At 70.5% G+C, this 112,956-nt stretch carries 113 protein-coding genes, 1 rRNA gene and 2 pseudogenes (1 of these 116 only partly in view); 33 read left to right on the top strand and 83 right to left on the bottom strand.

What is annotated here, in order from left to right; all coding sequences use genetic code 11:
* A protein-coding gene (locus tag ABFX50_RS29945) for a golvesin C-terminal-like domain-containing protein (protein ID WP_346150914.1) crosses the window boundary here: on the bottom strand, positions 1–31 show its 5' portion. The gene continues 1,469 nt to the left of window position 1, outside the view; 31 of the gene's 1,500 nt are visible here — the first part of the coding sequence; its start codon is at positions 29–31; its stop codon lies off the left edge, out of view.
* A 138-nt stretch (positions 32–169) separates the two neighbouring features.
* On the opposite strand from ABFX50_RS29945, the gene ABFX50_RS29940 reads away from it, so the two are divergent.
* Positions 170–2,083, top strand: a complete 1,914-nt coding sequence (locus ABFX50_RS29940) for a family 10 glycosylhydrolase (RefSeq protein ID WP_346150912.1) — start codon at positions 170–172, stop codon at positions 2,081–2,083.
* A gap of 40 nt (positions 2,084–2,123) precedes the next feature.
* On the opposite strand, the gene ABFX50_RS29935 is transcribed toward ABFX50_RS29940, so the two are convergent.
* On the bottom strand, positions 2,124–2,777 hold the full coding sequence (locus tag ABFX50_RS29935; RefSeq protein ID WP_346150910.1) for an acVLRF1 family peptidyl-tRNA hydrolase: 654 nt from the start codon (positions 2,775–2,777) through the stop codon (positions 2,124–2,126).
* 181 nt (positions 2,778–2,958) lie between these two features.
* Here ABFX50_RS29935 and ABFX50_RS29930 point away from each other — a divergent pair, with 181 nt between their 5' ends.
* On the top strand, positions 2,959–4,020 hold the full coding sequence (locus tag ABFX50_RS29930) for an EAL domain-containing protein (protein WP_346150908.1): 1,062 nt from the start codon (positions 2,959–2,961) through the stop codon (positions 4,018–4,020).
* On the opposite strand, the gene ABFX50_RS29925 is transcribed toward ABFX50_RS29930, so the two are convergent.
* Positions 3,989–4,372: a nuclear transport factor 2 family protein gene (locus ABFX50_RS29925; protein ID WP_346150906.1), complete on the bottom strand. Its 384-nt coding sequence runs from the start codon at positions 4,370–4,372 to the stop codon at positions 3,989–3,991. The two genes, ABFX50_RS29930 and ABFX50_RS29925, sit on opposite strands and share 32 nt — an antisense overlap.
* Positions 4,362–4,943 (bottom strand): TetR/AcrR family transcriptional regulator, encoded by a 582-nt coding sequence (locus tag ABFX50_RS29920; protein WP_346150904.1) that lies wholly within the window; start codon positions 4,941–4,943, stop codon positions 4,362–4,364. Before ABFX50_RS29920 ends, ABFX50_RS29925 begins: the two co-directional genes overlap by 11 nt.
* A gap of 30 nt (positions 4,944–4,973) precedes the next feature.
* Here ABFX50_RS29920 and ABFX50_RS29915 point away from each other — a divergent pair, with 30 nt between their 5' ends.
* Positions 4,974–6,251, top strand: coding sequence for an aminotransferase class V-fold PLP-dependent enzyme (locus tag ABFX50_RS29915; protein ID WP_346150902.1), 1,278 nt, complete (start codon positions 4,974–4,976; stop codon positions 6,249–6,251).
* A gap of 18 nt (positions 6,252–6,269) precedes the next feature.
* Here ABFX50_RS29915 and ABFX50_RS29910 read toward each other — a convergent pair whose 3' ends face one another.
* From ABFX50_RS29910 to ABFX50_RS29835, 16 genes are all read right to left on the bottom strand, one after another.
* Entirely contained in the window at positions 6,270–6,962 is a 693-nt protein-coding gene (locus tag ABFX50_RS29910; RefSeq protein WP_346150900.1) for a carbonic anhydrase, read from the bottom strand.
* 33 nt (positions 6,963–6,995) lie between these two features.
* The gene (gene hisG, locus ABFX50_RS29905) at positions 6,996–7,841 is read right to left on the bottom strand and encodes an ATP phosphoribosyltransferase (RefSeq protein WP_183661887.1); all 846 of its coding nucleotides are present in this window, start codon (positions 7,839–7,841) and stop codon (positions 6,996–6,998) included.
* Positions 7,842–7,854: 13 nt separating this feature from the next.
* A complete protein-coding gene (locus ABFX50_RS29900; protein WP_346122360.1) occupies positions 7,855–8,118 on the bottom strand; it encodes a phosphoribosyl-ATP diphosphatase in 264 nt (87 codons plus the stop codon).
* Positions 8,119–8,166: 48 nt separating this feature from the next.
* The gene (gene manA, locus ABFX50_RS29895; RefSeq protein WP_346150897.1) at positions 8,167–9,270 is read right to left on the bottom strand and encodes a mannose-6-phosphate isomerase, class I; all 1,104 of its coding nucleotides are present in this window, start codon (positions 9,268–9,270) and stop codon (positions 8,167–8,169) included.
* 94 nt (positions 9,271–9,364) lie between these two features.
* Entirely contained in the window at positions 9,365–11,758 is a 2,394-nt protein-coding gene (locus ABFX50_RS29890; protein WP_346150895.1) for a glycoside hydrolase family 2 protein, read from the bottom strand.
* Positions 11,759–11,923: 165 nt separating this feature from the next.
* Entirely contained in the window at positions 11,924–13,867 is a 1,944-nt protein-coding gene (locus ABFX50_RS29885; protein WP_346150893.1) for a DEAD/DEAH box helicase, read from the bottom strand.
* Positions 13,868–14,187: 320 nt separating this feature from the next.
* On the bottom strand, positions 14,188–14,550 hold the full coding sequence (locus ABFX50_RS29880) for a metal-sulfur cluster assembly factor (RefSeq protein WP_183661898.1): 363 nt from the start codon (positions 14,548–14,550) through the stop codon (positions 14,188–14,190).
* 3 nt (positions 14,551–14,553) lie between these two features.
* Complete coding sequence (gene sufU / locus ABFX50_RS29875; RefSeq protein WP_183661900.1) at positions 14,554–14,988, bottom strand: Fe-S cluster assembly sulfur transfer protein SufU; 435 nt, start codon at positions 14,986–14,988, stop codon at positions 14,554–14,556.
* Between the two features lies 1 nt (position 14,989).
* Entirely contained in the window at positions 14,990–16,243 is a 1,254-nt protein-coding gene (locus ABFX50_RS29870) for a cysteine desulfurase (RefSeq protein WP_346150890.1), read from the bottom strand.
* A 90-nt stretch (positions 16,244–16,333) separates the two neighbouring features.
* Entirely contained in the window at positions 16,334–17,080 is a 747-nt protein-coding gene (sufC, locus tag ABFX50_RS29865) for a Fe-S cluster assembly ATPase SufC (RefSeq protein ID WP_346150888.1), read from the bottom strand.
* A gap of 2 nt (positions 17,081–17,082) precedes the next feature.
* A complete protein-coding gene (locus ABFX50_RS29860; RefSeq protein WP_183661906.1) occupies positions 17,083–17,400 on the bottom strand; it encodes a non-heme iron oxygenase ferredoxin subunit in 318 nt (105 codons plus the stop codon).
* Positions 17,397–18,521 (bottom strand): Fe-S cluster assembly protein SufD, encoded by a 1,125-nt coding sequence (gene sufD, locus ABFX50_RS29855; protein ID WP_346150886.1) that lies wholly within the window; start codon positions 18,519–18,521, stop codon positions 17,397–17,399. Before sufD ends, ABFX50_RS29860 begins: the two co-directional genes overlap by 4 nt.
* Complete coding sequence (gene sufB, locus ABFX50_RS29850) at positions 18,521–19,933, bottom strand: Fe-S cluster assembly protein SufB (protein ID WP_346150884.1); 1,413 nt, start codon at positions 19,931–19,933, stop codon at positions 18,521–18,523. Before sufB ends, sufD begins: the two co-directional genes overlap by 1 nt.
* Complete coding sequence (locus ABFX50_RS29845; protein ID WP_312896082.1) at positions 19,930–20,622, bottom strand: helix-turn-helix transcriptional regulator; 693 nt, start codon at positions 20,620–20,622, stop codon at positions 19,930–19,932. The genes sufB and ABFX50_RS29845 overlap by 4 nt, the downstream gene beginning before the upstream one ends.
* 76 nt (positions 20,623–20,698) lie before the next feature.
* Positions 20,699–21,919 carry a multidrug effflux MFS transporter gene (locus ABFX50_RS29840; RefSeq protein ID WP_346150881.1) on the bottom strand — a complete coding sequence of 407 codons (1,221 nt, stop codon included), beginning with the start codon at positions 21,917–21,919 and terminating at the stop codon, positions 20,699–20,701.
* 95 nt (positions 21,920–22,014) lie between these two features.
* Complete coding sequence (locus ABFX50_RS29835; RefSeq protein WP_346150879.1) at positions 22,015–22,791, bottom strand: VOC family protein; 777 nt, start codon at positions 22,789–22,791, stop codon at positions 22,015–22,017.
* A 148-nt stretch (positions 22,792–22,939) separates the two neighbouring features.
* Between ABFX50_RS29835 and ABFX50_RS29830 the strand changes: the two genes are divergently transcribed.
* From ABFX50_RS29830 to ABFX50_RS29820, 3 genes are all read left to right on the top strand, one after another.
* Positions 22,940–23,848 (top strand): ABC transporter ATP-binding protein, encoded by a 909-nt coding sequence (locus ABFX50_RS29830; protein ID WP_183661917.1) that lies wholly within the window; start codon positions 22,940–22,942, stop codon positions 23,846–23,848.
* Positions 23,845–24,612, top strand: a complete 768-nt coding sequence (locus ABFX50_RS29825; RefSeq protein WP_346150877.1) for an ABC transporter permease — start codon at positions 23,845–23,847, stop codon at positions 24,610–24,612. The genes ABFX50_RS29830 and ABFX50_RS29825 overlap by 4 nt, the downstream gene beginning before the upstream one ends.
* Before the next feature lie 107 nt (positions 24,613–24,719).
* Positions 24,720–25,631 carry an EamA family transporter gene (locus ABFX50_RS29820; protein WP_346150875.1) on the top strand — a complete coding sequence of 304 codons (912 nt, stop codon included), beginning with the start codon at positions 24,720–24,722 and terminating at the stop codon, positions 25,629–25,631.
* A gap of 3 nt (positions 25,632–25,634) precedes the next feature.
* On the opposite strand, the gene ABFX50_RS29815 is transcribed toward ABFX50_RS29820, so the two are convergent.
* The 13 genes from ABFX50_RS29815 to ABFX50_RS29755 all read right to left on the bottom strand — a co-directional run bounded on the left by ABFX50_RS29815 (position 25,635) and on the right by ABFX50_RS29755 (position 37,624).
* Positions 25,635–26,300: a GntR family transcriptional regulator gene (locus tag ABFX50_RS29815; protein WP_183661923.1), complete on the bottom strand. Its 666-nt coding sequence runs from the start codon at positions 26,298–26,300 to the stop codon at positions 25,635–25,637.
* Positions 26,301–26,342: 42 nt separating this feature from the next.
* The gene (locus tag ABFX50_RS29810; protein ID WP_346150872.1) at positions 26,343–27,326 is read right to left on the bottom strand and encodes an ornithine cyclodeaminase family protein; all 984 of its coding nucleotides are present in this window, start codon (positions 27,324–27,326) and stop codon (positions 26,343–26,345) included.
* 88 nt (positions 27,327–27,414) lie between these two features.
* On the bottom strand, positions 27,415–28,377 hold the full coding sequence (locus ABFX50_RS29805) for a proline racemase family protein (protein ID WP_346150870.1): 963 nt from the start codon (positions 28,375–28,377) through the stop codon (positions 27,415–27,417).
* Positions 28,374–29,081, bottom strand: coding sequence for an ABC transporter ATP-binding protein (locus ABFX50_RS29800; RefSeq protein ID WP_346150868.1), 708 nt, complete (start codon positions 29,079–29,081; stop codon positions 28,374–28,376). The genes ABFX50_RS29805 and ABFX50_RS29800 overlap by 4 nt, the downstream gene beginning before the upstream one ends.
* Positions 29,074–29,841, bottom strand: coding sequence for an ABC transporter ATP-binding protein (locus ABFX50_RS29795; protein ID WP_346150866.1), 768 nt, complete (start codon positions 29,839–29,841; stop codon positions 29,074–29,076). Before ABFX50_RS29795 ends, ABFX50_RS29800 begins: the two co-directional genes overlap by 8 nt.
* The gene (locus ABFX50_RS29790) at positions 29,838–30,815 is read right to left on the bottom strand and encodes a branched-chain amino acid ABC transporter permease (protein WP_346150864.1); all 978 of its coding nucleotides are present in this window, start codon (positions 30,813–30,815) and stop codon (positions 29,838–29,840) included. The genes ABFX50_RS29795 and ABFX50_RS29790 overlap by 4 nt, the downstream gene beginning before the upstream one ends.
* Positions 30,812–31,705: a branched-chain amino acid ABC transporter permease gene (locus ABFX50_RS29785; protein ID WP_346150862.1), complete on the bottom strand. Its 894-nt coding sequence runs from the start codon at positions 31,703–31,705 to the stop codon at positions 30,812–30,814. The genes ABFX50_RS29790 and ABFX50_RS29785 overlap by 4 nt, the downstream gene beginning before the upstream one ends.
* Entirely contained in the window at positions 31,702–32,844 is a 1,143-nt protein-coding gene (locus tag ABFX50_RS29780) for a branched-chain amino acid ABC transporter substrate-binding protein (RefSeq protein WP_346122398.1), read from the bottom strand. Before ABFX50_RS29780 ends, ABFX50_RS29785 begins: the two co-directional genes overlap by 4 nt.
* 183 nt (positions 32,845–33,027) lie before the next feature.
* Positions 33,028–34,029, bottom strand: a complete 1,002-nt coding sequence (locus tag ABFX50_RS29775; protein ID WP_346150860.1) for a proline racemase family protein — start codon at positions 34,027–34,029, stop codon at positions 33,028–33,030.
* Entirely contained in the window at positions 34,026–34,919 is an 894-nt protein-coding gene (locus ABFX50_RS29770) for a dihydrodipicolinate synthase family protein (protein ID WP_346150858.1), read from the bottom strand. Before ABFX50_RS29770 ends, ABFX50_RS29775 begins: the two co-directional genes overlap by 4 nt.
* A complete protein-coding gene (locus tag ABFX50_RS29765) occupies positions 34,903–36,258 on the bottom strand; it encodes an FAD/NAD(P)-dependent oxidoreductase (RefSeq protein ID WP_346150856.1) in 1,356 nt (451 codons plus the stop codon). The genes ABFX50_RS29770 and ABFX50_RS29765 overlap by 17 nt, the downstream gene beginning before the upstream one ends.
* Positions 36,255–36,497 (bottom strand): (2Fe-2S)-binding protein, encoded by a 243-nt coding sequence (locus tag ABFX50_RS29760; protein ID WP_346122526.1) that lies wholly within the window; start codon positions 36,495–36,497, stop codon positions 36,255–36,257. The genes ABFX50_RS29765 and ABFX50_RS29760 overlap by 4 nt, the downstream gene beginning before the upstream one ends.
* Positions 36,494–37,624 carry an NAD(P)/FAD-dependent oxidoreductase gene (locus ABFX50_RS29755; RefSeq protein ID WP_346150854.1) on the bottom strand — a complete coding sequence of 377 codons (1,131 nt, stop codon included), beginning with the start codon at positions 37,622–37,624 and terminating at the stop codon, positions 36,494–36,496. The genes ABFX50_RS29760 and ABFX50_RS29755 overlap by 4 nt, the downstream gene beginning before the upstream one ends.
* 168 nt (positions 37,625–37,792) lie before the next feature.
* Here ABFX50_RS29755 and ABFX50_RS29750 point away from each other — a divergent pair, with 168 nt between their 5' ends.
* Together ABFX50_RS29750 and ABFX50_RS29745 are read left to right on the top strand one after the other, a co-directional pair.
* Positions 37,793–38,707 (top strand): COX15/CtaA family protein, encoded by a 915-nt coding sequence (locus tag ABFX50_RS29750; RefSeq protein ID WP_346150852.1) that lies wholly within the window; start codon positions 37,793–37,795, stop codon positions 38,705–38,707.
* 74 nt (positions 38,708–38,781) lie between these two features.
* Positions 38,782–39,477, top strand: a complete 696-nt coding sequence (locus ABFX50_RS29745; RefSeq protein ID WP_346150850.1) for a SanA/YdcF family protein — start codon at positions 38,782–38,784, stop codon at positions 39,475–39,477.
* 31 nt (positions 39,478–39,508) lie between these two features.
* On the opposite strand, the gene ABFX50_RS29740 is transcribed toward ABFX50_RS29745, so the two are convergent.
* Complete coding sequence (locus tag ABFX50_RS29740; RefSeq protein ID WP_183661951.1) at positions 39,509–40,726, bottom strand: PrsW family intramembrane metalloprotease; 1,218 nt, start codon at positions 40,724–40,726, stop codon at positions 39,509–39,511.
* 53 nt (positions 40,727–40,779) lie between these two features.
* The gene (locus tag ABFX50_RS29735; protein ID WP_428834711.1) at positions 40,780–41,733 is read right to left on the bottom strand and encodes a heme o synthase; all 954 of its coding nucleotides are present in this window, start codon (positions 41,731–41,733) and stop codon (positions 40,780–40,782) included.
* Positions 41,734–41,971: 238 nt separating this feature from the next.
* On the opposite strand from ABFX50_RS29735, the gene tkt reads away from it, so the two are divergent.
* The 7 genes from tkt to ABFX50_RS29700 all read left to right on the top strand — a co-directional run bounded on the left by tkt (position 41,972) and on the right by ABFX50_RS29700 (position 51,567).
* Entirely contained in the window at positions 41,972–44,065 is a 2,094-nt protein-coding gene (gene tkt, locus ABFX50_RS29730; protein WP_346150847.1) for a transketolase, read from the top strand.
* 2 nt (positions 44,066–44,067) lie between these two features.
* Complete coding sequence (tal, locus tag ABFX50_RS29725; RefSeq protein WP_346150845.1) at positions 44,068–45,159, top strand: transaldolase; 1,092 nt, start codon at positions 44,068–44,070, stop codon at positions 45,157–45,159.
* Between the two features lie 2 nt (positions 45,160–45,161).
* Positions 45,162–46,772, top strand: a complete 1,611-nt coding sequence (locus ABFX50_RS29720; protein ID WP_346150843.1) for a glucose-6-phosphate isomerase — start codon at positions 45,162–45,164, stop codon at positions 46,770–46,772.
* Between the two features lies 1 nt (position 46,773).
* The gene (gene zwf / locus ABFX50_RS29715; RefSeq protein WP_346150841.1) at positions 46,774–48,375 is read left to right on the top strand and encodes a glucose-6-phosphate dehydrogenase; all 1,602 of its coding nucleotides are present in this window, start codon (positions 46,774–46,776) and stop codon (positions 48,373–48,375) included.
* Between the two features lie 67 nt (positions 48,376–48,442).
* Positions 48,443–49,354: a glucose-6-phosphate dehydrogenase assembly protein OpcA gene (locus ABFX50_RS29710; protein WP_346150839.1), complete on the top strand. Its 912-nt coding sequence runs from the start codon at positions 48,443–48,445 to the stop codon at positions 49,352–49,354.
* Between the two features lie 106 nt (positions 49,355–49,460).
* On the top strand, positions 49,461–50,237 hold the full coding sequence (gene pgl / locus ABFX50_RS29705) for a 6-phosphogluconolactonase (RefSeq protein ID WP_183661967.1): 777 nt from the start codon (positions 49,461–49,463) through the stop codon (positions 50,235–50,237).
* A gap of 115 nt (positions 50,238–50,352) precedes the next feature.
* A complete protein-coding gene (locus ABFX50_RS29700; RefSeq protein WP_183661969.1) occupies positions 50,353–51,567 on the top strand; it encodes a S8 family peptidase in 1,215 nt (404 codons plus the stop codon).
* A 51-nt stretch (positions 51,568–51,618) separates the two neighbouring features.
* Here ABFX50_RS29700 and add read toward each other — a convergent pair whose 3' ends face one another.
* From add to ABFX50_RS29680, 4 genes are all read right to left on the bottom strand, one after another.
* A complete protein-coding gene (gene add, locus ABFX50_RS29695) occupies positions 51,619–52,629 on the bottom strand; it encodes an adenosine deaminase (RefSeq protein ID WP_346150836.1) in 1,011 nt (336 codons plus the stop codon).
* A gap of 73 nt (positions 52,630–52,702) precedes the next feature.
* The gene (locus tag ABFX50_RS29690; protein ID WP_346150834.1) at positions 52,703–53,278 is read right to left on the bottom strand and encodes a TetR/AcrR family transcriptional regulator; all 576 of its coding nucleotides are present in this window, start codon (positions 53,276–53,278) and stop codon (positions 52,703–52,705) included.
* Between the two features lie 10 nt (positions 53,279–53,288).
* Entirely contained in the window at positions 53,289–54,158 is an 870-nt protein-coding gene (locus ABFX50_RS29685) for an oxidoreductase (RefSeq protein ID WP_346150833.1), read from the bottom strand.
* Between the two features lie 39 nt (positions 54,159–54,197).
* On the bottom strand, positions 54,198–54,914 hold the full coding sequence (locus tag ABFX50_RS29680) for a hypothetical protein (RefSeq protein WP_346150831.1): 717 nt from the start codon (positions 54,912–54,914) through the stop codon (positions 54,198–54,200).
* 70 nt (positions 54,915–54,984) lie between these two features.
* Between ABFX50_RS29680 and ABFX50_RS29675 the strand changes: the two genes are divergently transcribed.
* Positions 54,985–55,545, top strand: a complete 561-nt coding sequence (locus ABFX50_RS29675) for a Clp protease N-terminal domain-containing protein (protein WP_487047383.1) — start codon at positions 54,985–54,987, stop codon at positions 55,543–55,545.
* Here ABFX50_RS29675 and ABFX50_RS29670 read toward each other — a convergent pair.
* Positions 55,542–56,558 carry a GNAT family N-acetyltransferase gene (locus ABFX50_RS29670; RefSeq protein ID WP_346150829.1) on the bottom strand — a complete coding sequence of 339 codons (1,017 nt, stop codon included), beginning with the start codon at positions 56,556–56,558 and terminating at the stop codon, positions 55,542–55,544. The genes ABFX50_RS29675 and ABFX50_RS29670 overlap by 4 nt on opposite strands.
* 108 nt (positions 56,559–56,666) lie before the next feature.
* On the opposite strand from ABFX50_RS29670, the gene ABFX50_RS29665 reads away from it, so the two are divergent.
* Both ABFX50_RS29665 and ABFX50_RS29660 read left to right on the top strand, forming a co-directional pair.
* A complete protein-coding gene (locus ABFX50_RS29665; protein WP_346150827.1) occupies positions 56,667–58,061 on the top strand; it encodes an NAD(P)/FAD-dependent oxidoreductase in 1,395 nt (464 codons plus the stop codon).
* 11 nt (positions 58,062–58,072) lie between these two features.
* The gene (locus tag ABFX50_RS29660; RefSeq protein ID WP_346150825.1) at positions 58,073–59,674 is read left to right on the top strand and encodes an amidohydrolase; all 1,602 of its coding nucleotides are present in this window, start codon (positions 58,073–58,075) and stop codon (positions 59,672–59,674) included.
* On the opposite strand, the gene ABFX50_RS29655 is transcribed toward ABFX50_RS29660, so the two are convergent.
* From ABFX50_RS29655 to gap, 6 genes are all read right to left on the bottom strand, one after another.
* Positions 59,671–60,093 (bottom strand): hypothetical protein, encoded by a 423-nt coding sequence (locus tag ABFX50_RS29655; protein WP_346150823.1) that lies wholly within the window; start codon positions 60,091–60,093, stop codon positions 59,671–59,673. The two genes, ABFX50_RS29660 and ABFX50_RS29655, sit on opposite strands and share 4 nt — an antisense overlap.
* A 166-nt stretch (positions 60,094–60,259) precedes the next feature.
* Positions 60,260–60,604 (bottom strand): RNA polymerase-binding protein RbpA, encoded by a 345-nt coding sequence (locus ABFX50_RS29650; protein WP_183661989.1) that lies wholly within the window; start codon positions 60,602–60,604, stop codon positions 60,260–60,262.
* 69 nt (positions 60,605–60,673) lie between these two features.
* The gene (secG, locus tag ABFX50_RS29645; RefSeq protein ID WP_183661991.1) at positions 60,674–60,904 is read right to left on the bottom strand and encodes a preprotein translocase subunit SecG; all 231 of its coding nucleotides are present in this window, start codon (positions 60,902–60,904) and stop codon (positions 60,674–60,676) included.
* Between the two features lie 98 nt (positions 60,905–61,002).
* Complete coding sequence (tpiA, locus tag ABFX50_RS29640) at positions 61,003–61,779, bottom strand: triose-phosphate isomerase (RefSeq protein WP_312896083.1); 777 nt, start codon at positions 61,777–61,779, stop codon at positions 61,003–61,005.
* Position 61,780: 1 nt separating this feature from the next.
* Positions 61,781–62,968, bottom strand: coding sequence for a phosphoglycerate kinase (locus tag ABFX50_RS29635; protein ID WP_346150820.1), 1,188 nt, complete (start codon positions 62,966–62,968; stop codon positions 61,781–61,783).
* Positions 62,969–63,037: 69 nt separating this feature from the next.
* Entirely contained in the window at positions 63,038–64,042 is a 1,005-nt protein-coding gene (gene gap / locus ABFX50_RS29630; RefSeq protein WP_346122443.1) for a type I glyceraldehyde-3-phosphate dehydrogenase, read from the bottom strand.
* 187 nt (positions 64,043–64,229) lie between these two features.
* Between gap and ABFX50_RS29625 the strand changes: the two genes are divergently transcribed.
* On the top strand, positions 64,230–64,748 hold the full coding sequence (locus ABFX50_RS29625) for a hypothetical protein (protein ID WP_346150819.1): 519 nt from the start codon (positions 64,230–64,232) through the stop codon (positions 64,746–64,748).
* 46 nt (positions 64,749–64,794) lie between these two features.
* On the opposite strand, the gene whiA is transcribed toward ABFX50_RS29625, so the two are convergent.
* The 5 genes from whiA to ABFX50_RS29600 all read right to left on the bottom strand — a co-directional run bounded on the left by whiA (position 64,795) and on the right by ABFX50_RS29600 (position 70,513).
* Positions 64,795–65,775, bottom strand: coding sequence for a DNA-binding protein WhiA (whiA, locus tag ABFX50_RS29620; RefSeq protein ID WP_183662002.1), 981 nt, complete (start codon positions 65,773–65,775; stop codon positions 64,795–64,797).
* A gap of 72 nt (positions 65,776–65,847) precedes the next feature.
* Positions 65,848–66,765: a gluconeogenesis factor YvcK family protein gene (locus tag ABFX50_RS29615; RefSeq protein WP_346151024.1), complete on the bottom strand. Its 918-nt coding sequence runs from the start codon at positions 66,763–66,765 to the stop codon at positions 65,848–65,850.
* 326 nt (positions 66,766–67,091) lie between these two features.
* Positions 67,092–67,979, bottom strand: coding sequence for an RNase adapter RapZ (rapZ, locus tag ABFX50_RS29610; RefSeq protein ID WP_183662004.1), 888 nt, complete (start codon positions 67,977–67,979; stop codon positions 67,092–67,094).
* Between the two features lie 7 nt (positions 67,980–67,986).
* On the bottom strand, positions 67,987–69,891 hold the full coding sequence (gene uvrC, locus ABFX50_RS29605; protein ID WP_346151022.1) for an excinuclease ABC subunit UvrC: 1,905 nt from the start codon (positions 69,889–69,891) through the stop codon (positions 67,987–67,989).
* 370 nt (positions 69,892–70,261) lie between these two features.
* On the bottom strand, positions 70,262–70,513 hold the full coding sequence (locus ABFX50_RS29600) for a hypothetical protein (RefSeq protein ID WP_346150817.1): 252 nt from the start codon (positions 70,511–70,513) through the stop codon (positions 70,262–70,264).
* 231 nt (positions 70,514–70,744) lie between these two features.
* On the opposite strand from ABFX50_RS29600, the gene ABFX50_RS29595 reads away from it, so the two are divergent.
* Together ABFX50_RS29595 and ABFX50_RS29590 are read left to right on the top strand one after the other, a co-directional pair.
* Positions 70,745–71,233, top strand: coding sequence for a cupin domain-containing protein (locus tag ABFX50_RS29595; protein ID WP_346150815.1), 489 nt, complete (start codon positions 70,745–70,747; stop codon positions 71,231–71,233).
* Positions 71,234–71,262: 29 nt separating this feature from the next.
* Positions 71,263–71,679 (top strand): DUF4267 domain-containing protein, encoded by a 417-nt coding sequence (locus tag ABFX50_RS29590; protein WP_346150814.1) that lies wholly within the window; start codon positions 71,263–71,265, stop codon positions 71,677–71,679.
* A 50-nt stretch (positions 71,680–71,729) separates the two neighbouring features.
* Here the strand turns inward: ABFX50_RS29590 and ABFX50_RS29585 are convergent, their stop codons facing one another.
* The 5 genes from ABFX50_RS29585 to uvrA form a co-directional block, all read right to left on the bottom strand.
* Positions 71,730–73,316, bottom strand: a complete 1,587-nt coding sequence (locus ABFX50_RS29585) for a DUF6596 domain-containing protein (protein WP_346150812.1) — start codon at positions 73,314–73,316, stop codon at positions 71,730–71,732.
* A 161-nt stretch (positions 73,317–73,477) separates the two neighbouring features.
* Positions 73,478–73,957: a Rieske (2Fe-2S) protein gene (locus ABFX50_RS29580; protein ID WP_346150810.1), complete on the bottom strand. Its 480-nt coding sequence runs from the start codon at positions 73,955–73,957 to the stop codon at positions 73,478–73,480.
* A 49-nt stretch (positions 73,958–74,006) separates the two neighbouring features.
* Positions 74,007–74,474: a Rieske (2Fe-2S) protein gene (locus tag ABFX50_RS29575; protein ID WP_346122455.1), complete on the bottom strand. Its 468-nt coding sequence runs from the start codon at positions 74,472–74,474 to the stop codon at positions 74,007–74,009.
* A 105-nt stretch (positions 74,475–74,579) separates the two neighbouring features.
* Entirely contained in the window at positions 74,580–74,990 is a 411-nt protein-coding gene (locus ABFX50_RS29570) for a Rieske (2Fe-2S) protein (protein WP_346150808.1), read from the bottom strand.
* 144 nt (positions 74,991–75,134) lie between these two features.
* On the bottom strand, positions 75,135–77,975 hold the full coding sequence (uvrA, locus tag ABFX50_RS29565) for an excinuclease ABC subunit UvrA (RefSeq protein WP_346150806.1): 2,841 nt from the start codon (positions 77,973–77,975) through the stop codon (positions 75,135–75,137).
* Positions 77,976–78,154: 179 nt separating this feature from the next.
* Here uvrA and ABFX50_RS29560 point away from each other — a divergent pair, with 179 nt between their 5' ends.
* Positions 78,155–78,943: a maleylpyruvate isomerase family mycothiol-dependent enzyme gene (locus ABFX50_RS29560; RefSeq protein WP_346150804.1), complete on the top strand. Its 789-nt coding sequence runs from the start codon at positions 78,155–78,157 to the stop codon at positions 78,941–78,943.
* Complete coding sequence (locus ABFX50_RS29555) at positions 78,940–79,596, top strand: MBL fold metallo-hydrolase (RefSeq protein WP_346122460.1); 657 nt, start codon at positions 78,940–78,942, stop codon at positions 79,594–79,596. The genes ABFX50_RS29560 and ABFX50_RS29555 overlap by 4 nt, the downstream gene beginning before the upstream one ends.
* Positions 79,597–79,781: 185 nt before the next feature.
* Here the strand turns inward: ABFX50_RS29555 and ABFX50_RS29550 are convergent, their stop codons facing one another.
* The 13 genes from ABFX50_RS29550 to ABFX50_RS29490 form a co-directional block, all read right to left on the bottom strand.
* Positions 79,782–80,042 (bottom strand): hypothetical protein, encoded by a 261-nt coding sequence (locus ABFX50_RS29550; RefSeq protein ID WP_183662030.1) that lies wholly within the window; start codon positions 80,040–80,042, stop codon positions 79,782–79,784.
* Between the two features lie 49 nt (positions 80,043–80,091).
* Complete coding sequence (gene pssA, locus ABFX50_RS29545; protein WP_346150801.1) at positions 80,092–80,922, bottom strand: CDP-diacylglycerol--serine O-phosphatidyltransferase; 831 nt, start codon at positions 80,920–80,922, stop codon at positions 80,092–80,094.
* The gene (locus ABFX50_RS29540) at positions 80,909–81,478 is read right to left on the bottom strand and encodes a phosphatidylserine decarboxylase (RefSeq protein WP_378540039.1); all 570 of its coding nucleotides are present in this window, start codon (positions 81,476–81,478) and stop codon (positions 80,909–80,911) included. The genes pssA and ABFX50_RS29540 overlap by 14 nt, the downstream gene beginning before the upstream one ends.
* A 179-nt stretch (positions 81,479–81,657) precedes the next feature.
* Positions 81,658–82,650 carry a TerC family protein gene (locus ABFX50_RS29535; protein ID WP_376773321.1) on the bottom strand — a complete coding sequence of 331 codons (993 nt, stop codon included), beginning with the start codon at positions 82,648–82,650 and terminating at the stop codon, positions 81,658–81,660.
* A 267-nt stretch (positions 82,651–82,917) separates the two neighbouring features.
* Positions 82,918–84,240, bottom strand: coding sequence for a glycosyltransferase family 4 protein (locus ABFX50_RS29530; protein ID WP_346151020.1), 1,323 nt, complete (start codon positions 84,238–84,240; stop codon positions 82,918–82,920).
* Between the two features lie 2 nt (positions 84,241–84,242).
* On the bottom strand, positions 84,243–85,841 hold the full coding sequence (gene murJ / locus ABFX50_RS29525; protein WP_346150799.1) for a murein biosynthesis integral membrane protein MurJ: 1,599 nt from the start codon (positions 85,839–85,841) through the stop codon (positions 84,243–84,245).
* Positions 85,842–85,905: 64 nt separating this feature from the next.
* Positions 85,906–86,739 (bottom strand): hypothetical protein, encoded by an 834-nt coding sequence (locus ABFX50_RS29520; RefSeq protein WP_346150797.1) that lies wholly within the window; start codon positions 86,737–86,739, stop codon positions 85,906–85,908.
* Between the two features lies 1 nt (position 86,740).
* Positions 86,741–87,709: a copper transporter gene (locus ABFX50_RS29515; RefSeq protein WP_346150795.1), complete on the bottom strand. Its 969-nt coding sequence runs from the start codon at positions 87,707–87,709 to the stop codon at positions 86,741–86,743.
* The gene (gene steA / locus ABFX50_RS29510; RefSeq protein ID WP_183662042.1) at positions 87,706–88,902 is read right to left on the bottom strand and encodes a putative cytokinetic ring protein SteA; all 1,197 of its coding nucleotides are present in this window, start codon (positions 88,900–88,902) and stop codon (positions 87,706–87,708) included. The genes ABFX50_RS29515 and steA overlap by 4 nt, the downstream gene beginning before the upstream one ends.
* A 73-nt stretch (positions 88,903–88,975) precedes the next feature.
* Positions 88,976–90,709, bottom strand: a complete 1,734-nt coding sequence (gene recN / locus ABFX50_RS29505; protein WP_346150793.1) for a DNA repair protein RecN — start codon at positions 90,707–90,709, stop codon at positions 88,976–88,978.
* A 50-nt stretch (positions 90,710–90,759) separates the two neighbouring features.
* Positions 90,760–91,659 carry an NAD kinase gene (locus ABFX50_RS29500; protein ID WP_346150791.1) on the bottom strand — a complete coding sequence of 300 codons (900 nt, stop codon included), beginning with the start codon at positions 91,657–91,659 and terminating at the stop codon, positions 90,760–90,762.
* The gene (locus ABFX50_RS29495; protein ID WP_183662048.1) at positions 91,656–92,468 is read right to left on the bottom strand and encodes a TlyA family RNA methyltransferase; all 813 of its coding nucleotides are present in this window, start codon (positions 92,466–92,468) and stop codon (positions 91,656–91,658) included. The genes ABFX50_RS29500 and ABFX50_RS29495 overlap by 4 nt, the downstream gene beginning before the upstream one ends.
* Positions 92,465–92,611 (bottom strand): hypothetical protein, encoded by a 147-nt coding sequence (locus ABFX50_RS29490; protein WP_346150789.1) that lies wholly within the window; start codon positions 92,609–92,611, stop codon positions 92,465–92,467. Before ABFX50_RS29490 ends, ABFX50_RS29495 begins: the two co-directional genes overlap by 4 nt.
* 155 nt (positions 92,612–92,766) lie before the next feature.
* Here ABFX50_RS29490 and ABFX50_RS29485 point away from each other — a divergent pair, with 155 nt between their 5' ends.
* Positions 92,767–93,114 (top strand): SCP2 sterol-binding domain-containing protein, encoded by a 348-nt coding sequence (locus tag ABFX50_RS29485; RefSeq protein WP_346150787.1) that lies wholly within the window; start codon positions 92,767–92,769, stop codon positions 93,112–93,114.
* A 15-nt stretch (positions 93,115–93,129) separates the two neighbouring features.
* Here ABFX50_RS29485 and ABFX50_RS29480 read toward each other — a convergent pair whose 3' ends face one another.
* Positions 93,130–94,089: an HAD-IIA family hydrolase gene (locus tag ABFX50_RS29480; protein ID WP_346150785.1), complete on the bottom strand. Its 960-nt coding sequence runs from the start codon at positions 94,087–94,089 to the stop codon at positions 93,130–93,132.
* 92 nt (positions 94,090–94,181) lie between these two features.
* Here ABFX50_RS29480 and ABFX50_RS29475 point away from each other — a divergent pair, with 92 nt between their 5' ends.
* Positions 94,182–94,556 carry a TipAS antibiotic-recognition domain-containing protein gene (locus ABFX50_RS29475; RefSeq protein WP_346150783.1) on the top strand — a complete coding sequence of 125 codons (375 nt, stop codon included), beginning with the start codon at positions 94,182–94,184 and terminating at the stop codon, positions 94,554–94,556.
* Here the strand turns inward: ABFX50_RS29475 and ABFX50_RS29470 are convergent.
* Positions 94,553–94,987 carry a tetratricopeptide repeat protein gene (locus ABFX50_RS29470; protein WP_183662065.1) on the bottom strand — a complete coding sequence of 145 codons (435 nt, stop codon included), beginning with the start codon at positions 94,985–94,987 and terminating at the stop codon, positions 94,553–94,555. The genes ABFX50_RS29475 and ABFX50_RS29470 overlap by 4 nt on opposite strands.
* Positions 94,988–95,106: 119 nt before the next feature.
* On the opposite strand from ABFX50_RS29470, the gene ABFX50_RS29465 reads away from it, so the two are divergent.
* A complete protein-coding gene (locus tag ABFX50_RS29465) occupies positions 95,107–96,423 on the top strand; it encodes a DUF1015 family protein (protein WP_346150781.1) in 1,317 nt (438 codons plus the stop codon).
* A 279-nt stretch (positions 96,424–96,702) separates the two neighbouring features.
* Here ABFX50_RS29465 and ABFX50_RS29460 read toward each other — a convergent pair whose 3' ends face one another.
* A complete protein-coding gene (locus ABFX50_RS29460; RefSeq protein WP_221242572.1) occupies positions 96,703–97,119 on the bottom strand; it encodes a MarR family transcriptional regulator in 417 nt (138 codons plus the stop codon).
* 146 nt (positions 97,120–97,265) lie between these two features.
* Between ABFX50_RS29460 and ABFX50_RS29455 the strand changes: the two genes are divergently transcribed.
* Positions 97,266–98,108, top strand: coding sequence for an NAD(P)H-binding protein (locus tag ABFX50_RS29455; protein WP_346150779.1), 843 nt, complete (start codon positions 97,266–97,268; stop codon positions 98,106–98,108).
* Positions 98,109–98,228: 120 nt separating this feature from the next.
* Here the strand turns inward: ABFX50_RS29455 and ABFX50_RS29450 are convergent, their stop codons facing one another.
* The 6 genes and pseudogenes from ABFX50_RS29450 to ABFX50_RS29425 form a co-directional block, all read right to left on the bottom strand.
* Positions 98,229–98,684 carry a MerR family transcriptional regulator gene (locus ABFX50_RS29450; protein ID WP_346150777.1) on the bottom strand — a complete coding sequence of 152 codons (456 nt, stop codon included), beginning with the start codon at positions 98,682–98,684 and terminating at the stop codon, positions 98,229–98,231.
* A 53-nt stretch (positions 98,685–98,737) separates the two neighbouring features.
* A complete protein-coding gene (locus ABFX50_RS29445) occupies positions 98,738–99,088 on the bottom strand; it encodes a hypothetical protein (RefSeq protein ID WP_346150775.1) in 351 nt (116 codons plus the stop codon).
* A gap of 218 nt (positions 99,089–99,306) precedes the next feature.
* Positions 99,307–100,145, bottom strand: a pseudogene (locus ABFX50_RS29440) (IS5 family transposase).
* An 88-nt stretch (positions 100,146–100,233) separates the two neighbouring features.
* Positions 100,234–101,577 carry an MFS transporter gene (locus ABFX50_RS29435; protein ID WP_346150773.1) on the bottom strand — a complete coding sequence of 448 codons (1,344 nt, stop codon included), beginning with the start codon at positions 101,575–101,577 and terminating at the stop codon, positions 100,234–100,236.
* 406 nt (positions 101,578–101,983) lie between these two features.
* Positions 101,984–102,337 carry a VOC family protein gene (locus tag ABFX50_RS29430; protein WP_346150771.1) on the bottom strand — a complete coding sequence of 118 codons (354 nt, stop codon included), beginning with the start codon at positions 102,335–102,337 and terminating at the stop codon, positions 101,984–101,986.
* Positions 102,276–103,307, bottom strand: coding sequence for an SRPBCC domain-containing protein (locus tag ABFX50_RS29425; RefSeq protein ID WP_346150769.1), 1,032 nt, complete (start codon positions 103,305–103,307; stop codon positions 102,276–102,278). Before ABFX50_RS29425 ends, ABFX50_RS29430 begins: the two co-directional genes overlap by 62 nt.
* Positions 103,308–103,366: 59 nt before the next feature.
* Between ABFX50_RS29425 and ABFX50_RS29420 the strand changes: the two genes are divergently transcribed.
* Entirely contained in the window at positions 103,367–103,843 is a 477-nt protein-coding gene (locus ABFX50_RS29420) for a winged helix-turn-helix transcriptional regulator (RefSeq protein WP_346150766.1), read from the top strand.
* A 247-nt stretch (positions 103,844–104,090) separates the two neighbouring features.
* Positions 104,091–104,486 carry a RidA family protein gene (locus tag ABFX50_RS29415; protein WP_346150765.1) on the top strand — a complete coding sequence of 132 codons (396 nt, stop codon included), beginning with the start codon at positions 104,091–104,093 and terminating at the stop codon, positions 104,484–104,486.
* Between the two features lie 288 nt (positions 104,487–104,774).
* Here ABFX50_RS29415 and ABFX50_RS51820 read toward each other — a convergent pair whose 3' ends face one another.
* Both ABFX50_RS51820 and ABFX50_RS51425 read right to left on the bottom strand, forming a co-directional pair.
* Positions 104,775–104,993: a TetR family transcriptional regulator C-terminal domain-containing protein gene (locus ABFX50_RS51820; RefSeq protein WP_487047384.1), complete on the bottom strand. Its 219-nt coding sequence runs from the start codon at positions 104,991–104,993 to the stop codon at positions 104,775–104,777.
* A 271-nt stretch (positions 104,994–105,264) separates the two neighbouring features.
* A pseudogene (locus tag ABFX50_RS51425) lies at positions 105,265–105,438 on the bottom strand (helix-turn-helix domain-containing protein); the annotation flags it as partial.
* 464 nt (positions 105,439–105,902) lie between these two features.
* On the opposite strand from ABFX50_RS51425, the gene ABFX50_RS29410 reads away from it, so the two are divergent.
* Positions 105,903–106,346 (top strand): GNAT family N-acetyltransferase, encoded by a 444-nt coding sequence (locus ABFX50_RS29410; RefSeq protein ID WP_346150763.1) that lies wholly within the window; start codon positions 105,903–105,905, stop codon positions 106,344–106,346.
* 15 nt (positions 106,347–106,361) lie between these two features.
* Here the strand turns inward: ABFX50_RS29410 and ABFX50_RS51420 are convergent, their stop codons facing one another.
* Positions 106,362–107,546: a single-stranded DNA-binding protein gene (locus tag ABFX50_RS51420; RefSeq protein WP_379506763.1), complete on the bottom strand. Its 1,185-nt coding sequence runs from the start codon at positions 107,544–107,546 to the stop codon at positions 106,362–106,364.
* 147 nt (positions 107,547–107,693) lie between these two features.
* Here ABFX50_RS51420 and ABFX50_RS29405 point away from each other — a divergent pair, with 147 nt between their 5' ends.
* Complete coding sequence (locus tag ABFX50_RS29405) at positions 107,694–108,620, top strand: MBL fold metallo-hydrolase (protein ID WP_346150761.1); 927 nt, start codon at positions 107,694–107,696, stop codon at positions 108,618–108,620.
* Positions 108,621–108,933: 313 nt separating this feature from the next.
* Here ABFX50_RS29405 and ABFX50_RS29400 read toward each other — a convergent pair whose 3' ends face one another.
* Complete coding sequence (locus tag ABFX50_RS29400; RefSeq protein WP_346150759.1) at positions 108,934–110,136, bottom strand: hypothetical protein; 1,203 nt, start codon at positions 110,134–110,136, stop codon at positions 108,934–108,936.
* Here ABFX50_RS29400 and ABFX50_RS29395 point away from each other — a divergent pair.
* Positions 110,074–111,612 (top strand): hypothetical protein, encoded by a 1,539-nt coding sequence (locus tag ABFX50_RS29395; RefSeq protein ID WP_346150757.1) that lies wholly within the window; start codon positions 110,074–110,076, stop codon positions 111,610–111,612. The genes ABFX50_RS29400 and ABFX50_RS29395 overlap by 63 nt on opposite strands.
* Before the next feature lie 443 nt (positions 111,613–112,055).
* On the top strand, positions 112,056–112,796 hold the full coding sequence (locus tag ABFX50_RS29390; protein ID WP_346150755.1) for an SAM-dependent methyltransferase: 741 nt from the start codon (positions 112,056–112,058) through the stop codon (positions 112,794–112,796).
* A gap of 69 nt (positions 112,797–112,865) precedes the next feature.
* Here ABFX50_RS29390 and rrf read toward each other — a convergent pair.
* Positions 112,866–112,956: ribosomal RNA gene (gene rrf / locus ABFX50_RS29385) — 5S ribosomal RNA — on the bottom strand; the annotation flags it as partial.

The following is a 112,956-nucleotide window of genomic DNA, read 5'->3' as shown; positions in this document are numbered from 1 at the left end:
CGGTAGCGACAAGGGCGACTAATCGGCGCATGAGCGCTCCTCGTGCAAGGGGGGTGTCCCCTTGCACCATAAGAGGGTTCATGACTGATGTCGATAATTGACATTACATAGCCAGTAGATGAAAATTTTCGCCTTCCGGGTCTTGTCGAGCCGCCCGCCGATCGTCACCATGCGAGCTGTGACCCGATTAGCGGCTCTCCTCGCCCTCGTGCTCACCGCCCTCGTCTCCCCCGCCGCTCCCTCCGCCGCCGCTCTCTCCGCCACCTCCGCCACCTCCGCCGCGTGCGTCCCCGACCCGGCCACGCCGAAGCGTCAGTTCAGGGCGATGTGGATCTCCTCGGTCGCCAACATCGACTGGCCCAGCAGGACGGGGCTGTCGGTCTCCGCCCAGCAGGCCGAGTTCCGCTCCTGGCTCGACCTGGCCGTCCAGAAGCGGATGAACGCCGTCATCGTGCAGGTCAGACCCACAGCCGACGCGCTGTGGCCCTCGCCGTACGAGCCGTGGTCGCAGTGGCTGACCGGCACCCAGGGCGGCAACCCCGGCTACGATCCGCTGGCGTTCATGGTCGCCGAGGCGCACGCCCGTAACCTGGAGTTCCACGCGTGGTTCAACCCCTACCGCGTGGCCAACCACGACGACCCGAGCCGCCTCGTCGCCAGTCACCCCGCCAGGAAGAACCCGGGGTGGCGCTTCGCCTACGGCGGCAAGCTCTACTACAACCCCGGCATCCCCACGGTCCGTGACTTCATCGAGGACGCCATCATGGACGCCGTCACCCGCTACGACGTGGACGGCGTGCACCTCGACGACTACTTCTACCCGTATCCGGTCAGCGGGCAGGCCATCCCGGACTCGGCCACGTTCGCGCAGTACGGCGGCGGCTTCTCCAACGTCGCCGACTGGCGGCGCGACAACGTCAACCTGCTGGTGCGCGAGCTGGACGAGCGCATCCACGCCGCCAAGCCGCACGTCGCCTTCGGCGTCAGCCCGTTCGGCATCTGGCGCAACGCCTCCACCGACCCGCTCGGCTCGCGCACCTCGGGCCTGCAGTCCTACGACTCCATCTACGCCGACAGCCGCCGCTGGGTGAAGCAGGGCTGGGTCGACTACCTGACACCGCAGCTCTACTGGCACATCGGCCACGCCGCGGCCGACTACGCGGTGCTGACGGCCTGGTGGTCGGAGGTGGTGAGGGGCACGGGCGTGCAGCTGTACGCGGGACAGGCCGCCTACAGGACGGGCGCCTCAGGGCAGGACCCCGCCTGGCAGGACCCCGCCGAGCTCAGCGACCACCTGCGGGTCAACCGCGCCCATCCCGAGATGCTCGGCGACGTCTACTTCAGCGCGAAGGACGTGCGCGCCGACCGGCTGGGCGGCTTCTCCAGGGTGGTGGCCGACCACTACTCGAGGCCGGCCCTGATCCCGCCCAGAGGGACGGCGGGCGCCCCGCCCGCTCCCACGATCACCTCGGTCACCCAGGGGCCGGGGGGCACGACGGTGTCGTGGCAGGGCACCGGCGCGGCCTCCTACGCGGTCTACCGGGGAGAGGCGGCCGACCCCTGCCTGGTCACCGACGCCCGCAACCTGCTCGGGACCACGAGAGGGACCTCCTTCACCGACCCCTCCTCGGGGCAGGGGACCTACCACGTGAGCGCCCTCAGCAGGACGCACCAGGAGAGCGGGGCGTTCAGCGTCGTGGTCGACGGCCCCTCCGCGAGCTCGGCGTGGGGCACCTCCGCCTACTCCGCGCAGCGCCACGGCGCCGACTACCGGTTCGCCGCTCCTGTCGCGGCCAGCGACCCGGCGTGGTTCCCCGCGGCCGTACCCGCCACGGGCAGCTACCGGGTGGAGGTGTGGCATCCGGCCGACCCCGGCTACAACAGCGCCACGCCGTACATCGTGTCGGCGGCGGGAGGCGCCAGGACGGTCCTCCTCGACCAGCGCACGGGCGGCGGGCAGTGGCGCTCGCTCGGCACGTTCACGCTGAACGCGGGTACCTACAACGTGGTGGGGGTGAGCAGATGGACCTCCGCGACGGGCTACGTCGTGGCCGACGCGGTCCGCGTCAGCGCGAGCCCGTGACCCGCCCCTCCTGACGGGCGACCGCCGGTCGGGGACCCCGTCACGGCGGGTCGGTGACGTGGATCCTGACGGCGCGGAACTGCGCCGGCGTCTCCTGGAGCACCACCAGCCTGGGGTCGGGCACCGTGAGGAACGGCTCGGCCTCCAGGGCGAACAGCGGGGCGAGCCTCCGCTCGGCCCGCATCAGGTCGACGGCCTTGCGGTCGCCGCCGAACACCACCGCGGCCATGCCGTCCAGGTGCGGCGACAGCACCCGCAGGGCGGTGTCGGCGGCGGCCTGGTAGGTCTGCCCGGCCTGGTTCTGCCTGCGCCTGGCGAACCGCTGCTGCGACCAGCCGCCCGCGGCCGTGCGCCCCTGGACGTAGCGGGAGTCGACCTTGGAGGCGATCAGCCTGCTGCCATGGAAGACGCCCGCCGCGTAACCGCCGAGACGGACGAGCACCACGCCGACCAGGCGCTCGGCGCGGGCGTGGGTGACCAGGGTGGCCACGCGCGGCGCTCCCTGCGGCAGCGGGGGGAAGGGCGCGTGGCACTCGGCGAGCGCGCCGTCGGCGGCGGCCAGCCGTACGACGTGGTCGTCGCCCGTGGACTCGAAGGGACCGTGCCTGTCGGCGAACCCGTCGATCCAGCGCTGGAGGCGTTCGGGCGGCACCGCGACCCAGCGACCCCCGCCCTTCGCGGGCCTTGCCTTCACCGTCGCAGCGTACCGGGTGGCACCGATCCGCCGCCCCGGCAGAGGAGGAGCGTGTGCGTTGCGAGCCTGGCTCCCATCGGTGGAGTGAGAGCCGGGTTGACCTCGGAACTCATGGCGAAATATCGGTGAACTTCGCGCCGTGCGCCTTATGGAGCTGGTGAGAGGCGCCCACAATGTGGAGGTGTCTCTTCAGACTCCCCTGCTTCCCCCGCACGACCCGGAAGCTTCCGCCTCGGTCTCCCCAGTGGTCGATCTCGAGACCGGCGGTGTCATCGCGTTGCACGTGCCGCCAGGCGCCTCCGAGCTCGCCCCCGGCACTCTGCCCCTCCTCCTCGACCTGCCCACCCACATGGTCATCGGCGGTTCGGGAGCTCTCGCCCCGCTGCACGAGGCCCTCAGGAGGTCGGGCAGACGGCCGAGGGAGGTGATACTCAAGGTCCACGGCCCCTGTCAGGACGCCGACAGGCGGGCGCTGCTCGTCGGCCTCGACGGGCTGAGGGCGATCGGCTACCTCGTCGCCTTCGGCGGCATGGGGGTCGGCAGCCTGCCGATGGAGCTGGTCACCGAGGCCGCGCCGTACCTGATCGTGCTCGCCCCCGAGCTGGTGGCCAGGGTGCCGGACGACCACAGGCGAACGGCCGTGGGCGAGGCGCTGGCGACGCTCGCGCGCGGGATCGGCGCGCACGTGCTGACCCCCGGCATCACCGGCGAGGCGCAGCTGGCCACGGTCAGGAGCTGGGGCGTACGGCTGGCCGAGGGCCCGCTCCTTCGCCCGGGCCCCGACGGGCGGGTACGGGTGCCGCTGCCCGTGCGCAAGCCGTCGCGGACGGACCTCATGCTCGGCCCCAGGGTGCAGGAGCTGCTGCTGCCGGCGGTGACGCTGCCGGAGAGGGCGACGTCCGAGGAGGTGGTGGAGGCGTTCGGCACCGAGCCTTCGATCACCAGCGTGATCCTGGTGGACGAGTACCAGCGCCCCGAGGGCAGCCTGGACCGCAGCCGCTTCCTGCTGTCGATCGCCGGCCGCTACGGGCACGCCCTGCACGGCAAGAAGCCCGCGCTGCGCCTGGCCGATCCGCCGAGAACGGTGCCCAGGACGACGCCTGCCATCGCCGCCATGCAGGTCGCGGGGCAGGACAGCGCCCGCGTCTACGACGACCTGGTGGTGACGGACGAGGTGGGCAGGTGCCTCGGCGTCGTCAGGGTGAGCGACCTCATGCGCGCGGCCACCGGGCCGTATCGGTGATCTGGGTGAAGCCGGCGATCAACCCGTCCCTGAGCTTCAGGTCGTGGGCGAAGGCGGCCTCGAAGGGCTGACCCGTGGCCCGCGAGACGCCCCGGTAGTGCCCGAACACCACGACCCTGTCGTCACCGGCCCACACCTGCTCCTCGGGGACGGGCCTGGTGTCGTATGCGCCGAAGATGACGCCCCAGCAGCCGCCCAGGGCGCCGCGCGGCCCGTGGTGCTCGCCGCCGACGCCCATCGGCATGCCGTCGCTGACCCTCAGGACCAGGTCGGGGTGGAGGGTGGCGGACAGCGCCGCGGCGTCGCCGGCCGCGAAGGCCTCGTAGAGGCGGTCCACAGTTTTAGAGATCACTCTCTAAAACTACCGCGAGGGCGGCGGTCTCCGCCAGCCGTACGGCGGACGCCGGCACCGGCCGTCCGGCGAGCACGTGCCGTCGCACGGCCGCGACAGGCACGTCGACCAGCGCGAACGTGACTCTCTCCAGCGCCTGGCCAGGCAGTCGCGCGGCCAGGTCGCGCAGCGCGGAGGCGACCGCCGTGTTGAGCCCTTCGAGCTCCTCCCCCAGCTCGGACGGCCAGCGCTCGCGCAGCTCGGCCACGTTGTGCGCGAGCAGCAGCCGCGCCTCGTCAGGGTGCTCGGCGGCCCACCCGGCCACGTGCGAGGCCGCGGCGCGCACCGCCCGGGCGAGGTCGGGCTCGCGGGCGGCGAGCAGGAAGCCCTCCTGGAAGCGGCGCACCGCCCTGATCCACAGATGCGCGAGCAGCAGGTCGCGCGAGCCGTACCGGTGATAGACCGACCCGCTGGGCGCGCCGAGACGTGCGGCGATGGCCGTGACGGTGACGGCCTCGTGACCGCCCTCGGCGGCGAGGGCGGCGGCGGCGTCGAGGATCTGGTCGGCCGCGAACTTGGCTGGTCGTCCCACATCGGCACGTTAGCGTGCTAGAAGGGAATCGTGCTGAACAGGCGGACGCTGCTGCTGGGCGGGGCGAGCGCGACCCTCGCGGGCTGCACCACCACGACCCCGACGACTACTCGCACCACGCCACCGAAGGAGGGCTGGGAGGCCGTGCGCGCCCAGTTCGCCCTCGATCCCGAGATCGCCAATTTCGCGGCCTTCGTCCTGGCCGCCCATCCCGCCCCCGTACGGCAGGCCATCCAGCGCCACCGCGACGCCCTCGACGCCGACACCGCCGGATATCTCGAGGCGGAGGACCGCGAGGCCGCCACCAGGGCCGCCGCCGAACGCTTCGTCGGCGCCGAGGAGGGCGAGGTGGCGCTGACCGACAGCACCACGATGGCGCTGAGCCTGCTCTACTCCGGCCTGCGCCTGCGTCCAGGGCAGGAGGTGCTCACCACCGAGCACGACTTCATGGCCACCCACGACAACCTGCGCATGCTCGCCGAGCGCACCGGCGCGAAGGTCCACAGGGTGCGCCTGTACGACGATGCGGCCAAGGCGAGCGCCGACCAGATCGTGAGCGCGATCAGGGCCGGCCTCACGCCGCGCACCAGGATCGTCGCCGTCACCTGGGTGCACTCGAGCACCGGGGTGCGGCTGCCGATCCGCGCCATCGCCGACGCGCTCGCCGAGGCCAACCGCGGCCGCGACGAGCGCGACAGGGCGCTGCTGTGCGTCGACGGCGTGCACGGCTTCGGCGCTCTGGCCGACTCCGTCACCGACCTGGGCTGCGATTTCCTGGCCACCGGCACCCACAAGTGGCTGTTCGGCCCGCGCGGCACCGGCATCCTGTACGGCAGGCAGTGGGAGAGCGTCGCCCCGATCGTCCCGAGCTTCAGCAACCAGACCTTCCGCGCCTGGTTCGGCCGCACCGCCCCCACGGGCCCAGGAGGGATCATCAACACCCCCGGCGGCTACAAGGCCTACGAGCACCGCTGGGCGATGGCCGAGGCGTTCGCCTTCCAGACCTCGATCGGCAAGGACAAGATCGAGGCGCGGACGCTGGAGCTGGCCACCCGCCTCAAGGAGGGCCTGGCCGCCGACCCACGGGTGCGGCTGATCACCCCGATGAGCGCGGAGCTGTCGGCGGGTCTGGTCTGCTGCGAGATCGACGGCGTCACGCCCTTCCAGGCGGTCGAGCGCCTGCGCGCCCAGCGCATCCTCACCAGCACCACGCCCTACCTGCAGGTCTACCTCCGCTTCGGCACCTCGATCCTGACCAGCCCCGAGCAGGTCGACAGGGCCGTCAAGGCCGTGGCCGCGCTCCGATGAGAGCTGCGCGGCCGTCTGTCAGACGAGCCTGGTCACCCCGCCGGAGTCGAGGTCGTAGCGGGCGCCCACCACGTGCGGGAGCAGCGGGCGCAGCCTGGCGACTGTGTCGCGGGTGTGGGCGGCGATCATCCGCTCGATGTCGGGGGTGTAGACCCCGCGCAGCGCCTCGACGATGCGCTGCAGGTCTCCGGGCAGCGTGACGCGGTCGCGGATGGCGTGGGCGGCGGCGGTGACCGCGCCGCAGCGCTGGTGGCCGAGCACCACGACCAGGGGGACGCCCAGTTCCTCGGGGCCGTACTCGACGGCGCCCAGCACCAGGGGGTCGAGGGTGTGCGCCGCCGTCCGCACCACCAGCAGGTCGCCGACGCCCACGTCGAAGACGACCTCGGGCGGCACTCTGGAGTCGATGCAGGACAGCACGACGGCGTAGGGATGCTGGCTTGTGGCGACGTAGCGCCTGCGGGAGGGGTCCTGGTGGGGATGGCGGGCCCTGCCCGCCATCCAGCGCCTGTTGCCCGCCGACAGCGCCGCCCAGGCCCGCTCCGCGCTCACCGGCTCCCGCAGCTCGCGGGGCGCGCGGCGCTCGGGCACGGCGGGCACCGCGCGGCCGAAGGCGACCCCGCCCACGAAGCCGGCGCCTGACAGGGCGGCGCCCCCGACGAGGGCGCCGCCGACCAGCACCCGCCGGCGGGAGATCAGTTCGTCACGCACAGTGACGAGAATGGTACTCCCCGCGGCCGGGCGCTATAGCCTGCAGGCGTAGATGTCCGTGACCAGGATGGCGCGGGCGCCGATCTCCCAGAGCTGGTCCATCACCTGCTGGTGCCCCCTGCGCGGCACCATCGTGCGGACGGCCACCCACCCCTCGCGGTGCAGCGGCGAGATGGTCGGCCCCTCCATGCCGGGCGTGAGCTTGCTGGCCTGTTCGATCTGCTCGGCGCGGATGTCGTAGTCCATCAGCACGTAGTCGCGGGCGTGGATGACGCCCTGCAGGCGGCGCACGAGCTGCTGGGTGCCCGGCGTGTCGGTGGCGCCGTGCCGCCTGATCAGCACCGCCTCGGAGCGCATGATCGGCTCGCCGAACACCTCGAGGCCGACGTTGCGCAGCGTGGTGCCGGTCTCGACCACGTCGGCGACGGCGTCGGCGACGCCGAGGTGGATGGCGGTCTCGACCGCGCCGTCGAGCTTGATGACGCGGGCGTCGACACCGCTCTCCGACAGGTACTTCTCCAGCAGCCCCGCGTAGGAGGTCGCGATGCGCAGCCCGTCGAGGTCCTGCACGGAGGACATGGCGCCCGCCTTGGCGGCCAGGCGGAAGGTGGAGCCGCCGAAGCCCAGCGGCAGCATCTCCTCCACCGGCGCGCCCGAGTCGAAGAGCATGTCGCGCCCGGTGATGCCGGCGTCGAGCGTGCCCTCGCCGACGTAGACGGCGATGTCACGCGGGCGCAGGAAGAACAGCTCGCAGTCGTTGTCGGGGTCGACGACGACCAGCTCCTTGCTGTCCTTCCTGGTGCGGTAGCCGGCTTCCTTGAGCATGGTGGCGGCGGCCTCGTTGAGGGCGCCCTTGTTGGGTACGGCCAGCCGTAGCATCGTGGCGAACCTTTCAGAGGTACTTGTAAACCTGGTCGAGCCCGATGCCACGGGCGATCATGAGGCACTGCACGTGGTAGAGCAGCTGGGAGATCTCCTCGGCGGCGCGGTCGTCGGACTCGTGCTCGGCGGCCATCCAGCTCTCGGCGGCCTCCTCGACGACCTTCTTGCCGATGGCATGGACGCCGGCGTCGAGCGCGGCCACGGTGCCAGAGCCCTCGGGCCTGGTGCGTGCCTTGTCGGACAGCTCGGCGAACAGCTCATCGAAGGTCTTCATGATCTCTCTCGGTGCTCGGCAGATGTGCTGTGTTCAGACTATCCGCCCTCAGGCCCCACGACCCTGAACGTCCGCCACCCGAGACGGCTGCGCCCAGAAGATCGTGCCGGGGCCGCGCAGCTCGACGCCGCCGGCCGAGCCGCGCGAGAACGCCGACTCGCCCGCGCGCAGCAGCCTGCCGTCGACGGCCACCTCGCCCGCCGTGCAGACGAGGACGCGGGGCAGCCCGCCCTCCAGGCGCGTGTCAGGAGCCTCGAGGCGGCCGAGCGCGAACTCGGGGACCGGCACGCTGTAGAGCCCGTCGACGGCCTCGACCCGCAGCGGCTGGGCGGCCGCGTCGGTGACGCGCAGCAGTTCGTCGACGTCGATCGGCTTGCTGGTCAGCCCGGCGCGCAGCACGTTGTCCGAGCCGCCCATGATCTCCACGCCGAACCCGCTCACGTAGGCGTGCAGCACCCCCGCGCCGAGGAACAGCGCCTCGCCGGGCCGCAGGTCGTGCCGGTTCATCAGCAGAGGGGCCAGCACCGCGGGGTCGTCGGGGTACTGCTCGGCCAGGCGCGTCACGAGGTCGTGGCCGAGCCGCTGCGCCGCGGCCACGACGGCCTCGACCAGCCTCTTGCGCTCGGGCCACTCCAGCAGCAGCCGCAGCGCGCCCGCCGTGTCGCCCTCGCGCAGCCGCGCCACGACCGGCTCCAGCTCGGCCACCTCGAGCTCGGCCAGCAGCCGCGCCGCCTCCTGCGGTGCGCGGAAGCCGGCCAGGCCGCTGAACGGCGTCAGCGCGCAGATCAGCTCGGGCTTGGGGTAGGCGTCGACGTAGGCGCCGCGCGCGTGGCCCGCCTCGGCCTGCTCGGCCGAGGGGTGCACCTGCAGCGACAGCACGCTGTCGACCGCGATCAGCTTCAGCAGGTACGGCAGGCGCGCCCCGAACCGAGCGAGCGTCTCGGCGCCGAGCTCGCCCTCGGGGTCGTCGGCGATCGCCTCGTCGAGCGTGCGGCCTCGCTCCACCAGCAGGGAGGGCCCGGAGGGGTGGGCGCCGAGCCACATCTCCGCCTCGGGCTCGGGCGAGGGGCTCGGACGCCCCGTCAGCGTCGCGATGGCGGTGTGCGAACCCCAGGCGTAGTGCTTGACGGGGTTGGAAAGCAGCTCTGTCACAACGTCTCCGAATGCGCGGGGGCGGCCGAGGTCGAGACTATCGCGCCGCCCCAACCTGGTGAACCGGGTAAGTGACCCCCGGCTCCCCTGGCCCTCACCTGGAGGGCGCCTCACCGCTCCGCTCGTTCACGCACCTCACCGGCGGCTCGGCCACCGGCCTGCTGAGCGTGAAGCGGTGGCTCTCGCCCGGCAGCAGCGTGATCAGCTGGTCGTCCACCTCGGCCGCGGGATCGACCCTGTCGGGGTAGATCGTCAGGTCGCGTACCAGGGTGTGCGCCTCGACGAGCACCTCGCGCCCCTCCACGGTGAGCGTGAAGTCGGCGGCGGGCAGGTCGAGGTCCTTGTCGGGCAGGAAGAACCACCACGCCCTGTGCTCCCCCGCCGTCACCGTGATCAGCTCGCGGGCGGGGTCGCCGGGGGTGGCGATCGTCAGGTGCGCCGTGGCCGCGCCGCGCGGCTCCACCTCGAGCGTGAAGCTCTCCGCACGCAGCTCGGAGCCGTCCATCGCGTGCCGTACCGCCCGCACCTCGGCCGTCCACCCCTCGGGGCCGTCGTTGACGGCCACCACCGCCAGCCCCTCCCCCCGCGGCTGCACGGTCAGCAGCCGGTCGGCGTAGGCCCTGCGCAGCGCGTGGAAGAGCGGCTTCTTCCGGCCGTCGCCGTCGATCGCCGACCAGGAGGTGACCGGCCAGCAGTCGTTGAGCTGCCACACCACCGTGCCCGCGCAGTGCGGCCACAGCGACCTGAAGTGCTCGACGCCCAGCTGGATGGCCCTGGCCTGGTTGACCTGCGTCAGGTAGTGCCAGTCGTCGAAGGTGACAGGCGCGGGGAAGTGCGCCTCGAGCCCCACGGCCAGCTTGCGGTTGCCGTCGATCGCCTTCTGGTGGTGGAGCAGGCCCGGAGAGTCGGGCGCCGGCGGCTCGTCGGAGATGGCCCTCCTGATGGTGGCGTAGGCGGCCGGCGCCTGGAAGCCGAACTCCGCCACGAACCTGGGGGTGTACTCCCTGTAGGCGGTGTAGTCGCGCTCGTTCCATACATCCCAGATGTGGATGTTGTGGTGGTCGGGGTCGTTGGGGTGCACGTCCATGGAGCCGGAGTACGGGCTGCCAGGCCAGTACGGCCTGCCGGGGTCGAGCTCCTCGACGATGCCGGGCAGCAGGTCGAGGTAGTAGCCCTCGCCCCAGGTGCGGCCTTCGAGGGGTTCGCGCCAGTTCCAGTCGGCGTAGCCCCAGATGTTCTCGTTGTTGCCGCACCACAGCGCCAGGCTGGGGTGCGGCATGAGCCTGGCCACGTTCTGCCTGGCCTCCGCCTCCACCTCCTCGCGCAGCGGCGTCTCCTCGGGGTAGGCGGCGCAGGCGAAGAGGAAGTCCTGCCAGACCAGCAGGCCGAGCTCGTCACACAGGTCGTAGAAGTCGTCGCTCTCGTACAGCCCTCCGCCCCAGACCCGCATGAGGTTCACGCCCGCCTCGCACGCCTGGGCGAGCCGGGCGGCGTAGCGGTCACGGCCGATCCTGGAGGGGAAGCAGTCGTCGGGGATCCAGTTGACGCCCTTGGCGAAGACCGCCACGCCGTTGACCTTCAGGGTGAAGGCCCCCGCCTCGGTGTCGAGCTCGACGGTCCTGAAGCCGATCCGCGCCAGCCGGCGGTCGAGGACGTCGCCGGAGCCAGGCGCGGCGGTGAGGGTGACCTCCAGCTCGTGGAGGGGCTGCTCGCCGTACCCGCGGGGCCACCACAGCGCGGGATCTGGCACCTCCAGCTCCACCACGGCGGAGTCGGCGCCGGGCGGGAGCGCTCCCACGACCGACACGCCCGCGACCGCCGCCGTGACCCACAGCTGCCCTTGCGACCGCGCCGACCGCTCGACCTCGACGTGGACGGCGACCCTGCCCACCCCGCCTTCCACGGTCACGACGGGACGGACCTCGGCCAGGCGCGCGCCGCTCCACGAGTGCAGCCCGATCGGCTTCCAGATGCCCGCCGTCACCAGGGCCGGACCCCAGTCCCAGCCGAAGTTGCAGGCCATCTTCCTGATGAAGTTGTAGGGGGCGGCGTAGGCGCCGGGACGAAAGCCCAGCTCCTCGCGCAGCCGCTCGGCGTGCTCGACGGCCGAGGAGAAGACGACGCTCAGGCGGTTGGCGCCCGGCCGCAGCGCGTGAGCCGCCTCGAACCGGTAGGAGCGGTGCATGTTGGCGCTCCGGCCGATCACGACACCGTTCAGCTCGATCCTCGCGACGGTGTCGAGCCCTTCGCAGACCAGGTCGGTGCGCTCGTGCCCGGTGTCGTCCCACTCGAAGGCGCTCTCGTAGTGCCACTCCTCGCCCCCGATCCACGTCAGGGCGTCCTCGTTGGCGTCCAGGTAGGGATCGGGGATCAGTCCCGCGGCGAGCAGGTCGGTGTGCACGCAGCCCGGCACGGTCGCGGGCGCCACCACCTCCCCTGAGGCCGATCGGACGGTCCAGGAGTCGTGCAGGGGGCGAAGGGGGGTCATCGACTCTCCGAGGGGAAGGCGTGGCCGGGCGGGACAGGCCCACACTAGACGCTGACGGCGCCTTCCCCACGGGATTTGCTGAACCGATTAATCTGCCCACGCAAAAGGCGCTGCCCGCCGTGCCTCTCCAGGAGGCAGGGCGGGCAGCGCCGTCAGGCGGTGGGGTCAGCGGCCGAAGCGGCGACCCGTGTTGCCACGGTCGGAGCGGAAGCCGCCCGTGCCGCGCTCCTCCGAGCGGAACCCGCCGGTGCGGGGCGCGCGGTCGTCGCGGTTGGCCGACAACGGCCGGGCCGGCCTGTCGTCGGAGCGGTAGCCGCCGGTGCGGGCGCCGCCGCCGCTGGAGAACGGACGCGCCGGCCTGTCGTCGGAACGGTAGCCGCCGCGCTCGTCGGAGCGGTAGCCACCGGTGCGGGGCGCGCGGTCGTCGCGGTAGCCGCCCGAGCGGGGAGCCCGGTCGTCGCGGTAACCACCGGTGCGGGGGGCGTCGCCGGTACGGGGCGCCCTGTCCTCACCGTAAGCACCCGTGCGAGGCGTCTCGCCCGAGCGGAAGCCGCCGGGACGCTGGCCACGGTCGTCGGAGCGGTAACCGCCCTGGCGGCGGTCGCCGTCGAAGGCGCGGTGCGGACGGCGCTCGCCACCGAAGTCACCGCGCGGAGCGCGGTCACCACCGGCGGGACGCTCGCCACCGAAGTCGCCACGCGGAGCGCGGTCGCCGTCGAAGTCGCGGCGAGGACGACGGTCGTCGCCTGCGCCGAAGCCGCCCTCAGAGGTACGGCGCGGGCCACGGTCGCCACCGAAGTCGCGACGACGGCCGCCGCCGCGACGCTCGCCGCCGTGGCCGCCGCTCTCACGGCGAGGACGCAGCGGCTTGCGCACGTCGGGCTCCCACACGGGGATGGACTCGCCACTGGGCCTGCGGGCCCCGGTGACCTCGGCGATGCGGTCGCTGCCCGGCTCGGCCTTGAGCCTGAACGGGTGGATGCCCGCCCTGCGGGTGAGCTGGTCGGTCGAGCGGCGCTCGTTGGGCAGGACGAGGGTCACGACGGTGCCCTTCTCGCCCGCCCGAGCGGTACGGCCGCCGCGGTGCAGGTAACTCTTGTGGTCCTGCGGCGGGTCGACGTGCAGCACGAGGCTGATGTTGTCGACGTGGATGCCGCGGGCCGCGACGTCGGTGCAGACCAGGACGTTGACCTGGCCCTCCTTGAACTCGGCCAGGATGCGGGTGCGCTGGTTCTGGCGCTTGCCGCCGTGCAGGCCGCCCGCCTTGACGCCGACGCGGGCCAGCTGCTTGCACAGCCTGTCGACACCGTGCTGGGTCTTGACGAAGATGATCGTCCTGCCCTCACGGTTGGCGATCTCGGCGGTGACGTCGAACTTGTCGTCGCGCGTCACCTGGATCACGTGGTGCTCCATGGTGTCGACCGGGGAGGTCGCGGGGGCGATGGAGTGCGTGATCGGGTCCTTGAGGAAGCGCCGCACCAGCTTGTCGACATCGCCGTCGAGCGTGGCCGAGAACAGCAGCCTCTGGCCGTCGGCGGGGGTCTGCGAGAGCAGCTCCGACACGACGGGGAAGAAGCCGAGGTCACACATGTGGTCGGCCTCGTCGAGGACGCTGACCTCGATGGAGTCGAGCGAGCACTCGCCCTGGCGCATCAGGTCGCCCAGACGGCCCGGCGTGGCGATGATGACGTCCACGCCGCGGCGCAGCGCCTCGATCTGCTTGCCCATGGACATTCCGCCGACGACGACCTTCATGCGCAGGCCCAGGCCGCGGCCGAGGGGCTCGAGCGCGTCGTGCACCTGCAGCGCGAGCTCACGCGTCGGCACGAGGACCATCGCGCGGGGACGGCCGGCCTGCGGCCTCACCCCGGCGATGCGCGCCATGGTGGGCAGACCGAAGGCGAGCGTCTTGCCCGAGCCGGTCTGTCCGCGACCGAGGACGTCGTGCCCTGCGAGCACGTCGGGGATCGTCGCGGTCTGAATGGGGAACGGGCTGTCGATGCCCTGACGGGACAGTCCGGTCACGAGCGGCTTGGGCAGGCCCAGCAGCTCGAATTCCGAAACGCCCTTCTCCTCGACGGAGATTTCGGGCATGGCAGCGTCAAGCATGGTCACGAAGGTCGTGCCTTTCAGTCGAAGTGGCGCGTCACTTCTGCGAAAAGGACGAGCCGGGACCGTACGGCGATGCCGTACTCAGTGCGAGGGGCGGACGTATCGGACGCCTGCCGGGGTGGGGACCGGGCCACTTCTGGACCCGTCAACGCGCACCCAAGACCGGCCGCAGGCGGCATTACGCACGATGGTGCGTCAGGTGCACATGTTGCCAACGCGCGGGAAGGTCGTGCTATTCCCGGCGGGGCTTCGGACCTTCCGGAGCCCTGGCATGCTGAAACGGCTGGTGCTGGGAACACCAGCCGTGCAGCAAAAGATCAGACATTGAATCCTAGCATACGCAGCTGGTCGCGCCCGTCGTCGCTGATCTTGTCGGGGCCCCACGGCGGCAGCCACACCCAGTTGATCTTGACGTCGGAGACCATGCCGTCGAGGGCGGAGTGCGCCTGGTCCTCGATGACGTCGGTCAGCGGGCAGGCCGCGCTGGTCAGCGTCATGTCGATGGTGGCCACCGGGTGGCCGCCCTCACCGGGGTCGAGGTTGAGGCCGTAGATGAGGCCCAGGTCGACGACGTTGATCCCGAGCTCGGGGTCGACGACGTCCTTGAGCGCCTCCATGACCTCCTCGACGGTGGTGTCACCGTCGTACGCCGTTGTCGGGGTTTCCACCGGCTTGCTCATCTCTTAGGCACTCCTCACAACAGCGTCCTTGTAGGCCATCCACGACAGCAGCGCGCACTTGACGCGCGCGGGGAACTTGGCCACGCCGGCGAAGGCCACCGCGTCGCCGAGCACGTCCTCGTCGGCCTCCACCTGGCCCCTGCCCTGCATGAGCCTGGTGAACTCGTCGACCACCGACAGCGACTCCTCGACCGTCGAGCCGGTGGCCAGCTCGTGCAGCACCGAGGCCGCGGCCTGGCTGATGGAGCAGCCCTGCCCGTCGTAGGAGACGTCCTCGATCTTGCCGCCGTCGCCGAGCTTCACCCTGAGCGTGATCTCGTCGCCGCACGTCGGGTTCACGTGGTGGACCTCGGCGTCGTACGGCTCGCGAAGCCCCCGCCCCTGCGGGTGCTTGTAGTGCTCCAGGATCAGCTCCTGGTACATCGACTCGGCGATCATGTCAGGCGAACACCTTCTGCACGTGGTGAAGACCCTTCACCAGGGCGTCGATCTCGCCCGTGGTGTTGTACAGGTAGAACGACGCCCGCGTCGTCGCGGGTATTCCGAACCTCAGGTGGAGCGGCCGCGCGCAGTGGTGCCCGACCCTCACCGCGACGCCGAACTGGTCGTCGAGGATCTGCCCCACGTCGTGCGGGTGGATGCCCTCCATCGTGAAGGAGAGCGTGCCGCCTCTGCCGTCCAGGCCCTTCGGCCCGATGATCCGCAGGGTGGGCACCTCGCCCAGCGCCTCGAGCGCGTACGCCGTCAGCGCGCGCTCGTGCTCCTCGATGGCCTGCATGCCGACCCCGTTGAGGTAGTCGACCGCCGCGCCGAGCCCGATGGCCTCGACGATCGGCGGCGTGCCCGCCTCGAACTTGTGCGGCACCGGCGCGTAGGTCGAGCGGTCCATCCAGACCGCCTCGATCATCTCGCCCCCGCCCAGGAACGGGGGCATGGCCTCCAGCAGCTCGGTGCGCCCCCAGAGCACGCCGATGCCGGAGGGGCCGAGCATCTTGTGCCCGGTGAAGGCGACGAGGTCGGCGCCGAGCGCCGCCAGGTCGACGGGGTGGTGCGGAACCGACTGCGAGGCGTCGAGCATCACCAGCGCGCCGACCTCGTGGGCGCGGCGCACGACCTCGGCCACCGGGTTGACGGTGCCGAGCACGTTCGACTGATGGGCCACCGAGACGATCTTCGTGCGCTCGGTGATGACGCCGTCGGCCAGGTCGAGCCTGCCCTCGTCGGTCACGCCGAACCACTTGAGCGTCGCCCCCGTGCGCTGCACGAGCATCTGCCAGGGGACGATGTTGGAGTGGTGCTCCATCTCGGAGATGACGATCTCGTCACCGGGGCCGAGCGTGAAGCGCGGGTCGTCGTTGGTCCTGTTGCCGAAGGAGTAGGCGACCAGGTTGAGCGCCTCGGAGGCGTTCTTGGTGAAGATGATCTCGTCGCGGCTCGGTGCCCCGACGAAGGCCGCCACCTTGTCCCTGGCGGCCTCGTAGGCGTCGGTCGACTCGGTGCCGAGCGCGTGGTGGGCCCGCCCCACGTTGCTGTAGTGCATCGCGAAGTGGTCGCGCATGGTCTCGATGACCTGCGTCGGCTTCTGCGAGGAGTTGCCCGAGTCGAGATAGACCAGCGGGCGTCCGCCGGACAGCTCGCGGGAGAGGACAGGAAAGTCCTTCCTGACCCTCTCCACGTCGAACACAGCACTCATCGGTCGCTCACCACTCCTCATTGGCCTCGCGGACCCGCTCGTTGCCGGCGGGTCCACTCCGCTCACTGTGTCGGGCTCGCTCCTGGTTCATCAGGCCGATGCCTTCGTGTACGCCTCGTAACCCTCGGCTTCGAGCTTGTCCGCCAGCTCGGGGCCGCCCTCTTCGACGATCTTGCCGGCCGAGAAGACGTGCACGAAGTCGGGCTTCACGTAGCGCAGGATGCGGGTGTAGTGCGTGATCAGCAGCACGCCGGTCTCGCCCGAGGCGCGGAAGCGGTTGACGCCCTCGGAGACCACGCGAAGCGCGTCGACGTCGAGGCCCGAGTCGGTCTCGTCGAGGACGGCGATCTTCGGCTTGAGCAGCTCGAGCTGCAGGATCTCGTGGCGCTTCTTCTCACCGCCGGAGAAGCCCTCGTTGACGTTGCGGGTGGCGAAGGCTGAGTCGATCGCCAGCGCGTCCATGCCGTTCTTCAGGTCCTTGCTGAACTCACGCAGCTTCGGCGCCTCACCGCGCACCGCGGTGACGGCTGAGCGCAGGAAGTTGGAGACGCTGACGCCGGGGACCTCGACCGGGTACTGCATGGCGAGGAACAGACCGGCGCGGGCGCGCTCGTCGACCGAGAGCTCGAGCAGGTCGACGCCGTCGAGCAGCACCTGGCCACCGGTGATCGTGTACTTGGGGTGACCGGCGATCGCGTAGGCGAGCGTCGACTTGCCCGAACCGTTGGGGCCCATGATGGCGTGGGTCTCGCCGGCCCTCACGGTCAGGTTGACGCCCTTCAGGATCTCCTTGTCGGCGACGGAGACCTGCAGCTCACGAATCTCAAGGGTGGACACTTTTATGACTCCTTCGAGAGCGAGACGAGGACGTCGTCGCCGTCGATCTTCACTCGGTAAACGTTCACGGGCTTGGTGGCGGGCGGACCCGTCGGCTTGCCTGAGCGCACGTCGAAACACGATCCGTGCAGCCAGCACTCGAGGGTCCCGTCGTAGACCTCGCCCTCGCTCAGCTTCACCTCGGCATGGGAGCAGACGTCGTGCAGGGCGAAGACCTCTTCGCCCTTGCGGACCAGCGCCACCGGGGTCTCCCCCACCTCGACGCCGATGACGCCCTCGTCGGGGATGTCGCTGACCTTGCAGACCTTCTCGTAGCTCACTTCTCGAGCTCCGCCTCGATCTTGGCGAGCACCCGCTCACGCAGCTCGGGTACGGAGATCTTGTCCACCAGCTGGCCGAGGAAGCCCCTGATGACCAGGCGGCGGGCCTGGTCGGCGGGGATGCCGCGGGCCTGGAGGTAGAACAGGTGCTCGTCGTCGAGCCTGCCCGACGTCGAGGCGTGACCCGCTCCGGCGACCTCGCCGGTGAGGATCTCGAGGTTGGGCACGGAGTCGGCGCGGGCGCCGTCGGTCAGGATCAGGTTGCGGTTGAGCTCATAGGTGTCGGTGCCCTCGGCCTCGACCCTGATGATCACGTCGCCGATCCACACCGCGTGGGCGTCCTCGCCCTGCAGCGCGCCACGGTAGTCGACGTGGCTCTTGCAGTTGGGCGTGGAGTGGTCGACCAGCAGGCGGTGCTCGAGGTGCTGGCCCGCGTCGACGAAGTAGACGCCGGCCAGGTCGGCGTCGCCGCCCTGGCCCGTGTAGGAGACGCTGGGCGAGAGCCGTACGAGGTCGCCGCCGAGGGTCACCACGAAGCTGCGGAAGGTCGCGTCCTTGGCCAGCTGGGCGTGGTGCTGGGAGACGTGCACGGCGTCGTCGGCCCAGTCCTGCAGGCTGACGACCTTCAGCGTGGCGCCGTCGCCCACGACGAACTCGACGTTGTCGGCGTAGACGGCGCTGCCCTGGTGGTCGAGGACGACCACGGCCTCGGCCATCGCCTCGACCTTGACCACGATGTGGCCGTAGGCGACGCCTGCGGTGCCGCCGCCGCGCAGCTCGATCTGGATCGGCTCGGCGGGAACGGCCTCCTTGGGCACGGTCACGACCAGCGCCTTCTCGAAGGCGTTGTAGGCCTGCGCGCTGACCCTGTCGGTCGGCGCGTAGGCCTGGCCGACCCTGGCGTCGTCGCGGCCCACCCACTCGGCGCTGACGCCGGCGGGGGTGTAGGCCTGCGTGACGACCTGGCCGGTCACCTCGGCGGTGCCGTCGTGCAGGCCCTTCAGCCGTGAGAGCGGCGTGAAGCGCCACTTCTCCTCGCGCCCGGTCGGCACGGAGAAATCGTCGAGGTTGTAGGACGACTTCTCGTGCAGGGTCGACAGGGGCTTCTCGTTCAGGCCCATCAGCCGACGGCTCCTTCCATCTGCAGCTCGATCAGGCGGTTCAGCTCGAGGGCGTACTCCATGGGCAGCTCGCGCGCGATCGGCTCGACGAAGCCGCGCACGATCATCGCCATCGCCTCGTCCTCCTCGAGCCCGCGGCTCATGAGGTAGAACAGCTGGTCCTCGCTGACCTTGGAGACCGTGGCCTCGTGCCCCATCGAGACGTCGTCCTCGCGGACGTCGACGTAGGGGTAGGTGTCGGAGCGGCTGATCTGGTCGACCAGCAGCGCGTCGCACTTGACCGTGGAGGCGGAGCCGTGGGCGCCCTCCTCGATCTGGACCAGGCCGCGGTAGGAGGTACGGCCGCCGCCGCGCGCCACCGACTTGGAGATCACGCTGGAGGAGGTGTTGGGCGCCAGGTGGACCATCTTGGACCCGGCGTCCTGGTGCTGGCCCTCGCCGGCGAAGGCGACGCTCAGCGTCTCGCCCTTGGCGTGCTCGCCCATCAGGTAGACGGCCGGGTACTTCATCGTCACCTTGGAGCCGATGTTGCCGTCGATCCACTCCATGGTCGCGCCCTCGTAGGCGACGGCGCGCTTGGTGACCAGGTTGTAGACGTTGTTCGACCAGTTCTGGATGGTCGTGTAACGGCAGCGGGCGCCCTTCTTCACGACGATCTCGACGACCGCGGAGTGCAGCGAGTCGCTGGAGTAGATCGGCGCGGTGCAACCCTCGACGTAGTGGACGTAGGAGTTCTCGTCCACGATGATCAGGGTCCGCTCGAACTGGCCCATGTTCTCGGTGTTGATCCGGAAGTAGGCCTGCAGCGGGATGTCGATGTGGGTGTTCGGCGGCACGTAGATGAACGAGCCACCGGACCAGGTCGCGGTGTTGAGCGCGGCGAACTTGTTGTCGCCCACCGGGATGACCGAGCCGAAGTACTCCTTGAAGAGCTCCTCGTGCTCACGCAGGCCCGTGTCCGTGTCGACGAAGATGACGCCCTTCTGTTCCAGGTCCTCACGGATCTGGTGGTAGACGACCTCGGACTCGTACTGGGCCGCGACACCGGCGATGAGGCGCTGCTTCTCCGCCTCGGGGATGCCGAGCTTGTCGTAGGTGTTCTTGATGTCGGCGGGCAGCTCGTCCCAGGAAGCGGCCTGCTTCTCGGTGGAGCGCACGAAGTACTTGATGTTGTCGAAGTCGATGCCGGTGAGGTCGGAGCCCCACGTGGGAAGCGGCTTCTTGCCGAACAGCCGGAGGCCCTTCAGGCGAAGGTCGAGCATCCACTCCGGCTCGTTCTTGAGCGCGGAGATGTTGCGGACGACCTCCTCGGACAGGCCACGCTTGGCCGCGGCGCCCGCGGCGTCCGAGTCGGCCCAGCCGAACTTGTAATTCCCGAGGCCTTCCAGCTCCGGGCGGTCGGTGACAGTCACCTTCCGGTCTCCTTGCTCTCTTTAATCCGAACGGGGCTCACGTGAGTGGTGCAGACCCCGTCGCCGTGTGCGATGGTGGCCAAGCGCTGCACCGGGGTGCCGAGCAACTGCGCGAACGCCTCAGTCTCGGCCTCACACAGCTGCGGGAACTCCGCCGCCGCGTGCGCCACAGGGCAGTGGTGCTGGCAGAGCTGGTCGCCGCCGGACTTGGCCTTGGTGGCCGAGGCGGCGTAACCGTCCGCCGACAGCGCCTGGGCCAGCACCTGTACGCGCTGGTCTTCCGGCACTGTCCGCATGACCGGCTCAAGCCGCTGCAGCAGGCCTTCGACCTGCGAGCGGGCGAACTCGGTCACTGCTTCCTCGCCCATGCGCTCGGCCAGGAAGCGCAGCGCGCTGCCGGCGAGATCGTCATAGGCGTGCTCGAAAGCACTGCGCCCCGCGTCGGTGATGGCGAACAGCTTGGCCGGTCGCCCTCTTCCGCGCTGTCCGCGCGGGTGCACGGTGCGGGGCTCGATCATCCCGTCGGCCAGCAGCGCGTCGAGATGACGGCGGACGGCGGCGGGCGTGAGCCCGAGCCGCTCGCCGAGCGCGACGGCCGCGACGGGACCGTGTTCCAGGATGAGCCGAGCGACGCGCGCACGAGTGCTGCGCTCGCTTCCCGGCTCGATCGAGGAGGTCACGTTTTTCACAACATCAGTGTGCCGTAATTCCTTCCCCCATCTCAAATGAATGGGGAATGCAATTTCTCACGCAGGCAAGCCTTACCTAACCTGCGAAAACACGCCCGCGGCCGAGAAGGACGAAAACCAGGAGCGAGCCGATGATGAGCGCCAGCATGACCACGGCCATCGGCACCGCCGTCCCCGAGCCCGCCAGACCCACGAGAGGGGCGGCCACCGCCCCGAACGCGAACTGCAGCACGCCGAGCAGCGCGGAGGCGCTGCCCGCGATCTGCTGGGGCTGACCGGCCAGCGCCAGCGCGCCGGTCCCCGGCAGCACGAGGCCCGCGCCGCACATGATGACGAACAGCGCGGCCACCACGCCGGCCAGGCCGAGGTCCATGGAGGCGGCCAGCACCAGCAAGGCGCCGCCCGCCAGGCTGACCAACAGGCCGACCAGCACCAGGCGGGCGGGGTGCACCCGGCCCGCGAGCCTGCCGCCGACCTGGGCCATGACGGTCAGTCCGAAGGCGTTGAGGCCGAAGACGAGCGAGAACTGCTGCGGCGTGGCGCCGTACACCTCCTGCAGCACGAAGGGCGAGCCCGAGATGTAGGCGAACATGCCGGCGAAGGCCAGGCCGGCGGCCAGGGAGCAGGCCATGAACGAACGGTCGCGCAGCAGCCGCCAGAACGTGGCGGCGGTCTGCCTGAGCCCGCCGCCCTCCCTGTCCTCGGCCGGCAGCGTCTCCCTCACGCCCGGCAGCACGGCCAGCAGCAGCACCACCCCGGCCAGGCTGAGCGCCACGAAGATGCCGCGCCAGGAGGTGAAGGAGAGCAGCTGGGCGCCCGCGATCGGGGCGAGGATCGGGGCGAGTCCGCTGACCAGCATGAGCGTGGCGAAGATGCGGGCGATGGCGGCGCCGTCGTAGAGGTCGCGCACGACGGCGCGGACGATCACCAGCGCGGCGCCGCCCATGACGCCCTGCGCCAGACGCAGCACGATCAGCGCGGTCACCGAGGGGGCGAAGGCGCACAGCAGGGAGGCCAGCGTGTATCCGGCGACGCCGACGATCAGCGGGATCCTGCGCCCGTGGACGTCGCTCAGCGGTCCCGCCAGGACCTGTCCGACGCTGACCCCGATGAGACAGGCCGTCAGCGTGAGCTGGACCTGCGCGGGCGCCGACAGCATCTCGGCGGTGATGGCGGGCAGCGCGGGAAGGTACATGTCGATCGAGAGCGGGCCGATGGCCGACAGCGCTCCCAGGATCAGCAACAGCAGTCCGCGGCGGTTCCCCCTGGCAACAGGTGTGGCTTCTGCCACGGACATGCGTGAACCCCTCTCCCTCGTAGGCCGTGGCCCACGAGGGCCGAGGGATCAAACCTCCATCTGGTCCGCCGAATTCCCGAATTTCGGGTGATTTATCACGCCGTTTCGGTGAGCTGGATCAGGGACAGCGCCGTGCCCTGCGGATCGAGGATCATGCCGAACCTGCCGGGCGGGGAGTCCATCGAGTCGATCAGGACCGTCGCGCCCAGCGACTGCGCCCTGGCCATGGTCGCGTCGAGGTCGGCGACCGCGAAGTAGGTCGCCCAGTGCGAGGGGGTGCCCTCGGGGTAGTTGGGCGACATCTCGATCATCCCGGCGATGCTCTTGTCGTCGGCCAGCCACTCGGTGTAGGTCATGCCGTCCATCTCGGTCGGCTTGGGGGTCCAGCCGAAGACGGTGGTGTAGAAGCGCGCGGCCGCCTGCGGGTCGCGGGTGACCAGCTCGTTCCAGCAGAACGAGCCCGGCTCGTTGACCAGTTCGGCGCCCTGGTGGTTGCCCGCCTGCCAGACGGAGAAGAAGGAGCCGTCGCCGCCCTGGAAGACGGCCATCGTGCCCTCGTCGAAGACCCGCATCGGCTCCACGACCACGCTGCCTCCCGCGTTCTTCACGCGGTCGGCGGTGGCGGCGGCGTCGTCGGTGGCGACGTAGACGTTCCAGACGGGAGGCATCCCCTCCCCCATGATCGGACCGACGCCCGCGACCTTCTTGCCGTTGTGGACGAACTGCCCGTAGCCGCCGGCGGCCGGATCGTCGGCCATCTCGGCACTCCAGCCGAAGATCTCACCATAGAAGGTGACCGACGCCTGGACGTCGGGGCTCGACAGGTCGACCCAGCACGGGACGCCCGCCTCGTAACTACTACGTACCGACATGGCACTACCTCCTGTCGCCTCACACACAATCACGCGACGAAGGTCACATCAGTTGACTTGGCGAGCTCTTTGGTGATTTCTCGGCAACGAAAGCGCTCATGGCCGCCTGCCGCGCTGACCGCGCCAGCAGGTCCCTAAACTCGTGGCCATGAGCTCCCCTGCCGTCGAGGTCATCGAACTGGTCAAACGCTACGGCGGCACCACCGCCGTCGACGGGTTGACCCTTGCCGCCGAGCGCGGCGCGGTCACCGCCATCCTCGGCCCCAACGGCGCGGGCAAGACCTCCACCATCGAGATCTGCGAGGGCTTCCGCAGGGCCGACGGCGGCACGGTGCGGGTGCTGGGCGCCGATCCAGGTGACTCCTCGCTGCGGGCGAGGGTGGGCGTGATGCCGCAGGCGGGCGGGGTTCCCCCGGCGATGAGGTGCGCGGAGTGGCTGCGCCTGATGTCGCGCTTCCACGCCCGTCCCCTCGATCCTGCGGCCCTGCTGGCCAGGCTGGGGCTGACCGAGCACGCCCGCACGCCGTACCGGCGGATGTCGGGCGGCCAGCAGCAGCGGCTCTCGCTGGCGGGGGCCGTCATCGGCCGTCCCGAGCTGGTCTTCCTCGACGAGCCGACGGCGGGCCTCGACCCCCAGGCCAGGCGGGCCTGCTGGGAGCTGGTCACCGACCTGCGCGCGGCGGGCGTGGCCGTGGTGCTGACCACCCACTACATGGACGAGGCCGAGCGGCTGGCCGACCATGTCGTCATCATCGACAGGGGCAGGGTCGTGGCCGAGGGCAGCCCCGCCACCCTCACCGGCGCCGAGCGGCAGCTGCGCTTCCGCGCCAGGCCGGGCCTCGCCCTGGAGGAGCTGCTCAGCGCGCTGCCCGCAGGCTCTGCCGCCAAGGAGTCGCCGGCGGGCCACTACATCATCGAGGGCCACGTGGGGCCCGAGCTGCTGGCCACCGTGACCGCCTGGTGCGCCTCCGAGGGCGTCACCGCCGACGACCTGTCCATCGAGCGCCGCACGCTGGAGGACGTCTTCCTCGAACTGACCGGCAGGGAGCTGCGATGACCACCCTCGACCTGACCCCGGCCCCGAAGGCCGCGCCGTTCCCCCGCATGGTGCTGGCGCAGGCTGGGGCCGAGGCGCGGGCGATCCTGCGCAACGGCGAGCAGCTGATGCTCACGCTGATCATCCCGGTGCTGCTGCTGGTCGGCTTCTCGCTGGCGCCGCTGGTCGACGTCGGCGAGGGCCCGAGGGTGGACTTCCTCGCTCCCGGCGTGCTGGCGCTGGCGGTCATGTCGACCGCCTTCACCGGGCAGGCGATCGCCACGGGCTTCGAGCGGCGCTACGGCGTGCTGAAGCGCCTTGGCGCCACCCCTCTGTCCAGGCCGGGGCTGCTGCTGGCCAAGACCTTCGCCGTCATCGGGGTGGAGCTGCTGCAGGCCGTGGTGATCGTGGCGGTGGCGCTGGCGCTGGACTGGCAGCCGCGCGGCTCCATGGCCGCCGCCGTCCTGCTGGTGCTGCTCGGCACCGCCGCCTTCAGCGGGCTCGGGCTGCTGATGGCGGGCGTGCTGCGCGCGGAGGCGACTCTGGCCGCGGCCAACCTGGTCTACCTGGTGCTGCTGGGGTGCGGAGGGGTGATCTTCCCCCTGACGGTCTTCCCCGACGGCGTGGAGCCGGCGCTCGCCCTGCTGCCGATCTCGGCGCTGACCGGTGGGCTGCGAGCGGTGCTGGCCGACGGCGCGGCGCTGCCGCTGGGCGCGGTGGCGGTGCTGGTGGCGTGGGCGGCGCTCACGCTGGGCCTCGCCTCACGCACCTTCCGCTGGGAGTAGCTCCCCACTCCGACGGGAGTGCTGGGACGGGGCCACCTCGCGGGAGCGCTGTCGGAGCGGCCGAGTAAGCTCGGCACCTTCCGTACCACTTCCTCCCGAGGAGTCCCGTGACCGCCTTCGCCCTCGACGGGCCCGCAGATCGTCTCAAGGCGGCGCTGCCCCGTACGGGCGGCCTGCTGCGCAGCGCCGCCGACTCCGTGCCTCCTTCGGGCCTGGTGCTGCTCGCGATCTTCTCGGTGCAGCTGGGCGCGGGCTTCGCCAAGGAGCTGTTCACGGCGTTGCCGCCGTCGGCCGTGGTGTTCCTGCGGATCGCGGCGAGCGCGCTGATCCTCGGCGCGGTGTCGCGGCCCAAGCTCAGGGGGCTGGCCTGGCGCGACTGGGCCGTCGGGCTCGGCTTCGGCCTCATCCTCGCCGTCATGAACCTGTCCTTCTACGAGGCGCTGGCCAGGTTGCCCATCGGCATCGCGGTGGCGATCGAGTTCCTCGGGCCGCTCGGGGTGGCGATCGCAGCCTCCCGCCGCAGGGTCGACCTGCTGTGGGTGGCCCTCGCGGGCGCGGGCATCGCGCTCATCGCGCCGTGGAGCGAGTCGGCGGCGGTGAGCTGGCTCGGCATCGGGTTCGCGCTGGTGGCCGGGGCCTGCTGGGCGGGCTACATCCTGCTGTCGGCCGCCGCGGGGCAGCGCTTCCCCGGCACGACGGGGCTGTCGTTCGCGATGATGGTGTCGGTGGTGGTCGTCGCGCCCGTGGGCATCACCACAGGCGGCACCGACCTGCTGCAGCCCTGGGTGATCCTGATCGGGCTCGGCGTGGGGCTGCTGTCGTCGGTGATCCCCTACTCGCTGGAGCTCCAGGCGCTGCGCCGGATGCCCAAGCACGTGTTCGGCATCCTGATGAGCCTGGAGCCCGCGGTGGCCGCGCTGATCGGACTGGTGCTGCTCGGCGAGTTCCTGCACGTCCAGCAGTGGGCGGCCATCATCTGCATCGTCGCGGCCAGCCTGGGCGCGACGCGCTCCTCCTAGCCGCTACTCGGCCCAGATGTCGCGCACGTGGTGGATGTGCTCGCCCATGATGCGCTCGGCCGCGCTCCTGTCGCCCGCCTTGAGCGCGTCGAGCAGTTCGAGATGCTCGCGGGCCGAGTCGGTCAGGGTGCCGCGCTCCGACAGCTGCGACAGGCCGTACAGCCTCGCTCTGTTGCGCAGGTCGCGCACCACGTCCACCAGGTGGGCGTTGCCCGACAACGCCAGCAGCTCGACGTGGAAGCGCAGGTCGGCGTCGACGTAGGCGAGCAGGTCGGCGCGCTCCGCGGCGTCGACGATCTCCTGGGCGACGGGCCTCAGGAGCTCGAACTCCTGCGCGCGTGAGGAGTCGGCGAGCCTGGCGATGGTCGGCACCTCGATCAGCTGGCGGATCTCGGTCAGCTCGTCGAGGTCGCGGTCGGACAGCTCGGTGACTCTGAACCCCTTGTTGCGCACCGCCTCGACCAGGCCCTCCTTGGCCAGGTCGAGCATGGCCTCGCGGACAGGGGTGGCCGAGACGCCGAACTGGGCGGCCAGCACGGGGGCCGAGTAGACCACGCCGGGCCGCATCTCGCCCGTGACGAGCGCGGCGCGCAGCGCGTGTGCGACCTGCTCGCGCAGGCTCTGCCGTTCGCCCACGACCGGAAGGTCGAGCCGATCGTCCGCAGCCATCCCGGCTTCCCTACTTTCGTCCGTCTACGGTGCCGGGCCCGCTCACGGGCCCTCCTGTCGGGTCCACGCCTCGTAGGCGGCCGCCGCCACCACGAGGTCCTCCCACGCCATGCCGACGCTCTTGAAGACCCGCGGCCCCTCACCGAGGGTGACGCGGCCGGTGACCAGGTCGGCCAGGTTGCCGGCGAGATGACCACTGGTGATCGTACCGCCGCGCAGGGGAATGACCACATCCCCCGCCTCGGACAATGCCGTCCCGCGGGCCTCCACGACGACGGTGGCGCGGGTGACGAGATCGTCATCGATCTCCCTGGCGTCGGGCTCGTGCGATCCGACGGCGACGACGGTGGCGCTGTCGCGGGTGAGCCTACCGGGGAAGAGGGGGGTTCTGGAGGTGGTACAGCAGGCGATCAGGTCCGCTTTCCCGACGGCCGAGGCGACCAGGTCGCCGAGGCCACGGGAGGCGGCGCCGGTGGACGCCGGCTCAGGGTGCAGCGCCTCGGCCGCCAGGCCCAGCGCGCGGCAGCGGTCCGCGAAGGCGGCGGTCCTGCCGGGGTCGCGCCCCACCACGGTGACCCGCTCCAGCGGGCGGACCTCGCGCAGGGCCAGGACGTGCCCCCATGCCTGCGGTCCCGTGCCGAACACCAGCAGCCGGGAGGCGGCCGGGAGCGCGAGGTGCCTGACGGCCAGGGCGGACAGCGCGGGGGTGCGCAGCGAGGTGAGGGCCAGGCCGTCCATGACGGCGAGCGGGGCCAGGCTGTCGCCGTCGAACAGCAGGTAGGCGCCCTGGATGCGGGGCAGCCCCCGAGCCGGGTTGCCAGGGGCGACGCTGACCACCTTGACGCCCGCGTAACGTCCGGCGGCCGCTGGCATGAGCAGGAACTCGCCCCGCCCCGCGGGCGCGGCCGTGCGCGCCTGGGCCTGCTCGGGGTCGAAGCCCGAGGCCAGCGTCTCCTCCAGGACCGCGACGGCGCGTGACACGGGCACCAGCCCTTCCAGGCCCCCGATGTACGGCAGGCCGCTCACGACGCGGTCCGCTCGACGGCCGGCAGGAGGGGGCCGGTCGGGACCAGAGGCGCGGATCCGGCCCCGACCGACATGCTCGCGAGGCGGCTCATCGCAGCGTGAACCCCGTCCCGATCGGATCGTGTGGGTCGAGTTCGAAGCTGTGGCGCCCCGTACGGTAGGCCATGCCCTCGATCTCGGGAATCACGCCTTCCGCCGTGGTCTCGGCGACCCAGGCCTTGAACGAGGAGCCCACGATGCTGTCGTGGGTGAGCGTGAACCCCTCGGGCAGCTCGTCGGCCAGCAGCGCCAGCCGCGCGGCCGTCCCCGAGCCGCACGGCGACCTGTCCACCTCGCCATCGGCGAAGACGGTCACGTTGCGCTGGTGGGCGGGCCCGAGCACGTCGTAGAAGATCACTCCGTAGATCCCTGACAGGCGCTCGTCGGTGGGATGCCGCGCGGCCGGATGTCCTGCCAGCGCCGCCTTTATCCGCCGTCCGTGCTCGATCAGCGCGGTGAGGTGCTCGGGCCGTACCGACAGTCCGAGGGAGGCGGCGGGCAGCGAGGCGTAGATGGCCCCGCCGTACGACACGTCGACCTCGCTCCCGCCTGCGGGCACCGAGCGGGCAAGCACGTAGGAGGGGACGTTCCTGAAGGTGACCGCGGTGATCCGGCCGCCCTTCATGAGCACCCTCGCGGTCACCCTGCCGGAGGGGACGTCGATCACCACGTCCGTGACGCCGTCGGGGTCGGCCTCGACCAGCCCCTCGCGCACGGCGTGGACGCCGAGCGCGATCGTGCCGTGCCCGCAGGCGGTGGAGTAGCCGTCCTTGTGCCAGAACAGCACGCCCAGGTCGGCCCCCTCGTCGTCGGGAGGGACGAGGAAGCAGCCGTACATGTCGGCGTGCCCGCGCGGCTCGTGGCACAGCAGCCGCCGCACGCGGTCGACCTCCTCGCTGCCCGCGGCCGTGCTCCTGCGCTCCAGGACGGAGGCGCCCCCGATCTCGGGCGCCCCGCCGACCACGACCCTGAACGGCTCTCCGCCGGTGTGGTAGTCGATCGTCTGGATCATGATCCTCCCAGGTAGGCCTCGACGACCCGAGGGTCGGAGCGGAGCTCCTCGCCCGTCCCCGACAGGGTGCCGACCCCGTTCTCCAGGACGTATCCCCTGTGGGCGATCTTCAGCGCCGCCGAGGCGTTCTGCTCGACCAGCAGCACCGCGGTGCCCGAGGCGTTGATGTCCGCGATGAGCTCCATGACCTGGGCGACGACGAGCGGCGCCAGGCCCATGGAGGGCTCGTCGAGCAGCAGCAGGCGGGGGCCCGTGACCAGCGCGCGGCCGATGGCGAGCATCTGCTGCTCGCCGCCCGACAGCGTGCCGCCCTGCTGGGCGCGGCGCTCGGCCAGGCGGGGCAGCAGGCCGTAGACGTGGTCGATGCGGCGCCTGATCTCCGCCTGGTCGCGCACGAGGTAGCCGCCGAGCTGGAGGTTGTCGTGCACGGTCAGCGTGCTGAAGATCCTTCGTCCCTCGGGGGCATGCACCAGGCCCCTGGAGGTGATCTTGTGCGCGGGCAGGCCGGTGATGTCCTCGCCGTCGAAGACAACGGTGCCGCCGCTGGGCCTCACCAGGCCGGAGGCGGCCGACAGCGTGGTGGTCTTGCCCGCGCCGTTGTTGCCGAGCAGGGCGACGATCTCGCCCTGGCCGACGGTCAGCGACAGGCCGCGCAGCGCGTGCACGCCGTCGTAGTGGACGTCGAGGCCGCTGATCTCAAGCATGGGCGTCGCTCCCCAGGTAGGCCTCGATGACGGCGGGGTCGCGGCGCACCTCTTCGGGGCGGCCGTCGGCGATCTCCTTGCCGAAGTTGAGCACCACGATGCGTTCGGAGACCTGCATGACCAGGCCCATGTCGTGCTCGATCAGCACGATCGCGACGCCGAGGTCGCGGATGCGCCTGATCAGGTCGAGCATCTCGGCCTTCTCCGCGTGGTTGAGCCCCGCCGCGGGCTCGTCCAGCAGCAGCAGCCGCGGGTTGCGGGCCAGGGCGCGGGCGATCTCGACGCGCCGCTGCTCGCCGTAGGGCAGGTTGCGGGCGGCGGAGTAGCGGTCGCCGCGCAGGCCCACGAAGTCCAGCCAGTGGTGGGCCTGGTCGGTGCACTCGCGCTCGGACCTGCGGTAGCGCGGGGTGTGCAGCAACGCGTCGAAGACGCTCTGCTTCAGCCACAGGTGGCTGCCCGCGCGGACGTTGTCGAGCACCGACAGCTCGCCGAACAGCCGCAGGTTCTGGAAGGTACGGCTGATGCCGAGCCCCGCCACGGCCGAGGGCCGCAGGCCGAGCAGCGAGCGTCCCTCGAAGGTCATCGCGCCCGACGTGGGGCGGTAGAAGCCGGTCACGCAGTTGAAGGCGGAGGTCTTGCCCGCGCCGTTCGGGCCGATGACCGAGACGATCTCGGCCTCGCCGACCGAGAAGCTGAGCCCGTCGATGGCCAGCAGCCCGCCGAAGGCCAGGCGCAGCTCGTTCACCTCCAGGAGCGTCACTTGAGGGCCTCCTTCGAGCGAGCCGGCCACAGGCCCTGCGGCCTGACCAGCATGACGATGATGAGCAGCACGCCGAAGACGAAGAAGCGGTAGTCGGCCGCCTCGCGCAGCAGCTCGGGCAGCAGGCTGATGACGATGGCGCCCAGCACCACGCCCGGCACCGAGCCCATGCCGCCCAGCACGACGGCCATGAGCACCAGGGCCGACTGCAGGAAGGTGAAGCTGTTGGGCGAGATCGCCGACAGGTGCCCGGCGAACAGCACGCCCGCCAGGCCTCCCCAGACCGCGCCCGCGATGTAGGCGGCCAGCTTGACCCGGTAGGTGTGGACGCCCGTGGCCTCGGCGGCGTCCTCGTCCTCGCGCACGAACCGCATCGCCCTTCCCAGCCTCGACCTGCCCAGACGGGAGGCGCCGATCACGGCGACGGCCACGATGAGCACGGTGAGGTAGTAGAAGACGACGGGGCTCTCGGTCAGGCTCGGGATGCCGTAGATCCCCGAGGGTCCACCCGTGACGGGCAGGTTGTTGGCGGTGATGCGGATGATCTCGCCGAAGCCCAGCGTGACGATCGCCAGGTAGTCGCTGCGCAGGCGCAGGGTCGGCGCGCCGATGACGATTCCCGCGATGACCGTCACCACCAGCACCGCGGGGATCGTGGCCAGCAGCGGCAGGTCGAAGCGGGTGGCCAGGACCCCGCTGGTGTAGGCGCCGACGGCGAAGAAGGCCGCGTAGCCCAGGTCCAGCAGGCCGGTGTAGCCGACCACGATGTTCAGTCCCGAGGCCAGCATCACGAAGATGGCGGCGCTGGTCATGACCGACAGCGCGTACGGCGTCGCGTTCACGAACGGCGCCAGCAGCGCGATCAGCAGACCGCCCAGGCCCACCCACCGGTTGTCCAGCAGCCGGGACAGGCGGGTCCTCGGGCCCTTCGCGCCGATCTTGCGAGGGGCTTCGGGGGCTTTGGTCTCGTTCACACCCGCTCCGTCACACGCTCGCCGAGCAGACCCGTCGGTCTCACGGTCAGGAACAGGATCAGCACGCCGAAGGCGAACACGTCCCGCCATTCGCCGCCCAGCCAGTAGGTGCCGAACGACTCCAGCAGGCCCAGCACCAGACCGCCCAGCATGGTGCCGGGGATGTTGCCGATGCCGCCGATGACGGCCGCGGTGAAGGCCTTCAGCCCGATGAGGAAGCCCATCAGGAAGTCGATCTTCCCGTAGTAGGCGCCGGCCATCACGCCGGCCGCGCCCGCGAGCGCCGAGCCGAGGAAGAAGGTCCTGGAGATCACCGCGTTGACGTCGATGCCCATGAGCGCGCTGGTGCGCGGGTCGAGCGCGATCGCCCGCATGGCCCTGCCCTCACGGGTCCTGGTGACCAGGAGGTTGAGGCCGACCATGAGGACGATGGCCACCCCGATCAGCGCGAGCTGCTGGAGGGTGAGCCTGGCGCCGAGCACCTCGATGGAGGTGCCGCTGAGCCGTACGGGATAGACCCTGGGGTCGGGGCCCGTGGCGGCGCGCATGCCGTACTCGATGGCGAAGGAGGCGCCGACGGCGGTGATCAGCAGTGACAGGCGGGGCGCGCCGCGCAGCGGGCGGTAGGCCACCCGCTCGAGCACCACGCCCGCCAGCCCCGTGCTGACCATGGTCAGCAGCAGGACCGCCATCAGCACGGGCAGCGTCATCGCCGCCGAGACCCCGCCCAGCGCGGACAGGACGGCGAAGCCGCTGAACGCGCCGAGCATGTAGAGGTCGCCGTGGGCGAAGTTGAGCAGCTTGATGATGCCGTAGACCATGCTGTAGCCGAGCGCCACGAGGGCGTAGAACGACCCGACGAACAGGCCGTTCCAGACGAGCTGTGTCATGACAGGGCATCCTGAAGGGCGAACTTGTCGCCCTTCCACACCAGGATCTGGAAGCCGCCCGCCGACAGCGTGTGCTCGGGGGTGAACTTCAGCGGACCGGAGAACATCGTGAACCCGTCGATCCCCTCGAGCGCGGAGATGACCTTGGCGCCGTCGGTGGAGCCCGCCTTGGTGATCGCCTCCGCGGCCAGCCGCACGGCGTCGTAGGCCTGGTTGGAGTAGGGCCCGGGGGCGGAGCCGAACTTCTTGGTGTAGGAGTCGATCCAGCCCTTGGCGTCGGGCAGGGTGTCGGGAATCGGGGTCATGGTGGCGAAGACGCCCTCGGCCTCGTCGCCGGCGATCTCACCGAGCTTGGGAGAGACCGAGCCGTCGGCGACCATGATCGCGCCCTTGTATCCGGCCTGGCGCAGCTGCCTGATGATCAGGCCGCCCTCCTGGAAGTAGCCCGTCCAGTAGACGAAGTCGGCCTTCTTGTCCAGGACGTTGGCGATGTTGGCGCTGTAGTCGCTCTCCTTGGGCGTGACCGCCTCGGTGATGACCACCTTGTCGCCCAGCAGCGGCTGGGTGCGGACCGCGATGTCCTTGGAGTAGCTGGTGTTGTCGTGCATGAGCGCGACCTTGGTGGCGCCCTGCTTGGTGATCCACTTGGTGGCCGACTCCGCCTGCTGGGTGCCGGTGCCGTTGATCAGGAAGACGTGCTTCAGCTTCTGGTCGACCAGCTCCTGCGAGTTGGCCGCCGGGATGATCATGGGTATGTTCGCCTTGCCGAACACCGGCAGCGTGGGCAGCGTGGCGCCCGAGCAGTAGCCGCCGATGGAGACGTGGACACCCTCGGTGACCACCTTGTTGGCCGCGGCCACGGCCGTCTGCGCGTCACAGGCGTCGTCGGCGGCCTTGAGCTCGAGCTGGCGGCCGAGGACGCCGCCCTTGGCGTTGATCTCCTCCACCGCGAGCTGCGCGGCGTTGGTCATGTACGGGCCGATGGCGGCCTCGCTGCCGGACTGGGGGACCAGCATGCCGAGACGGATGGGGGCCTTGTCGTCCTGCTGGGCGGCTCCACCGTCGCCGAGCAGACCCTGACCGCATCCCGCCAGCAGCATGGCGGCCGCCACCAGGGAGGCGACTTGCGTTGAGCGCATGTGACTCTCCTCACGTGAGTGATGTGTGACATCACACCGATGTGCCGGTGGCCGGTCAAGCTCCGATATCAGACCGTTAGGGTCCTAACACGCACCTGAAGCGTCAAGGGAGGCCCCGGTCAAAACCGTGACCTCCCCGATATTTCGGACAGCCCGAAACGACCACCGTGCGGTGGTGATCCGTCAGAGGACGAAGCCCTCGGGGAACGGGTCCTGTGGGTCGAGGAAGTACTGCGCGGTCCCGGTGATCCACGCCCTTCCCGTGATCGTGGGCACGACCGCCGTACGGCCGCCCACGCTGGTCTCCTCCACCAGGCGGCCCACGAACCTGGTCCCGATGAAGGACTCGTTGACGAAGTCCGCGCCCAGCGCCAGCTCCCCCCTGGCGTGCAGCTGGGCCATGCGGGCGCTGGTCCCCGTCCCGCACGGGGAGCGGTCGAACCAGCCGGGGTAGATCGCCATCGCGTGCCTGGAGTGCCCGGCGGTCGAGCCGGGGGCGGTGAAGTACACGTGGTGGCAGCCGCGGATCCGCTCGTCCTCGGGATGGACGGGCTCGTCGGTGGCGTTGACGGCGGCCATGGTGGCCAGCCCCGCGGCGAGGATCTCGTTCTTGGCCGCCCTGTCGAAGGGCAGCTTGTAGTCGTCGAGGTCGACGATGGCGTAGAAGTTGCCGCCGTAGGCCAGGTCGTAGCGGATCCGGCCGAACCCCGGCACCTCCACCACCGCGTCCAGCCTGTCGCTGTAGGCGGGCACGTTGCGCAGCGTCACCGACTGCGCCACGCCGTCCTTGACCGCCACGTCCACCACGACCAGCCCCGCCGGCACCTCGAGACGGACGGTGGTCACCGGCTCGACGACCTCGACCATCCCGGTCTCCACCAGGACGGTGGCCACCCCGATCGTGCCGTGACCGCACATCGGCAGATAACCGGAGACCTCGATGAACAGCACGCCCCAGTCGGCGTCGGGACGGGTGGGCGGCTGCAGGATGACCCCGCTCATGGCCGCGTGCCCGCGCGGCTCGTTCATCAGCAGCTGCTTGATGTGGTCGAAGTGCTCGCGGAAGTAGATCCGCCGCTCGGCCATGCTGTTGCCGGGGATGACGCCGACGCCGCCGGTGATGACCCTGGTGGGCATGCCCTCGGTATGGGAGTCGACGGCGTGGAAGACGCGGCTGCTCCTCATCTGAGGCCCTCCGCCAGCACCTTCTCCGTCGCGGCCCGCACCGCCGTCGCGTGCTCGTCGGTCAGCGGGAGCCTCGGCGGCCTGCACGGCCCGCCGTACCTGCCCGCCAGGTCCATGGACAGCTTGATGGCCTGGACGAACTCGGTCTTGGCGTCCCAGCGCAGCAGCGGGTGCAGCGCGCGGTACAGCGGCAGCGCGCTCTCCAGGTCGTGCGCCATGGCGGCGCGGTAGAGGGCGACGGTCGAGGCGGGCAGGGAGTTGGGGAACCCCGCGACCCACCCCTTGGCCCCCGCCAGCGCCAGTTCGAGGACCACGTCGTCGGTGCCGATGAGCACGTCGAGCCCGGGGGCGAGCTCGGCGATCTCGTAGGCCCTTCGCACGTCGCCGGTGAACTCCTTCACCGCGACGATCAAACCCTCGTCGAACAGCCTGGCCAGCAGCGAGGGGGTCAGGTCGACCTTGGTGTCATAGGGGTTGTTGTAGGCCACGATCGGCAGGCCGGCCTTGGCCACCTCCCTGTAGTGGTCGATCACGGTCCTCTCGTCGGCCCTGTAGGAGTTGGGCGGCAGCAGCATGACGCACGCGCAGCCGGCGTCGCGGGCCTGCTCGGCCCAGCGGCGCGACTCGGCGGAGCCGTACGCGCCGACGCCCGGCATCACGTTGCGCCCGCCGACGGCCGCCACCGCCGTCTCGACAACCTTGGCCCGTTCCTCCTGGCTGAGCGTCTGGTACTCACCGAGCGAGCCGTTCACGGCCACGCCGTCACAGCCCTGTTCGACCAGCCATCGGCAGTGCTCGGCGAAGGCCTCGAAATCGGCCGACAGGTCCTCGCGCAGGGGAAGGGCCGTAGCGACCATGATTCCCTGCCACGGCTCAACGCGGTTGCTCATCTTCGATCCTCTCAAGACAGCCGAGGGTGATCGGCTGGGCTATGGGGCGCCGGGGGGCTTGGGGGCGCTCGCCGGCCAGGCAGGACACCGCGTAACCGCAGATCCTGCCCTGGCACCAGCCCATTCCTGGGCGGGCGAGCAGTTTGATCGAGCGCGCGTCGGTGGCGCCCAGGTCCATGGCTTCACGGATCCTGCTCACCGGCACCTCCTCGCAGCGGCAGACAAGGGTGTCGTCGTGCAGCCAGTCCTGCCAGCCCGGCTGGACGGGGTAGGCCTCCTGCAGCGCTCGGGCGAAGGCGCGCAGGCGCTCTCCCCTCCTGCGCAGGACACCGGGAACGGGGTCGCCGCCCTCGCCCGAGGCGAGGTCGTGGGCGATGGTCAGGCCCGCGGTCCTGCCCTCGAGCTCGGCCAGCTCCGCGCCGCCGACGCCGGTGGGCTCGCCCGCGGCGTAGACCGAGGCCACGCTGGTGCGCTGCCCCTCGTCCACGTCCACGACGGGGTTGCCGTCGGCCGAGTGCGTGGTGGCGCAGCCCAGCTGGACGGCCAGGTCGATCTGCGGGACGAAGCCGTAGCCGACCGCGACGGCGTCGCACTCCACCGTGCGCGACGACAGCACTCTCCACTCGGCGTCGAGGCGGGCGACGGTCACATGGGTGACGCGCGAGGAGCCGTGGGCCGCCACGACCGCGTGGCGCGTCCTGTACGGCACGAGGTGCCCGGCCAGCGCGGCGCCGTAGCCCAGCGCCTCACCGGCCTTGCCCGCGGCCAGCAGGGGGTGGCGGGCCAGGCCGAGCGGGCCGTTGGCCTCGAAGACCCCCGCCACCGAGACCCCGGCCTTCGCCAGCCCCGCCGCGACGGGCAGCAAGAAGGGGCCCGTGCCCGAGACGACGACCCGCCGCCCGGCCGGCACGCCCTCGCCCTTGAGCAGGGCCTGCGCGCCGCCTGCCGTGAGCACGCCGGGCAGGTCCCATCCGGGGAAGGGCAGCGGCCTGTCGTGCGCGCCGGTGGCGATCAGCAGCGATCGGCAGGCGAGGGTGAAGGGGCGCTCCTCCTGTCCGGCCATGACGTGGACGGTGACGGAGTCCTCGCCCTGCTCCACGGCCCAGACCTTGTGATCGAGCAGGAGCTCGGCCCTGGTCCTGAGGGCGCGGCACTGCCGGACGAAGCGGTCGGCGCCGCGCCCCGACGGCAGGCTGCCCGCGCGGTGCCTGAAGTACTGGCCGCCCAGGCGAGGGCCCGCGTCGACGAGGGCCACGCGCAGCCCCGCCTGGGCGGCGCTCAGCCCGCCCGCCACCCCCGCGGGGCCGCCGCCGACGACGACGAGGTCGTAGCCGGTCATGAGGTGGTCACCTCGTCTCCGGGGCTGGCCGGCACCAGGCACGCGCGCTGGGACTCACGGCCGTTGACGGTGACCAGGCAGTCGAAGCAGACGCCGATGCCGCAGAACAGGCCGCGCGGCCTTCCCTCGTGCCTGGTCGAGCGCCACGAGGTGATGCCCGCCGCGTGCAGGGCCGCGCCCACGCTCTGCCCCTGCACGACGGGCACCGGCCTGCCGTCCACGGTGATCTCGAAACTCACGCGAACCTCCCTGGGCTGAAGGGGGCCAGGTCGAGGGCGGTGCGCTCCCCCGACAGCAGCTGGGCCAGCAGGTGGCCGGTGGCGGGCGCCAGGCCGATGCCCGCGCCCTCGTGCCCGCAGGCGTGCAGCAGTCCGGGGGCGCGCGGGTCGGGACCGATCACCGGCAGATGGTCGGGGCAGTACGGCCTGAAGCCGCAGTAGGACCTGATCACGCGCCTGTTCCTCAGCACGGGGAACAGCGCGGTGGCCTGCGCGGCCAGCCTGCGCAGCACCGGGATCGAGGTGGTCCTGTCGAAGCCGACCCGCTCCCTGCTGGCGCCGATGAGCACGCTGCCCGCCGGGGTGCCCTCGACGACCGCCGAGGTCTCCAGGTCGGCCGAGTCGCTCGCCACGTTCGTCACGTAGGCGGCGGTGTAGACCTTGTGCCTGATCAGCGGCTCCCTGAGCGGCTCGGTGACCAGGATGAAGCCGCGTCTCGGCAGGATCGGCAGCTCGACGCCCGCCAGGGCGGCGACCTGGCCGCCCCAGGTGCCCGCCGCGTTGACCACGGCGTCGGCGAGGATGTCCCCATGGTCGGTGCGCACCCCCGTCACCCGCTCGCCGCTGCGGACGAAGCCGGTGACCGTGACGCCGGTCCGCAGGCGCAGCGCGCCGTGGCCGAAGCTGTCGGCGCCGTGCCTGAGGAGCCTCGCGGCCGCGAGCATGGGCTGCACCTGGGCGTCCTGTGGGTAGAAGACGCCGCCCGTGAGGCCGTCGGCCAGGTGGGGCTCGTAGCCGTGCAGCTCGGTGTCGGGGACGACCGTGTGCTCCACGCCCTGCTTACCCGCCAGCTCCACCAGCTGCCGCTGGACCTCTCCTGTCTCGGCGACGACCAGGCCGCCCTTGGGCTCGTACTCGAACCCGCCGTGCTCGGCCAGCTCGCGCCAGAGGCGGTTGGACAGCAGCGCCAGGTCGAGCTCTGGCCCCGGTTCCTTGTCGGACACCAGGACGTTGCCCTCGCCCGCGCCCGTGGTCCCGCCCGCCACGGGGCCGCGGTCGAGCACCGTCACGTCCAGGCCCGCGGCCGCCGCGTAGTAGGCGCATGCCGCGCCCACGACGCCTGCGCCGATGACGATCACGTCGGACATCGTGTCTCTCCCACCTCCTCGCAGTAATATGTCACATACCGTTGCTCGTGTGAATCCCCTGCCGGGGAACTACCCCCGCCGCAGGGCCGGCGACCGGTGGAAGGACCACGCACCCCGCCCCCTACCATCGAAGACGTGAAATCCTTCTGGCCGCCTACCCCGCGTTCGATGAGCCTGTGGGCCCTGTTGTCCGTGATCGCCAACGCGGGCATCACCGTCACGGGCGCGGCGGTGCGCGTCACGGGATCGGGCCTGGGCTGCCCGACCTGGCCCAGGTGCACGCCCGACAGCTTCGTCCCAGTTGCGCATCCCGAGCACAGCTGGGTCAACATGGGCATCGAGTTCGGCAACCGCCTGCTCGCCTTCGTGGTGCTGGCCGTGGCCGCGATGTGCCTGCTCACCGCGATCCGGATGGCGCCCCGCCGCCGCGACCTGGTCCGCCTGGCCTGGCTGCAGCCCGCGGGCGTCGTCGCTCAGGCGCTGTGGGGCGGCCTGGTGGTGCGCTCCGCGCTCAACCCCGTCACGGTCAGCGTGCACTTCCTCATCTCCATCGGCCTGATCGCGGCCTGCTGGCTCCTGTACGCACGCTCCCGCGAGGGCGACGCCCCCGCCAGGTCCGTTGTGCACCGCGACATCCGCCGCCTGGGCCACGTGCTCCTGGCCGCGGTGGCCGTCCTGCTGGTCGCGGGCGTGGTGGTGACCGGCACGGGGCCGCACTCCGGCGACGCGCTGGCCTCCCGCTTCGACTTCGACATCGAGACCGTGGCACGGCTGCACGCCGACATCGTCTACGTCGTGGTCGGCCTCACCTTCGCGCTGCTGTTCGCGCTGCACGTGACCGGCGCGCCCAGGCCGGCCCGCGCGGCGGCGGTGGGGCTGCTGGTGATCGAGCTGGCCCAGGGCGTGATCGGCTACACCCAGTACTTCCTGGCCGTGCCGGCGTTCCTGGTCGGCCTGCACGTCCTGGGCGCCACGGTGGTGTGGATCGGCGCCCTGCGGGTGGTCACCAGCCTGCGGGTCCGCGACGAGGTGCCCGCCGAGGCCCAAGGGGCGTCCGCGGCACCGGTCCCCCTCCCCCGCTGATCACCCGCCTCCCGAAGCGGGGAGTATGGCACGATATGTCGGCCACTCCCCCACCGGCGCGAGGTACACGTTTCATGCGATTCGTCCCCCTTACCCGCATCAGCCGTACGGCGATGCGCCGCGCCTACCAGGGCGCCGTGGCGGTGAGCGTGCTGGCCATCGCCCCGCTGACCTGGGCGTGGATCGGGAGCGAGAATCACCGCGTCGTGGCGGACACGCCTGGGTGGCTGTCCAGGGTGCCCGCCTCGGGCACCGCGCTGGTCCTCGGCGCCGGGCTGTTCGCCGGGCAGCCGAGCCCGATGCTGGCCAGGCGCCTCGACATCGCCGCGGGCCTCTACCGGGCCGGCAAGGTCAAGGCCCTGCTCCTGTCGGGTGACAACAGCAGGAAGGACTACGACGAGCCCTCGGCCATGCGCGACTACCTGCTGGCCAAGGGGGTGCCCGACGCCGTGATCGTCCGCGACTACGCGGGCTTCGACACCTGGGACTCCTGCGTGCGGGCCCGCGACGTCTTCGGCGCCGACGACGTCACCGTGGTCACGCAGGCCTTCCACCTGCCGAGGGCGGTGACGCTGTGCCGTACGGCGGGGCTGCGGACCTTCGGCGTCGGCGACGACTCCGCCAGGCAGTGGGCGGCCGCCACCTACGTCTTCGCCGCGCGGGAGTTCGTGGCCTCGGCCAAGGCGCTGGGCGACGTGGTGCTCGGCACCGATCCGGTCTTCCCTGGGCCGAGGGAGACCTCCCTCCTGCGGGCCCAGGCAGGCCGATGAAGCGGCGGACGACCGACAGCCTCTGCGGGCCTCAGACCGGCCAGTGGCCCTCGGTGGTGGGCGACGGGGCTCCCGGCGCGTAGCCGGGCGGCGGGGTGCCGTGGGCGGCGGCACGGGCGTGCTGGCGCGGCACGGGGAAGCGGGCCCTGGCCGCGCTCATGCACTCGAGCAGCGCCCGCTGCTCCTCGTGGAAGGTCTGGTCGTCGACGATGTGACGGGCGGCCCGCTCGTGCAGGAGGCCGAGCTCGGTGGCGGCGAGCTGGTAGTCGCTCATCGCCCGCACCCCCTCCTTGCCGCCGTGCGCCTTGGCCCACTGCCTGGCCTGCCTGCGCCGCGACAGCGCCGACAGCATGAAGATGTCGGCCGCGTCGACCAGCCTCGTCGGCTCGTAGGGCGGCAGGTAGCGCTGGAGCAGGGCGACGATGCGCCGCCTGTCGCGCAGGACCACGCCGATGAGCACGAACAGCACCATGAGCAGGACCAGATAGGCGATCACCAGGCCGGCGAAGCCGCCGTAGGAGGCCAGGCCGTTCCACATGCCGTGCAGCAGCATCGCGGCGATCCAGCCCGCCAGGATGATGAGGGCCCTGTCGGAGCCCGAGCGTCTGGCAGCGTAGGCGACGGCCACGCCCATCATCGAGGTGAACAGCGGATGGGCGAAGGGCGACAGGATGCCGCGCAGCACGACGGTCACCGCCAGGCCCTGCACGCCGAACTGGTCCTGGGCGGCGATGTAGTAGCTGACGTTCTCGGTCATGGCGAAACCGAGGCCGACCATGCTGGCGTAGATGATGCCGTCGGTCGGCCCGTCGAGCTCGGCGCGGCGGAACCTGAGCAGCCCGAGCAGCACCAGGCCCTTCATCGTCTCCTCGACCACGGGAGCGCCGAAGGTGGCGGCGATGTTGCGCGCTGTGGCGGCCGACAGTCCCACGGTGTCGGTGATGTACTGCAGGTTGAGCGAGTTGACGATGCCCGCCACCAGCACGGCGATGCCCGCGCCCCACGCGAAGGCGAAGACCAGGTTGCTGCGCGGCTCCGGCTCCATGCGGTCGAGCGCCAGCACGGCGGCCAGCAGCAGCGGCACGGGGGCCAGCGCCAGGGTGAGGGCGATGAAGAACTGCACAGGCGCGCCGTTGAGCACGTCGAAGGAGAACGAAACCAGAGCGCAGATGCCCGCCAGCACCAGGCCCGCGATCAACGCGAAGGACGGCCGGTCCTTGAACACCCAGCGTGGATCACGGGTCTTCATACCGTGACTGTAACGGATCGCCATGAAGCTGTCCTTCCCACTTCGAGAGCAGGTCAGGCCAGCAGCGGATCAATCGCGACCGCGAGGAACAGCAGCGCCAGATAGGCGTTCGACCAGTGGAAGAAGCGCATGGGACGAAGATCGACACCGCTCTTGCCCGCGTTGAGCCTGCCGAGCAGCCGGTAGACCTCGATCAGGCAGAACGCGCCGAGCACCGCGGCGACGATCGGGTAGAGCAGCGTCGTGTCCGCGACCGGCCACAGCAGCAGCGAGCAGGCGACCGTGGCCCAGGTGTAGGCGATGGACTCCAGCACCACCCTGCGCTCGGTGGCCACCACCGGCAGCATCGGGATCGAGGCGGCCGCGTAGTCCTCCTTGTAGCGCATCGCCAGGGTCCAGGTGTGCGGAGGCGTCCAGAAGAACACCACGCCGAACAGCACCAGAGGCGTCCAGTCCAGGCCGCCGGTGATGCCCGACCAGCCGATCACGACCGGCATGCAGCCCGCCAGGCCGCCCCAGACGATGTTCTGGGAGGTGCGGCGCTTCAGCACCATCGAGTAGACGAAGACGTAGAACAGGATCGCCGACAGGTTGAGCGCCGCCGCGAGCAGGTTCGTCGTCACCCACATGCCGACAACGGACAGGACCCCCAGAACCACGCCGAAGACGAGGGCGGCGCGCGGGGTGACCTGGTGCCTGGCCAGCGGCCGCTTGCGGGTGCGCCGCATCTTCACGTCGATGTCGCGGTCGATGTAGCAGTTGAGCGCGTTGGCGCTGCCCGCCGACAGCGTGCCGAACACCATGACCGACAGCGCCCTCCACAGCGGGGGCAGGCCGTCGGCGGCGAGGAACATCACCGGCAACGTCGTGATCAGGAGCAGCTCGATGACCCGCGGCTTGGTCAGCGCGACGTACGCCTTGATGACCGCGCCGAAGGAGCGCGGTTCGGCGGGCGCCATGGCCGACGGGGGCCCAGCCGGCGATTGCCTGTTCGTGAGCACCGTCAAGGCGCTTCCAGCGTGTGCGGAGTCAACGCGTAACCTCTGAAGAGAGCGGAACCGTGGACGCCGAGCACCAGACGTCCTTGCGAACAAACAAACTGTAGTCGCAGGGTGGGCCGGTCCGGCCAATGGGGGCACCGAGGGTGGGTTGGTCAGCCCCACCAAGGTCTACTCAGTTAGGGTCGGTGTGGGCGGGAAATGCCACCAGCACCACCATGACAACTAGATTCCGGAGATCGAGCAGTTGAGCACCTTTGAATGGACCGACCTCGACAAGCAGGCGGTCGACGTGGTCCGAGCCCTGGCGATGGACGCGGTCGAAAAGGCGGGCTCGGGCCACCCCGGCACCGCCATGAGCCTGGCGCCCGCCGCATACCTGCTCTTCCAGCGCACGATGCGTCACGACCCCACGGACCCGACGTGGGCGGGCCGTGACCGCTTCGTGCTGTCATGCGGGCATTCCAGCCTGACGCTGTACATCCAGCTCTACCTGTCCGGCTACGGCCTGTCCCTTGACGACATCAAGCGGCTGCGCACCTGGGACAGCCTCACGCCGGGTCACCCCGAGCACGGGCACACGGTGGGCGTCGAGACGACGACCGGCCCGCTCGGCCAGGGCATCGGCAACGCGGTCGGCATGGCGATGGCCGCCCGCCGCGAGCGCGGCCTGTTCGACCCCGACGCCGAGCCCGGCACCAGCCCCTTCGACCACCACATCTGGTGCTTCGTCTCCGAGGGCGACATCGAGGAGGGCGTCAGCCACGAGGTCAGCGCCATCGCGGGGCACCAGAAGCTGGGCAACCTGACGGTGGTGTTCGACTCCAACCACATCTCCATCGAGGACGACACGCAGATCGCCCTGTCCGAGGACGTGGTCAAGCGCTACGAGGCCTACGGCTGGCACGTCCAGACCGTCGACTGGACCCAGACGGGCGAGTACGTCGAGGACGTCAGGGCGCTGCACGACGCGCTCGAGGCGGCCCGCGCCGAGACCGACAAGCCGTCGTTCATCAGGCTGCGCACGATCATCGGCTGGCCCGCTCCCAACAAGCAGAACACCGGCAAGGCCCACGGCTCCGCGCTGGGCGCCGACGAGGTCGCCGCCACCAAGAAGGTCATGGGCCAGGACCCCGAGAAGACCTTCGACGTGCCCGCCGAGGTGCTGGAGCACGCCCGCCAGGTGGCCGAGCGCGGCCGCGCCGCGCACGCCGAGTGGGAGAAGTCCTACGCCGACTGGCGCCTGGCCAACGAGGAGCGCGCGGCGGAGTTCGACCGCATCTCCAAGCGTCAGCTGCCCGCCGACTGGACCAGCGCGCTGCCGGAGTTCGAGGTGGGCGCCTCGGTGGCCACCCGCAAGGCCTCGGGCGAGGTGCTCAACGCCATCGCCCCCTTCCTGCCCGAGCTGTGGGGCGGCTCGGCCGACCTGGCCGAGTCGAACCTCACCACGATCAAGGGCGAGCCCTCCTTCATCCCCGAGGAGTACCAGACCAAGGAGTTCCCCGGTAACCGCTACGGCCGCACGCTGCACTTCGGCATCCGCGAGCACGGCATGGGCGCGATCCTCAACGGCATCGCCCTGCACGGCGGCACGCGTCCCTACGGCGGCACCTTCCTGGTCTTCTCCGACTACATGCGGCCTGCCGTCCGGCTCGCCGCGCTGATGAAGCTGCCCGTCACCTACGTGTGGACGCACGACTCCATCGGCCTCGGCGAGGACGGCCCCACCCACCAGCCGGTCGAGCACCTGTGGGCGCTGCGCGCCATCCCCGGTCTCGACGTGGTGCGCCCCGGCGACGCCAACGAGACGGCGGCGGCGTGGAAGACCGTGCTCGAGCACAACGACAGGCCCGCGGCGCTGGCGCTGACCAGGCAGAACCTGCGCGTCCTCGAGGGCACCAGCGCCGAGGGCGTGGCCAGGGGCGGCTACGTGCTGCGCGAGGCCTCCAACGGCCAGCCGCTGGTGATCCTCATCGCCACCGGCAGCGAGGTCGAGATCGCGCTCGACGGCCGCGACGTGCTCGAGTCCCAGGGAATTCCGACGCGCGTCGTCTCCATGCCGTGTGTCGAGTGGTTCCACGGGCAGGACTCCGCTTACCGGGCGACGGTCCTGCCTTCGGACGTCAAGGCGCGAGTGGCGGTCGAGGCGGGAATCGCGCTGGGCTGGCGGGAGTTCGTTGGAGATGCGGGCGAAGTGGTCAGCCTGGAGCACTTCGGCGCATCGGCTCCATACAAGACGCTATACGAGCAGTTCGGCCTCACCGCCGAGCGAGTCGCGGCCGCAGCCAAGGCCAGTCTCGCCAAGCTGGGGTTCGACAAGGGCGAGACGACGGGAAACTAGACATGTCGGAAAACCTGAACAAGCTCACCAGCCAGGGCGTGTCCATCTGGCTCGATGACATCAGCCGTGAGCGCCTGCGCACCGGCAACCTGGAGCAGCTGATCCGCGAGAAGAACGTCGTGGGCGTGACCTCCAACCCGACGATCTTCGCCAACGCGCTCAGCAAGGGCGACGCCTACGACGCCCAGCTGCACGACCTCGCCGTGCGCGGGGTCGACGTGGGCGAGGCCGTCAGGGCCATCACCACCTACGACATCAGGTGGGGCGCCGACGTGCTGCGCCCCGTCTACGACGCCACCGGCGGCGTGGACGGCAGGGTCTCCCTCGAGGTGGACCCGCGCCTGGCCCGCGAGACCGAGAAGACGATCGCCGAGGCCCGCTTCCTGTGGTGGGCGGTCGACAGGCCCAACCTGCTCATCAAGATCCCCGCGACGGTCGAGGGCCTGCCCGCGATCACGCAGGCGATCTCCGAGGGCATCAGCGTCAACGTCACGCTGATCTTCTCGCTGGAGCGCTACCGCGCGGTCATGGACGCCTGGCTGGCCGGCCTCGAGGCCGCGCAGGCCAAGGGTCTCAACCTGGCCTCCATCGAGTCGGTGGCCTCCTTCTTCGTCAGCCGCGTCGACACCGAGATCGACAAGCGTCTCGACAAGGCGGGCAAGCCCGAGCTGAAGGGCAAGGCGGGCGTGGCCAACGCGCGCCTTGCCTACGCGGCCTTCGAGGACGTCATGAACTCCGAGCGCTGGCAGCGCCTGCGCGCGGCAGGGGCCCGTCCGCAGCGTCCGCTGTGGGCCTCGACCGGCGTCAAGGACCCCAACTACGTCGACACGATGTACGTCGACGACCTGGTGGCCCCCGGCACCGTCAACACCATGCCGGAGAAGACGCTCGACTCCGCCGCCGACCACGGCAGCATCACGGGCGACACCGTCCGTCCCTTCTACGAGCAGGCCTGGAACACCATGGCCGCGCTCAAGGAGGCGGGCATCGACTACGACGACGTCGTGCGCGTGCTCGAGGACGAGGGCGTGGAGAAGTTCGAGGCGTCGTGGAACGAGCTGCTCGAGAGCATCAGCAAGAAGCTGGTTCCCTGACGATGGAGGTCACCTACCGCGAGGAGGGGGTGGCCGAGGCCGCCGCCTCCGTCGCGGGCCGGCTGTCCGGTGAGGGGGTCCCCGCCCGCCTGGCGGCCGGCGACCCCGCTCTGTGGGGCGCCGGCGCCGAAGCCGAGGCGGCGATTCGCCTCGGCTGGCTCAACCTGCCGCGCACCTCGCGCGAGCTGCTGCCCGAGCTCGGCAAGCTGGTGGAGCGGGCCCGTGCCGAGGGCCTCGACCACGTGGTCCTGTCCGGCATGGGCGGCTCCTCGCTGGCGCCCGAGGTCATCTGCAACACCGCCGACGTCGCGCTGACCGTCCTCGACACCACCGACCCCGACCAGGTGCGGCGGGCGCTCGATGACCGTCTCGACCGCACGGTCGTGGTCGTGTCGAGCAAGAGCGGCTCGACGGTCGAGACCGACAGCCATCGCAGGATCTACGAGCAGGCCTTCAGATCGGCCGGCATCGACCCCGCCGAGCGGATCGTCGTCGTCACCGACCCCGGCTCCCCTCTGGAGCAGGCGGCCGTCGAGGCCGGTTACACGATCTTCCTCGCCGACCCGAACGTCGGCGGGCGCTACTCGGCGCTGTCGGCGTTCGGACTGGTGCCGAGCGCGCTGGCAGGCGCCGAGGTCGAGCAGCTGCTCGACGACGCCGCCGAGGTGCTGCCCTCACTCGCGCTGAACGAGGGCAACCCGGGGCTGGCGCTCGGCGCGGCGCTCGGCGGCGCCGCTCTCGCGGGGCGCGACAAGCTCATCCTCGAAGACCAGCTGACCGAGATCAACGGCCTGCCCGACTGGATCGAGCAGCTGGTCGCCGAGTCCACGGGCAAGCAGGGCAAGGGCATCCTGCCTGTCGTCGCCGCCGAGCCCACGGGCGCGCGCGACGAACTGGTGGTGGCGATCGAGTCCGACGACGGCGACGTCCGCGTCGACGGCCCGCTCGGCGCGCAGTTCATGGTGTGGGAGTACGCCACGGCGCTGGCCGGTCTCGTGCTCGGCGTCAACCCCTTCGACCAGCCCGACGTGGCCGAGTCGAAGGACAACACCACGCGCGTGCTGGACGGCCCCCCGGCCGCCGAGGAGCCCGTGCTGGTCGACGGGCCCGTCGAGGTCTACGGCGAGAGCCGGGCCGGCGACCTGTCAGGCGTGCTCACCGAGCTGCTCAAGGCGGTGCCCTCCGACGGCTACCTGGCCGTCATGGCCTACCTCGACAGGATGGCCGCCTTCGACGCTCCCATGCCGGAGGACCCCGACTTCGAGCAGATGACCGAGGCGTGGATGGCGGCCGACGCCCAGACGCTGCGGGCGCTGCTGGCCATGAGGACGCCGCGTCCCGTGACGTTCGGCTGGGGCCCTCGCTTCCTGCACTCCACCGGGCAGTACCACAAGGGCGGCCCGTCGAACGGAGTGTTCCTGCAGATCACCGGCGCCGTGACGGCCGACGTCGAGGTGCCTGGCAGGCCCTACACGCTGGGCGGCCTGCAACTGGCGCAGGCGCTCGGCGACCGGCGGGCGCTCATCGGGCGTGGGCGGCCCGCCGTACGACTGCATTTGACCGACCGCGCAGCGGGGATCGCGCACCTGCTCGCAGCCGCACAGGAGGTCTGAGATGACGGAACCGGCAGCGCCCGTGGAGGAGACCGTCGCCGTGGCGGCCGCCGCCGCGGTGACGGCCACGACACTGGAGGCGGCCGCCGCCAACCCGCTGCGTGATCCGCGGGACAAGCGGCTGCCCAGGGTGGCGGGACCATGTGTGCTGGTGCTTTTCGGAGTGACGGGAGACCTGGCCAAGCGCAAGCTGCTGCCGGCGATCTACGACCTGGGCAACAGGGGGCTGCTGCCGCCCGGTTTCTCGCTGGTCGGATTCGCCCGCCGCGACTGGGCCAACCAGGACTTCGCGCAGCTCACGCATGACGCGGTGAAGGAGCACGCGCGCACGCCCTTCCGCGAGGAGGTCTGGAAGCAGCTGGCCGAGGGCATCCACTTCGTGCCGGGTGAGTTCTCCGACGACGGCGCCTTCGACGCCCTCGCGATGGCTTTGAAGGAGATCGACCAGACCAGGGGCACCGGCGGCAACTATGCCTTCTACCTGTCGGTGCCGCCGAAGTTCTTCCCCACGGTGGTGCAGCAGCTCAAGCGCACCGGTCTGGCCGACGCCCCCGAGGGCTCGTGGCGGCGGGTGGTGATCGAGAAGCCGTTCGGCCACGACCTGCAGAGCGCGCACGAGCTGAACGAGATCACCAACGAGGCCTTCCCCGAGAGCTCGATCTTCAGGATCGACCACTACCTCGGCAAGGAGACGGTCCAGAACATCATGGCGCTGAGGTTCGCCAACAACCTCTACGAGCCGATCTGGAACCGCAGCTACGTCGACCACGTGCAGATCACCATGGCCGAGGACATCGGCCTGGCCGGGCGCGCGGGCTACTACGACGGCATCGGCGCGGCCCGCGACGTGATCCAGAACCACCTGCTCCAGCTGCTCGCGCTGGTCGCGATGGAGGACCCCACCTCCTTCGAGGCCAACGCGCTGCGCAGGGAGAAGGAGAAGGTGCTCAAGGCGGTGCGGCTGCCCGCCGACCTGTCGCTGAACACCGCGCGCGGCAAGTACGCGGCGGGCTGGCAGGGCGGCGAGAAGGTCGTCGGCTACCTGGATGAGGAGGGCATCCCCGCCGACTCCGTGACCGAGACCTACGCGGCCATCAAGCTGGAGATCGCCAACAGGCGCTGGGCGGGTGTGCCGTTCTACCTGCGCACGGGCAAGCGGCTCGGCCGCCGCGTCACCGAGGTGGCCGTCGTCTTCCAGAAGGCCCCGCACCTGCCCTTCAGCAAGGACGACACCGAGATCCTCGGCCACAACGCACTGGTCATCAGGGTGCAGCCGGACGAGGGCATCACGGTGCGGTTCGGCTCGAAGGTGCCGGGCACGGCCATGGAGGTGCGGGACGTGTCCATGGACTTCGCCTACGGCGAGTCGTTCATGGAGTCCTCGCCCGAGGCGTACGAGCGGCTGCTGCTGGACGTGATGATCGGCGACCCGCCGCTCTTCCCGCACCAGCGCGAGGTGGAGCTGTCGTGGAAGATCCTCGACCCGATCGAGGAGTTCTGGGCCACGCAGGGCCAGCCCGAGGACTATCCCGCCGGTACCTGGGGGCCGCCGTCGGCCGACGAGATGATGGCCCGCGACGGCAGGGTCTGGAGGCGACTGTGAGCGAGCGCGGCGAGAGAGTCATGGAACACGGCACATCGGATGTCACGCGGCCGGCGAAGGAGGACTCATGACGTCGTTCATGCTGACCGACACGACGGCCGGCAAGATCTCGGGACAGCTCACCAGGCTGCGCCACCAGATGGGCGCCCCCGCCGTGGGCATGGTGCTGACGCTGGTGGTGGTCTGCGACGAGCGCGACCAGTACGACTCGGTCCGCTCGGCCACCGAGGCCGCCCGCGAGCACCCCTCGCGGATCCTCGTGGTGATCAACCGGGAGTCCGACGAGGCCAACAGGCTCGACGCGGAGCTGCGCGTCGGGGAGTCCACGCCCGGCGAGGTCGTGGTGCTGCGCCTGTACGGCGAGCTGACCGCCCACGCCGACTCGGTCGTCAGCCCGCTGCTGCTGCCGGACACGCCCGTGGTGGCGTGGTGGCCGGGCGACGCGCCTGCCGTGCCGTCGAAGGATCCGATCGGGATGCTCGCCCAGCGCAGGATCACCGACGCCAAGACGGTGCCCGACGGCATCAAGGTGCTGGCCGGCAGGGCCAAGGGCTACGCGCCCGGCGACACCGACCTGGCGTGGGCCAGGCTGACGCCGTGGCGCAGCCTGCTGGCCGCCGCCTTCGACCAGCCGGTGGACAAGGTCAAGAAGGGCTTCGTGGACGCCGCGGCAGGGCACGCGAGCGCGCCGCTGCTGGCGGCGTGGCTGAGCGAGCGGCTCGGCGCGCCGGTCAAGGTGGCCGACTCGGCGGGCCCCGGCCTGACCGCGGTCAGGCTGACGCTCGACGGCGGCGAGATCGCGGTGACCCGTACCGACGCGCGGCTGGCCACGCTCGCCCGCCCAGGGCAGCCCGACCGGCACGTCGCGCTGGCCAGGCGGCACACCTCGGAGCTGCTGGCCGAGGAGCTGCGCAGGCTCGACTCCGACGAGATCTACGAGGCCGCGCTGAAGCGGCTGGCCCGCACGTACAGGGGCTGACGAGCCTTGGGAGGTCCTGGGTCCTCGCGGGCCCGGGACCTTCGCGCATGGCGAACCGAAGTCCCCGCAACCGATCATGCGGCCAAGGCTCGATAGGGTGGCATCCGTGAGCGTTCCCAACGTAGTCGTGCACCGCGACGCCGACGTGCTGGCCAAGGCCGTCGCCGCCCGCATCATCACCCGCCTGGTCGACGTGCAGTCCGCCAGAGGCTCGGCATCGCTGGTGCTGACCGGCGGCACGGTCGGCATCGCCACCCTGGCCGCCATCGCCGCGACCCCCGCCCGCGACGCCGTCGACTGGCCCAAGCTCGACATCTGGTGGGGCGACGAGCGCTTCCTGCCCTCCGGCGACCCCGAGCGCAACGAGACGGGCGCCCGCGAGGCCCTGCTCGACCGCGTCGACCTCGATCCGGCCAGGGTGCACGTCATGCGCGGCCCCGACTCCGGCATGAGCGCCGAGGAGTCGGCCGACGCCTACGCCGAGGAGCTGCGCAAGGCCGCCCGTCCCGAGGACCACGGCCCCGTCCCCTCCTTCGACGTGATGCTGCTCGGCATGGGCCCCGACTCTCACGTGGCCTCGCTGTTCCCCGGCAACCCCGCCGTCTACGACACCCGTTCGGTGGTGGCCGTGCACGGCTCGCCCAAGCCGCCGCCCGTGCGCATCTCGCTGACCTTCCCCACCATCCACGCCGCTCGCGAGGTGTGGGTGGTGGCCGCGGGCGAGGAGAAGGCCGGGGCCGTACGGCTGGCGCTGTCCCAGGACTCCGGTCAGGTGCAGGTGCCCGCGGCCGGCGCGCGGGGCTCGCGGCGCACGCTGTTCCTGCTCGACAGGGCCGCGGCGGGCAAGATCCCGGCGGGCCTCGGCAGAATCGCCTCGCCCTGAACGAACCGTGAAATACATCCGGACATAAGGGCATTTGACACAAAACTTTAGGCCTTGTCAGCCCGGGTGGTGTTCTTTACTTTCATGGGCAACGACCCACGAAGGGACACCCCCCATGGTCTTGAGCAACGTGGCCTTACGTCGCTGGGCCGCGGTCATCGCCGCGGCCGCCGCCGTACTCGCGAGCTCCGCTCCCGCCCTCGCCGACCCCGAGCCCTCGGGCAAGCTGGTCATCCCCAGCGCCGATGCCCAGGCTCTCGTGCCAGGCACCTACATCGTGGTCCTGAAGGACAGGCCCGAGGTGTCGAGGGCCGCCACCGACCTGACCGCCAAGCACGGCGGCACGAAGTTCAGGGAGTACACGCACGCGCTGCGCGGCTTCGCCGTCCACGCCAGCGAGCGGCAGGCCAGGCGGCTGGCCGCCGACGCCTCGGTCGAGTACGTGCAGCAGGTGGTGGTGCACCGCGCCTCCGACACCCAGCCGAACCCGCCCTCGTGGGGCCTTGACCGCATCGACCAGCGCAACCTGCCGCTGAACAGCTCCTACACCTACGGGCCGACCGGCGCGGGGGTGCGCGCGTACATCATCGACACCGGCATCAGGCCCACCCACAGCGACTTCGGCGGGCGCGCCTCCATCGGGTTCGACGCGATCGGCGACGGCCAGAACGGCAACGACTGCCACGGCCACGGCACGCACGTGGCGGGGACCACGGGAGGCTCGGCCCACGGTGTGGCCAAGGGCGTGACGCTGGTCGGCGTCAGGGTGCTCAACTGCGAAGGGTCGGGCACCACCGACCAGGTCGTGGCGGGCATCGACTGGGTCACGGCGAACGCCGCCAAGCCGGCCGTCGCCAACATGAGCCTCGGCGGCAGCGCCGACACCGTGCTGGACACCGCGGTGAAGAACTCGATCGCCTCGGGCATCTCCTACGCCATCGCGGCGGGCAACGGCTTCTTCGGGCTGTTCGCGCTGGACGCCTGCACGCAGTCCCCCGCCAGGGTTCCCGAGGCGATCACCGTCTCGATCACCAACAACAGCGACACCAAGCCGTCGTGGGGCAACCGCGGCCCCTGTGTCGACCTGTTCGCGCCCGGCTACAACATCACCTCGGCGTGGAAGGACTCCGACACCTCGACCAGCACCATCAGCGGCACGTCGATGTCCACCCCGCACGTCGCCGGCGCCGCCGCCGTCTACCTGCAGGGTCATCCCGGCGCCACCCCGCAGCAGGTGCGCGACGCGATCGTGAACAACGCCACGACCGGCGTCGTCAAGAGCCCCGGCAGCGGCTCTCCCAACCGCCTGCTCCACACCCCCGGCCTGTAGGCCCCGCCTGCGCCCCGCGGACGTCGCCCGTCCGCGGGGCGCCCGCGCCTGTCAGCGCAGCGCGTCGATCTCGGCGAGGAGCTCGCGCTTGCGCTCCTCGCTCATGTACGAGGCCCGTACGGCGTTGCCCGCCAGTGCGGCCAGCTCGCTCTCGCCCAGGCCGAACACGGTGGCCGCCACGCGGTACTCCCGCTCCAGCGTGGTCGCGAACATGGGCGGGTCGTCGCTGTTGAGGGTGACGAACAGGCCCTCCTCCAGCAGCCTGGGCAGCGGATGCTCCTCGATCCGCCCCACCTGCCCCGTGCACACGTTGGAGGTCGGGCAGACGTCCAGCGGCAGCTGGGTCTCGCGCAGGTAGGAGACCAGCCGGGGGTCGTCGAGGCAGTTGATGCCGTGCCCGATGCGCTCGGCGCCGTAGCCCTCGATGACCTCCCACACCGTCTCGGGCCCCGACATCTCCCCGCCGTGCGGGACGCTGTGCAGTCCCGCCGCGCGAGCGGCGGAGAAGGCCTCGCGGAAGGCGTCGCGGTAGGCAGGCCGCGCCTGCTCGATCCCGCCGATGCCGAAACCTACCAAGGCGGCGGGAGGTTCCTTCAACGCGTGGTCGAGGGTGATCGCGGCCGCCTCGGCGCCGAACTCGCCGGGGATGTCGAAGATGTAGGCCATCTCGACGCCGTACTCGTCCAGCGACCGGCGCGCGGCCAGGTCGAGCGCCTCGGTGACCGCGCGCATGGGCAGCCCCTGCATCCAGTGCGCGTACGGTGTGACCTGCAACTCCACGTAGCGGCAGTTCTGGGGCGACAGGTCGCGGGCCAGCCCCGTCACGAGGGAGGCGACGTCCTCGGGGTCGCGCACCAGAGAGTTGACCGCGCGGTAGACCTCGGCGAAGTGCGGGAAGTCGCGGAAGGTGTAGAACCGCCTCAGCTCCTCCTCCGTGGACGGCACGCCGCTGCCCGGATGGCGCAGGGACAGTTCGAGCACCGTGGGCACGGAGGCGGAGCCGACCAGGTGGACATGGAGCTCGACCTTGGGCAGCCGGTCGATGAAGGCGTCGATCGTCATGACGACGACCCTAGGCGCGCTCCGCCCCCGCCAGAAAGGCATAGGGGCCGAATCTGACATCAAGTCGTCAGATTCAGCCCGTCGCCCAGGCGTGAGCCAGTGGAAGGAGCACGCGGTCGACCGATTCGGCCGCGAAGGCGTCGTCCAGCGGCGGCCCGACGAAGATCAGGCGGTGCCACACGAGCGCCTCCACGAGCTCGGACAGCCGTACGGTGTCGACGGGGGCGGCCAGCTCTCCCCTGGCCACGGCCCGCTCGACCAGCGCCCTGGTGCCGCCGAGGTCGCGCGCGGGCATGTGCGCGCGCAGCGTCCTGGCCAGCTCCTGGTGGGAGACGAGCGTGGACGACAGCCCCATGATGAGCCCGTGCTTGCGCTCGGCCGCCTCCGACAGCCCCCTGACGACCTCGACCAGGTCGTCGCGCAGCGAGCCCGTGTCGGGCACGGGCGGGACGTCCATGTCGAAGCGGCGGCAGATGACGTCGACGACCAGCTCGGGTTTGCCCGCCCATCGCCGGTAGATGGTCGCCTTGCTGGCCTTGGCGCGCTTGGCGATCTGGTCGACCGACATCCGGTCGTAGCCCATCTCCGACAGCAGGTCGAAGGTGGCGTCGAGGATGGCCTTCTCCCTGCCAGGATCGAGTGGTGCCACGCACGCTTCCTTAGTTGTAGGCGAACTCCTGGAATCGTACGCCGGTCAGCTCCGTGGACACCTCCCACAGCCGCCGCGCGAGCGCCTCGTCCGTCGCCGTCCGGCTCGGCGTGAGCCGCTTGGCCTTGGGCCCGAGGTACTCCCCTCCTCGGACGTCGGGCGAGGCGGCCGCGTAGAGCGAGGGCAGCGCGCCGTCCTCGGGGCTGTGGAGGAAGAGCCGCAGCAGCGGCTGCAGCGGGCCGAGGGTGAAGAAGTTCGTGGCGGTGGCCCCTGGGTGGGTCGCCACCGAGACGAGCGAGGAGCCGGCCCGCGCGGCCCTGCGCTGCAGTTCGAGGGTGAAGAGCAGGTTGGCCAGCTTGGAGCGGCCGTAGGAGCTCATCTTGCCGTAGCCGCGCTCGAGGCCGAGGTCGTCGAAGTCGAGCTTGCCGACCTTGTGCGCGTCGCTGGAGACCGTGATCACGCGCGGCGAGGACGAGGCCAGCAGGCGCGGGAGCAGCAGTCCCGTGAGCGCGAAGTGCCCGAGATGGTTGGTGCCGAACTGCAGCTCGAAGCCGTCCCTGGTCTGGCCGCGCGGGATCATGCCGATCCCCGCGTTGTTGATCAGCAGGTCGACGCGGTCCACGGTGGCGGCGAAGGCGCGCACCGACGACAGGTCGGCCAGGTCGAGCTCGGCGTAGTGGACGTCGGCTCCCCGCGCGACCCGCTGGATGTCGCCGACGGCCGACCGGCCGCGTGAGGGATCGCGGGAGGCCACGGTGACACGCGCGCCGTGCCTGGCCAGTTCGAGGGCGGTCGCCAGGCCGATGCCGCTGTTGGCTCCCGTGACGATCGCGGTGGTGCCGGTGAGGTCGGGCAGATCCGAGGGGGTCCAGGCGCTCATGGGCTTCTCCAAGTGTACGAAACCGTTTCGTACACTACTCTAGCGCTTCAACCGGGCCCGCGCGTGCGCCTCCTCCCTGCGCGCCACCTCGGCCCGCTGATCGGCCTCCGCGAGCTTCTTGCGGGCCTTGGCGAGCTTCTTCTCCAGGGTCGCCACCTTCACCGCCCTCTCGTCCCTCTCCTGTACGGCCTGCGCCAGCACCTCGCGCCACTCCTCGTAGGCGGCGGTGGCCTCGGCCTGCTCCTTGGCCTCACGGTCCGCCCTGGCCCGCGCCTCCTCCTCCGACGGCTTACGCGCGGGGCGGGAGCGGGGAAAGGGGGCGGGGGCGAAGCCGCTGTAGCTGAGCGGCCTGGCCAGGCGGCCCTGCCGTACCTGGTCGGCGGCGTCGGCGTCCACGGTGGCCGCGTCGAGCGTCTGCTCCACCTCGGCGCCGGAGGAGGGCGCCAGCCGTACCAGCCGCTGGGAGAGCCTGGCGCGGCGGGCGGTCAGCTCGGCCAGCGCGTCGGCGTCCTGGGCCGCCCACGCCGCGCGCAGCTCCTCGCCCAGGTCGAGCAGTTCGGCGAGCTCGTCGGGATGGCGGCGTGACAGCTGGTTGACCGCCCATGCCGCGACCGTGGGCTTGCGCAGCGCGGCCACCTGCCTGGCCAGGTCGCCCCGCCCCGCCTGCTTGGCCGCGCGGGCCTCCGCCTCGCGCGCGGCGATGAAGTCGGACACGTCGAGCCCATAGAGCCGGTCGGCGATCTCGTCAAGATCCACACGTGAGAGATACCCCACATGACTGGTTTGTAGCGCATAGTGGAGAGAGCCCACTCGAGCGGAGGCCCCCGTGTTCGAGCGCTTCACCGACCGCGCCCGCAGGGTGGTCGTCCTCGCCCAGGAAGAGGCCAGGACGCTCAGCCACGACTACATCGGCACCGAGCACCTGCTGCTGGGCCTGATCAGGGAGAGCGAAGGCGTGGCGGCCGCGATCCTGCGCGACGGCGGCGCCGACGCCGGCGAGATCCGCGAGGCGATCATGGTGATCATCGGCCGGGGCTCCGCGCCGCCGGACGAGCACACGCACATCCCGTTCACGCCGCGCGCCAAGAAGGTGCTGGAGCTGTCGCTGCGCGAGGCGCTGCAACTCGGCCACCACCACATCGGCACCGAGCACATCCTGCTCGGCCTCCTCCACGAGGGCAAGGGCGTCGCCGCGCAGGTGCTCGTCGCCAGGGGCCTCGACCTCACCTCGCTCAGGCAGCGCGTGGCCCACCACCTGGGCTCCACGGGCCCGAAGGAGCGCGTGCTGCTCGACCAGCGGCTCCAGCGCATCCAGGACAGCCTCGACAGGATCGAGCGCCGCCTGGACGCGATGGGAGCGCCGAAGGACGGCGAGGAGGCCTCCTAGACGAGCGCGCCGACCGCGAGCCTGGCCTCCACGACGCCGGGGTCCTCGGTGTAGGCCAGCGTCGCGCCCAGCGAGATCATCAGCCTGCGCATGCGGGCGTTGTCCGACAGCAGGGTGGCGCGGACCTCGGCGTACCCGAGGTCGCGGGCCTCCTGCACCAGCGTCCTGGCCAGCGCCGCGCCCAGACCGCGCCCCTGCCAGCGGTCCTCGACCAGCACGGCCATCTCCGCGATGCCGGGATCCGGGGTGAACATGAGGTTGGCCATCGCGACGACCTGGCCGTCGTGGCAGGCCACGAGCGACAGCCCCCGGCTGCGATCGACGAGCCTGTCGAAGATCCTCGGCGGCAGCGAGGGCATCGAGGTGAAGTAGCGGAAGCGCCTCGACTCGGGCGAGCAGCGCTCGTGCAGGTCGCGGATCGCCTCGCGGTAGATGGTCGTCAGCGGCCTGACCTCGGCCTCGACGCCGTCGGACAGGCGCAGCACGCGAGCGCTCGAGGACGGCTCGGCCGGCGGCTGGGCCAGCCGTACGAAGGAGGCGGCGCGGGCGGCCTCGGTCAGCGTGAACGGCAGGTCGGACCTGCGCACCTTGATCGCGCGCTTGGCCGCCACGGGGACGACCAGCAGGGTGGGGTCGGGGAGATCACGCACCGCCTCACCATAGACCCAGCGGGCGTCGTCCGCGCGCAGCAGTTCGGCCAGCAGTTCGGGAAGGCGCCATGGCGCGCCGCGCAGGCGCGAGGCCAGCAGGAGCGCCCTGGTGGGCTCGTCGGTCAGCTCGTGCGCCGTGGCGGGCACGACCTGCACGCGACGGCCGCCCGCCGACTCCAGCGCCGCCTTGACCACCTCGGGGCTGGCGGGAATGTCCGCGACGAACTCGTCGACGGTGCCGTCGGTGTCGGGCTGGACGCTCAGCCCGAGGATGTTGCCGCCCCGCTCGGCGAGGGCCGCGGCCAGCGAGGCCAGTCTTCCGGGGCGTTCGTCGACCGTGGTTCGGATGCGCAGAAATCCCATACGCATGAGGATGCGCGACGTTTGTTACAGCTAGCGGGCGAAAGTGTTTCATCACGAATTCCGTGGCGAGATGCGCCAAGATATGCGGATATAGCAGTATGTGGGGTCATGAGCTCGCGTGTTCCTACGTTCACCGACGACTTCGTCAACGGAGACGTCTCCTTCTGGCATCGCTCCCTCGGCCCCGCACCGGCGGGGCCCGTCCTGGGCGGTGATCGCCGGGCGGACGTGGTGATCGTGGGCGCGGGCTACACCGGACTCTGGACGGCCTACTACCTCAAGCAGGCCAGGCCCTCACTCGACGTCGTGGTGCTGGAGAAGGAGTTCGCCGGCTTCGGCGCCTCAGGCCGTAACGGCGGCTGGCTGACCGGCGACCTGGCCGGCTCGCACGCGCGCTACGCCAAGACGCACGGCGTGGCGGCGACCAGGGCCCTGCAGCGCGAGATGTACGCCTCCATCGACGAGGTGATCGCCGTCTGCGAGAAGGAGGGCATCGACGCCGACATCGTCAAGGGCGGCGTGCTCAACGTCGCCAGGGGCAGCGCGCAGGCGGCCAGGCTGCGGGCCTCGGTGGCCGAGGCGGCCAGGTGGGACGTCGAGGTCAGGCTGCTGAGCCCGCAGGAGCGTGAGGCGCGGCTGCGGGTCGCCGGCGCCGTCCAGGCCTCCTGGAGCCCGCACTGTGCCAGGATTCACCCGGCGAAGCTGGTGCGCGGCCTCACGCGGGCCGTACGCGAGCTGGGGGTGGAGATCTTCGAACACACGCCGGTCGACGAGATCGCGCCGCACCGGGCGGTCACGCCGTACGGCACGGTCAGCGCCGACTACGTGATCAGGGCCACCGAGGGCTTCACCTCGACGATCAAGGGCCTGCGCCGGCAGTGGCTGCCGATGAACAGCTCCATGATCGTCACCGAGCCGCTGCCGGACAGCTTCTGGGAGCAGGTCGGCTGGCAGGGCGCCGAACTGCTCGGCGACCTGGCCCACTACTACATGTACGCCCAGCGCACCGCCGACGGCCGGATCGCCTTCGGCGGCAGGGGCAGGCCCTACCTGTACGGCTCGCGCGTCGACGCCCGCGGCCACACCCACGACTGGACCGTCGAGGCGCTGTGGGCGCTGCTGGTCGACTTCTTCCCCGCCGCCGCCTCCTCCAGGATCGCGCATGCCTGGTCGGGCGTCCTCGGCGTCCCGCGCGACTGGTGCTCCACCGCGCACGTGGACCGGGCGACGGGGCTCGGCTGGGCCGGCGGCTACACCGGGCACGGCGTCACCACGACCAACCTGGCCGGTCGCACCCTCCGCGACCTGATCCTGGGCGAGCGCACCCCCCTCACCGAGCTGCCGTGGGTGGGTCGCGACGTGCGCCCCTGGGAGCCCGAGCCGCTGCGCTGGCTGGGCGTCCACTCCATGTACCGCCTCTACCGCGTCGCCGACGCCCGTGAACGCTCGATGTCCCGCACCTCGGCGCTCGCGCGCCTCGCCGACCTCATCACCGGTCACTGAAGGAGATCCTGTTGCACACCCTCTTCCGCGGCGGCCGCGTCTTCACCGCCACCGGGTCCTTCGCCGAAGCCGTCCTGGTCCGCGACGGCGTGATCGTCGCCGTCGGCTCCGAGTCCGACCTCGTACGGCAGGCGCCCGCCCACGAGACGGTCGACCTCGAGGGCGGCCTGCTCATGCCCGGCGTGACCGACGCGCACATCCACCCCGTCCAGGCCGGCCTCGAGCACGCCAAGTGCGACCTGTCCGAGATCTACGGGCTCGACGAGTACCTGACGGCGATCAGGACCTACGCCGACGGCTGCGACAAGGAGTGGATCGACGGCGGCGGCTGGGACATGTCGGCCTTCCCCGGCGGCCTTCCCCACCGCAGCCAGCTGGACTTCCTCGACAGGCCCGCCTACCTGATCCAGCGCGACCACCACGCCGCCTGGGTCAACACCAGGGCGCTGGAGCGGGCGGGGATCACCCGCGACACCCCCGACCCCGCCGACGGCAGGATCGAGCGCGACGCCGACGGCAACCCTAGCGGCGTGCTCCACGAGGGCGCCATGGATCTGGTCGGCCTGCTCACCCCCCGCCCGACCACCGACGACATGGACACGGCGCTCGTCACGGCGCAGCGGCACCTGTTCTCGCTGGGCATCACCGGCTGGCAGGACGCCATCGTCGGCTCCTACGCGGGCTCCGACGACCAGCTGCCCACCTACATCTCCGCGGCCCGCGCAGGGCGGCTGAAGGCCCGCGTGGTCGGCGCGCTGTGGTGGGACCGCACGCGGGGCGCCGACCAGATCGCCTCACTCATCGAGCGCAGGGCGATGGCCGAGGGGCTCGACCGGTTCAGCGCCGGCTCCGTCAAGATCATGCAGGACGGGATCACCGAGAACTTCACCGCCGCGGTGCTGGAGCCGTACTGCCTGTGCGGCGGCACAGGGCTGTCCTACATCGACCCGGGCAAGCTGCGCGAGTACGTGGCCGAGCTCGACGCGAACGGCTTCCAGGTGCACTTCCACGCCATCGGTGAGCGGGCCGTGCGTGAGGCGCTGGACAGCTTCGAGGGCACCTCACCCGACAACCGCCACCACATCGCGCACCTGCAGATCATCGAGCCCTCCGACGTGCCCCGCTTCGCCGCCCTCGGCGTGACGGCCAACCTGCAGCCGCTGTGGGCCACCCACCACGCCCAGATGGACGAGCTCACGCTGCCCTACCTGGGCGAGGAGCGCTCGGCCTGGCAGTACCCCTTCGCCGACCTCGAAAGGAGCGGGGCGAGGTTCTGCGCGGGCAGCGACTGGCCCGTCTCCAACGCCGACCCGATCCAGGGGATGCACGTGGCGGTCAACAGGACCGAGCCTGGCGGCTCGGTCCACGCGGGCTACCCGACCGCGGGGATCCCGTTCCTGCCGGGGCAGCGGCTCAGCCTGACCACCGCGATGACCGCCTACACCGCGGGCTCGGCCTGGATCAACCGCTCCCCCGCCGGTGTGATCGAGCAGGGCCGCCCCGCCGACCTGGTCGTCCTCGACAGGGACCCTTTCGGGCTGCCCGAGGCCGAGATCTGGACCGCGAAGGTGCGGCTGACCTTCGTGGACGGCGAGGCGGTCTATCAGCGTTAGCCGCAGTTGCCCCAGCTGGAGCGACCGCCGCTGGCCCTGGTGCCCGAGGAGTTCTCGATCCAGGCGTTGTACTTCACGCAGGCTCCGCGCGCGTCGCCGTAGACGGGGCCCGCGTAGTACTTGATCCTCTCGTAGATGCCGTAGCCGCTGCGGCCCTGCACGGTGAACCCGACGTAGGCATCGGTGTAGGTGCCGACGTAGGCGCTCTTGATCACAGTGACGCAGTTCTTGCCGGTGCTGCCGTTGTACGTCAGGTAGACGGTGCCCCAGTTGCTGCCGCTGGAGGTCTTGACCGCGGCCTGGGCGACGACGTTGTACCCGCTGCCGCAGTTGGCGTCCGCGTGGGCGGCGGCGGGGACGGCGAGCACGGCCGCGGCCGAGACGGTGGCGGCGGCGATGGACAGCGTTCTCTTCAGCACGGAGTTCCCTCGTGTAGACGACCGTTGATCGCGATCATCATGCCGTGCAATTGCGGACATGCCAATATCAACTTCCGAAAAGGTCCCTAACTCACCGCGACCGCGGCCTCCAGGAAAACGCGAAGACCCCGGCCATCCATCGACCGGGGTCTTCGCGGTGAAAGCCCTACCAGGGGGACTTGTTGGCGCGCAGGCGCTCGAGAGCCTCCTCGAGGATGGCCTTGCCGTCCTTGTCGCTCCTGCGCTCCTTCACGTACGCCAGGTGCGTCTTGTACGGCTCGTTCCTCGGGGGAGCCGGAGGCGCAGCCTCATCCTGGCCGGCAGGAAGGCCGCAGCGGGGGCAGTCCCACGTCTCGGGAACCGCCGCGTCGCTGGCGAAGCTGGGGCGCGTCTCATGCATGTTGGCGCACCAGAACGAGACCCGCACTCTCGGAGCTGCCTCGCCGCGCTCGGCCTCCCCCATCGGGCCGGCGCCGACTCGGCTGCCACGGATCGCGTTGCCACTACCCACGGATGAACTCCTCGCTCGATCGCCCCGCGTGCGGCGGGGGGAGAATCACTGTCACGCGTTGACGTGCTGTCAGGGCTTGAGCAGCAGGCCAAGGGCGATGATGCAGACAAACCATACGATGCCGGTGATGATGGTCAGGCGGTCGAGGTTGCGCTCGACCACCGAGGAACCGCCGAAGTTCGACGAGAAGCCACCACCGAACATGTCGGACAGACCTCCGCCCTTACCCTTGTGGAGCAGGACGAGCAGGATCATCAGCAAGCTCGCCAGGATGAGGGCGATGGAGATTCCGATAGTCACCGTAGACCTGTTCTTTCAATGCTCTGTTCGCGTGACGATTCAAACTTGCTTCTCGAGGGTACGACCTGCTGTCAAGTCGCACCCTCCGAACGCTGCAGTTAGGCTGACATTTCGCCGAAACGGCAGATCTTCACATACTCCCCCGCATCGATGCTGGCGCCCCCTACGAGAGCACCGTCGATGTCGGGCTGAGCCATGATGCCGGCGATGTTGTCAGACTTGACCGAGCCTCCGTAAAGGATACGGATGCCCGCGGCCACTTCGGACGTGTAGAGCTCGGCGAGTCGTGCTCGCAACGCGCTGCACACCTCCTGTGCGTCCTGCGGGGTGGCCACCTCACCGGTGCCGATCGCCCAGACCGGTTCGTAGGCCACCACTATTGATTTTGCCTGCTCCTCGGAGATTTCGCGCAGTCCGCCATCGAGTTGTGACACGCAGTGGGCCACCTGGCCGCCTGCCTGCCGTACCGGCAGGTCCTCGCCCACGCACAGGATGGGCGTGAGCGAGTGGCGGTAGGCCGCCCGCACCTTGGCGTTGACGACCTCGTCGTCCTCGTGGTGGTACTGCCGCCGCTCCGAGTGGCCGATCGTCACGAAAGTGCAACCCAGCTTGGCCAGCATCGCACCCGAGATCTCGCCGGTGTAGGCGCCCGCGTCCTGCTTGGACAGGTCCTGCCCGCCGTAGACGATGCGCAGCTTGTCGCCGTCGACGAGGGTCTGCACGCTGCGCAGGTCGGTGAACGGCGGCAGCACCGCGACCTCGACCTTGTCGAAGTCCTTGTCGTTCAGCGCGAAAGCCAGCTTCTGGACCAGCGCGATGGCCTCGAGGTGGTTGAGGTTCATCTTCCAGTTGCCGGCGATGAGCGGCTTGCGCACGTCAGTCCTCCAGAGCGGCCAGGCCGGGCAGGGTCTTGCCTTCGAGATACTCGAGGCTGGCCCCACCACCGGTGGAAATATGGGAGAAGCCGTCCTCGGGCAGACCGAGCTTGCGTACGGCTGCCGCCGAGTCGCCGCCGCCCACCACGGTGAAGGCCTCAGAAGCGATCAACGCCTCGGCCACCGCGCGAGTTCCGCCGGCGAACGCGTCGAACTCGAACACGCCCATCGGGCCGTTCCAGAAGATCGTGCGCGCGTCGGCGAGCTTGCTCGCGAACAGCTCGCGCGTCTTCGGGCCGATGTCGAGCCCCTGCCGGTCGGCGGGGATCGCGGTGGCCTCGACCACCTCGTGCCCGGCGTCCTCGGCGAAGTGGGTGGCCGCCAGCACGTCGACGGGCAGGACGAGGTCGACGCCGCGCTTGGCCGCCTCGTCGAGGAAGCCGCGCACCTGGCCGAGCTGGTCCTCCTGGAGCAGCGACTGGCCGACCTCGTGGCCCTGGGCCTTGAGGAAGGTGTAGGCCATGCCGCCGCCGATGAGCAGCCTGTCGACCCTGGACAGCAGGTTGGCGATGACACCGAGCTTGTCGGAGACCTTCGCGCCGCCCAGCACGACCACGTAGGGCCGCTCGAGCTCGTCGGTGAGCTTCTTCAGCACGCCGACCTCGGCCACGACCAGCCCGCCCGCCGCGTGCGGCAGGATCTGCGGCACGTCGTAGACGCTGGCGTGCTTGCGGTGGACCGCGCCGAAGCCGTCGCCGACGTAGAGGTCGGCCAGGCCCGCCAGCTTCTCGGCGAAGGCCCTGCGGGTGGCGTCGTCCTTGGACTCCTCGCCGGGCTCGTAGCGCAGGTTCTCCAGCAGCACGACCTGGCCGTCGTGCAGGGCGTTGGTCTCGCTCAGCGCGGACTCGCCCACCACGTCGGCGGCGAAGGCGACGTCCTGACCGAGCAGCTCGCCCAGACGCTCGGCGACCGGCCTGAGCGTGTACTTGGGGTTGGGCTCGCCCTTGGGCCTGCCCAGGTGGGCGCAGACGATGACCTTCGCGCCCCTGGCGACCAGGGTCCGGATGGTGGGCACCGACGCGCGGATGCGGCCGTCGTCGGTGATCACCCCGTCTTCGATGGGCACGTTGAGGTCGGCGCGCACCAGCACGCGCCGGCCCGTCACCTCGAGATCGTCAAGACCACGCACTGTTCTCCTTCGCCGAGCCGCGCTCGGAACGGTCCGCCGGAATGGATGCCCCGCCTCGCTGCGGATCCGTCACAGGTCGCGACCCACCAGCTCGATGAGGTCGACGAGACGGTTGGAGTAGCCCCACTCGTTGTCGTACCAGCCGATGACCTTGACCTGGTTGCCGATGACCTTGGTCAGCCCCGCGTCGAAGATGCAGGAGGCCGGGTCGGTGACGATGTCGCTGGAGACGATCTCGTCCTCGGTGTAGGTGAGGTAGCCCTTGAGCGGGCCCTCGGCGGCGGCCTTGTAGGCGGCCTTGACCTCGTCGACGGTGACGTCGCGCTTGACCTCGACGGTGAGGTCGGTGGCCGAGCCGGTGGGGATCGGCACGCGCATCGCGAAGCCGTCGAGCTTGCCCTTCAGCTCCGGCAGCACCAGGCCGATCGCCTTGGCGGCGCCGGTGGAGGTCGGCACCACGTTGAGCGCGGCGGCACGGGCCCTGCGCAGGTCGCCGTGCGGGCCGTCCTGCAGGTTCTGGTCCTGCGTGTAGGCGTGGATCGTGGTCATCAGACCCTTCTCGATGCCGAAGGAGTCGTTGAGCACCTTCGCCAGCGGAGCCAGGCAGTTGGTCGTGCAGGAAGCGTTGGAGATGACCGTGTGGTTGGCGGGGTCGTAGGTGTCGTCGTTGACACCCATGACGATGGTGACGTCCTCGTTCTTCGCCGGAGCGGAGATGATGACCTTCTTGGCGCCGTTGTCGGCGTGCACCTTGGCCTTGGTGGCGTCGGTGAAGAACCCGGTCGACTCGACCACCACGTCGACGCCCAGGTCGCCCCAGGGCAGCTTGGCGGGGTCACGCTCGGCGAAGGCCTTGATGGTCTTGCCGTCGACCACGATCTCGTCTGCCGTGGCCTTCACCTCGTACGGCAGGCGTCCCAGGATGCTGTCGTACTTCAGCAGATGGGCGAGCGTCGCGTTGTCGGTCAGATCGTTGACCGCGACGATCTCGATGTCCTTGCCACTGGCGGCGACCGCGCGCCAGAAGTTGCGGCCGATGCGACCGAAGCCGTTGACGCCTACGCGGATGCTCACGGAACCGTCTCCTCGTACGTGAATGGCGGGCTGAAACCTCAACCACGAACCCTATCGGACCCAAATTGGTTTAGACCACGCGAGGTCCCACCCTGTTTTTCCTGGATCAACACACGTTGTTTGTCCTAGTCGAGTAAAGTGCCCGACTCGTCACTGTCAACACGCCTATTTTCCGAGGACCTCATATATGACCCAGCAGAAATCAGGACTGGTGCCGGGCATTCTCATGGGCCTGGCGGCCATGCTCGTCGGGGCGGCCGTCTACGGAGCCGTGATCGGCATCACCGAGTACGAGCTCGGTCTCGCCGCCATCCTGATCGGTGTGCTGGTCGGCCTGGGCATGATGGCCGTCAGGCCGTCCAGCCCCGTCCTGCCGCCGCTCGCCGCACTGTTCGCACTGGTGGGCACGGCGCTCGGCACCGCTGTCGGCGGCACCGTTCTCGCGGTCAAGTACGCGAAGGCCGAGGGCTCCGAGGTGGGCTACCTCGACGCGTTCAGCACGGTCACCGGCATGATGCCGGACCTGCTCGGCGAGGACCCCAAGACGCTGCTGTTCTGGGCGATCAGCGCCTTCGCCGGCTACTCGTTCGTCAGCAAGCGCGTCAAGGCCGCCAGGCAGGCGCAGCCCGAGCCGGTGGAGCCGGTCCCCGCTCCGCAGCACCAGCCGGAGGGCAGCCTGTTCACGCCGAAGAACCCGCAGGCCTGAGCGCGACTCGCGGGCGCCGTCGCACGCGCGTGGCGCCCGCGCCCGCTCACTGAGCCAGCATGTCCACCGTCAGGTTCGCCTCGGTGTTGGGGATGCCCAGGTCGGAGGCGCGCTTGTCGGCCATCGCCAGCAGCCGCCTGATGCGGCCCGCGATCGCGTCCTTGGTCAGCGGCGGGTCGGCGATCTGACCCAGCTCCTCCAGCGACGCCTGCTTGTGCTCCACCCGCAGCCGCCCCGCGATGACCAGGTGGTCGGGTGCGTCGTCGCCCAGGATCTCAAGCGCCCGCTGCACCCTGGCCCCCGCGGCGACCGCCGCCCTGGCCGAGCGGCGCAGGTTGGCGTCGTCGAAGTTGGCGAGCCTGTTGGCAGTGGCCCGCACCTCCCTGCGCATCCGCCGCTCCTCCCACGCCAGCACGCTGTCGTGGGCGCCCAGCCTGGTCAGCAGCGCGCTGATGGCGTCGCCGTCGCGCACCACCACCCTGTCGACGCCGCGCACCTCGCGCGCCTTGGCGTGGATCTTGAGCCGCCGCGCCGATCCGACCAGCGCCAGCGCCGCCTCGGGACCCGGGCAGGTCACCTCAAGCGACATCGAACGGCCGGGCTCGGTCAGCGAGCCGTGGGCCAGGAACGCCCCACGCCAGGCCGCCTCCGCGTCGCAGGAGGCCCCCGCCACCACCTGACGCGGCAACCCCCTGACCGGGCGGCCGTGGTTGTCGATCAGCCCTGTCTGGCGGGCGAGCGCCTCGCCGTCGCGGTAGACGCGCACGACGTAGCGCGAGCCCTTGCGCAGCCCCGCTGGAGCCAGCACCAGCACCTCGGCCTTGTGACCGAAGACCTCGCCAATGTCCTTGATCAGCCGGCGGGCGGTGGCGTTGGTGTCGAGCTCAGCCTCGATCACGATGCGCCCGCCCACCAGGTGCAGGCCGCTGGCGAAGCGCAGCAGCGTCGACACCTCCGCCTTGCGGCAGCAGGGCTTGAGCACCGGCAGTCGGCTCAGCTCGTCCTTCACCACACCTGTCATTGCCATAAGCGTTAGTCCTCCCCCATACAGACCGGCTCCCAAGAAGTCTCTCGCACCTTCGAGCGGCGCCGACCAGGATCAACGCTTCTGGAGGAAAATCTCGTCCAGGACGGAGGCAAGACGTCGTGGGTCGTGCCTCGGCGAGCCGTCCTCGGCCGCCACACAGGCCGTGATCACCTGGCCGCCCAGCGCGGCCGCCGACTTCTCCAGCGCGTCGAGATCGTCCACCACTCCGGTGTCGGCGAGCACCACGTCGACGGTGAGGTCGGGCGCGTGCTGCCTGAGCACCTCGAGGTGCTGCTGCGGCGAGAAGTCGTCGGTCTCACCGGGCTGCGGCGCGAGGTTGAGCGTCACCAGGCGCCTGGCCTTGGTCAGATGCAGCGCCTCGGCCAGTTCGGGCACCTTCAGGTGCGGCAGCACGCTGGTGAACCACGAGCCGGGCCCGAACACCACCCAGTCGGCGTCGAGCACCGCCCGCACCGCCTCCTGGCTGGCCGGAGGGTTCTCGGGAACCAGGGAGATCGCCTGGACCCTGCCGGGGGTCAGCGCGCACGCCACCTGGCCGCGCACCGTCGAGATCACCCCGTCGAGCTCCACCCTGGCGACGATGTCGAGCGGGACCGAGGCCATCGGCAGCACCCTGCCCCTGGCGCCGAGCAGCCGCCCCACCCAGTCGAGACCGGCCACGGGGTCGCCGAGCAGCTCCCACAACGCCACGATCAGCAGGTTGCCGACGGCGTGGCCGTGCAGGTCGCCCTCGCTCCTGAACCGGTGCTGGACCACCTCGCTCCAGGTGATGCCCCACTCGTCGTCGCCGCACAGCGCGGCCAACGCCATGCGCAGGTCGCCAGGTGGAAGCACGCCGAGCTCGCGCCTCAGCCTGCCGCTGGAGCCTCCGTCGTCGGCGACGGTCACCACGGCGGTCAGCTCGTCGGTCACGTTCCGCAGGGCCGACAGCGAGGCGTAGAGCCCATGCCCACCGCCGAGCGCCACCACCTTGGGCTTCCGGCCCAGCGGCGCCGCTGACTCCACCGGCAGGGAACCGTCATCCAGGTGTCCCACGGGTGCCACGGCCCGCCGCCCGCCTCCAGAACCGCCCTGCGCGCGACCATCCGGCGGGGAACCGTCATCCAGGCTTCCCGCCGGTGCCGCCGCCCGCCGCGCTCCCCTAGAACCGCCCTGGACGGGACCATCGGCGATCGTGGGGTCACCCGTGTCAGGAAAGGACCCCATCGAGGGGCCACCCTGTCCGCCGGGAGCACCCTGTCCGGTGGGGGCACCGGTCTCGTCGGCTGAGCCGTCTACGCCCTCGCGCCCATCCGTCACTCCCGACCCACATCCCGGTGACTCACCTGGACCTCCATCCCGCGGTCACGCAACCGCCCGCCGAGCTGCTCGGCCATCGCCACACTGCGGTGCTTGCCGCCCGTGCAGCCGACCGCCAGCGTCGCATAGCTCTTGCCCTCGCGCGCGTATCCGGTCGCGACGATCTTGAAAGCCTCCTCGTAGGCGTCGAGGAACTCCTTCGCGCCGGCCTGTCCGAGTACGTAGTCGCGCACGGGGCTGTCGAGGCCGTTCATCGGCCGCAGCTCGGGCACCCAGTGCGGGTTGGGCAGGAACCTGCAGTCGACCACCAGGTCGGCGTCGACGGGCAGGCCGTACTTGAAGCCGAAGGAGACCACGTTGACCCGCAGCCCCGGCCTGTTGTCGCCGCCGAAGTAGGCGACGATCTTGTTGCGCAGTTCGTGGACGTTGTGCGCCGAGGTGTCGATCACCAGGTCGGCGTTGGCGCGCACCTCGCGCAGGATGCCGCGCTCACGGGCGATGCCGTCGACCAGCCGCCCGTCGCCCTGCAGCGGATGGGGCCTGCGGACGTTCTCGAACCTGCGCACCAGCTCCTCGTCGCTGGCCTCGAGGAACACCACGCGGACGCGGACGCCGCGCCCCTCGAGCTCCTCGATCGCGGCGTTGAGATCGGTGGTGAAGGCCAGGCTGCGCACATCGACCACGGCGGCCACCTTGTCGGCGGCCAGCTTGACCCTGCCCGCCTCCTCGGCCATGGCGAACAACAGCCCGGGCGGAAGGTTGTCGATGACGAACCAGCCGAGGTCCTCCAGCGCCTTGGCCGCGGTGCTGCGCCCGGCTCCTGACATGCCGGTCACGATGACGAACGCGGTTCCGGCGCGTCCTTGATCCTCTGGGCTGCTCATAACCTCACTACTCCTGGGCAAGCCTCGACACGATCACCTCTGCGGTCGCGCGGCCGATGCCGGGAACCTCGCAGATCTCGGCCACACCGGCCTCGCGCAGCCGCTTCACGGAGCCGAAATGTTTGAGCAGCGCCTGCCTGCGCGCCGGACCGAGGCCAGGCACGCCGTCGAGCGCGCTCTCCTTCACCGTCTTGGACCGCTTGGAACGATGGTAGGCGATGGCGAAGCGATGTGCCTCGTCGCGGACGCGTTGCAGCAGGTAGAGGCCCTCACTCGACCGCGGCATGATGACCGGCTGGTCGTCGCCAGGCAGCCAGACCTCCTCCAGGCGCTTGGCCAGGCCGCACACCGCGACGTCGTCGACGCCGAGCTCGTCGAGCGCGCGCTGGGCCGCCGCCGCCTGGGGGCCCGCGCCGTCGACCACGACCAGGTTGGGCGGATAGGCGAACTTGCGCGGCCTTCCGGTCTCCGGGTCGATCGGCCCGTGCACATCGTCCTCAGCGGCGAGCTCGCCCGTCGCCGACTTCTCCTCCAGATAGCGCTTGAACCTCCGGGTGATCACCTCGTGGATCGAGGCGACGTCACCCTCCTTCGTCCGTACGGCGAAGCGCCGGTACTCGCTCTTGCGCGCCAGCCCGTCCTCGAACACCACCATCGAGGCCACCACGTTCTCGCCCTGAAGGTGGGAGACGTCGTAGCACTCGATGCGCAGCGGCACCTGGTCGAGGTCGAGCGCGTCGGCGATCTCCTGCAGCGCCTTGCTGCGCGTCGTCAGGTCGCTGGCCCTGCGGATCTTGTGCTGGGCGAGCGACTCCTTGGCGTTGCGCTCGACGGTCTCCATCAACGACTTCTTGTCGCCGCGCTGCGGCACCCGCAGCTCCACCCGCGCGCCCCGCTGCTCGGACAGCAGTTCGGTGACGGCCTCGGCGTCGGGCGGCATCGCCGCGACGAGCACCTCCTTGGGGATCTCGCCCTCGGAGTAGATCTGCAGCAGGAAGTGCTCGACCAGATCGCCGGGCGTGGTCTCCTCGACCTTGTCGACCACCCAGCCGCGCTGGCCCCTGATGCGCCCGCCGCGCACGTAGAAGACCTGGATCGCGGCCTCGAGCGGATCCTCCGCCAGTGCGACCACGTCGGCGTCGGTGGCGTCGCCGAGCACGACCGCCTGCTTCTCCAGCGCCCGCTGCAGGGCCTGGACGTCGTCGCGGATCCTGGCGGCCCTTTCGTACTCCTGCTGACCGGCCGCCTCGCGCATGTCCTGCTCGAGGCGCTTGATGAAGCGCCCGGTGTTGCCCGCCATGAAGTCGCAGAAGTCTTCGGCCAGGTCGCGGTGCTCCTCCGGGGTGACCCTGCCCACGCACGGCGCCGAGCACTTGTCGATGTAGCCGAGCAGGCACGGCCTGCCGATCTGCCCCGCCCTCTTGAACACCCCTGCCGAGCAGGTGCGTACAGGGAAGACGCGCAGCAGCAGGTCGACGGTCTCGCGGATGGCCCAGGCGTGGGAGTAGGGCCCGAAGTAGCGCGTGCCCTTCTTCTTGGCCCCGCGCAGGACCTGCACGCGGGGGAACTCCTCGCCCATCGTGACCGCGAGGTAGGGATAGGACTTGTCGTCGCGGTACTTGACGTTGAAGCGCGGGTCGAACTCCTTGATCCAGGAGTATTCGAGCTGGAGCGCCTCGACCTCGGTGCCGACGACGGTCCAGTCGACGCCGGCCGCGGTGGTGAGCATGGTCTGCGTGCGCGGGTGCAGCCCCGCGAAGTCGGCGAAGTAGGAGTTGAGCCGCTGACGCAGGCTCTTCGCCTTGCCCACGTAGATCACCCGGGCATTGGCGTCGCGGAATCGGTAGACCCCTGGAGAGTCGGGGATCGACCCGGGCTTGGGCCGGAAACTCAAGGTGCTCGCCACATCCAAAAGCCTATAGGTCGCCACCGACAACCAAGCTCGCCCCGCGGCACGGCAAAGAGCGGCACGGCAAAGAGTCGCGCGGGTCCACGACACGATCCGTCCGGCGGGCGAGTCGACCACGTTGACGGTGAAGGTCGCCCAAGGGAAGACGGTGTCGTGGCTGCCGGGCCGGCAAGCCGCTTGATCGTCGCCGTGCCGGCAGCGGCCGTTGCTCTGCGCCATTGCGCGTGGTTCCGGCGCTTCGATCAGCGCGTGCCGGCGGCGGCTCGTGGGCGGATGTGGGCCGGCGTGCGGCGTCAATCAGCTCGGCGGTCGGCGAGGCGGCGAACTGCTACTGTCTGACGTGAGAGTTGATAATAGCGCTTCCAGAATCTCCTCAGAATCGCTTCTGAAGGTCACGGCCCTGCACGCCGACGCCCCGGCGCCGGCGACGTTGTGCACGTCGACCACGCCGGTGGCGGTCTGCCGGCCGCGCCTCTGGTTCGACGAGACCCTGTCGCTGCTCGGCACCCAGCTCCCCGACCTCGTGCTGCCGCCGACCACGATCCACGCCTTCCCCATCACCGGCGAGCGTCATCGGCGTCACGTCCGTGGTGTTCGACGCGAGCTGGATGTCCTTCGTGTCCACCCTCGCAAAGGCGCGACGACATCTGCGAGCGGTACGCCAGGCGCAACGCCATCGTGCCCGCTCTGATCGAGCGGGCACGCGCGCGGCCGGCTTCGGGCGGAGCCGGACGCCGAGGCGCTGTCCGACCAGCTGGGCGGCGCCCTCCACCACCGAGTGATGATCACAGAAGCGCCGGTCGACCGAGGCCTATGCAGAACGGCTCGCGTCCTCCGCGCTCAAAGGGAGCACGACATGTCCATGATCGTTGAAACGGCCATCGTCCGCGAGATAGACGCCGAGACCATCGGCTCGCCCACCGCCACAGGACGGTTGCTGCTCGACTCCGACGACACCGGCGGAGCGCTGAGCACCGTCAGGATGACGCTCGCCGAGGGCGCGGACGGCGCCGTGCCACACCACCACGCCACCTCGACCGAGCTGTTCTACATCCTGCAGGGCAAGGCCCGCATCCTGTCCGGGGAGGAGATCGTGACACTGCAGGAGGGCGACGTGGCGGCGGTGCCCCCGCTCACGCCCCACGCCTTCGCCGCCGCCCCCGGCCACACCGCCGACCTCCTCATCGTCGTCGCCCCCGGCATCCAGCGATTCGCCTACTTCCGGCTGCTCGACCGCCTCCGCAGGGGCGAGGCCACGCTCGAGGAACTGCTGGCCTCCCAGGACCTGTACGACAACCACTTCCTCGACAGCCCCGCCTGGACACGCGACCGCCAGGCGTCCTGATCCCGGACCCCTCACCGAAGGAGATCACCTTGTCCACCACGTTGCCGTCCCGGAGCACCGTCGGCACCGTTCTCGCCGTCGTAGGCAGCTTCTTCATCATCTACGTCGGAGTGAACTATCTGCTGGCCCCACAGTCCACCGCGCCCGATTTCGGCCTGCCGAGCTGGCCGCGGGGCGAGGGCTCGGGATTCCTTGCCGTCAAAGGAGTCCGCGACATAGTGTCCGGCCTGGTGGTCCTCGCGGTCCTCGCCGCAGGGAACCGCCGCGTCCTGGGCTGGGTCATGCTGGCCACGGCGCTCACCCCCCTTGGCGACATGCTCATCGTGCTGCTCTCCAGCGGAGTACCCGCGACCGCCTTCGGCGTGCACGGCGCCACCGCCGCGGCAGTCGTCCTCGCGGGCGCTCTCCTGCTGAGCGATTCGCGGACCCCGCAACCCATCTCCTGACAACCGGCCCAAGGGCCGGCGCGCCGCGGTGACCTGAACCGCGCCATGGCTCAGCGGCCAGGACCCACCTCGGCGAGACGGCCGGCGAGGAAGGCGCGCTCGGCGTCGTTGCCCGCCAGTGAGAGCGCCCTTTCGTAGGCCACGGCGGCGTCGGCCTCGCGGCCCAGCCTGCGGAGCAGGTCCGCCTTGATCGCGGGCAGATAGCGATAGCCGGCCAGGCGCTCGTCCTGCTCGAGCGCCTCGATCTCGGCCAGCGCGCTCGCCGGCCCTGCGACCATCGCGACCACCACGGCCCTGTTGAGCGCCACCACCGGGGACGGCCACACCTGCACCAGCCGGTCGTAGAGCAGCAGGATCTGCGGCCAGTCGGTGTCGTCGTACGTCGGCGCGCTCGCGTGCAGCGCCGCGATGGCGGCCTGCAGGGCGAACCGGCCGGGGTCGCCGCCGCCAAGTGCCCCCAGGACCAGCTCGTGCGCCTGCGCGATGGCCTCCTGGTCCCACGCCGAACGGTCCTGGCCGGCCAGTGGCAGCAGGCGGCCGTCCCCGCCCGTACGGGTGGCCCTGCGGGCGTGGTTGGCCAGGAGCAGGGCGAGCAGTCCCCGCACCTCGCGCTCGCCTGGCATCAGGCCGTGGAGCATCCGCGCCAGCTCGAGCGCGCGCCCCTCCAGGTCGGTCCTGGTCAGCGAGGGCCCCTCCGGCGCGGTGTGTCCCGTGGTGAAGAGCAGGTGGATCGTGGTGAGAACCGCGTCGAGCCGCTCCGGCAGCTCGTCGGCCGCGGGCATCCTGAAGGGGATGCGAGCAGCCGCGATCTTCTTCTTCGCCCGCGTGATCCTGGCCGCCATGGTCGGCTCGGAGACCAGGAACGCCCCGGCGACGTGCGCGGTCGGCACGCCGCAGACCAGCCGCAGGGTGAGGGCGACCTGCGTCTCGGTGGCCAGGGCGGGGTGGCAGCACAGGAAGACCAGTCGCAGCCGGTCGTCGTGGACCTGCGGGCCCGCCGCGGCGTCCTGCCCCGTCACCGCCTCGGGCTCCACCAGCAGGTGGAGCTTCGAGCGCAGTGTCCTGGCCCTGCGCAGGGCGTCCAGCGCGTTGTGCCTGGCCGCGACGGTCAGCCAGGCGCCCGGCCTGTCCGGCACGCCGTCGGCGAAGAGCCGCTTGCCCGAGCCGAGCAGCACGGGGAAGACCAGCACGTGGAAGCTGTCGACGAGGTCGTGCGCGAGCAGCGTCTGGATCAGCCGCCCGCTGCCGTGGACCTGGATCTCGCCGCCCTCGCCCTGCTTGAGCTCGCCGACCGCCTTGGCCACGTCACCGGTGAGCAGCGTCGAGTTCTGCCACGACACGCTCTCCAGCGTGCGCGACGCGACGTACTTGCGCAGGCTGTTCATCCTGGCCCCGATCGGGTCGTCGGCGTCTGCCAGCGGCCAGGTGGCGGCGAAGGTGTCGTAGGCCCTGCGTCCGAGCAGGAGCGCGCCCGCCCTCCCGACCAGCGCGGCCATCCGCTGGATGAGCTGCTGGTCCATGTGCGGCACGGCCCAGCCACCGTGCTCGAATCCGCCGTCGCGGTCCTCGTCGCCGCCGCCGGGGGCCTGCATGACGCCGTCCAGGGACACGAACGTGGTCACCATCAGTGTGCGCATGTCGATTCCTCCGCTGTACCTGTCGGTGAGGACGTCGGTGGTGACGCCCTCACCACCTACGGCGAACGAGAGAGGCGGGAATCGACACCATGCGCGAGACCGACGGCGAAGGCCGGACATGAAGACGCCCGCCGTACCGGAAGGTGCAGCGGGCGGCGACCTCAGCCCAGCGAGATCGACTCTCCGTCGATCTTGAAGGCGACCTCGGGCAGCGGCTTGGTGGCGGGTCCGTCCTTGACCGACCCGTCCTCGATGCTGAACTTGCTGCCGTGGCAGGGACAGTCGATCGTCCCGTTCCCGACCGACGCCACCGGGCACCCCTTGTGGGTGCAGAGGGCGCTGAAACACTTGAACTCGCCGGCGACCGGCTGGGTCACGACGACCTTCTGCTCCTTGAAGATCGTCCCGCCTCCGACCGGCACCTCGGCCTTCGTCGTGAGCGCCGCCGTACCGCCCGCGCCTTCACTGGCGGACGCGGAGGCGGAGGCGGACGCGGAGGGCGCCGCCGAACCGGCCGACGCCTGCGGGGCCGCGCTGGTCACCGCCTCGCCGTCGCCACCACACGCCGCCAGCATCACGGCCATGCCGCCCGCTCCCACACCCGCGATAACCGTCCTGCGGCTCTTAAGATCGTCTCGCATGCGAACAAACCAACCGCAGACAGCTGAGAAAATTGTGAAAGGACGCGCTCTACCCCAGTGAGATCTTCTCGCCGTCGACCGTGATCTTCTTCTCCGCCAGCGCCTTGGTCGCCGGCCCGTTGGCGACGGAGCCGTCGGCGATGTTGTACTTGCTGCCGTGGCAGGGGCAGTTGATGGTGCCGTCCTCGACGCTGTCGACCGGACATCCCTGGTGGGTGCAGATGGCCGAGAAGCACTTGAACTCACCCGCTGAGGGCTGGGTCACCACGACCTTCTGCTGGGCGAAGACCTTGCCGCCACCCTCGGGGATGTCGGCCGTACTGGCCAGTTCCTCCCCTGCGGGCTTCTTGGCCTTCTTCGACTTCGTGGGCTCGGGGGCCGACGAGTCCGACTGCGTGGGCTCCTGCTCGGCCACGGTGTCGGCCGGCTGGCCGTAACCGGCGCAGGCGGTGAGCAGCGCGCCCAGGCTCACACCCCCGGCTCCCAGCACCACCGCGCGACGTGTCGTCTCTGCCATGATGATCACCCTCCAGGTTCGCTGTCTCTTCTCAGGTACGGCAGCGCGTGCGCGCCGGTTCAGCCTCCCCTGAGCCGATCCCTCGCACCAGGCAGTTTTACGGGTTCACAGGATGACGATTCCGTCGCCCTCGACCTTGAGAGGGAACTCCGCCAGCGGCGCCTTGGCCGGGCCCTTGAGACACTTGCCGGTGTCGAGGGCGAACTCGCTGCCGTGGCAGGGGCAGGTCATCACGCCGTCCTCAGGGCGTCCCACCGAGCAGCCCTTGTGCGGGCAGTTGGCGGTGAAGGCCTTGAAGACGCCCGAGGTGGGCTGAGTGATCACGATCTTCCACTCGTTGATCACCTTGCCACCGCCAACCGGGACGTCCGCCTTCTTGGCGATGACCTTGCCCTTGATGCCGGGCGGCACGATGGCCGCGGCGCTGCCGTCGGCGCCCGCGCACCCCGCCAGCGCCGCTCCGCACACGGCCACGCCCGTCGCTCCCAGCACCTCACGCCGACCCCATGCGGGCATGCCGCTACCCCGCTCCTCGCCTGCCATGTCGCCCCTCCGCGATCCCCCGACGCCCATGTCAGGCCGGGCCTTTACCTGCTGTTCAGCCTATTGAGACCCCCCGGCGGTCCCGAATCCGGGCCCCCGCGGGGGATCGCGCGGGCGTCAGACGGAAAGGATCTTGCGCAGGAAGCGGCCCGTGTGGCTCTCGTCCACGAGCGCCACCTCTTCGGGCGTGCCCGAGGCCACCAGGGTGCCGCCGCGGGAACCGCCCTCGGGGCCCATGTCGATGACCCAGTCGGCGGTCTTGATCACGTCGAGGTTGTGCTCGATCACGATGACCGTGTTGCCGCCGTCGACCAGCCGCCCGAGAACGCCCAGCAGCCGCCTGATGTCCTCGAAGTGCAGACCGGTGGTCGGCTCGTCGAGCACGTAGATCGTCCGGCCCGTCTGGCGGCGCTGCAGCTCGGAGGCGAGCTTCACGCGCTGCGCCTCACCGCCCGACAGCGTGGTCGCGGGCTGGCCGAGCCGCACGTAGCCCAGGCCGACGTCGTTGAGGGTCTGCAGGTGCCGCTTGATCGCCGGGATGGCCTCGAAGAACGACAGCGCCTCCTCGATCGGCATGTCGAGGACCTCGGAGATGGTCTTGCCCTTGTAGTGGACCTCCAGCGTCTCCCTGTTGTAACGGGCGCCGTGGCAGACCTCGCAGGGGACGTAGACGTCGGGCAGGAAGTTCATCTCGATCTTGATGGTGCCGTCGCCCGCGCACGCCTCGCAGCGCCCGCCCTTGACGTTGAAGCTGAAGCGCCCCGGCTGGTAGCCGCGCACCTTCGCCTCGGTGGTGGCCGCGAACAGCTTGCGGACGTGGTCGAACACCCCTGTGTAGGTCGCGGGGTTGGAGCGCGGGGTGCGCCCGATCGGCGACTGGTCGACGTGGACCACCTTGTCGACCTGGTCCATGCCGTTGACCCGCGAGTGACGGCCGGGCACCGTGCGGGCGCCGTTGAGCTCCTTGGCCAGGGCGTTGTAGAGGATGTCGTTGACCAGCGTGGACTTGCCGGAGCCCGACACACCGGTGACCGCGGTGAACACACCGAGCGGGAAGTCGATGTCGACGCCCTTCAGGTTGTGCTCACGGGCGCCCTTCACCGTGATCTGCCGCTTCTTGTCGCGCTTGCGGCGCTTGGCGGGAACGGCGATGGACCTGCGGCCCGACAGGTAGGCGCCGGTCATCGACTCCTCGCTGTCGAGGAGGTCCTGGACGGTGCCCGAGACCACGACCTGGCCGCCGTGCTCGCCCGCGCCAGGACCGATGTCGACCACCCAGTCGGCGGCGGCGATGGTGTCCTCGTCGTGCTCGACGACGATCAGCGTGTTGCCCATGTCGCGCAGCCTGATCAGGGTGTCGAGCAGGCGCATGTTGTCGCGCTGGTGCAGGCCGATGGACGGCTCGTCGAGGACGTAGAGCACGCCCACCAGGCCGGAGCCGATCTGCGTGGCCAGGCGGATGCGCTGCGCCTCACCACCTGCCAGGGTGCCGGCCGCGCGGTCCATCGTGAGGTAGTCGAGGCCGACGTCGAGCAGGAAGCCCATGCGGGCGTTGATCTCCTTGACCACCCGCTCGGCGATGTGCATGTCGCGGTCGGACAGCTTCAGCGAGGCGAGGAACTTGGCGCACTCGCCGATCGACATGCCCGAGACGTCGGCGATGGACATGTCGGCGACGGTCACGGCCAGCGAGACCGGCTTGAGCCGCCTGCCCTCGCAGGTCGGGCACGGGATCTCGCGCATGTAGCCCTCGAAGCGCTCACGCGTGGAGTCGCTCTCGGCCTCGGCGTGCCTGCGCTGCACCCACGGGATCACGCCCTCGTAGGTGGTGTAGTAGGAGCGCTGCCTGCCGTAGCGGTTGCTGTAGCGGACGTGGACCTGCTCGTCGTGGCCGAAGAGCAGCGACTTCTGCGCCTTCTTCGGCAGCTTCTCCCACGGGGTGTCGAGATTGAAGCCCATGGTCAGGCCGAGCGCCTCGACCAGGCGCACGAAGTACTCGCTGGTGTGGCCACCGGCCCAGGGGTTGAGCGCGCCGTCGCCGAGCGTCTTCTCGGGGTCGGGCACGACGAGGTCGGGGTCGACCTCCATCTTGGTGCCCAGGCCGGTGCACTCGGGGCAGGCGCCGAAGGGGGAGTTGAAGGAGAACGAGCGCGGCTCGAGCTCCTCGAACGACAGGTCGTCGTAGGGGCAGTAGAGGTGCTCGGAGTAGAAGCGCTCACGGCCGGGGTCGTCTTCGGGCAGGTCGACGAATTCGAGCGTGATCGTGCCCCCGGACAGCGTCAGCGCGGTCTCGACCGAGTCGGTCAGCCGCCTGCGCGAGGACTCCTTCACCGAGAGCCGGTCGACGATGACCTCGATGTCGTGCTTCTCGTACTTCTTCAGCGTCGGCGGCTCTTCGAGACGGATCACCGTGCCGTCGACCCTGGCCCTGGCGAAGCCCTTGGTCTGCAGCTCGCGGAACAGCTCGGCGTACTCGCCCTTGCGGCCCCTGACGACGGGGGCGAGCACCTGGAAGCGGGTGCCCTCCTCGAGCTCCATCACCCTGTCGACGATCTGCTGGGGGGTCTGCCTGGCGATGGGGCGGGCGCAGGCGGGACAGTGGGGCTTGCCGATGCGTGCCCACAGCAGCCTCAGGTAGTCGTAGACCTCGGTGATGGTGCCGACCGTGGAGCGGGGGTTGCGGCTGGTCGACTTCTGGTCGATGGAGACCGCGGGAGACAGACCCTCGATGAAGTCGACGTCGGGCTTGTCCATCTGGCCGAGGAACTGCCTGGCGTAGGACGACAGGGACTCGACGTAGCGGCGCTGCCCCTCGGCGAAGATCGTGTCGAAGGCCAGGCTCGACTTGCCCGAGCCGGACAGCCCGGTGAAGACGATCAGGGAGTCTCGCGGAAGGTCCAGCGAGACGTCCTTGAGGTTGTGTTCACGTGCGCCACGCACGATCAAACGGTCTGCCACGGTGATCCCGACGTCGAAGGTGTTGATAGGTCCACGGGGGATGGTAGAGGGAGGGTCCGACAATTTCGGGGGTCCGCTGGCGCCCCGTCGGAAACTTCCCTCACCAGAGTACGGCTTTCTCCCGAGCCGGTACCGGTTCCTTGCAGGTTCAACCACGTGAACTGCGGCATTATGCCCGCATGAGCGTTCTCCCGTCCCTGCGTGCCGAGATCGCGGCCGCCACCGACAGGCTCATGGCGACCGCCGCCCATCTGGATGACGCCGACGTCACCGCCCCCTCCGGGCTGCCGGGCTGGAGCAGAGGCCACGTGCTGACCCACCTCGCCCGCAACGCCGACGGTCTGGTGAACCTGCTGCGCTGGGCCAGGACGGGGATCGAGACGCCGCAGTACCCTGACCCCGCCGCGCGGGCGGCCGAGATAGAGGAGGGAGCGGCGAGGCGGGCCGCCGAGCACCGCGCCGACCTCGAGCTCAGCGCCGCGCGGCTGGCCACGGCGATCGACGAGCTGCCGCAGCCCGCCTGGTCGGCCATGGTCCGCGCGCTCAGACCGCCCCCGCACCCCGCCTGGTACGTGCTGGTCCGGCGGGTGCGCGAGCTGGAGCTCCACCATGTCGACCTCCGCGCCGGCTACACCCCCGACGACTGGCCGGAGGCGTTCGTGCTGAGGGAGTTGCACGACTGCCTGGCCTGCTGGCCGTACGGCAGGAGCACGGTCGGCGCCATCGTGCTGGAGGAGCCCGCGCGGGAGTGGCGGCAACTGGGTGAGGGGCCGGTGGTGCGGGGCACGGCCCGCGACGTGCTCGCCTGGCTGACCGGACGGTCGGCCGGGCAGAGGATTAGGGTGGTGTACGAGGGGCAGCGCGCCGAGGGCGACCGGCTGCCGTCGCCACCCCCTTGGCTGACCATGCCCGCCCCCGCGAACCTCCCGACGGCGCCTCCCGACACCTACCCAGAGGAGAGCCCATGACTTACACAGGCGATGTTCAGGTAGGCGGCCCCGCCGACGTGCGGGAGCTGTCCAAGCTCACCGTCACCAAGCTCGCCGTGGGCCCGTTCGACAACAACGCCTACCTGCTGCGCTGCACGGACACCGGCGAGGGGGTGCTCATCGACGCCGCCGCCGAGCCCGACAGGCTGCTCGCGCTGATCACCGACCAGCCCCTTGCCGCCGTGGTGACCACCCACCAGCACGGCGACCACTGGCAGGGGCTCGAGCAGGTGGTCAAGGTGACGGGCGCGGCGACCATCGCCCACCCGCTCGACGCGGGCGCTCTGCCGATCGCGCCCGACCGGCTGGTGGAGCACGGCGACAGGATCTCGGTGGGCGTCGTCACGCTCGAGGTCATCCACCTGCGCGGCCACACGCCAGGCTCGATCGCGCTGCTGTACGACGGCGGCGACGGCCAGCAGCACCTGTTCACCGGCGACTCGCTGTTTCCCGGCGGCGTGGGCAACACGGGCAAGGACCCCGAGCGCTTCACCCAGCTCTACGACGACGTGGTGGAGCGGCTGTTCGACCGGCTGCCCGACCAGACCTGGGTGTACCCGGGCCACGGCAAGGACACCACCCTGGGCGCGGAGCGGCCCTCACTGCCCGAGTGGCGGGCCCGCGGCTGGTAGCCCCGCTCTCCCGTGTACGGCAGGCGCGATGTCTCGCCGGCCCTCCGTCGCGACGGCGCGGCGGCGGCTCCCGGGGAGCGTCCCCTGGACGGAGCGGCACCGGTGACCGCGCAGGCGCGTTAGGGGGCCTGCCGTACAGGATGTCGGTCAGGAACCGTTGGTGGCCTGCCGTCCAGGGTGATGGTTCAGGAACCGGAGAGGATGCGGACGATACGGTCGGCGGCGGCCCCGGGATCGGCGGTGCTGGCCAGCACCTCGCCCCACGACCACCGGTAGAACCAGCCCTCGTCCAGCGCGACGCAGTCGACGGTCTCGGTGAGGTGGCCCGGGCCCGGTTCGCCGACCCGCAGCGAAGGCGGGTCGGCGCGCAGACGGGTGGAGAGCCCGCGCAGTTCGAGCTCGCCGGCCAGCCGGCCGAGGAAGTAGGTGCGGGTGTGCTCGCGCATGCTCCCATTGAAGCCGAGCGAGCACGCCCTCAGCAGGCGGGGGCGCTCGTCAGTCGCCGACGCTCGTGGATTCCTTGCGCTCCTTGCGCTGCTCACGCTTGAAGAGCAGCACCCGCAGCGGGATCGCCGTCACAAGTGCGATCTGCATGGTGGCGCCGACCTGGATGAGCGTGTCGCCGCCCTGCGGCCAGGCCGCCCACGTGGTGAGGCAGGCCACGTTGATCATGATCCAGGCGAGCACGACGGCCGCCAGCTGCCCCTTGGGCTTGGGGTACTCGATGCGGCTCACCATCAGCCACGCGACCGCGAGCACCGCGGCCAGCGAGAACCAGTTGGGCTGGAACAGCAGCACGATCGAGACGACCGTCATCGCGCCCATCGGGATGGGCAGGCCCATGAAGTCGCCGCTCTTGGTCTTGACGCAGGCGAAGCGGGCCAGTCGCACGCAACCGGCGATGAGGACCGAGGCCGCGGCCACGATCACCGCCGTGAGCGGCAGTTTGCCGGTGAAGCCGCCCCAGATGACGACCATGAAGGCGGGCGCGAAGCCGAAGCTGATCACATCGGCCAGGTTGTCGAGCTCGGCGCCCATGGCCGAGGCGCGGAAACGCCGAGCCACCAGGCCGTCGAACAGGTCGCAGGTGGCTCCGATGAGCAGCAGGACCACCGCGGTGGCGAAGTAGCGAGGGTCGGGCAGGAAGCCGTCTCCCGCCTTCAGCGCCTGGATGGCCGAGGAGGCGAGCACGCACACGGCGAGGAAGCCGCACAGCGCGTTGCCGAGGGACAGCGAGTCGGCCGCGGAGAGCCGGAAGGCCTTGCCCACCGGTCCGCGCGGCTCCTCGTCGTCGGCCTGCCAGCTTCCAGCGTCAGCCGCGGTCAATGGGAGTCACCCCCGCCACCGTCTTGTCTCCCACGGTCACCGCGGGTGAGATTCCTTCGGGAAGGTAGATGTCGACGCGTGAGCCGAACCTGATGAGGCCGATCCGCTCCGTCTGCGAGAGCTTGTCCCCGACGTTCACGTACGGCACGATCCTGCGCGCCACCGCGCCCGCGATCTGCACCATCTCGATGTCGCCGAGCGCGGTCTCGAAATGCCACACCACGCGCTCGTTCTGGTCGCTGTCCTTGTTGAAAGCCGGCAGAAACCCACCCGCCACATGCTGCACGGAGGTGACGGTTCCCGCAAGGGGCGCCCTGTTGACGTGCACGTTCAGCGGACTCATGAAGATCGCGACGCGCGTGCGCCCGTCCGGCCAGGAGTCGATGCTCTGCACGACGCCGTCGGCGGGAGAGAGGATCCTTCCCTCCCCCGGCACACGGTCGGGGTCGCGGAAGAACCAGAGCATGGCTCCGGTGAGCGCGGTCAGCGGCACGGCGGCCACACCCCAGCGCCGGTCACGGCGGCTGAGGAGCGTCGTGGCGGCCGCAGCGGCCACGGTCGGGAAGAGCCATGGAGACACACCGCGGGCAAGCCGCACGCGGCGGCTCTGCAGGCGGCTTGCGGAATCGTCTGACACTGACAACCTTTGATGGTGACTATGGACGGGCGCTTTGCCGAGATGTTACAGAACTCGAAACCCTTACACGAAGCAAAGCGCCTTTGACCACCGTCGCGCTAGCCCTCGTTGGCACTCGCGGAGGTGGGAATTTCCTTCCCCTTCCGCGCGTCGCTCCGCGACTTCAGCAGGCTCGCCACGGTGGTGACGACCATCGTCACGCCGATCACGGACAGGGACACCCAGATGGGCACCTCGGGAGCCCACGACACATGGCTGGCGTGCAGGGCCTCCAGAATCAGCTTAACCCCGATGAAGCCCAGGATGAACGCCAGACCGTAACTGATGTAGACGAGCCGCTGCAGCAGTCCGCCCAGCAGGAAGTAGAGCTGACGCAGCCCCATCAGCGCAAAGGCGTTGGCGGTGAAGACGATGAAGGGGTCCTGCGTGAGGCCGAAGATGGCCGGAATCGAGTCGAGCGCGAACAGCAGGTCGGTGGTGCCGATGGCGACCATGACGATCAGCATCGGGGTGACCATGCGCCTGCCGTCGATCTTGACGGTCACCTTGTGGCCGACGTAGTCGGGCGTCGTGGGGAAGGCCCTGCGCACCCAGCGCAGCAGCGCGTTCTCGCTGAACTCGTCCTCGTCGTGGCCGTGCTGGCGGATCAGGTTGATCGCGGTGTAGAGCAGGAAGGCGCCGAAGACGTAGAACAGCCAGCTGAACCTCTGCAGCGCCGCCGCGCCGAGCGCGATGAAGATGCCGCGCATGACCAGCGCCATCAGGATGCCGACGAGCAGCACCCTGTGCTGGTAGACCTTCGGAACGGCGAAGCGTCCCATGATGATGAAGAAGATGAAGAGGTTGTCGACGCTGAGGCTGTATTCGGTGATGTAGCCGGCGAAGAACTGTCCCGCATGGGTCGCGCCCTGAGTCGCCCAGAGGATGATGCCGAAGATGATGGCCAGAAGCACGTAGAAGCTGACCCAGAAACCGGCCTGCTTCATCGAGAACTCGCGGGCCTCACCGCGGTCGACGATCCACAGATCCACGGCGATGACGACAAGCAGACCGACGATGACGACGGCCCAAGCCCACAACGGTTCACCCACAGTGATACCAACCCTCCGGCGCGCATGACTGACAGCCGGAGGTCTCTCCCGCCCACACGATGAAGTGGACCGGCAGCCCCGGGAGCCCCGTGGAGCGGGGCGAACCGTGATGACGAGGCTGTCGCGAAGGGATACTCCCCTCCCTAACCCAAGCAGTATAGGAGAACGCCCCTGCCCCGCCTAATCATCCCCTGTCACCGGCCGACCCCCGAGAGTCTCCCGTTTCCTCCGGCCGCCAGTCGGCGTCCAGCGGCCGGAAAGACCCACCTACTTCTTCCCACCGCCGGGCGGCGCCGGGTAGGCGGCGAGCACCGCCTCGACCGCGTCGGCTGCGTCGGGGAGCTCCGCTCCCCTTCGCGCCGCGGCCTGCGCCCGTCGCCGCTGTTCGGCCGGGTCGTCGATCAGCTCGCGTACGGCGGCGCGCATCGCCTCCACGTCCCCGTACGGCACCAGCACCCCCGCGTCACCCATCAGCTCGGGGATTCCCCCCACGGCGGTGGCGACGACGGGCTTGCCCGCCATGAGCGCCTCGCTCAGGCTCAGCGGCTGGCCCTCCCAACGGCTCGGCCACACGACCAGCGTGGCGGCGGCGAGCAGGTCGGGGATGTCGTCCCTGTCGCCGAGCAGGCGCACCGGCAGCCGCTCGGCGTCGATCCTCGCCTGCAACGCCGCACGCAGCGGGCCCTCCCCCGCCACGAGGAACAACGGCTGCCCCATGGAGCCTCGCGCTCCCCTGTGGCCGACGCCACCGGGGTCACCGGGCTGACCCGAGCACCCCTCACTCTCACGCTCGCCCCCAGCGCCGCCTTCACGGCCGGCGTCTCCCCTGGAGCCGCCGACACCTCGAGCATCATCACCCCTGCTGTCGGCCTCACCGCCGCCCCCGGTGCCGCCGCCCCGAGCATCACCCCCAGTTTCGGCATCACGGCCACTTCCATCCCGGGTGTCGCCCCCACGCCCAGCGCACCCAGCCGCGACGTCGAGCAGAGTGTCGAGGCCCTTCTGCTGGGCCAGCCGCGCGATCGTCAGCACCACAGGCCGCCCCGCCGCCCCCAGCTCCTCCAGCACCTCAGGCACAGGCCTGGTGGCCGCCCGCAGCGGCGGCGCCGGCACCACGGCGGCGCGCACGTCGCGCGCCCCCAGCGCGCGCATCCTGTCGCCCAGGTCGGGCGAGACGACCAGCACCCGATCGGCCCCGCGCGCCACGACGCGCTCCAGCACCGCGTAGACCGCCCCGACCAGCCCACCGGCGGTCAGCGCGTTGTGCAGGGTCACCACCAGCGGCGTGCGCCCTCCCGCCAGCGCCGCGAGGGCCCCCGCCCGCAGACCGTGGGCATGGGCGACGTCCGCCTCCTTCAGGCAGCGCCTGATGCGCGCCACCGCCCTGACGTCGTTGACCGGATGCGGCCGGTCGGAGACCTGCACAGGCACGAAGACCGCCCCTGCCGCGCGGAAGCCGAACTGCTCCTCCACGCTCTGGGGGCCGACGACCAGCACCTGGTGTCCGCGCCGCAGCAGCCCTTCGGCCAGCATCACGACGTGCCTGCCCGTGCCGCCCGAGGTCGTGCCGAGCACGAAGGCCACCCGCATCGTCAACCACCCATCCGTGACTCGTCACGTCGTCGCCGCAGCACGATCCCCGCCAGCGCCGCCGCGTCGGCCCTGTCGACCAGGGCGACGACCGCCGCGCCGACGGCCAGCGCCACGCAGCCCGCCAGCAGCGCGAGGCCCGTCAGGGCGAGCAGGCCGGTCGCCGGGACCAGGGCCACCAGCGCCGAGCCCGCCGCGAATCCCGCGCCTCCGCCCGCGAAGGCGGCCAGGGTCGCGCGGGCCACGCCCTGCACCGGCTCGGCCCCTCTCGCCCGCGCCACGGCGGCCAGCAGCCAGGCGCCGCCCACCGTCATGCCGGCGGTCATGCCGAGCGCCAGGCCGCCGACCTGCCAGCCCTCGGGGAAGGCCAGGACGAAGCCCACCTGGGCGAGCATCGCCACCACCCACCCGACCACGGTGCCCGTCGCCGCCGCCCTGCCCCTGCCCGCCGCGTAGAGGACTCTGCTGAGGTGGGCGATCAGTCCGTAGCCGACCAGGCCAGGAGCGAACAGGGCGATCGCGCGGGCCAGCTCGGGCGGGGGCACGTCGGTCAGCGACCTGAGGAAGACGACCGCTCCCGGGCCCGCGGCAGCGGCCAGCGCGCCCGCGGCCAGGCCCGAGACCAGCACGACCGCCCTCGTCGTGCGGGCGGCCAGCGCGGCGAAGGGCTCCCACGCCTGCCCGGCCGCGTGCGCGGACAGCCCGGGGAAGGCGCTGGTGGCGATCGGTACGGCCAGCACCGCGTAGGGCACGAGGTAGATGGCCCACGCGTAGTTGTAGACGACGAGCGCTCCGCCGCCGATGGCGTTGTTCGAGAGCAGCAGCACCACGACCATCGTGGCCTGCTGGGCGAGCAGCCCCGCGATGCCCGCCATGGCCAGGGCGCGGACCTGGGCCGCCACCCCCTCGGGGAAGCGCAGCGTGGGCCGCAGCCTGAGGCGCAGGCCGAGCGCGGGCCCTGTGACGGTGAGGACGAGGGCGAGCACGCCGAGGCTGGTGCCGACCGACAGCGCGAGCTCGGCGGGGGTGGGCAGCGCGCCGGGGTCTCTGGTGTCGCCGCTCAGCGGCACGAACAGCAGGTAGGCCACGATGACGACGATGCTGGAGACCAGAGGCGCGACCGCCGGGCCCGCGAAGCGCTGGTGCGACTGCAGGACGCCGTAGAGCACGACGGCCAGGCCGTACAGCGGGATCTGGGGGGCGAAGACCACCAGCATGCGGGTGGCCAGCGCGCTCACCGCGGCGGAGTCGCAGCCCACGAAGGAGAACAGCCCCATGACGGGACCGGCCAGCACGGCGGTCAGCACGGCCAGCGGCACCAGCACGACCAGCACCCAGGTGAGCAGCGCCGAGGTGATGCGGCCGACCTGCGCCCTGCCGGCCGCGCCCGCGAGGACGGGGACCACCATTCCGGCCAGCGCCCCGCCGACCACGACCTCGAAGACGATGTTGGGGATCTGGTTGGCCGTCGCGTAGGCCGTTCCGAGACAGTTGGTGCCGACGGTTCCGGCGAAGACGGCCTGCTTGGCGAAGCCGGTGATCCTGGCGAGGACCGTGATGGCGCCGATGAGCACGGCGGCGCCCGCCACCCCCCGCGTCACCACCCACCGCCTTCCTGAAGGGCCGCCGACATCAGTGGCCATCCTGGCAGACGCGACCGACAACTCACGCGGGGCGGCGGCCCAGCATGTCGATCCTGTGGAGCACCGAGTTGGCGGCGATGACCTTGGTGAAGCTGATCTTCTCCGACGCCGCGGTCAGCGCGGCCACCGTGCCCAGCAGCGCGTATCGGCCTCGGCGGCCGAGCGTGGTGACGGCGGCCAGGCCGAGCAGCGCGCCGAGCGCGTTGGCTCCGGCGTCGCCCAGCATGGCCTGCTCGCCGAGGTCTTCGGGCAGCAGCGCGGCTCCCGCGCCGAGCGGCAACGCGACCAGCGCGGCGCCGAGCGCGTCGGCGCCGAGCAGGCAGGCGGCCAGCAGCGGGCCCCCCGCCATCAGCCCGACCTTGATGGCCCTGCCAGGACGCAGGTCGAACAGGTTGGCCAGGTTCGCGCTGCCCGCGATGGCCGCGCCGTTGACCAGGGTGTCGAGCGGGCCGCGCGAGACCAGGGCGGCCGCGCCGAGCCCGGTGGCGCCGATGCCGAGGATCTTGACGGCGCCGCTGGTGACCTGTCCTCTGGCCAGAGCCGACAGGTGGCCCTTGAAGCCCTTGGAGGAGGAACCGCCGTAGAGATCGTCGTAGGCGCCGAGCGCGCCGCTGCCGGCCCCCGCGAGCACGGCGGCCAGACGCGCCTTGGCGGGGAGGCCGGGCGCGATCGCCAGCGCGCCGGCGGCGCCGGCGACGAAGGCGGGGCCCTCCAGCAGGGTGAGCGTCTCGCCCCTGTGGTTGGTGCGCTCCCACTCCTTGGAGCGCGCCTTGGCGGTGAGCGCGGTGTAGGCGGCCCTGGCCGCGACGGCACCGAGGACGGCGCCTGCGAGCGCGCCGAGCAGAGCACGAGCCATGTCAGCTCCCTGACGTGGTGGGCGAAGGGGTCGCGGCGGACGAGGCCGGTTGGAACTCCGAGGCGTCGGGGCCGATGCCGTACTGGCCCGCGCGGCCGTCCAGCTGCTCCCGGAGAGAGTAGACGACCACGACACGGCCCGCGGGCATATCGAGGGTGTCGACGGTGGAGACCTTCGCGGCCACGTCGCCCGTGTCGCGCAGCGCGGCGATGAGGCCGCCGGGCTGGGTCGCGGCCAGGATGCCCGCGAGCGAGGAGCCCTGGGAACCGTCGTCGAGCCCTCCTGCCAGCGAGACGAGCGCGCCGGCCTGCGCCTGCGCCTTCTCCCCCGCGAACGGCGTGTCGGGAGCGAGGACCAGCGCGAGCGTGGCCCGCTTGGCCGGGGTGCCGTCGACGCTGAGCAGGCCCGCCTTCTCGAAGCCGTCGAGAACGCCCACCGTGGTGGTGTTCTCCGTGCCGGCCTGCGTGTCGTCGGCGGTGACGAGCGCGGCGGCCAGCACCGCGGCGGCGTTCTTGTACGGGTCGGTGCCGGGCAGGGTGAGGCCCGCGGGCTTGAGCTGGGTCGTCAGCTGGTCGATGAAGTTGGCCTGCGTCGGGTCGAGGTACTTTTCGGCGATCGTGACCTGTCCGCTGATCGTGGCGCCCGCCTCGGTCAGCACCTGCACGCTCTGCTCGCGCAGCGTGCCCGAACTGCCGGGCGCGGCGACGAGCAGGACGCTCTCGCCGGTCAGCTGCGCCCGTACCAGCGCGGGGATCTCGGCGGTGACGAAGTCGTCGTTGCCCGCCTCCCTGGCCTGCAGCGCCGCCAGCTGGTCGCGGTACTCGCTGTTGGACTTACGCAGGTCGTCGGCGGTCTGCAGGGCCGACTCGATCGCCGGGTTGGACAGCAGCGTCGTGCCCATCACGATGCCGACGGCCAACGCCAGGAAGATCGCGACGATGGAGACGAGGTGATAGCGGAAATCGATCACGAGAAGAGTCCGACCAACCAGAAGATGAAGGAGTTCCAGGCGTCTTGCAGGCTGATCAACCATGTCTTGCCGATGGGCGAGATGAAGATCGCCACGCTCATGGTGATCATCGCGGTGATCACCAGCAGGATCAGCTGCGGGGTGGAGATGCGGCTGCGGTAGAGGCGGCTGACGCCCTTGGCGTCGATGAGCTTGCTGCCGACGATCAGCCTGGTGAGGAAAGTGCTCGCCATGCCGGAGCGTCCCTTGTCGAGGAACTCCACCAGTGTCGCGTGGGTGCCGACGGCGACGATGAGCTCGGCGCCCTTGTCGTCGGCCAGCAGCATCGCGATGTCCTCGCTCGTGCCGGTGGAGGGGAAGATCACCGCTTCGCGCCCGAGCTGGTGGACCCGCTCGAGGCCGGGCGCGCGGCCGTCGCGGTAGGCGTGCACGACCAGCTCGGCGCCGCAGGTCAGCGCCTTGGCCGAGACGGAGTCGAAGTCGCCGACGATCAGGTCGGGCTGGTAGCCGGCCTCCAGCAGCGCGTCCGCGCCGCCGTCGACCCCGACGAGCACGGGCCTGTACTCCCTGATGTACGGCCGCAGCGTGGCGATGTCCTCTTTGTAGTGGTAGCCGCGCACCACGATCAGGACGTGCCTGTCCTCCATGGAGGTACGGATGTCGGGCACGCCGACCCCGTCGATGAGAAGCTTGCCCTCGCCCCTGACGTACTCCATGGTGTTGACGGCGAAGGCCTCGATCTGCACCGCGAGCCCCGCTCGCGCCTCGGCGAGCGCCGCCTCGATCGTCTCGGGCGTCTGCACCTCGCCTTTGCCGATCACTTCCTCGTCGTGGTAGACGACGCCGTCGTGCAGCCTGACGACATCGCCGTCGCGCAGCCTCTCGAACAGCTCCGGCGTGGCGCCGTCCACGAAGGGAAGGCCGGCCTCGACGATGATCTGCGGGCCGAGGTTGGGGTAGCGGCCGCTGATGCCCGCGGCCACGTTCACCACCGCCGCCGCACCGCACGCGACCAGTGCCTCCGCGCTCACCCGGTCAACATCGACGTGATCGATAATCGCGATTTCACCGGACTTGAGGCGCTTGGTCAGCCTCTTCGTCCTTCGATCGATTCTCGCCACTGCCGTGACACCGGGAAGGTCGTTGACCTTCCTACCGCGGAGGCCCGGAATCTTGTTCGCCGGAACCTTCATCAAGACCATCCTGCCAGAGCGAGAGAGCAGGGTGGTCGCGGACAGCGCGGCGTGTCAGATTTGTCACGGAGGATCACCGATCGGCGGCGGCCATTCCCAGGAGCTCTTCGGCGTGGGCCCTGCCCAGCTCGGAATCCTCCAGCCCGGCGAGCATGCGCGACAGCTCGCGCACCCTGCCGTCGTGGTCGAGGGTGACCACTCCGCTGCGCACCACACTGCCGTCGCCCGCCTTCTCCACCACCAGGTGCTGGTCGGCGAAGGCGGCGACCTGCGGCAGGTGAGTGACGACAATCACCTGGGCGGTGCGGGCCAACCTGGCCAGGCGCCGCCCGATCTCGACCGCGGCCTTGCCGCCCACCCCCGCGTCGACCTCGTCGAAGACGAACGTCGGCACGGGGTCGGCGCCCGCGAAGACGACCTCGATGGCCAGCATGACGCGGCTCAGCTCACCGCCTGAGGCGCCCTTGTTGAGCGGCAGCGGCGGCGCGGCGGGGTGCGCCGACATGCGCAGCTCGACCTCGTCGACGCCCTCGGGGCCGTACTCCGCTGCCTCGCTGAGCTGGACGACGACCCTCGCGTGGGGCATGGCCAGCGCGGTCAGCTCCTCGGTGACCGCGGCGCCGAAGCGCTCGGCGGCGGCGGACCTGACCTTGGTGAGCTCGGCGGCCAGCTCGCCCAGCCTGGCGCTCAGCTCCTCGTGCTCCCTGGTCAGCTCCCCGATGCGGTCGTCGTCGCCCTCGAGCTCGGTCAGCCTGGCGGCTGCGGCCTGCGCCCAGGCCAGCACGCCCGCGCTGTCCTCGGCGTACTTCCTGACCAGCCCGGAAAGGATGGAGCGGCGTTCCTGGACGGCCGCGAGCCTGGCCGGGTCGGCCTCGATGGACTCGGCGTAGGCGGCCAGGTCGGTGGCCACGTCGGAGATCAGGTAGCCGGCCTCGGCCAGCCGGTCGGCCACGCCGGCCAGCTGGGGGTCGAAGTCGCGCACCGCCTCGACGGCCGTGCGGGCCTCGCCGAGCAGCGAGATCACGTCGCGCGTGTCGCCTGAGGGGTCCATGGGGTCGCCCAGCAGCGCGGTGTGGGCGGTGGTCGCGGCGCCGCGCAGCGCGTCGGCGTGGGAGAGCCGCTCCTCCTCCGCGCGCAGCTCGACGTCCTCGCCGCGCTTGGGGTCGACCTTCTCGATCTCCTCCAGGCCGAAGCGGAGCATGTCGGCCTCCTGGGCGCGCTCCCTGGCCTTGGTGGTGAGCTCCTCCAGGAGGGCGGCGACCTGCTTGTGGCGCTTGTAGGTCTGGGTGTAGGCGCGCAGCGGCTTGACCAGGTCTTCGCCCGCGTAGCGGTCGAGGGCCGCGCGCTGCCTGGCCGGCTGCAGCAGCCGCTGCTGGTCCATCTGGCCGTGCACGGCCACCAGGTCGTCGGCCAGGTAGGTCAGGGTGCCGACGGGAACCGTGCGCCCGCCCAGCCAGGCGCGCGAGCGGCCCTCGGCCGAGACGGTGCGAGAGATGATCAGCTCGCCGTCCTCGACCTCGCCGCCGACGTCCTCCACCTGCTGGGCGACGCGGCCCTTCGACTCGACGACGAGCGTGCCCTCCACTGTGGCCTTGTCGGCCCCAGGACGCACCCTGGCGGGGTCGGCACGGCCGCCGAACAGCAGCCCGAGCCCGGTGACGACCATCGTCTTGCCCGCCCCCGTCTCGCCCGTGACCACGTTGAAGCCGGGCGAGAGCTCAAGGACGGCCTCGTCGATCACGCCGAGCCCCTGGATGCGAACCTCCTCTACCCTGGGTCGCACTGGCCACTCCTGTCCCGTCGACATAGCCGAACACCTGTGCGCATGCGATCCTACGCGCTCCCGTCACCATTGACTCAGGGACGCACCCTTCCGCGCCAGCCCTGTACAGGCAATTCGAACTTGGCGACCAGCCTGTCCGTGAAGGGGGCGCCGGTGTTCTCGATGCCGTGCAGACGGGCCAGCCGTACGGGGTGGGTGGATCTGCGGACCTCCACCCTCGTGCCGGCCGGCAGGTCGAAACGGCGGCGGCCGTCGCACCACAGCACACCTCCCGGCGTGTTGGGCAGGATCTCGGCCGCCAGCGTGGATCGCGGCGAGACCACGAGCGGCTTGGCGAACAGGGCGTGCGCGCTGATCGGGACCAGCAGCAGCGCCTCGACCTCGGGCCAGACGACGGGACCTCCCGCCGAGAAGGCGTAGGCGGTCGAGCCCGTCGGGGTCGCGCAGATCACTCCGTCGCAGCCCCAGCGTGACAGCGGCCGCCCGTCGACCTCGACGACGACCTCGAGCATGCGCTCGCGCTTTTCCACCGTGGCCTCGTTGAGGGCCCAGGTGTCGGCGATGATCTGGCCGTTCTGCCTGGCGGTGACGTCGAGCGTCATGCGCTCCTCGACGTCGTAGCGGCCCTCGACCACGGAGTCGACGGCGGCAGCCAGGTCGTCGACCTCGGCCTCGGCGAGAAAGCCCACGTGGCCGAGGTTGACGCCGAACAGCGGGGCGCCCGCGGGCCTGGCGATCTCGGCCGAGCGCAGCAGCGAGCCGTCGCCGCCGAGCACGATCATCATCTCGGCGTCCTTGGCCGCGCTGGGGTCGGAGGGCATCACCTCGACGCCCCTGCGGCCGATGTCCTCGGCCTCGGCCTCGAGCACCCTGACGGCCAGGCCCGCCTCGAGCAGCCTGTCGATCACCAGGTGCGCGCTGTCGATCGCGGCCTCACGCCCCGTGTGTGCGGTGACCAGCACCGTGCGCTTCATTGCGGCCCCTCCGCCACTGCCCGTTCGATCGCGGCGTCGAGATCCTCGACCCCGGGCTCACCTTCTCCCTTGCCCAGCCAGAGCAGGTACTCGACATTGCCCGACGGGCCGGGAAGGGGGCTGGCGGTGACGCCGCGCACGGTCAGCCCCAGCTCGACGGCCTTGGCGGCGGCATCGCGCACCGCGCCGGCCCTGAGTTCGGGGTCGCGCACCACGCCGCCCGCGCCCACGCGCTCCTTGCCCACCTCGAACTGCGGCTTGACCAGCATCACGAAGTCTGACTCGGGGGCGGCCACCCCGACGAGGGCCGGCAGCACGAGCCGCAGCGAGATGAACGACAGGTCGCCCACGATCAGCGAGGGCGCCTCGCCGACCATCTCGGGGGTGAGGTCGCGGACGTTGACGCGCTCCATCACCGTGACGCGCTCGTCGGTGCGCAGCGACCAGGCCAGCTGGCCGTAGCCGACGTCGACGGCCAGCACGTGGCCGACGTCGTGGCGCAGCAGGACGTCGGTGAACCCGCCGGTGGAGGCGCCCGCGTCGAGCGCGCGACGGCCCGCCACGCGCAGCCGAGGGAAGGCCTCCAGGGCGCCGAGCAGCTTGTGGGCGCCGCGCGAGACGTAGTCGGGGCCCTCTGCCGACTCGGCCACGACGATCGCCGAGGCGGTGTCGACCTGGGTGGCGGGCTTGCCCGCCACCTGGCCGCCGACGCTCACCCTGCCGTCGGTGATGAGCTGGGCCGCCTGCTCGCGGGATCTGGCCAGGCCCCGCCGTACGAGCTCGCTGTCGAGCCTGACGCGACGGCTCACTGGTCGTCCACCGAGGCCAGCGTCTCCTCAAGGGCGGAGAACGCCTCCTCGAACACCTTCACCTGATCGCTCACGGGCAGCGACTCCGCCTGGACGAGGCCCGCCACCACCGCGTCGACGCGCTCGTCACCGATCTCCATCATGTCTTCGACCGTATCGGACCGCACCGACACTCTGGCGACCCCCTCGCGCGTTGGGCAGGGTGGGGGGCGGGTTTTCCGGCGCGCCGGCTTTCAGATGCTCCCCATGTGGAACGCTACCGTCCGTAGGAACGGCGAGAACGGGAAGGACGACCAGCATGGCTACCCTCGAGGAGTGCAGGGCGGCGCTAGGCAAGCTCGTCGAGCAGTTCGACGACATCGACGCGGAGTCAAGGGCCAAGCACGTGGTCGAGCGGACCGTCAGCTGCCGCGTCTCCGACCTCGACGTGATGTTCTACGGCAGGCTGCACCACGACGGCCTCGACCCTTTCGACGAGAAAGCGCCGGTCGACGGCAGGTCCGCCGACGTCAAGCTGACCATCACGAGCGACGACCTGATCGCGCTGGTCGACGGCGAGCTCGACCTGGCGCGCGCCCTCCTGGGCGGCAGGGTCAAGATCGACGCCAGCTTCGGCGACCTGCTGCGCCTGCGCAGGCTGCTGTGACGCCCTTCGCCGGTCTCAGACGCGCAGCGTCTCCAGCGCCGGCTTGAGCGCGTCCTCGTCCATCCGCCCCTCTCCCGCCGCCTTCCACGCCGCCTCGCAGGCCGTCCTCAGCCCCTCGATCCACTCGCCGTCGCCTTCGAGCTGCAGCCTGCCGTCCGACCAGCCGGCCCGCCAGCCCTGCCGCTCCTCGGGATAGGCCCTGTGGAGCGCCGACAGGTCCTCGGCGACGTACGTCGGCCTGTGCGCGGGGGCGGCGGTCAGCAGGTCGCGTGGCGTGGCGACGCCGGTGAGCACGAGCAGGCTGTCGACGCCCGCGTTCGTCGCGCCCTCGATGTCGGTGTCGAGTCTGTCGCCCACCACCAGGGGGCGCTCGGAACCGGTGCGGATCATCGACTCGCGGTGCAGCGGCGGGGCGGGCTTGCCGGCGTAGACCGGCTCGACGCCGGTGGCCGCGGCGATCACCCGCACCATCGCGCCGTTGCCCGGCAGCTCGCCGCGGGCCGTGGGCATCGTGGCGTCCCCGTTGGCCGCCACGAACCAGGCGCCCCGCCGTACGGCGAGCGCGCCCTCGGACAGCAGGCCGTACGACAGGTCGGGCGCGATGCCCTGGACCACGGCCAGGCGCTCGTCGGCGGCCGCGGTCACCGGATGCAGGCCCTGCGCCCTGACGGCCATCCGCAGCCCCGTGCCGCCGACGACCAGCACCGGCGCGCCGGGCGGCACCCGTTCGGCGATCAGCCGGGCGGCGGCCTGCGCCGAGGTGACCACGTCCTCCGCCGTCGCGGGCACTCCCAGGTGGGTCAGGTGCTCGGCGATCGCGGCGGGGCTCCTGGAGGCGTTGTTGGTCACGTAGGCCAGCCTGACCCGCCCTGCGGCCCGCTCCAGCGACTCGGCGGCGTGCGGCACGGCCTGCCTGCCCAGGTAGACGACACCGTCGAGGTCCAGCAGCAACGTGTCGTATCCGTCGATCAGCACCCGCGCCTCTTCTCCGTTTGACTCTCACGCCGCGTGAGACTTTAGCGTCCTGTCTGGAGCTACCCATCACACGACGAAAGGTGAGAAACGTCATGGACAATCCGTACGCCGAGGAGGCGGCAGAGCGCTGGGGCGGGACCGACGCGTGGGCCGAGTCCCAGCGCAGGACCTCCTCCTACAGCGAGGAGGACTGGCGCCGGTGCACGGCCGAATCGGGCGAGATCTCCGCCGGGCTGGCGGCGCTGATGGCCTCGGGGGTGGCCGCTTCCAGCCCCGAGGCCATGGATCTGGCCGAGGAGCACCGCCTGCACATCACGCGCTGGTTCTACGAGTGCGGTTCGGAGATCCACAAGGGACTCGGTGAGATGTACGTGGCCGACCCCCGTTTCACCGCCACCATCGACAGGGCGGCGCCGGGGCTGGCCCTCTACCTGCGTGACGCCATTCTGGCCAACGCCGCGCGTTAGGCCTGCCGTCTGGCGCGCAGGGTCGCGCGCACGCTCCTCAACGCCGACACGTAGTGACGCTCGTCGGGACGCATGGCCGCCGCGATGGCGAGCGGCTCCTGTGCCGCCTCCATGTCACCCGTCCGCCACAGCGCCAGCCCGAGCCCGAAATAGGCGTAGTCCTCGGCCGGGTTGGCGTCGACGATCCAGCGGAAGGTGCGGGCGGCCAGCTCGTACTGTCTGGAGTTGAACTGCGCCCTGGCCAGCGCCTCCCTGATGCTGCGCGAGTCGGGCTCGGCCTCGGCCGCCCGCTCGAGCAGCGCCGCCGCCGCGGCAGGGCTGCCGTCTTTGAGCAGCCCTATCCCGCGCTGGTACCAGTCGTACACGTCCCCGGCGGGAGCCCCCTGACCAGGGGCGGGGGAATCTTCGGGGTCGTTTTTCCCTTGGGTCATGTGTGAGGCCTCCTCAATCGACAGACGACAGATCCGACCGATTCCCTGATGAACCGGGCGCCGCTGCGTCCTTGAAGCAGTTCCTGGGTGATTCAGGCCTTTATGGGAGCATGCCCGGTATGGCGAGTCCTGAACTGCCGGTGCCGGACGGGCTGGTGCTACGCCCGTTCCGTGGCGTCCGTTTCACTGTCGACGATCCCGCCGAGGTGACCTCCCCTCCGTACGATCTGATCTCCGAGAGTGACGTCCAGGATCTCCTGGACGCCCACCCCAACAACGTCGTCCGTCTCATCCTGCCGCGCCCCGGCACCGGCATCCCGTCGGTTCCCGAGGTCGCGCCGGCCTCCGGGGTCGCGCCGGCCGCGCCGTACGGCCAGGCGAGAGACACCCTGCGCGCCTGGCTGGAGTCGGGTGTGCTCATCCGCGACGCCGAGCCCGCGCTCTACGTCTACGAGCAGACCGGTCCAGGCGTGCTCCAGCGCGGCCTCATCGGCGACGTCGGCCTGGCCGCTCCCGAACAGCGCGTCATCCTGCCGCACGAGAACGTCATGCCGGGCCCGGTCGCCGACCGCCTCTCCCTGATGAGCACGACACAGGCGAACCTGGAGCCCATCTTCCTGCTGTACGACGGCGGCGACGGCCCCGCCACCCGCCTGGTCGGCACCGTCGCGGCCACCCGCCCCCCGCTGGTGGAGGCCGTCACAGGCGACGGCGTACGGCACCGCCTGTGGGCCGTCACCGACCCTGACGAGATCGAGCTCATCAACGCCGACCTGCGCCACAGGCAGGCGCTGATCGCCGACGGCCACCACCGCTACGCCACCTACCGGGTGCTGCAGCGCAAGGAGCACGCCGCCCGAGGGTCAGGCGGGCCCTGGGACTTCGGCCTCAGCCTCCTGGTCGACTCCACCGCCTATCCGCCCGACCTCAAGGCGATCCATCGGGTCCTGCCGTCACTGCCCCCCTCCGAGGCCGCCACCAGGGCGAAGGGCTCGTGGCAGGTGCGCGACTTCGACTCGCTGGAGGCCGGTCTCGAGGCGCTGGAGACCGCAGCCGAGCCCGCCTTCCTGCTGGCGGGAGAGGACGGGGGCACGAGCCACCTCCTCACCGACCCCGACCCGCTGCAGCTGGCCCACGCCATGCCCACGGACAGGTCGGCGCGATGGAACGCGCTCAACACCTCGGTGCTGACCGAGTTCGTGCTGCCCAAGGTGTGGGGGATGCAGGACGACGAGCAGGACGTCCGCATCGTGCACCACGATCCCAGGGCGGCGGTACGGCTGGCGGCCCGCACGGGCGGGACGGCGGTGATCCTGAGGCCGTTGGCGGTGGAGGACGTGCTGGCGGTGGCGGCGGAGGGGGAACGCGTGCCCCGCAAGTCCACCTCCTTCGGCCCCAAACCCCGCACCGGCCTGGTCCTGCGCACCTTCGTCTAGCCTGCGTCCGCCCGTCGGGCACACGTCGAGCGGGCCGGGCATCGAGGGCAGCCCTTCACGCAGGCCACATCACGCGGCGCCAGGGTGGGGGCTGTCCTCGCTCGCCCCAGACCGCCGGCGCCGCGTGACCGGGCGCTCGTCCAGCCCCCGGCCTCTCGGTGATCTCGGCCCCCCGGGTCAGCTCAGCGATCACGGCCCCCTGGTCAGCTCGGCGATCCTGGCCCCCTGTCAGCTCGGCGATCCTGGCCCCCTGTCAGCTGGGTGATCTTGACCCCTCGGTCAGCCGCCCGCCAGCTCTTCGGTGGCGACGCGACCCGCGCGCGCCGTGCGGTGGAGGAAGTCGGCGACCACCTCGAGCTCGGCCGCCCCATACCCCGCGCAGATCTCCTCCAGCGACGCGTTCATCCCCGCGTAGAGCCCCAGCAGTTCGGCGTTCCGCTCGCGCAGCGCTCGGACCAGGACGGCCCGGCGGTCCGAAGGGTCGCGCTCACGAGCCACCCAGCCCCCTCGTTCGAGCCGGTCGAGGATGCCCGTCAACGTCGCCGGATGCAGCCCTGCCCGCTTGGCCAGAGCGCTGGGGCTGAGCGGGCCGTACCTGTTGACCAGATCGAGGCAGTCGACGTCGACGTCCTTGAGTTCGAGGCGTCCGCTCACCTGGTGGTCGAGCAGGGAGAGCTGAAGGCTCAGCTCCCGCATCGAGTCTCTGATCGCCGCGTTCAACCGCCGCCGTCGCCGTGCGGCTTCCTCATCATCATCAGATCGTACGGAATTCATATGATACGTTCCTCATATTGTACGGCTTGCGGATGACAGGCTATCGGCAGCGGACGAAGGGGTCAGCCATGATCTTGGTTACCGGAGCGACAGGAGTGGTGGGACGCGAGGCGGCCGGCCTGCTGTCGAGGGAGGGCGTGAAGGTCGCGGCCGTCACCCGCGACCCGTCCACGGCGAACCTGCCAGGCGAGGTCCAGGTGGTGAGCGGGGACCCGTCTCGACCACAGAGCCTGGAGACGGCGCTCGACGGCGTCGACGCCGTACTCCTCAGCCCGCGCGCCGTCGGGAGCGCCACCGCCGACCTGCTGTCGCTCGCCGCCGGGCGTGGCGTGCGCAGGGTGGTGGTCCTGTCGGCCGCCACCGTGGCGCACCCCGCCGGATACCCCCGTTTCTCCGACCACTTCAGGGCGGTCGAGGAGGCCGCCGCGGCCTCCGGACTGCGGTGGACCTTCCTGCGCTGCACGGACTTCGCCTCCAACGCCCTCGCCTGGGCGCCGCAGATCCGCGCGACCGGGGTCGTGCGCGGCGCCTACCCCGAGGCGGCCACATCTCCCATCCACCCGCGCGACATCGCCGCGGTGGCTGTACAGGCTCTGGTGGGCGATCACCACACCGGACGCGCGTACGTCATCAGCGGCCCCGAGTCGCTCACCCAGCGGGACAAGGTCCACCTCATCGCGCAGGCCGTCGGAGGCGAACTGTCCTTCCAGGAACTCGCGCCGGAACAGGTCAGGCAGGGCATGCTCGCCCAGGGACTTCCCGAGGACGTGCCCGACCGGCTGCTCGGCTCGCTGGCCGACTACGCGAAGCAGCCGGGTCCCTGCACGGACACGGTGCGGCAACTCCTCGGCCGCCCTGCCCTGACCTTCGCCGAATGGGCCGACGAGAACGCCGGCGCCTTCCTTCCCTAGCAGCGGGACGCTCCCGGCTTCACGACCACTCCCCTCCGGCACGACGGCGGCCTGCCCACCTCGACCGCGCGCGGGTGGCGAGGGGAACGGCGGCAGGTGCGCGGTGGTCGTGGTCGGCGCTCAGGCGATCGGCTCTTCTCCGGGACGTGGCCGTGGCGCAAGGTCGGCGAAGGGCAGCGGGCAGTCAGGGCAGGTGCAGTGGGTCAGGCTGTCGCAGCCGGCGCTGACCACCTGGGTCAGCGCTTGCCGGATGGTGGTCAGGTCGGCGATCCTCGCGTCCACCTCGGCGATCTTGTCCTGGGCGCGGGCGCGCAGATCCGGGGTGGGGTGGCCACGCCGGCCGGTGTCGATCAGCTCAGCCACCTCCTGCAGGGTGAAGCCGAGCCGCTGGGCGGCTTTGATCACCGTCAGCAGGGTGACGGTCTCGGGCGGGTAGGCGCGATGCCCGCCGGGGCTGCGCGCAGGCTCGGCGATCAGTCCGCGGCGTTCGTAGTAGCGCAGCGTCTGGAGGTTGACCCCGGCCCGCTCGGCCACCTGCCCGCTACGCAGGTACGGCCCGTCGACGTCCTGCCTCACGCCGACCACCCCGCTACCGCTTTCGAAGGCCGCAACCTGTTCGGCCGGCCTGTTCACACCGAGCCCGACGCTGCGCCGGCGCGGGCCTGCAGCGCGTCCAGCACCTCGACCTGCTCCTGCGGCACCGCCACCTCCAGCGTCAGGCCGCCGTCGGCGATGGTCAGGGTGAAGGAGAAGAACGAGCAGCAGCCGTTCTCCCGCGCCGTCAGTTCGGCGGCCCGCGCCGCGTGCTCCGGGCTGAACGTGAGCGTCAGCCGCAACCGCGTACGCTCCGGCCGCGCCAGGGCCTGCACCGCGTCGGCGAACAAGGCGTCGAACTCGGCCACCCGCAGCGGCTGCTCGGCGGTGGGCAGCGTGCACGCCGAGGGCACCCACTCCTGGCCGAAGGCGATGTTCTGCGTCATACCTCGACGGTAAACCTGTACCCCGGTACCGAATGCAAACCCTCAAGCCATAGCGCCACCATCCGGGCCGATCCTCCCAGGAGGCCGGCTCGGCGTCTTCGGCGACTCAGACCGGCGCAAGATCGTGGCTTCCCTGCGTGAGGTCGGTGACCACGACGCAGCCCGGTCGCAGGAAGGCTCGATGCGGCCCATCTGGACTTAGAGTTCGCGCGGATAGGTCACGGGCGCCGGGCGGGCCGTGTGTCCCATCGGTAGGCCGCCCACGCCTTGCGGATCAGGCGCCGGATCACGATGACCGCATTGGCGAGCGCTACCCACGCGGCCTGCACCACCGCACTGCGATCCGTGACGATCGCCAATGACTTGAAGCCCCGTGTGTGCCAGGAGTTTGTTCGTTCGACTACCCACCGGCGGGTGTGGTTGATCGGCACAAACGCGCCCTTTGGGGTGATCTGCCACCCGCAGCCCATCTCGGTCAGCAGGTTGCGGGTCACGCGCGAGTCGTAGCCCGAGTCCAGGTGCACTGTGACCCGGTCGGGCAGATGAGATTTGAAGCGCCCAAGAGTCTCCAGGGTGGGACGTAACAGCGGCGAATCATGCCGGTTGCCGCCGGCGAGCACGCACCCGATCGGGAGCCCGCCGCCTTCGACCAGCAGCGACCGTTTGGTCCCCGATTTTCCGCGGTCCACGGGCGAGGGGCCGGTGTTCTCCCCGCCGCAGGGGGCTTTCACGATGCATCCGTCCACGGCGAGGTTCTCCAAGTCCAGGCCGATGGCCTGGCCATAGGCATCCAGCGCGGCCTGGTGCAGGGCTTCGAAGACTCCTGCGGCTATCCACTCGTCCCGCCGGGACCGCAGCGTGGTAGCGGAGACTTGGTGGTCGGCGTGCTGCTGGTAGGTGCCACCCAGCACGAGCCGGGCCAGGAGCTTGTCGAACACGACCCTGTCCGGGATGAGGGGCCGATGACAGCCCAGCGGATGAGCGACCTGACGGCGTGGGACCAGTGCTTGAACTGCTCCCACAGAGGGTCGGTGATGAATGAAGGCAGGACGGGCACGTGACCTTCTGTTTGACCTTGGTGATCGTGGGCCTGTCCAAGGCTGCGCCCGGCCTGACTGCCGGACGGGCGCAGCCCTGTCCGGCTGTCACCCGAGCGTTTCCTCCATCACCACGGCGGGCATGGAGATCCGCCAGGCGACGAACCCGGCCGCGGCGAGCCCGGCGACGGCCAGGAAGCTACTGGCGAGGAACGGGTCGATGCCGTCCAAGGTAGGAGCAAACCCGATGCCGACGTAGATCGTGATACCGGTGGAACCGCCCAGTTGGTCGGCGGCTCGCTGGACGCCGGAGGCGATGCCAGCGTCGTCTTCAGTCACGCCGGTCACCGCGACGTACTGCAGCCCAACAATCCCGAACCCCATCCCGGCAGCGATGAGCATCATGGCCGGAACCATCGCCAGACCGGTGGCCCCGAGGTAGGCGACCAGAGCAATGACAGCCATCGCCAGCACGGTGAAGCCGATCCCGGCCAGGACACAGGCCCGGGCGCCCCACCGTCCGAGCAGCCGAGGAACCAGCACCGAGGCCACAATCAGGAACACCGCCAGAGGCAGCATCGTCAAACCAGCCTTGAGCGGGCCAGCGCCCAACCGATCCTGCAGATAGTAGGTGAACAGGAGGAACGAGGCGGACAGTGCTGCGCTCAGCAAAGCAGTGGCAAGGTTGGCCAGGACGCGCGGCCGGTTGCGGAAGAACCGCAGCGGCACGAGCGGATTCCGTGAACGGCGCTCGACCCTGACGAACAGGACTCCGGCTGCTACCGCGCCGACCAGCGCCACCGGCGGCAGCCATGGCAGCGTGCTGTCCGCCTCTCCTGCCTCGACGACCCCGAGGGTGAGCAGCAGCGGAGCCGCGATCAGCAGGAGCGAACCAGGAAGGTCCAGGGGTGTGGGCTCGGCAGGCCGTACGCTCGGCACGAGAATGACAGCTGCGGCGAGTACGACCAGGATGAAGGGCACGGACACCAGGAAGATCCACCGCCAGCCGAGCAGCTCGGTGATGATCCCGGAGACCGCGAACCCGAGGACGAGGCCACAGCTCGCGACGGCCGCCCACACGCTCAGTGCCCGCGACCTGCGCGGCCCTTCAGGGAACATGAGCACGATCACTGCCATTGCTGCAGGAAGCGCGATCGCTTCACCGGCACCCTGCAGCAGCCGGGCTGTCACCAGCAGGGCGAAGGATGGCGCGAGCCCGGCCAGCAAGGACGCGGTGCCGAAGAGAGTTGTGCCGAGCAGGAGGATGCGGCGCCTGCCAAGAACGTCGCCCAGCCGGCCGCCGAGCATCAGCAACCCCCCACCGGTGATCGTGTATCCGACCACGACCCAGGTCAGTGCGTGACCATCGACGCCGAAGTCGGCGCCGATCGAGGGCAGGGCGACATTGACCACGGTCACGTCGACCGCGATGAAGAACTGCAGCGTGGCCATGCAACACAGCGCCAGCCACGCACGCACTGGAGACGATCCGTCCCCGCGTGAAAAGGGAATGCCTGAAACCACCGAGTGCTCCGTTGCTCAGAAGAAGTTCTGAGCAGCACGAACGTGCCGCTCCGGTTCGACCACGAAGCGACGAAACGTTCAACAGAAGTGAGACGAACGCCCCGCCGCTAGCGGAGCGTCCTCGTCACTGCGGCACAAGCCGCGCACGAAGCAGCAGACATGTCGCCGATGCTACCGGAGCTGACGGCAGTATGATCCCTTGACGTCACTCCGCCGCAGACCTACCAGCCGCCCCCGCACCACACCCAGTCCCTGTCCCCCGTTACGCCCGGCCGACCCAGCACCGTCGGACCAGATACTGCCTCCTCTTACTCCCGCCTATCCGCGCGACCTCTTATGCGTCCTTCTTGAACTGGATGATCTGGAGGTAGTTCCCGTCGGGGTCCGCGAACGTCCCGAAGCGGCCGGATGGGCGATCCGCGACGGGAGCGAGCCACTCCACGCCGGCCGCCCGCAGCTGCGCCTCGACGGCGTCGAAGTCGTCGACGTGGAAGTTGAGGATCATCCGGCCCGGCTCGTCGTTCTTCGCGCCGACGTCGTCGCGCTGGTCGATGACCAGCAGGAAGCCGCCCAGATCGATCGGCCCCTCACCTTCATGTCCCGGTGCCAGCGCCCTGCGGTACCACTCACGCAGCTCCGCGGGCCGGGTGGTGCCGAGAAGGATGCTGCCGGCTTTCGGTGTGGTCATTGCAGATCTCCATTCGTTGTGTGTGCATGGCTGTTCGGCTGGAAGGTCGCTTCATCGGGATGTCCGAGGCCCTCCCCCGGCCCGCGTACCGATGATTCACGCGTAGGACTTGCCGCGCCCGGCTGCCACGACGGCGGCGCACTCGCGCTCCAGCGCAGGTCGCCGCGCGGGCGCGGATCGTCAGGGACGCGACGCCGGGATACGCGGCCGGCGAGGGCGAGTGGCGGACAGGGCCGGACTCCTCTGCGGACATGGTCTGCGACATGGAGTCGGGGAAGATGTCTTGCTCCTGCTCCTCCACGCCGTTGACGATGGCTCGGGCGACCGACTCAGACGAAGCCTTCGGCGCGTCGAGCCCGCGCGACATCTCGGTGTCGGTCGCGCCGGTGAAGACGGCGTGGACCCTGCCGCCCTGATCGGTGAGGAGCGCCCGCTGCGACCGCGTCAGGGGCTGTGCCGCGTCGGCCACGTCAAGGAACAGGGGCGTGACCCGTTCGTCGGTTTCCGGGGCGTTCCCGCTCTCTTTGGGGTTCGGCTGGCCCGTTCCCGTGTTGATCAGGTTCCGCAAGCTGCCGCCGATGTAGCCGCCCCAGGCGTTGGTGCACACGTCGTAACACTCGTACTGCGGGACCAGTCCGACGTGGGTGAAGTGGATCTCGGCGCCGCCCTCCTTCTCGGAGATCTCGAAGACGACCTCGGTGTCCTTCCATTCGGCCTGGTCGTCGATGAAGTCGAAGTAGTTGTCCAGCACCCGCCATGCGACCTTCCGGCCGGGCACGAGTTCGGTGACGCGGACCCTGCATCGGTGGACGTCCTTGTAGTGGTAGTCGAACTCGCCGCCGACCTGGTCGGTGACGCCCTCGACCTCTTGCGACCACCAGCCGCGGACGTCGGTGATGGCCTGGAAGGCCTCCTGGGGAGTCCGGTCCACCGAGAAGGTGGTAGTGAAGTTCTGATCTGCTTGCATCATGCAAGTCACCGTAACCGAGGCGCTTTCATGATGCAAGCGCCCTCTGTAGGATCGGGTGCATGCTGGGGAAGACCTACGAGTCGCAGGAGTGTTCGATCGCACGCTCGCTGGAGGTGATCGGCGAGCGCTGGAGCCCGCTGATCATCCGTGACGCCCTGTTCTCGGGGGCGACCCGCTTCAGCGACTTCCAGCGCAACCTGGGCATCGCGACCAACATCCTCAAGGCCCGGCTCGACGGCTTCGTCGAGGCCGGGATCATGCGACGCCACAGGTACTCCGAGCAGTCCGAACTGTATGAGTACGTGGTGACCGACAAGGGGCGTGCGCTCGCGCCCACGCTGGTCGCGCTCTCCGAGTGGGGCGACCGGTGGGCGAGCGACGGGGAGCCGCCGATCCTCTACACGCACGCGGTGTGCGGCACCGGGGTCACCCAGGAGACGGTGTGCGCCCACTGCGGTCGCGTGGACGACCCGGCCGAGATCCAGTCCACGATCGGGCCCGGCATGCCCGCCGAACGCTTACCACGGCAGGCTTGACCGTGCGTCGATGCACCGGTTTTCTTTACCAGCAGTCCATGTCGCGCAAGCGACCATCCACGGCCCCGCGGCAGCCCTCCGCTCGTCTTCACCAGCAGTCATGTCAGGCAAGCGGACATCCACGGACCCGTGGCCAGCTTCCGCTCGCCTTCACCAGCAGGCCATGTCAGGCGGGTGCGAAACATCCAGAGACCTGTGGCCGGCTTCTACCGTGTTCCGGCGGCACACCTCGAAAGGACGCGCAGCGATGGCTCTCGAGATCATCCAACCCGAAAATCTGGACCACCCGAAGACCTACAGCCACGTCATCGTCGCGACCGGCGGCCGGATGGCGTTCATCGCCGGCCAGATGTCCGACGACCGCAACGGCGACCTGGTGGCTCACGGCGATCTGGCAGCCCAGGCCCGGCAGGTGTTCGCCAATCTCGGGCGCGCCCTTGCCGCCGCGGGCGCCCGTCCCGACCAAGTCACCAAGATCACGATCTACGTGGTGGGACACCGCAGGGAGTACCTGCCCGTCATCGAGGAGGCGAGGGTCGAGCTGTTCGGCGATCACAAGCCCACCGACACCCTGCTCGGCGTGGAGACGCTGGCCGCCCCCGGCTACCTGATCGAGGTCGACGCGATCGCGGTGCTCGACTGAGCCCAGGTCAGCGTGGTCGATCACGCCGAGCTCGTCGCCGACTTCCAGGGCGCGGGGTGAACCGCCTTGGCACGGGAGGCGGCGCCGCAATGTTCGGCACGGGAGGCGGCGCCGCAACGCTCAGCCGCGGAGGTGGCGCCGCAATGCTCGGCCTGGGAAGCTGCGCCGTAGCGCTCGCCCGGGGAGGCTGCGCCGGAATGCACGCCCGGGGAGGCGGCGCCGGAATGCACGTGACCCTGCCTGACGAGACGGACGGCGACACCCGGGGGGCCGGGTCGTAGACGCAGGTCAGGCCGGTGGCGCAGGAGCAGACGACGCGGACGGAGCCCCAGTCACCCCCAGCAGCGGCAGCCACACCTCGTCCACCACCTCGACGATCGAACCGCCCAACACCGGGCGCATCATCATGGGCATGTCGTGGCGCAACAGGTCCCACGGCAGGTTCACCACGCGGGACGCGCGAGGCACGTCCGGCAGCTCGCCGCGCTCGACCGCGCGGGCGACGATCGTCTCGAAGACGGTCGCCTGACCCGGCGGAAGGAGGGTGTTGCGCAGCTCGCTGAGACTGGTACCGGTACGGAAGGAGCGTGTCGCGCGGCTCGCTGGGACTGGTACCGGTGTCGCGAAAGTAATCCACCAGCTGCACGCTCATCAACGTGATCATGCCTGCGCGGTCAGCGTCGGTGTTGCGCAGGAAGCCGATCGCGTCATCGCGGAGACTGCCTGTGTCGGGCACCGCGATCGGCTGCCAGAACTTGGTGAGAGTGGCCAGCAGCAGGTCGTCGCCCTGCGGCCAGCGCCGGTAGAGCACAGGACGACTTGTGCCGGCGCGGACGGCGACCGCTTCGTAGGTGAAGCCTTGATATCCGTGCTCGACCAGCACGTCCCATGCCCTTGAATGACCGAGTGCGCCGCGTGCCCGCGACCACCGACGCCGCCCCAGCACCCGCATTGCTCATCCGACCCGACTGCATGTCGCCTGGGCAGGCGCCGACCCCGACAGCCTGAAGACGGCCCTCACCCGCTGGTTCAGCCCGAGTTGAGAGCCCACCCTCTCCGGACCCACACACCAGTGCGGATGAGGACGCGCCGCATCAATGAGCACGCCTTCGCATCCCGCGCGACGAAGCAGTCGCCCTGTCGTCGGGGTCATATTCCGACGGTTGGAGCAATACGCCTCGAAGGAGGGAGTGGCTGGCTCGGTCAAGGCGAGCGCTGAGCCCCTCGCGTTGCCCGCCCTCACGCGTAGCCTTCGGGATCTTGCTTCAGCGCGCGCCCCTACGTACATGGTCCTGTAGGCGGGTGCCACAAAGCGGCTGGTTAGGATCCTTCGGTTATGGACGCGAGCGCAGTGGCAGACGAGAGACACCGACCGGAACGGCAGGCGTCCCGGCCTGAGCCCGGCGCTCCCCTGGATTGGGCGATGCGGCCCGCGGAGATGGCAGACGTCGAGACGATCGCGGAGCTACGGGCGACCGTCCTGCGGGACGACCTGGAGCGGCTGGGCCGGTTCGACGAGCATCGAGTCCGGCAGCGGCTACGGGACTCCTTCTCGTCGCGGCACACCTTGGTGATCACGGTCGGCGGCGCGTTCGCAGGCTGTGTCACCCTGCGACGGCCGAGGACGGACACTGGCTCGAACACTTCTACCTCGCTCCGGAGCTCCAGGGTCAGGGGATCGGTTCCGCAGTGCTGCGCCGCCTCCTCGATCGGACTGATGCCGAGGATGCCTCCATGCGACTGATCGTCCTGCGGGGCAGCGCCGCACAGCGGCTGTACGAGCGCCACGGATTCACGGTGGAGCACGCTGACCCCATCGACGTCTCCATGGTGCGGCGGCCGAGCACTCCCGCCAGATGACGTGATTCGCGTCCTTCACCCCGTGGACGCGAGGTATGCCACCGGTCGCGGCGGAGTGCCCGCCACATCGGACGGCGCCTTCACAGGGTTGTCCGGAGTGGCGGTGTCCTGAGGGTGAGCCCTGGGCGAGGCTCCAGCTGTCGGAGTCGGCCGGCGCGCTTCTGAACCGGCGGCTTGGGCCGTGGAGACCGGCTGGGGGGTCACTGGGGAAGTTCCATCTGTCGACACCTGACGATCGGCCGTGGCGGCGGACTGCGCGCTGCCGGCCTCGATCATGGGTCCCGTCGTCGGGACTGCTGGGCTCAGAGCGGAGGCGGCGGCCGACGTGGAGAGCGTGTGGTCGACCTCCGGCTGGATCCCCTTTCCTGGGGCTTGCGGCGGGTAGGGCGCGGGCAGCCGGGGCCTGGTGAGGTGAGGCTTGGCGAGGTCACCAGTGAGGTCTGCGGCGCTGGTCACCGTGGCACCCGATGAACAGAGCTCTGACGTCGCATCGGCCCCCAGGAAGGGCTCGGAGGCGACGTCTACCGAAGAGCGACACGCAGGCGTGACATCCGGCGTTGAGCCTGGCTCGGGTGCGGCATCGACCGCTGCACGAGGCTCGGACGCCACATCGGCCCCTGGGAGAGGCTCAGATGCGACGTCTACCGAAGGACGAAGCGCAGGCGCGACATCCACCCTAGGCCGACACGCGGGCGCAACATCCAGCGATGCACCTGGCTCAAGTGCCATATCGGACGCTGCGCGAGGTCCTGGCGCCACATTGGCCACCGGCAAGGGCTCCGATGGGATCTCAGCCTCGGTGCGGGGCTTGGGAGTGGAGGGCATCAGGAGGACCGGGGCGGCTGGGCGGTCGGCACCGGCGGTCAGCTTTTCCGTGGTGGCCGGGGGATTCGCCGATGGTTGCATCGCCACGAGCGCCACCGCGTGGACTTCCACTTCGTATCGCCAGCTCTTCGCCGAGGGCGGGCCGTAGATTCTGCACCGAAGCGCCCCTCTGATCTCCATCGGATCTCGCGGTCGCATCGCCTTCACCATGGCCGCCACCTCAGCGTCGAACGTGACGCACTGGATGGTGTCGACGAAGCCGCCCCGCCGTACCAGAGGACGGCGACGGACGATGACGCGCCACTTGGTCAGAGTGTCGCCACTGGGCATGGCGCGCTCGTCCGGGCTGGCGGACAGGCGACCCACCAGCGTCACGTCGTTGCGGTCCACGTGATCCTCCTCCTGGAACGGCGCGGCCCGCGGGGGCTGCGCTTGTCGGGGGACCACTCTTTACGATGTGGTGAAGGCCGGAGCGGACAGAATGCCGTTCTGGGGACAGCGGTTCGGCTCGGGAGAGTGGCTGTGGACAACATCACCGCGCTCGGCGGCGACGTCTATGAGATCGACACGCGGATGGCCGGGTATGCCGGAATCACGGCCGGCTACCTCATCCTCGGAGACCGGCCATGCCTGGTCGAGACCGGCACGTCGACGTCCGCGCCGGTGGTGCGCGACGCGCTGGCCTCGCTCGGCGTCGGCCCCGACGACCTGGCGACCGTCGTCGTCACCCACATCCACCTCGACCACGCAGGCGGCGTGGGAGACATCGCGGGGTTCTTCCCGCAGGCGCAGATCGTGGTGCACGAGAAGGGTGCGCGGCATCTGGCCGATCCGTCCAGGCTCATGGCGAGCGCACGAATGGTGTGGGGTGACCGGCTCGACACGTTGTTCGGGGAGTTGTCCCCCACGGAGTCGGAGCGCATCGTCGCCCTGGGCGACACCGGCGCCATCGACCTGGGCAACGGCCGGACGCTGTCCAGCCACTACTCCCCCGGCCATGCCAAGCACCATGTCGGCCTGGTCGACTCCGCCACCGGCGACCTGTACGTCGGCGACGCGGCAGGCGTCTACCTGCCGCAGACTGGCGATTTGCGTCCCGCGACCCCGCCGCCGGACTTCGACCTCCAGACCGCCCTCGACTCGATCGCCCTGTTCCAGGCCCTGGGTCCGCAGCGGCTCCTTTTCAGCCATTACGGCCCCGTCGGTGCGGTTCAGGAGACTCTCGAGCGCTCCGCGGAGGAGCTACGCGTCTGGGTGGATCTCACCAAGCAGGCCCACCAGGAGGGCATGGACCTCGACCACGCCGTCGCCATGGTCCGCGATCGCACCCGCGAGCGGTACACCGCTCTCAAGTCCGACGACGAGACGGCCGAGCAGTTCGAACTGCTCAGCGGGGCGCCGTCCAACGTCGCAGGCATCCTTCACTGGCTGAACAAGGTCTCCCCGTAAGCCCGGAAGGTACGGCTCACAGAATCCGTGTAGCCAACGCGGCGCGTCGTGCCCCGGGAAGGGCGGCTCGGTCCAGCGGATCCGCGCAGCGAACCCGACGCGCCGCCGCACCGGGGAAGTACCGCTCGGCCCACGTAATCTGCGCAGCCAACGCGGCGAGCCCTACCCCCAGGACGGTACGGCTCGACCCAGCGGATCCGCACAGCGAACCCGACGCGCCGCCATACCAGGAAGTACGGCTCGGCCCAGACGATCCGTGTAGCGAACGCGGCTGCGCCGTACCGAAGAGATATCGGTACGGCGCAGCCCACGATCACTTCTTGTCTTCGGAGTCCTCGGGGTCGTCGAGGATGTCACCGAAGTTGGGCTCGATGAACGCGGGACCGATGCCGGCCTTCGCGGGCTCGCTCTCGCCCGACGTCGCCGGCGCCTTGGCCGCCTTGGCCTCCGTCGATGTCGTCGATCCCTTCGTGGAGTCGGCGAGCTCTCCGTCGAGATCCTCCTCCAGATCGTCGAAGTCGTCGTCGGAGTCGTCGGAGTCGTCGTCCGTGCCCTCGACGTCGCCGTCCGACTCGTCAGCGTCATCGACGTCGTCAATGTCGTCCGAAGCCTCGTCGACCGGCTCCTCGTCGGAGTCGACCTCCGCGAGCTCCTCCTCGTCGTCGAAGTCGACCAGCGAGGAAGCGGCTACCTCAGAGCCAGAGACGTCCGCAGAAGGGGCGTCACCGGCCGAGGGCTCCTCGTCCTCGTCGTCGTCATCGTCGAGGACGTCGGAAGGCTGCCTGGCCTCCGCCGCCCCGTCCTGCGCATCGCCCTCGTCATCGAGAACGTCGCCGAACTCCTCGTCGTCGGCCTGCATGCCCCTGGTGCCCTCATCGGCACCCTCGACATCCTCGGCGTCCTCGTCGGCGTCCTCGAAGTCCTCTTCGATGTCCTCGATCACCGCGCCGGTGAGCTCGGCGTACCGCTCGGCGGCGTCCGTCTCACCGTCCTCGTCGAAGGCCATCGCCTTGGCGAACCAGTCCGTCGCCGCGTCCTGGTGACCCGCCTCGGCGAGCGCGTCGGCGTAGGCGAACGCCAGCCTGGCCGACCACGGACGCGCGTTGGTGTCGCGCAGCTCGGGCAGCCGCTGGAGGGTGATGACGGCGGCGTCGTGCTGGCCGAGGTCGCGGCGGGCGCCGGACTCCACGATGGCCAGCTCGATGCGTCCCGCTCTGTCGAGGCGCTCGGCCTCGGGCGAGCGCACCAGGTCGAGGGCGCGCTCGGGACGGCCCATACCCCGCTCGCAGTCGGCCATGATCGGCAGGTAGGCGTCGGAGCCCGTCATCCTGCGCGCGGCACGCAGATCGCTCAGCGCCTCGGAGAAGTTCCCCGCGCGGTAGGCGACGATGCCCGCCGCCTCACGGACGACGCCGATGCGGGCGGCGAACCTGCGGGCGACCTTGGTGTGCTCGTGCGCCCTGTCGGTGTCGTCCTCGACCAGCGCGCGCTCGGCGGCGACGAGGTGACGCCCCACGATCTCGGCGAGGTCGAGCGGCAGCGAGCGCAGCTCGTCACGGACGTCCTTGTCGAGCTCGTCGAGCGTGATGTCCGGCGGAATGTCGGGCAGCTGCTCGCGACGGGGAGCCTCCTCCTCGCGCTCGTCCCTGCCGAACCTGGCCCTGGACGCCGCGGGAGGACGATCCGCCGACCCGCGAGAGTCACGGGAGAACGGCCGGTCCTCGCGTCCGCGGAACCCACCCTGCGGACGGTCGTCACGGTCGCGGAACCCGCCACCCTGCGGCCTGTCACGGAACCCGCCACCCTGGGGACGGTCACCCTGCGGGCGGTCCTCACGGCCCCGGTAGCCGCCACCCTGCGGACGGTCCTCGCGCGAGGCGTACCCGCGGTCGTCCCTGTTCTGGAACGGACGAGAAGAACGCGGCCTGTCATCCCCACGAGGAGCACCACCGCGATCGTCACGATCCCGGTAGCCGCCACCCTGCGGACGGTCGTCACGACCGCGGTACCCACCGCCGCCCTGCGGGCGGTCACGGAAACCGCCACCCTGAGGACGGTCACCCTGCGGGCGGTCGTCACGGCCACGGTAGCCGCCCCCACCCTGGGGACGGTCACGGAAGCCACCGCCCTGAGGACGGTCACGGAAACCGCCCCTCTCGTCGCGGTCGCGGGGCGCCCGGTCGTCGCGGTCACGGAACCCGCCGCCCTGCGGCCTGTCGCGGAAGCCACCGCCCTGAGGACGGTCACGGTACCCGCCACCCTGGGGACGGTCACCCTGCGGACGGTCGTCACGGCCTCTGTACCCGCCGCCCTGGGGGCGGTCACCGTACCCAGCGCCCTGCGGCCTGTCACGGAACCCACCACCCTGCGGACGGTCATCGCGATCGCGGAACCCGCCACCCTGCGGACGGTCACGGTAGCCGCCACCCTGCGGGCGGTCGTCGCGACCGCGGTAGCCGCCACCCTGGGGACGGTCACCCTGCGGGCGGTCCTCACGGCCCCGGTAGCCGCCACCCTGCGGACGGTCCTCGCGCGAGGCGTACCCGCGGTCGTCCCTGTTCTGGAACGGACGAGAAGAACGCGGCCTGTCATCCCCACGAGGAGCACCACCGCGATCGTCACGATCCCGGTAGCCGCCACCCTGCGGACGGTCGTCACGACCGCGGTACCCACCGCCGCCCTGCGGGCGGTCACGGAAACCGCCACCCTGAGGACGGTCGCCACCCTGGGGCCGGTCATCACGACCACGATATCCGCCACCCTGCGGACGGTCGTCACGACCGCGGTACCCACCGCCACCCTGCGGGCGGTCACGGAAGCCACCGCCCTGAGGACGGTCGCCACCCTGGGGCCGGTCATCACGACCACGGTAGCCGCCACCCTGCGGACGGTCACGGAAGCCGCCGCCGCCCTGGGGACGGTCATCGCGTCCCCGGTAGCCGCCCCTGTCGTCACGCCCCTGGTAACCACCACGAGGACGGTCGTCGCGTGACGAGCCGCCTCTGTCATCGCGCCGCGGATAGCCGCCGCGCTCGTCGCGACCCTGGGAGCCGCCCTGCGGCCGGTCGCCGGACCTGAACGGCCGGTCGCCGCGGGGCTGTCCCTGCCCGCGCTCGCCGTACGAACGCCTCTCCCCGTCGCGGGGCGTGTCCCCGCCCTGGCCGCTCTGCTCGCGGCGGCCCTCGCCGTCCGATCCGTTATCTCTGTTCACTTCTAGGTCCATTTCGTTGGCTCACTCAGCGGACACGTGCTCCAACGCGACGGTCCACCGTGGCTGATCGCTGCCCATTTCGGGCCTTACGCGACGAAGGCCACCCGTGGTTGAGGGTGGCCAGGCCCCTTCAGCCTAGCAAGTCCCCGCATGTCCCCGCGCCTCAAGGGCTCACCGCGAAAAGCGTTCGCCCCCGCGAGCCCCTCAAGACGACAATGGCGGCCATGTCACTGCGCTTCCACGAGATCGCCGAATCCCGGCACCGCATCCTCAATCCGATCACCGACGCCAAGCTCGACCTGCTCGGCGAGATCTGCCGCATCAGAGAGGGCGCCCGCCAGCTCGACCTCGCCTGTGGCAAGGCGGAGATGCTCAGCCGCTGGTCGGCGCGCTACGGGCTGTCCGGCGTGGGCGTGGACATCAGCGAGGTCTTTCTCGCCGCCGCCCGTGAGCGCGCGAAGGAGCTGGGCGTCTCCGACCGCCTGACCTTCGTCCATGGCGACGCGGGCGGCTACACGACCGAGGAGCGCTTCGACCTGGTCTCCTGCATCGGCGCCACCTGGATCGGTGGTGGACTGACAGGCACCCTCGACCTGATGCGTCCGATGCTCCGCCCCGACGGCCTGGCGCTGGTCGGCGAGCCTTACTGGATCGGCGACCCGCCCGCCTCCGCGCTGAAGGAGCAGGAGGGCTTCACCACGCTGGCCGGCACCGACGACCGCTTCGAGGCGGCGGGGTTCGAACTGGTGGAGATGGTGCTGGCCGACCCCGACAGCTGGGACCGCTACATGGCCAGTCAGTGGCTGACGTTGAGCGACTGGCTGCTGGCCAACCCCGACGACGCCGATGCCCCAGCTCTGCGCGACTTCCTGCGCCAGAGCCGCCGCTCCCACCTCGAGTACGGCAGGCAGCACCTCGGCTGGGGCGTCTTCGTGCTGCGCCCGAAGGCCCAGGACAGGACATAGTGGACGCCGACGGCGTGTAGGAAAACAAAAAAGGGCCACCCCTGTAACGGGGTGGCCCTTTTGAAGATTGCGCGGCGGCGACCTACTCTCCCACACCCTCCCGAGTGCAGTACCATCGGCGCTGCAGAGCTTAACTTCCGGGTTCGGAATGTAACCGGGT

The sequence above is a fragment of the Nonomuraea recticatena genome (assembly GCF_039533245.1).
Classification (GTDB): domain Bacteria; phylum Actinomycetota; class Actinomycetes; order Streptosporangiales; family Streptosporangiaceae; genus Nonomuraea; species Nonomuraea roseola.
The sequence above is the reverse complement of the archived record's forward strand: the minus strand, read 5'-3'. Positions and strand labels throughout refer to the sequence as shown.

Bases quoted from the DNA above. Each gene is read 5' to 3' on its own strand.
- ABFX50_RS29940 (WP_346150912.1), top strand. From the start codon at position 170: ATGCGAGCTGTGACCCGATTAGCGGCTCTCCTCGCCCTCGTGCTCACC.
- hisG (WP_183661887.1), bottom strand. From the start codon at position 7,841: ATGCTACGGCTGGCCGTACCCAACAAGGGCGCCCTCAACGAGGCCGCC.
- ABFX50_RS29900 (WP_346122360.1), bottom strand. From the start codon at position 8,118: ATGAAGACCTTCGATGAGCTGTTCGCCGAGCTGTCCGACAAGGCACGC.
- ABFX50_RS29890 (WP_346150895.1), bottom strand. From the start codon at position 11,758: ATGACCCCCCTTCGCCCCCTGCACGACTCCTGGACCGTCCGATCGGCC.
- ABFX50_RS29885 (WP_346150893.1), bottom strand. From the start codon at position 13,867: ATGCTTGACGCTGCCATGCCCGAAATCTCCGTCGAGGAGAAGGGCGTT.
- ABFX50_RS29880 (WP_183661898.1), bottom strand. From the start codon at position 14,550: ATGAGCAAGCCGGTGGAAACCCCGACAACGGCGTACGACGGTGACACC.
- sufU (WP_183661900.1), bottom strand. From the start codon at position 14,988: ATGATCGCCGAGTCGATGTACCAGGAGCTGATCCTGGAGCACTACAAG.
- ABFX50_RS29870 (WP_346150890.1), bottom strand. From the start codon at position 16,243: ATGAGTGCTGTGTTCGACGTGGAGAGGGTCAGGAAGGACTTTCCTGTC.
- sufD (WP_346150886.1), bottom strand. From the start codon at position 18,521: ATGGGCCTGAACGAGAAGCCCCTGTCGACCCTGCACGAGAAGTCGTCC.
- ABFX50_RS29840 (WP_346150881.1), bottom strand. From the start codon at position 21,919: ATGTCCGTGGCAGAAGCCACACCTGTTGCCAGGGGGAACCGCCGCGGA.
- ABFX50_RS29835 (WP_346150879.1), bottom strand. From the start codon at position 22,791: ATGTCGGTACGTAGTAGTTACGAGGCGGGCGTCCCGTGCTGGGTCGAC.
- ABFX50_RS29830 (WP_183661917.1), top strand. From the start codon at position 22,940: ATGAGCTCCCCTGCCGTCGAGGTCATCGAACTGGTCAAACGCTACGGC.
- ABFX50_RS29825 (WP_346150877.1), top strand. From the start codon at position 23,845: ATGACCACCCTCGACCTGACCCCGGCCCCGAAGGCCGCGCCGTTCCCC.
- ABFX50_RS29815 (WP_183661923.1), bottom strand. From the start codon at position 26,300: ATGGCTGCGGACGATCGGCTCGACCTTCCGGTCGTGGGCGAACGGCAG.
- ABFX50_RS29805 (WP_346150870.1), bottom strand. From the start codon at position 28,377: ATGATCCAGACGATCGACTACCACACCGGCGGAGAGCCGTTCAGGGTC.
- ABFX50_RS29800 (WP_346150868.1), bottom strand. From the start codon at position 29,081: ATGCTTGAGATCAGCGGCCTCGACGTCCACTACGACGGCGTGCACGCG.
- ABFX50_RS29785 (WP_346150862.1), bottom strand. From the start codon at position 31,705: ATGACACAGCTCGTCTGGAACGGCCTGTTCGTCGGGTCGTTCTACGCC.
- ABFX50_RS29780 (WP_346122398.1), bottom strand. From the start codon at position 32,844: ATGCGCTCAACGCAAGTCGCCTCCCTGGTGGCGGCCGCCATGCTGCTG.
- ABFX50_RS29775 (WP_346150860.1), bottom strand. From the start codon at position 34,029: ATGAGGAGCAGCCGCGTCTTCCACGCCGTCGACTCCCATACCGAGGGC.
- ABFX50_RS29770 (WP_346150858.1), bottom strand. From the start codon at position 34,919: ATGAGCAACCGCGTTGAGCCGTGGCAGGGAATCATGGTCGCTACGGCC.
- ABFX50_RS29765 (WP_346150856.1), bottom strand. From the start codon at position 36,258: ATGACCGGCTACGACCTCGTCGTCGTCGGCGGCGGCCCCGCGGGGGTG.
- ABFX50_RS29755 (WP_346150854.1), bottom strand. From the start codon at position 37,624: ATGTCCGACGTGATCGTCATCGGCGCAGGCGTCGTGGGCGCGGCATGC.
- ABFX50_RS29750 (WP_346150852.1), top strand. From the start codon at position 37,793: ATGAGCCTGTGGGCCCTGTTGTCCGTGATCGCCAACGCGGGCATCACC.
- ABFX50_RS29745 (WP_346150850.1), top strand. From the start codon at position 38,782: ATGCGATTCGTCCCCCTTACCCGCATCAGCCGTACGGCGATGCGCCGC.
- ABFX50_RS29740 (WP_183661951.1), bottom strand. From the start codon at position 40,726: ATGAAGACCCGTGATCCACGCTGGGTGTTCAAGGACCGGCCGTCCTTC.
- tal (WP_346150845.1), top strand. From the start codon at position 44,068: ATGTCGGAAAACCTGAACAAGCTCACCAGCCAGGGCGTGTCCATCTGG.
- ABFX50_RS29720 (WP_346150843.1), top strand. From the start codon at position 45,162: ATGGAGGTCACCTACCGCGAGGAGGGGGTGGCCGAGGCCGCCGCCTCC.
- zwf (WP_346150841.1), top strand. From the start codon at position 46,774: ATGACGGAACCGGCAGCGCCCGTGGAGGAGACCGTCGCCGTGGCGGCC.
- ABFX50_RS29710 (WP_346150839.1), top strand. From the start codon at position 48,443: ATGACGTCGTTCATGCTGACCGACACGACGGCCGGCAAGATCTCGGGA.
- ABFX50_RS29700 (WP_183661969.1), top strand. From the start codon at position 50,353: ATGGTCTTGAGCAACGTGGCCTTACGTCGCTGGGCCGCGGTCATCGCC.
- add (WP_346150836.1), bottom strand. From the start codon at position 52,629: ATGACGATCGACGCCTTCATCGACCGGCTGCCCAAGGTCGAGCTCCAT.
- ABFX50_RS29685 (WP_346150833.1), bottom strand. From the start codon at position 54,158: ATGAGCGCCTGGACCCCCTCGGATCTGCCCGACCTCACCGGCACCACC.
- ABFX50_RS29670 (WP_346150829.1), bottom strand. From the start codon at position 56,558: ATGGGATTTCTGCGCATCCGAACCACGGTCGACGAACGCCCCGGAAGA.
- ABFX50_RS29665 (WP_346150827.1), top strand. From the start codon at position 56,667: ATGAGCTCGCGTGTTCCTACGTTCACCGACGACTTCGTCAACGGAGAC.
- ABFX50_RS29625 (WP_346150819.1), top strand. From the start codon at position 64,230: ATGACCCAGCAGAAATCAGGACTGGTGCCGGGCATTCTCATGGGCCTG.
- whiA (WP_183662002.1), bottom strand. From the start codon at position 65,775: ATGGCAATGACAGGTGTGGTGAAGGACGAGCTGAGCCGACTGCCGGTG.
- rapZ (WP_183662004.1), bottom strand. From the start codon at position 67,979: ATGAGCAGCCCAGAGGATCAAGGACGCGCCGGAACCGCGTTCGTCATC.
- ABFX50_RS29595 (WP_346150815.1), top strand. From the start codon at position 70,745: ATGTCCATGATCGTTGAAACGGCCATCGTCCGCGAGATAGACGCCGAG.
- ABFX50_RS29585 (WP_346150812.1), bottom strand. From the start codon at position 73,316: ATGCGCACACTGATGGTGACCACGTTCGTGTCCCTGGACGGCGTCATG.
- ABFX50_RS29580 (WP_346150810.1), bottom strand. From the start codon at position 73,957: ATGCGAGACGATCTTAAGAGCCGCAGGACGGTTATCGCGGGTGTGGGA.
- ABFX50_RS29575 (WP_346122455.1), bottom strand. From the start codon at position 74,474: ATGGCAGAGACGACACGTCGCGCGGTGGTGCTGGGAGCCGGGGGTGTG.
- ABFX50_RS29570 (WP_346150808.1), bottom strand. From the start codon at position 74,990: ATGCCCGCATGGGGTCGGCGTGAGGTGCTGGGAGCGACGGGCGTGGCC.
- ABFX50_RS29560 (WP_346150804.1), top strand. From the start codon at position 78,155: ATGAGCGTTCTCCCGTCCCTGCGTGCCGAGATCGCGGCCGCCACCGAC.
- ABFX50_RS29555 (WP_346122460.1), top strand. From the start codon at position 78,940: ATGACTTACACAGGCGATGTTCAGGTAGGCGGCCCCGCCGACGTGCGG.
- ABFX50_RS29550 (WP_183662030.1), bottom strand. From the start codon at position 80,042: ATGCGCGAGCACACCCGCACCTACTTCCTCGGCCGGCTGGCCGGCGAG.
- ABFX50_RS29530 (WP_346151020.1), bottom strand. From the start codon at position 84,240: ATGCGGGTGGCCTTCGTGCTCGGCACGACCTCGGGCGGCACGGGCAGG.
- ABFX50_RS29520 (WP_346150797.1), bottom strand. From the start codon at position 86,739: ATGGCTCGTGCTCTGCTCGGCGCGCTCGCAGGCGCCGTCCTCGGTGCC.
- steA (WP_183662042.1), bottom strand. From the start codon at position 88,902: ATGAAGGTTCCGGCGAACAAGATTCCGGGCCTCCGCGGTAGGAAGGTC.
- recN (WP_346150793.1), bottom strand. From the start codon at position 90,709: ATGTCGACGGGACAGGAGTGGCCAGTGCGACCCAGGGTAGAGGAGGTT.
- ABFX50_RS29500 (WP_346150791.1), bottom strand. From the start codon at position 91,659: ATGAAGCGCACGGTGCTGGTCACCGCACACACGGGGCGTGAGGCCGCG.
- ABFX50_RS29490 (WP_346150789.1), bottom strand. From the start codon at position 92,611: ATGATGGAGATCGGTGACGAGCGCGTCGACGCGGTGGTGGCGGGCCTC.
- ABFX50_RS29485 (WP_346150787.1), top strand. From the start codon at position 92,767: ATGGCTACCCTCGAGGAGTGCAGGGCGGCGCTAGGCAAGCTCGTCGAG.
- ABFX50_RS29475 (WP_346150783.1), top strand. From the start codon at position 94,182: ATGGACAATCCGTACGCCGAGGAGGCGGCAGAGCGCTGGGGCGGGACC.
- ABFX50_RS29470 (WP_183662065.1), bottom strand. From the start codon at position 94,987: ATGACCCAAGGGAAAAACGACCCCGAAGATTCCCCCGCCCCTGGTCAG.
- ABFX50_RS29465 (WP_346150781.1), top strand. From the start codon at position 95,107: ATGGCGAGTCCTGAACTGCCGGTGCCGGACGGGCTGGTGCTACGCCCG.
- ABFX50_RS29460 (WP_221242572.1), bottom strand. From the start codon at position 97,119: ATGCGGGAGCTGAGCCTTCAGCTCTCCCTGCTCGACCACCAGGTGAGC.
- ABFX50_RS29455 (WP_346150779.1), top strand. From the start codon at position 97,266: ATGATCTTGGTTACCGGAGCGACAGGAGTGGTGGGACGCGAGGCGGCC.
- ABFX50_RS29445 (WP_346150775.1), bottom strand. From the start codon at position 99,088: ATGACGCAGAACATCGCCTTCGGCCAGGAGTGGGTGCCCTCGGCGTGC.
- ABFX50_RS29435 (WP_346150773.1), bottom strand. From the start codon at position 101,577: ATGGCCACGCTGCAGTTCTTCATCGCGGTCGACGTGACCGTGGTCAAT.
- ABFX50_RS29430 (WP_346150771.1), bottom strand. From the start codon at position 102,337: ATGACCACACCGAAAGCCGGCAGCATCCTTCTCGGCACCACCCGGCCC.
- ABFX50_RS29425 (WP_346150769.1), bottom strand. From the start codon at position 103,307: ATGATGCAAGCAGATCAGAACTTCACTACCACCTTCTCGGTGGACCGG.
- ABFX50_RS29420 (WP_346150766.1), top strand. From the start codon at position 103,367: ATGCTGGGGAAGACCTACGAGTCGCAGGAGTGTTCGATCGCACGCTCG.
- ABFX50_RS29415 (WP_346150765.1), top strand. From the start codon at position 104,091: ATGGCTCTCGAGATCATCCAACCCGAAAATCTGGACCACCCGAAGACC.
- ABFX50_RS29390 (WP_346150755.1), top strand. From the start codon at position 112,056: ATGTCACTGCGCTTCCACGAGATCGCCGAATCCCGGCACCGCATCCTC.